The organism is Bombella pluederhausensis (genome assembly GCF_026385525.1).
Lineage (GTDB): Bacteria > Pseudomonadota > Alphaproteobacteria > Acetobacterales > Acetobacteraceae > Bombella > Bombella pluederhausensis.
Genome location: NZ_JANIDY010000001.1, coordinates 573472 through 687197 on the forward strand (window position 1 = coordinate 573472; position 113726 = coordinate 687197).

Consider the following 113726-nt stretch of genomic DNA (forward strand, 5'->3'; position numbering starts at 1 on the left):
GTCAATCTGTGTCGGCATCTCTATGCTGGGGCAGCTTAGCGGGTTTTCCCGGCTAATGCTATTCTGCCATCAGTAAAGTGATATGCGCCTTCGATGATTACTGCCCTGCGTCATTTCCTGGTTGACTCCTGGCTCGGCCGGGTGATTGCCTTTGTGGTCTTTGTTTCTTTTGTCGTTCTTGGGGGAACCTTTTTTGGAATGGGCGGCGGTATGGCCGGTCTGAACGGTGATACCGTGGTGCAGATTGGTACGCGCAAAATTACGCCTGTGGAGTTCCAGAAAGCGATCCAGCGGCATGTCGCTTTTGCTATGCAGCAGAATGGCGGTTCGGCAGATTTCCTGAAGACCCCTCAGGGGCGGCAGGAGGTTGGTCATGCAGCCCTGCGTAACCTCATTCTGGTGCATGAGGGAGAGCTGGCTGGTGAGCGGAATGGTCTCAATCCAAGCGATGAAACGATTCGTGAAGTCGTTTTCTCCATGCCGGATTTCAAAGACCCCAGCGGTAAGTTCGATCCCCGCAAGATGGATAATGTTCTGAAAGCCAGCAACCTGAGCCATCAGGACATGATTCTGGAAACACGGCGCATGCTTTACAGTGCTGCAACCATGTTTGCTTTCGGGCAGACAGTGCAGCCGCCGGCGCAGGAAGTGGACCTGATGGTGAATTATATCGGCCATGGTCAGGTGGTGGATATGGTCCGCTTGCCTTTCTCTCTGAGTGAGGTCTCCACCCAGCCGACTGATGAGCAGCTGAAACGGTATTATCAGAATCATCTCTGGCAGTTCCGTCAGCCGGAATACCGCCATGCCCGTATCGTGGTTATGACGGCAGGTAGTGTGGCAAAGACGATCCAGATTTCAGATGAAGACCTTCGGGCCTCTTATAATTTGAAAATGCAGGACCCGGCTGAGGCGGCTCGTTACAACAGCCCGGAACTGCGTTCCATTGAAGTGCTGGCCGTGGCAGATGAAGCAACAGCCAAGAAGCTTGCATCCGCATGGCAGGGCGGGAAAACATGGGCTGTTCTACAGAAACAGTATCCCAAGGCTATCCCGGCAACGCTGAATGATGCTCGTCTGACGGACCTGCCCGATGCGGCGCTGGGGAAAGTGGCTTTTGCTACACCGGCAGGCAAGGTTTCTGCTCCTGCCCAAACAGCAGCCGGGTGGAGTGTCGTGCATGTCCTGTCCATCAAGCCCGCCACGCATGTCAGCTTTGAGAGTCTGAAGGATAGCATCCGTGAGGACCTGGCAAATGAGCGTGCTGCATCCGTGCTGAAGGACCGTCAGAGAGCCTTTGAGGAGGCGGTGGCTGGGTCCACAACGCTGGATAAGGTGCCGGCTGATATTGGTGCGTTCCCTCTGGAGGGAAGTCTGGATGCGCATGGCAACCTGCCCGGTGGTGAGCCGGCCCCATTGCCGGGTGATGCAGCTCTGCGTCAGGCGCTGATTGAGCAGGTTTTCAGCCAGAAGAAGGATGAGCCGCCGCATGTTGTGACGGAGCCTGATGGCAGCGCATTTGCTGTGCTGGTGGATGACATCACACCGAGTAAGCAGAACAGCTATGAAACAGCCCAGCAGGCCGTGAAGGATGCATGGACAGCCGATGCTCAGAAACACGCTACGGAACAGCGTGCCACGGCACTGTTCCAGCAGGCGAAGAAAGAGGGGCTGCGTTCAGCTCTGGCAGGGCAGAAAGAAGACGCCATGCTTCAGAAGGATGAACATTTTTCCCGTCTTCAACTGCGGCATGATGTGCCGGAGCTTATCCTGAAGGCTGCTCTTGAGCTGAAGCCCGGGCAGACAGCCATGCTTCAGGCAGGGGATGGTTACTGGCTCGTGAATGTGACGGGGAGCTATGAAGAATCACCGACCCTGATGCAGGCCATCCGGCAGCGTATGGTTGCCCAGATGACGGCCGCCTATCGTAATGATCTTCAGGAGGCGCTGAGCATGTCTTACACCCGTGCGGCTCCCCCACGTCATTTCAACGCAGCTCTGTTCAACGATATTAATGACAGGGTACTCAGCATGATTTCAGGAAGGCTAGGTCAGCAGTGAGCAGGATTTTACATAGGGTAGAAGCGGCAGACCTGCTGACGCCGCTCTCTGTTTTTCTTCGTCTTTCCCGTCTGGCTGATGATCCTTACCGCCTTTTCTTCGAGAGTGTGGAAGGTGGTGAGGCCAGAGGGCGCTACTCCATCATTGCTCTGCTGCCGGATACAGTATGGCGCTGCAAAGATGGTCAGGCCTTCCGTGATGGTCAGAAAGAGGATGCGGCGCCACTTGTGTCATTGAAGGCACTTCTGGATGAAAGCCGGATGGAGCTGCCTGAGGGTATGCCGCCGATGATCGGCGGTGTTTTTGGTGTGCTGGGCTATGACATGGTCCGGCAGATGGAGGACCTCCCCAATCCACCGCCGAATGACTTGAATCTGCCGGAAGGGGTTATGATTCGTCCCCGGCTTTTTGCCGTGTTTGATACGGTGAAGGATGAGCTGATTCTGGCCACTCCTTTGCGGGATGGCGTGGATGCAGCGGAAGGTGAGGCTCTGCTGGCAGAGGCCGTAACGGCATTGCGTCAGCCCGTGCCTGATCCGGCAGAAACCCTGCCGGAAGGGAGCCACCTGGATGAACCTGTCTCCAATATCACCCATGAGGATTTCCTTCAGAAGGTGAAGACGGCGCAGGATTATATCGCTGCCGGTGATGCGTTCCAGATTGTGCCAAGTCAGCGTTTCACAACGGCTTTCCCGCTGTCATCTCTGGCGCTCTATCGTAGCCTGAGACGCATTAACCCAGCGCCTTTCCTGTTCCTGATGGAACTGGGTGAGTTTACCCTTGTGGGGTCGTCACCGGAGATTCTGGTGCGGATGCGGGATGGTATCGTGACGGTCCGTCCGCTGGCGGGCACTCGGCCCCGTGGGAAGGACCGTGAGCATGATCTGGCTCTGGAAAAAGAGCTTCTGGCCGATGGCAAGGAGCTCGCCGAACATCTCATGCTGATCGACCTTGGCCGTAATGATGTTGGACGTGTCTCCCAGCTAGGGACCGTGGAGGTGCCGGACCGTTTTGTGGTGGAACGCTACAGTCATGTCATGCATATTTCCTCCACCGTGACGGGGAAGGTGAAGCCGGATTGTGGTGCGCTGGATGCCCTGTCTGCAGCTTTCCCAGCCGGTACCCTGACAGGGGCTCCGAAGATACGCACCATGGAAATCATTGACGAGCTGGAGCCAACACGGCGTGGCCCTTATGCGGGTTGTGTTGGTTATTTCGGTGCTGATGGCGATATGGATACCTGTATTGGTCTGCGTATGGCCCTTCTGAAAGAGGGGCAGATGTATGTGCAGGCTGGCTGCGGCGTGGTCGCTGAGTCTGATCCGGAAGCCGAATATCAGGAGACAAGGGCAAAGGCCCGTGCGCTCTTTACGGCAGCAGAAGCGGCAATCAGGCAGGCTGTGCATAATGGGCGGCAGAGGGTTTCTGCAGAAGGGGGGTGTAAATCACCTTCCGGCGCATCATCTGAGAGAACAGATAAGACCTCTCAGACTGAGGAGACCGTCAGATGATTCTGCTGATTGATAATTATGACAGCTTCACCTTCAATCTGGTGCATCACTTTGGTGCGCTGGGGGTGGAGTGTGCTGTCAAACGCAATGATGCGCTGACTGCCGATCGTGCGCTGGAGATGAACCCGTCTGCCATCGTGCTGTCACCGGGGCCCTGTTCACCTGATGAGGCAGGCATCTGCTGTGAGTTGATTGAAAAGGCGGCCGGGAAGGTGCCTGTGCTTGGTGTCTGTCTGGGGCATCAGTCCATTGGGCAGGTGTTCGGGGCGGATGTCGTGCGGGCTTCCGTGCCGATGCATGGCAAGATTAATGCCATTCATCATGATGGCAGCGGGGTCTTCGCTGGTCTGCCGAACCCGGTGGATATGGTGCGCTATCACAGCCTGACGCTGGACCCGGCAAGCATTCCCGATTCACTCATCGTCAATGCGAAGACGGAAGATGGCGTCATCATGGGCGTGCGGCATCGGGAGTATCCGATTCACGGTGTGCAGTTCCATCCGGAGAGCATTGCGTCCAATTCCGGGCGTGAGCTGCTGGCTAACTTCCTCCGGCTGGCCAACGTCCTGCCGCAGAAAGAAGGTGCTGCTGGCTGATGGGGAGGCAGGACAAGCCTTTTGCACCTCTTTTGAAAAAAGTGGCTGCCGGAAAAGAGCTGGATGTTGCCGAGGCTGAACAGGCATTTATGCTCATCATGCAGGGGGCTGTTTCAGACATTGAATTATCGGCTTTTCTGACAGCCCTCCAGATGAGAGGCGAGACGGCAGAGGAGCTTGCCGGGGCTGTGCGTGCCGTCCGGCGCAACATGCAGGCTCTTGATGAGGTTCCAGAGGGGACAGTCGATGTCTGCGGGACGGGCGGGGATGGTCTGGGGACATTGAATGTCTCCACCGCTACGGCTTTTGTTCTGGCCGGGCTGGGCGTACCCGTGGCCAAGCATGGAGGCCGTGCCCTGTCATCTCGTGCAGGCGCTACGGATGTTCTGGAGGCTCTGGGCATCCCTGCGGAAGCCGACCATAGGCGGCAGGAAATGCGGTTGAAGGAAGGTCGGCTCGCTTTTCTGGCCGCTCCTTTCCATCATCCGGCTATGCGGATTGCGGCGCCGGTTCGCAAGCAGCTTGGTTTCAGGACATTATTCAATCTTCTGGGCCCGCTCTGCAATCCGGCACGGGTCCGGCGGCAGCTTGTGGGCGTGTTTGCGGAAGCATGGTGTCATCCTGTGGCGCAGGTGTTGGGGGAGCTTGGGGCTTTTTCCGCATGGGTTGTACATGGCCATACGGATGAAGGCGGTATTGACGAGCTGACACTTGCCGGACCGACTCATAATGAGGTGTGGGAAGGGGGGCGGATTATCTCTTTCGCACTGACGCCGGAGATGGCGGGTCTGCCCCATTATGAGATTGCTGCCCTCAAAGGGGGTGACCCGGCCAGCAATGCAAAGCGCATGATGAGCCTTTTTAGTGGAGAGGTAGGCTGTTATCGTGATACAGTCCTGCTGAATGCGGCGGTTGGCCTGCATGTTGCCGGTCGTGGCAATGTGCTCGAACATGGTCAGCTTTCTGTTCCTGCACTGCGGCGCAACATTGCCGAGGCCGCACGGTCTCTTGATGACGGGTTGGCTCATGAGGCTTTAATCCGTGCTCAAAGGGGTGTAAGTGCTCAGGACTGAACGCGAGAACCGTTCCTTAATGTTCCAAGGTAAAGATTCAGGACGAACATGATTTTTTTGCCACAGCGGTCGAGGGCTGCTTTTGCTCCTGTCGAGGACAGCGGACAGTTTCCGGTTTCTGGTGCATCTGCGGAGAGTAGTGCACAGGAAGCATCCAGCACGGAAGAGTCTCAGCCTGTTCCGGCAGATGGGGGGACAGACTGCCCTGTCGCTGGGGATGGCAGTGACGTGCTGGCCCGTATCTGTGCCCGGACCCGCCTTGATGTTGAGCAGCGCATGCAGGTCATGCCGCTGAAGGAAATTGCTGCTCGTGCCAAGGAGGTCTCTACACCGACCCGTGGGTTTGGTCAGGCGCTCCAGCACATCACGGCGGATAGGCGTGTTGGCCTTATTGCTGAGGTGAAGAAGGCATCGCCTTCCGCTGGTGTTCTGCGGCCTGATTACGATCCTGCCCAGATTGCCCGCTCTTATCAGAATGCCGGTGCAAGCTGCATTTCCGTTCTGACGGAGGGCTCCTGTTTTCATGGCAGTGTAGAGGACCTTCAGGCCGTACGGGCTGCTTGCAGCCTGCCCATTCTGCGGAAGGATTTCATTCTGGAGCCATGGCAGGTGCATGAAAGCCGTCTGATCGGTGCAGACTGCATTCTGCTCATCATGGCAGCGCTAAAGGAAGAAGAAGCCGTTGAGCTGATTGCTCTGGCCCGTGGGCTGGATATGGATGTGCTGCTTGAGGTGCATAATGAGGAGGAGCTGAACCGGGCACTTGCCTATGACAGCTTCCTGATCGGCATCAATAACCGCAACCTCAAGACGCTGAAAACGGACATTCAGACAACGCTGGACCTTGCCCCGCAGGTGCCGCCGGATCGTCTTGTCGTGTCCGAAAGTGGCATTGCCACGACAGAGGATCTGACGAAGGTTGGTGAGGCAGGCTGTAGTGCTGTTCTCGTGGGTGAGTCTTTGCTGCGTGAGGAAGATCCCGGCCTTGCCGCCCGGCGTTTGCTCGGTTTTTAAAAGAGTACTAACCCGGTATAAAAAGTGAGAGAGCGGGCTCTGACCCCGCTGGATTTCGGGGTGGAGTGTTGATACAACTCCGCCCACGCAAAGTTATTAGCCCCAGGAGAGTGTCATGGGTTCTATGACAGGTGCGCCGAGCCGCCAGAATGGCCCGGCGCTGTCAAAGGAAGAAATGGAGCGTGCCTACAGGGAGATGCTCCTGGTTCGCCGCTTTGAGGAAAAAGCTGGTCAGCTCTATGGTATGGGTTTGATTGGCGGTTTCTGTCATCTTTATATCGGTCAGGAAGCCGTTGTGGCGGGTATTGGCCTTGCCATGAAGAAAGGCGATCGGTCCATCACCTCATACCGCGATCATGGTCAGATGCTTGTTGCTGGCATGACAGCGCGTGGTGTCATGGCGGAGCTGACAGGTCGTGCAGGTGGCTATTCCCATGGTAAGGGTGGCTCCATGCATATGTTCTCCAAAGAACAGGAGTTCTACGGGGGGCATGGTATTGTTGGCGCACAGGTGGCCATCGGGACCGGCCTTGCTTTGACGAGTGCCTATAAGAAGGACGGTGCCGTTTCCATCGTCTATTTCGGCGAAGGCGCTTCCAATCAGGGGCAGGTCTATGAGAGCTTCAACCTTGCCGCCCTGCACAAGCTGCCCTGCCTCTATGTGATCGAGAATAACCGCTACGGTATGGGTACGTCCATTGAGCGTTCTTCTGCTTCGAAGGACCTTTCAAAGAACGCGGCTCCGTGGGGTATTCCGTCCCGTAAGGTGGATGGCATGGATGTGGCTGCTGTCTATCAGGCTGCCAAGGAAGCTATGGAACATTGCCGTTCTGGCAAGGGGCCCTTCCTGCTGGAAATGGAAACCTACCGTTATCGTGGTCATTCCATGTCCGACCCGGCAAAATATCGTAAGCGCTCAGAAGTGGACGAGATGCGCCGGACACGTGACCCGATCGAAGCTCTGAAAGCAGAAATGATCAAGCACGGTATTGATGAATCCTTCTTCAAAGCAGTGGAAAAAGATGTGAAGGCCACTGTGAAGGATGCTGCCGAATTTGCAGAAACCAGCCCTGAGCCGGATGCGTCCGAGCTCTGGACCGATGTTCTGGTGGGGGAATAAGTCATGGCCTCTCCTATTCTTATGCCCGCTCTTTCTCCGACCATGGAGGAAGGCACTCTGGCCCGTTGGGTCAAGAAAGAAGGTGACGTGGTCAAGCCCGGCGAAGTGATCGCCGAGATTGAGACCGACAAGGCCACCATGGAAATGGAAGCCGTTGAGGAAGGTGTTCTGGGGCGTATCCTCATCACCGAGGGGACGGATCATGTGGCTGTAAACACGCCCATCGCCGTTCTTCTGGAAGAAGGTGAAGATGCTTCCGCTGCGGATGCTCTGGACCTTGGCCCGAAGGCTGAGCCTAAGGCAAAGGTGGAAAAGAACATTCCGGCTCCGGCCTCTGCTCCCAAGGCTCCGGCTAGCAGCTCCACAGTAGAAACTACTGAGCCAGAATGGGGTGAGACAGCCGAGATCACAGTGCGTGAAGCGCTGCGTGATGCCATGGCTGCCGAGATGCGCCGTGATGAAGATGTCTTCCTGCTCGGTGAAGAAGTCGCCCAGTATCAGGGCGCTTATAAGGTCAGTCAGGGTCTGCTGGACGAGTTCGGTGCTAAGCGTGTCATGGACATGCCGATCACGGAGCATGGTTTCACAGGTATGGCCGTTGGTGCCGCCCTCTCTGGCGTGAAGCCGATCGTTGAGTTCATGACGATGAACTTCTCCCTGCAGGCGGTGGATCACATCATCAACTCGGCCGCTAAGACACGTTATATGTCCGGCGGTCAGATGTCCTGCCCGATCGTGTTCCGTGGTCCCAACGGGGCGGCTGCCCGTGTTGGTGCCCAGCATTCCCAGTGCTTCGGCAGCTGGTATGCCCATATCCCGGGACTGAAGGTTGTGGCTCCGTGGTCTGCCGCTGATGCCAAGGGTCTGCTCCGTGCGGCCATTCGTGATCCGAACCCGGTTGTGGTTCTGGAAAATGAGATTCTGTACGGTAAGAAGTTCCCGTGCCCGGTAGATGAAGACTTCATCCTGCCGATTGGCAAGGCCAAGATTGAGCGTGAAGGTAAGGATGTAACGCTGGTGGCGTTCTCCATCATGGTCGGTGTGGCTCTGGAGGCTGCTGAGCTTCTGGCCGAGCAGGGCATTGATGCTGAGGTCATCAACCTGCGGACTCTGCGCCCTCTGGATACGGAAACGATCATCAAGAGCGTGAAGAAGACCAGCCGTATCGTATCGGTGGAAGAAGGCTGGCCTGTCGCAGGTATTGGCTCCGAAATCTGCACCATTGCGGTTGAGCAGGCTTTTGACTGGCTGGATGCGCCTCCGGCTCGTGTCTGTGGGCTGGATATTCCTCTCCCTTATGCAGCAAATCTGGAGAAGCTGGCTCTGCCCAAGCCGGAATGGATTGTTGAAGCTGTGCGCAAGCAGTTTGGAGACTGAAACCAATGGCGATCAATATTTTAATGCCGGCCCTGTCTCCGACCATGACGGAAGGGACTGTTGCCCGCTGGCTTAAAAAAGAAGGTGACATGATCCAGTCTGGCGATGTGATCGCCGAGATTGAGACCGACAAGGCCACCATGGAAGTGGAAGCCGCGGATGAGGGTATCCTCGGGAAAATCCTCATCCCGGAGGGGACCGAGAATGTCGCCGTGAAAACCCCGATCGCCATTCTGGTGGACGAGGGTGAAGACGTTCCGGACGCTCCGGCTGCCGGTAACAAGCCTGCGGTAGAGGAAAAGACCGAGGCCAAGGCGGAAAAACCGGCCCCGATCGAAATTTCTTCTTTCGATCCCGATAAGAAGCCTGCTGTGGTTGACAAGGGCAAGGGCGAGCGTATTTTCATTTCTCCGTTGGCCCGCCGTGTGGCTAAAGAGCATGGGGTCGATATTGCCAGCCTGACAGGGACAGGCCCTAATGGCCGTATCCTGCGCCGTGACGTAGAGAAGGCGAAGGGGCAGAAGCCTGCTCCGGCGGCCCATTCTGCGGCACCAGCAGCGGGCCATGTCGAGCATGTGAAGCATTCTGGCATGCGGAAGGTCATTGCCCGCCGCCTGACAGAGTCCAAGACACAGGTTCCGCATTTCTATGTCTCGGTTGATATCGAGCTGGATGCCCTGCTGGCTCTGCGCAGCCAGCTGAACAAGGCTCTTGAGGCTGAAGGCTGCAAGATTTCCGTCAATGACATGGTCATCAAGGCCGTAGCATTGGCTCTGAAGAAGCTGCCGGGTCTGAATGTCCAGTTCACCGAAGCCGAGATGCTGCATTTTGAGGATGTGGACATTTCCATGGCTGTCTCCATACCGGATGGGCTGGTGACGCCGGTCATCCGTCAGGCTGACCGCAAGAGCCTCAAGGAAATCAGTCAGGAGGCCCGCAGCCTTGCGACCCGTGCTCGTGATGGCAAACTCTCTCCTGAGGATTATCAGGGCGGGACGTTCTCCATCTCCAACATGGGCATGTTTGGCGTGAAGGATTTCGCCGCCATCATCAATCCGCCGCAGGCTGCCATCCTGGCCGTTGCCTCTGGTGAGAAACGCCCTGTGGTGCGGGATGGTGAGCTGGCTGTGGCAACTGTCATGACAGCCACGCTCTCGGTGGATCATCGTGCCGTGGATGGTGCTCTTGGTGCGCAGTGGCTCAATGTGCTGCGTGACCTTATTCAGAACCCTTATTCTCTGGTGCTTTGATTCATGTCTGACCTTTTTGATCTTATTGTGATCGGTGGCGGTCCGGGGGGCTATGTGGCCGCCCTGCGGGCCAGCCAGCTTGGTATGAATGTGGCTCTGGTAGAGAGCACCCATATGGGCGGCGTGTGCCTCAACTGGGGTTGTATCCCCACAAAGGCCCTGCTGCGTTCCGCTGAGGTGTATCATACGCTGGGTCATCTTCAGGAATATGGCCTTTCTGCCAGTCAGCCGTCCTTTGACCTTGCTGCTATCGTGAAGCGCTCTCGTGGCGTGGCAGACAGGATGGGCAAGGGCGTTGCTCACCTGCTGAAGAAGGCCAAGGTCAAGACCTTTGATGGTCGTGGCAAGTTGGCCGGTCGTGCAGGGGAGGCCCATAAGGTCTCCATCACGAAGGACGGCAAGGAAACGGGGCAGATCCGTGCACCACATGTCATTCTGGCTACCGGGGCACGGGGGCGTCAGCTTCCCGGTCTGGAGACGGATGGTAAGCTCATCTGGGGTGCCCGTGAGGCCATGACGCCGGATACGCTGCCCAAGCGTCTTCTGGTCATTGGTTCCGGTGCCATTGGCATTGAGTTCGCCTCCTTCTACCGTGACCTTGGCTGTGAGGTGACGATTGCCGAGGTGGCTGATCGTATCCTCATGACAGAAGATGCCGAGATCAGCGCACAGGCGCATAAGGCCTTCGAGAAGCGTGGCATGACCATCCATATGGGTGCCAAGGTCGGTCCGCTGAAGAAGGGTGCCAATGAGGTCTCCACCACGATCGAAACGGCCAAGGGCAAGGTTGATCTGACGGTGGACCGTGTGATCTGCGCTGTTGGTATTGTTGGCAATGTGGAAGACCTCGGTCTTGAGGGCACGAAGGTCAAGGTTGACCGTTCTCACATCCAGACAGACGAGTTCTGCCGTACGGGTGAACCGGGTATCTACGCCATTGGTGACGTGGCGGCTCCGCCGTGGCTGGCTCACAAGGCAAGCCATGAAGGTGTGATCTGTGTTGAGAAGATCAGTGGCCGTTCTCCGGAACCGCTGCATGCCCGCAACATTCCGGGCTGCATCTATGCTCGCCCGCAGGTCGCTTCCGTGGGGCTGAGTGAGGAGAAGGCCAAGGCAGAGGGCTATAAGGTCCGTGTCGGGCGTTTCCCCTTCCTTGCCAACGGTAAGGCTGTAGCCATGGGTGAGCCAGACGGCATGACGAAGACGGTCTTCGATGCCGAAACAGGCGAGCTGCTTGGTGCTCATATGATCGGCTCCGAAGTGACGGAGATGATTCAGGGGTATGTCATCGCCCGCACGGGTGAGCTGACAGATGCTGAGCTGATGGAAACAGTCTTCCCGCATCCGACCATTTCCGAGACGATGCATGAGGCTGTCCTTGCCGCTTACGAGGGTGCACTGCACATCTAATTCATGGTTCAGCGTATCGTTATCAATCATCAGCGGGAGCGTATGGCGGCCATACGCCATCCAGAAAAAGCCCACCGGCCGGATAACCCGATCCAGAAGAAACCTTCATGGATTCGGGTGAAGGCTCCGGGCAACAATCCCGTCTATGATGAAACAAGAGAGCTGATGCGCAAGCATGGCCTGGCGACTGTCTGTGAAGAAGCAGCCTGCCCGAATATCGGGGAGTGCTGGTCCCAGCGCCATGCGACCATGATGATCATGGGCGAGATATGTACGAGGGCCTGCGCCTTCTGTAACGTCACGACAGGTCTGCCCAACAAGCTGGACCCTGACGAGCCCGCTCATGTGGCAGAGGCTGTGGCCAAGCTGGGGCTGAAGCATGTGGTCATCACATCCGTGGATCGTGATGACCTGCCTGATGGTGGGGCCCAGCATTTTGCTGATGTGATTGCTGCTGTTCGGGCATCTTCCCCCGACACGACCATCGAAATCCTGACACCGGACTTTCTGCGGAAGCCGGGTGCACTGGAAGTGGTGGTGGAAGCCCGACCTGACGTGTTCAATCATAACATCGAGACTGTTCCTCGGCTTTATCCGGGTATTCGTCCGGGTGCCCGCTACTATCAGTCCGTCCGCCTTCTGGATGACGTCAAGAAGCTTGATCCGTCTATCTTCACCAAATCCGGTATGATGCTGGGATTGGGTGAGGAAAAGATGGAAGTAGCGCAGGTGATGGATGATTTCCGTATTGCGGATGTCGACTTCCTGACTCTGGGGCAGTATTTGCAGCCAACGGTTAAACATGCTGCGGTAAAGTCATTCGTCACACCGGATGAATTTGCTGATTATGGGGCTATGGCCCGTGCAAAGGGCTTTCTTCAGGTCAGTTCATCGCCGTTGACCCGGTCTTCCTATCATGCGGATCGGGACTTTGCCGAACTGCGTGAGGCCCGGGCACGCCGTCTGAAAAAAGGTCAGGATTGATGCCGACACATGCCGAGCAGAGAGTGATCCCGTACTCCGCTGAGCAGCTTTTCGATCTAGTGGCGGATGTGGGTAAATATCCCGAGTTTCTGCCATGGTGTGTCCGTTCCGTTGTCCGGTCCCGTACGGAACATGAGCTGCTGGCTGATTTGACAATCGGCTTTGGGCCGTTTCGGGAGAGCTATACAAGCCGTGTACGGCTGGAGCGTCCCGATCGTATCATCGTGGGTTATGAGCGTGGTCCTTTTAAGCATCTCAAGAATGTCTGGACCTTCACCCCGGAAGGGCAGGGGTGCCGTGTTGATTTCTTCGTGGATTTCGAGTTTCGGTCTCGTCTTCTGCGGAATGCTATCGGGATGGTCTTCAATGAGGGTGTTCGCCTCATGGTGAAGGCTTTTATTACACGGGCAGGTAAGATTTACGGGCCACCCAAGGGGAACGACCAGCAGCTTCCGTAAAGAGAATGCTTCGCCGTAGTAAAAATACGGCAGATAGAAAGCTGTTTTTTATGTAATATTTCTTTTAGATAAGTGTGATTGTCTTGAAGAAATATTCGTCCTAAAATACCCCCATCATCACATGGAAGGATGATTGAGGAGGATTTTATGAAGAAACTGTCCCTTTCTGCTATCGCCCTGATCGGTCTGACAGCTGCTGCCGCTCCGGCTTTTGCTGCTGATGCTACACACACAGGTGCTGCTCACCACGCTCGTGGCGCTCACCACCACCACGGCAAGAAGTGCGGCATGAAGCATGCTGCTCCGAAGAAGGAAGACGGCAAGGCTCCGCAGGCTACTGACGACCTGAATGCGTCTTCCCTGCAGAAGTCCGCTCAGCCGGCTGCTCCGCAGGCCCCGGCCCCGCAGGCTCCTTCTCAGCAGCCTGTTCCGGATGCAGCTCCGGCTAACTGATCGCAGACATCTGTCTGTCAGTGGGAAAGGCGGCCCTCAATGGGCCGCTTTTTTTGTAGCTAGAGCATAAAGAGACATGTCCGTCTCAATATGTTCAATATAGAAGCGGGTCTCTTTGTATGGGATCAGCATAATCCAGCGTAACATGGTTTCTTCATCCGCTGTGGTCGGGGAGGCTGGGCTATTCATTTGTGTCTGCCACTGTTGGGAGCGGGACGGGCCCGCATTATAGGCCGCCAGTGCATAGGGCAGCACATTGCCAAAGCGGGCGTACAGGTCCGCCATGAACAGGCTCCCGATTGTAATGTTGATGTTCGGATCGAGTAGGTTGAGCGGAGAGGTCAGCCTGTAAGGTAGTTGATGACGGCGGGCTGTTTCCTGCGCTGTTGGGAAAAGAAGCTGGGTTAGTCCAAGAGCGTGGCGGGGGCTGACAGCAAATTCATCCATGCTGCTTTCCTGTCGGATCAAGGCAGGCATCAGGCCATCCGGTAGGGGTGAAGGAATTGCAACATCAAGAGTAGGATATCCTGCCGGATAAAGAGAGCTTCCCTGACGCATCATCTGGCGTGAGGCCAGAATGGCGGCTTTGGGCAGATTCATGGAGAGAGCTAGTCGGGCAATGGCGGGTTGGGCTGCCTTGTCCCCCTGTGTCCGTGCCTGAAGGAAGGTGAGGAACAGGGAGGCGTTCATCATGTCGCCTGCCTGTTGAAGCCGTGTTGCCGCATCTACGAGGTCTGGACGGGGAAGCCTTCCGCCGGGAGGGGGGGCGGGAAGTTTGTCTAACTGTTGTTTCAGGGCTGCTAGAAAGCGGTCGTCTCGTGTACTTGATGTCAGAAAAGGGGTGCGGAGTGTCTGGGCCAGAGCAAGCTGGCCATAAAATGTCGTGGGTAATGAGGCTGCTTTTTTGTAGAGGGTCATCGCATCATTGGCGTGACGGGCTTCTGCTGTTCGTGCCATCCAGTAGAGGCCGGTGGCCTGCCTGTTTAGATCTGTTTCGGTAGAGAGTGCTTTGAAATGAGGCAGTGCCTGATCCGGATCATGCAGGAGGGTAAGGGCTACATAGCCTGCCATGAGGTGGCTGTCGGGCGTGTGGGCGCCGGCCGGAATGGTATTGAGGAGATCGAAGCTGATTCTGGCAGCGTCCGGTGTGTTTGAGCGGAGCAGAGCACGGACAAAACTTGTGCGTTCATCCTGCCATTGCACGGAGGTCGGAGCAGGGCGGATGACGGTTTGCGTTATGTTGGCCTGTTGCCAGAGTTGCTGGGCTTCATCCAGCCTGTCATGTAGTCGCAGATATTTCAGCCGATAATAGGTTAGTGCGGCATCGTTGTTGCCAGCGCTGTTCCAGAAGGCAGAATCTGCGTCAGGTGTGGCAAAGCGGTTAGCCAGTCTGGGGTTCAGCAAGGGCCGCATATCGGCAGGTAGACGTTGAAGCTGTTGCCGGGCTGCGGCAAGTGAACCTGTACTTTCCAGCTTGCCATAGCGTTTCAGGTCATCGTCAGCTGTCAGGAAAGAGGAAAAACGAGCAAGAAACAGACGGGTCTCATCAGGTCCCATGTCCATCTCTCTCCAGAGCTGTCTTGCTCGTGCGGGCAGGTCCGGCAGAAAAGACGCGCAGGCTGAGAGGAGAGCACGCTGGGTTATAGGAAAGGCCGGGCAGAATGTGCGGCGTGTCTGGGGGGATGCATCTGCCAGAAGGGCCTTTTCATAACGGCTTTCAATCCGTTTCTGCAAAGGCCATGCAGGTTGCTGGTGAAGAAATGCCGCATAACGGCTGACAGGATAGGCGGTTCCACCGGGGGCGGTCAGGGCCTTCCATTCATTAAGGCGGGAAGATGTGGCTTGCGAGGTGGCAGGAGGTGGCACAAGGCCAAGTTCACGTTCCAGTGTGCGGTCTGTGTCATCTCCCATGGCTGTCGTGGTTAGACAGAAAAAGCTGCCTAAGAGGAGAAGGGCTGTCCGGCGGGCTGTTGTCATGGCGTCAGTGGATGAGAAAGGCGTCATGATACCCCCGAATGATAAGGTGGATACTGAGCCCTATCATGATGACCAGTCCCGCCCAGCCTGCCCAACGCAGACGAAGCATGAGGGCCGGGGTAAGCATGACACCAAATGTGATGACGAGAATTGAAACGATCAGCCCGATGATGAGGATGGCGTGATGATTGACGGAAATGCAGGCAACACCCAGAATATTGTCGAGACCAAGGGCAAGGTCCGCAATAATGATCTGCGGTATGGCTTCGGCCAGACTGGTGGAATGGGTGCTTTCTTCCTCCGGGGCAGGCCGGGTGAGCGTGCGGAAAAGAGCCCAGCTTGTCCATAGCAGCAGAATGCCTGCCGCAATCTTGGTGTAGGAGAATATGAGAAGGTCACTCAGGATGAGAGTCAGGCCGATCCTGAGGAAGGCGGCCAGCATTGTCCCGAATATCAGGGCCTTACGCCGGCATGACAGGATAGCCTGCCGTGAGGAGCGTTCCTGAATCTCGCCATCGGGTCTGGTCGGTCTTATGCTGTCGATGATCCGTTTAAGGATCACCACATTGTAACCGCTGAGAGCCAGATTGAGGATGATGGTCAGGCAGACCATCAGGATGAAATAGGTAGGAGACATGGCCATACTATACGTTGTCAGTGTCCAGCATATATCATTGTTCTCGACCGTATAGACGGAAAATACACCAGATGTGAGGCAGATCATTCATCCGGAGTATGATGCTGGCCGTGCTACTACGCCCTCTGCAAAAGCAGATCTATTCTCCTTATCACCTCTGGGCAAAAGGGTACCATTTAGGCTAATCAGGGCTGGATTGCTTTTCCTGCAGGAGTTACGTCATGGTTCCCCGCTATTCGCGCCCTCGGATGACGGCCATCTGGTCCCCTGTCAACCGTTACCGCATCTGGTTCGAGATCGAGGCTCTGGCCTGTGAGGCCCTCGCCCGTAGGGGAGAAATCCCGGAGGAGGCTGCCAAGGTCATCCGTACCAAGGGCGATGCGGCTATGGCGGCATTCTCCGATGCAGACGTGGCCCGGATTGATGAGATTGAAGCGGAAACCCGTCATGATGTCATTGCCTTCCTGACATGGCTGGCGGAGAAAGTCGGGCCGGAAAGCCGTTTTGTCCATATGGGCATGACATCTTCCGATGTGCTGGATACCTGCCTTGCCGTGCAGCTGACGCAGGCCACAGACATTCTTCTGGAGGATATGGATATCCTCCTTGCTGCGCTGAAGAAGCGTGCGCATGAGCATAAGCACACCGTCACCATCGGGCGCAGCCATGGCATTCATGCGGAGCCGATGAGCTTCGGCCAGAAGCTGGCTGGTCACTATGCTGAGTTCGCCCGTAACCGCCGCCGTCTTGAAGTCGCTCGTGAGGAAATCGCCATCTGTGCCATTTCCGGGGCTGTGGGAACTTATGCCCATATCTCTCCAGAAGTGGAAGAATATGTGGCGAAGCATCTGGGTCTGAAGGCTGAATCTGTCTCCACACAGGTGATCCCCCGTGATCGTCACGCAGCCTTCTTCTGTGCTCTTGGCGTGATCGCCAGCGGCATTGAGCGTCTGGCAACGGAAGTGCGCCACCTTCAGCGTTCTGAAGTGCGTGAAGCCGAGGAATTCTTCCATGCTGGCCAGAAGGGCAGCTCGGCCATGCCGCATAAGCGGAACCCGGTTCTGTCTGAAAATCTGACAGGTCTGGCCCGTCTGATCCGTTCCTATGTTACTCCGGCGCTGGAGAATGTGGCTCTGTGGCACGAGCGTGACATCAGCCACTCCTCCGTGGAGCGGAACATCTGCCCGGATGGCACGATTACGCTGGATTTTGCACTGGCCCGTCTGTCTGGCATGATGGAGAAGCTGGTGGTCTATCCGGACCAGATGCTTGCCAATGTGGAAAGCCTTGGCGGTGTGGTGCATTCTGGCGAGGTTCTTCTGGTGCTGGCCCGTGCTGGTATTTCCCGTGAGGATGCTTATCGTATCGTCCAGCGTGCCGCCATGGAGACATGGACCAAGCTTGGCACCCCGGAAGGCCGGACCTTCCGTGAGAATCTGGAAGCCGATCCTGCCGTTGCCGAACGGGTTGAGAAAGCCGTCCTTGATGATGCGCTGGACCCGGCACGTCATCTGCGTGCCGTGGATCAGATTTTCGCCCGCATTTTTGGCTAAGGACCCGGCGGGGATAATCCCGTCTGATCGCAGTCTCGTATAAGGGCACCCGGCTGTGCTAGGGTGCCCGGACGAACCTGTAGGTGCATCAAGTAAGGATTGAATGACATGGCTCGCCGTCGGCAGATTTATGAGGGAAAAGCCAAGATTATCTTTGAGGGGCCCGAGCCGGGGACGGTGGTCCAGTATTTCAAGGATGATGCAACGGCAGGCAATGGTGCCAAGAGTGGCATCATTACCGGCAAGGGCGTTCTCAATAACCGGATCAGTGAATATCTGATGCAGCGTCTGGGGGAGCTGGGCATTCCCACGCACTTCATCCGCAGCCTGAACATGCGTGAGCAGCTGGTGCGTGAGGTGGAGATCATCCCTCTGGAGGTTGTGGTCCGGAATGTCGTGGCGGGGTCTCTGTCCAAGCGTTTTGGCCTGCCGGAAGGCGACCGTCTGCCGCGTACTCTTGTGGAATATTACTACAAGAATGATGCGCTGAATGATCCTCTGATTTCTGAGGAACATATTGCAACATTCGGTTGGGCGCATCCGCAGGAGCTTGAGGAGATCCAGAGCCTTGCCTTACGGGTGAATGATTTCCTCTGCGGGCTGTTTACGGGTGTCGGTATCACTCTGGTGGATTTCAAACTGGAGTTTGGTCGCCTCTGGCAGGGTGAGGAGATGCGGATCGTTCTGGCTGATGAAATTTCGCCAGATAACTGCCGCCTCTGGGACAGCCGCACACAGGAAAAAATGGACAAGGATCGGTTCCGCCGGGATATGGGTGGTGTAGGCGAGGCTTATCAGGAAGTGGCGCGCCGTCTTGGCATCCTCCCGGAAAACGGACAAGGTGAGAATGTATCTGTGGAGGGTGTACAATGAAGGTCAGGGTTTTCGTCTATCTGAAGGATGGTGTTCTGGACCCGCAGGGCAAGGCAGTGGAACATGCGCTGCATTCTCTGGGGTTTGAAGGAGCCTCCCATGTGCGTATCAGCCGTGTGGTGGACCTGCATGTAAAGGCCGATAATGCCGAAGCCGCCAAGAAGAAGGGCGAGGAAATGGCTCGTGCCCTACTGGCGAATGAGGTGATTGAGGACTTCCATGTGGAGGTTACTGTATGACGCCTGTTCAGAAGACGGGGTTTGCTCTGCTGCTAGGTGCTGCCTGCATGTTCTTCGGTACGGCTGCTCATGCACAGCGCATTTCTTCCCTGTCCGGGATCGAACTGGGAGACCTCTGCCGGAAAGAATCCAAGCGCGCTGCGTGCGGGTCCTATCTGGCAGGTGTGGTAGATGGTGCCGCATGGTCTCAAAGTTTTGGTGCACTGGTTGGTGCCCGCCCCGCAACGGCTTTCTGTCTTCCCGCGGGTATTAAGGGGATTCAGGTGCGGTCTCTCGTAGTTGGCTGGTTGGCTGGACATGAGACGGCAGCAAGCCAGCCTGCTGGCCGTGCCGTGTATCAGGCCCTGCATGATAACTATGCCTGCCCCACCGGGATGGCCGGCATGTATGTTGAGCAGCGTGCTGAGGCCCAGAATATTTCCTCCCTGCCGGGCCGTGGCCTGGTCTCCATGTGCACGCATGAGAGCGGGATGCTGGCTTGTGATGGCTATCTGGCTGGGACAATGGACAGCGAAGTCTGGGCGCGCAACTATTCCACGGTTGAGGGTGTGCATACGCCGGTGGCCTTCTGTGTTCCGAAGGAAATCCGGGGGGCACAGCTCCGTGCTCTGGTGGTCGGCTGGTATGCTGGCCATGAAGACGCCCTGAATGAACCAGCCGGTCGTGGCATCTATCGTGCCCTGCATGACAATTATCCGTGTGCTTCCACGGTACGACCCGTTGCATCTGCACCAGTGGTACAGTCAGAGGACAATAGACAGTAAATGAAAACAGGTATCGTTGTTTTTCCGGGCACCAATCGGGAGCGCGATATGGCTCAGGCCTTCCGGGTGGTATCCGGCAAGACACCGCAGATGCTCTGGCATCAGCAGGATAATGTCGATGGGCTTGATCTGATCGTGCTTCCCGGTGGTTTCAGCTTTGGGGACTATCTCCGCAGCGGGGCCATGGCGGCTCATTCTCCCATCATGAAGGCTGTTCGCCAGTTTGCGGAGAAGGGGGGCTATATCCTCGGTGTCTGTAATGGCTTTCAGATTCTGACGGAATCTCAGCTTCTGCCGGGAGCGCTCCTGCGGAATGCGGGTCAGCGCTTCCTGTCTCAGGACTGTCATCTGAAGGTGGAAGGCCGGGACAGCATCTTCACCTCCGGCTGGAAACATGGTGACGTGTTCCGTGCCCCCATGGCGCATGGGGATGGTAACTATACGGCTGCCCCCGATGTGCTGGACCGTCTGGAAGGCGAAGGCCGTGTGGCTTTCCGTTACTGCACGGCGGAAGGGCATGTGAAGGACAGCGATGAGCATGTGAATATGAATGGCAGTGCCCGTTCCATTGCTGGCGTTTTGAGTGAGAACCGCCGTGTCTGTGGTCTTATGCCGCATCCTGAAAATCTGACTGAGGAGATTCTGGGCGGAACGGATGGTCTGCCACTCTTTACCGGGATCATGGAGGCACTGGGCTGATGACAGCAGCACCTGTTGATATTGAGCTGGCGCGCTCTTTCGGTCTGAAAGATGACGAATATGAGACCGTGCTGAACATCATGGGGCGGACGCCGAGCCTGACAGAGCTTGGCATTTTCTCCGTCATGTGGTCCGAGCACTGTTCGTATAAGTCATCACGCCTGCATCTCAAGACATTGCCGACCAAGGCACCGTGGGTCATTCATGGTCCGGGTGAAAATGCCGGTGTGATTGATATCGGGGAAGGGCTGGCGGCTGTCTTTAAGATGGAGAGCCATAACCACCCATCCTTTATTGAACCCTATCAGGGGGCAGCTACGGGTGTTGGCGGTATTCTGCGTGACGTGTTCACGATGGGTGCCCGCCCCATTGCGAACCTGAATGCTCTGCGTTTTGGTGATCCGTCCCATAAAGATACCAAGCGTGTCGTGGATGGTGTCGTCCGTGGGATTGGCGGCTACGGCAACTGCATGGGTGTGCCGACTGTTGGCGGTGAGGTGAACTTCCACAGCTCTTACAACTGCAACCCGCTGGTCAATGCGATGACGGTCGGGCTGGCCCGTCAGGATCGTATTTTCCTGTCTGCTGCGGCCGGCGTGGGGAACCCTGTCGTTTATGTCGGGTCCAAGACGGGCCGTGATGGCATCCACGGGGCCACAATGTCTTCCGCTGAGTTCGATTCTGAATCCAGCTCCAAGCGGCCGACTGTACAGGTGGGTGACCCCTTCACCGAGAAGCTGCTTCTGGAAGCCTGCCTTGAGCTGATGGCGACCGATGCGGTGATTTCCATTCAGGATATGGGGGCCGCCGGTCTGACCTCATCTGCCGTGGAAATGGCCAGCAAGGGCGGGGTCGGGATTGATCTGGACCTTGATCACGTTCCGCAGCGTGAAGCCAACATGCAGGCTTACGAGATGATGCTCTCGGAAAGTCAGGAGCGTATGCTCATGGTGCTGCGTCCGGACCGGACAGAAGCAGCCCGTAAGATTTTCGAGAAGTGGGAACTGGATTTCGCCATTGTCGGTAAGCTGACTGACAGCGGGCGGATTACGGTGCGTCATAACGGGAAGGTCGAGGCGGATATTCCGCTGGGCCCGCTGGCTGATGAAGCCCCGATCTATGACCGTCCGACCATGAAGTATGAGCGCCAGCCTGCTCTGGTACCGCCTGCTGATCCGTGCGGTGTTGAGAAGGGGTTACTCCGTCTTCTGTCCAGTGCCAACGGGGCATCCCGTGCATGGATCTGGAACCAGTATGATAGCGGTGTTGGTGGTCAGACCGTGCAGCGTCCCGGCGGCGCTGATGCAGCTATCGTCCGGGTGGAGGGGACCGATCGTGGTCTCGCCATGACGACAGACTGTACGCCTCGTTATGGGCAGGCTGACCCTTACATTGGTGGGGCTCAGGCCGTGCTGGAAGTCTGGCGTAACCTGACAGCCACAGGCGCCAAGCCTCTGGCCATGACGGATAACCTGAACTTCGCCAGCCCGGAAAATCCGCGCATCATGACGCAGTTTGTCGAAGCCGTGAAAGGCATTGGCGATGCTGGTCGTGCGCTGGACTTCCCAGTCGTCAGCGGTAACGTCTCCCTGTACAATGAGACCCGTGGTGATGATGGGTCAGTGACGGCCATCCAGCCTGCCCCTGTGATCGGTGGCGTGGGTGTTCTGGAGGACGTGCAGAAAGCTGTCGGTCTGGCCATGCCGCAGGATGGTGAGCTGCTTCTGGTTGGTGAGACCAAGGGTGAGCTTGGTCAGTCCATGTGGCTGAAGGAAATCCTTGGTCGTGAGGAAGGTGCTCCTCCGGCTGTTGATTTCGCTGCGGAACGGCAGAACGGTGATTTCGTGCGTGAGCAGATCCAGAAGGGCGCTGTTGAAGCCTGTCATGACGTGGCTGATGGTGGCCTGATCGTGGCTCTGGCTGAAATGGCGATGGCTGGCAATGTGGGTTGTTCCCTTGAGAAAGGCCCGGATGCTCTGCCAGAACATGTTTTCTGGTTTGCTGAAGATCAGGCCCGCTATGTTCTGGCCACGAAGCAGGCTGATGCTGTGGTGAAGGCTGCTCAGGCTGCTGGTGTTCCGGTGCGCCGTCTGGGACGTGCTGGTGGTAATGCCTTGAAGCTTGGCGACATGGCTGTGCCGGTCCAGCATCTGCGGAAGCAGCATGCTTCTTTCTTCCCTCGCTTCATGGGGAAGCAGGAAGACGATGCGCCTGTCGTGCATCTGGATGAACTTCCCTGAAAGAACGGACATAAGGAGGTTTCGACCATGATGACAGCAGACGAGATTGAAAAGACCCTCCGGGCCGCTTTCCCCGATGCGGAGATTATGGTTGAAGATCTTGCAGGCGATGGTGACCATTTTGCCTGCGAGGTCATCAGCGAAACATTCCGTGGCGTCCCACGGGTGAGACAGCATAAGCTGGTTTATGAAGCTTTCGGGAACCGTGTCGGAACGGAGCTTCATGCTCTCGCCGTGAAGACACGGACGCCTGACTGATTAAGAGGACGTGATCAAATGAGTGAAGCTGTTTTTCAGACCATCCAGTCTCTGGTGGATAAGAACCCCGTCATGCTTTTCATGAAGGGCGACAAGCAGTTCCCGCAGTGCGGTTTCTCTGCTCGTGTCGTGCAGATTCTGACCCATGTGGGTGTGGAGTTTGAGACGGAGAATGTGCTTGAGAGCCCTGAGATGCGTCAGGGGATCAAGGATTTCTCTCAATGGCCGACCATCCCGCAGCTTTATGTGAAGGGTGAGTTCATCGGTGGCTGCGACATCGTGACCGACATGTATCAGAGCGGTGAGCTGGAAAGCTTGCTGGCAGAAAAGGGTCTGCTGAAGAACGCCGGCTGAATTCTGGCAGTAGGGGGCGGTGCTTTATTAAATAAATGCTGGGATGTTACGTCTGACATTGCTTTCCTTTGCATGTCGTGGTTAGACTGCTCATCATTTGTGGCGAAAGGTTCCGTCCCTGCTCTGGTCGTGCGGGATGAGGAAGTTGAGGGAGTAGTGACATGGTGAAATCCCTTAAGGGAGGGGTTCTTTTTGGGCTTCTGGGGTTTGCAGGGCTGGCTTCTGCTCCCGCAGCTCATGCGGATCGTGTTTTGACAGAGCATGAAGCGAGCAAGCTGACATTCAGTGCGCTGATTGCACCGCCTTCGGCATTTCATCAGTTTCATCATGTGGCACTGCACAAGCCTGCTGCCTCTCACTGGCATGCTGCACCTGTTCGTCTTGCTTCAGCGCATTCTTCTCATCATGGTGCGGCTGTGCGGACTGTGGCCTTCCATGGCCATGTGGTCAGCAAGCATCAGCGGAATACTCATCGCCGCCGCGGCTGAATCCGTTATTATTTCGGATGGCTTGAAGTACCTACCCCATGAGCTTTCGGAGCTTCATGGGGTTTCTTTTTGTGGGCTCAAGAAAGGCGTAGAGCGTCTTCGATGTGTTCGATTGCTCCTTGCCCGTCAATAATGAGAACGTCCAGCCGGTTATTGGGGCGCTGCCAGTCCGGCCGTGTTTCAATGATAAAGCCAAAGGCGCGTAGGAGGCGTTGGCCTTGCCTGTGGGAGAGGGCATAGCGGGCATCAGCCAATGTCGTGCGCTGCTTGACCTCAATGGCCAGCAACCAATCCTCATTGGCCACCAAAAGATCAAGCTCGCCGTATGGGGTCCTGATGCGCTGGCCCAGTAGAGAGTAACCTTGCCCAAGCAAAAACTCTGCAGCCAGAGTCTCCGCTTCCAGCCCAGCCTTATAGGCTAAACTGCCCCGCTTCCTGCGGGCAGGAGAGGGGGCAGAGATCATGTTATCGGGCACGCAGGAGGCGGGCGGCTTCGACAGCAAAGTAGGTCAGGATGCCGTGGCAACCTGCACGGCGGAAGGCCGTGAGGCTTTCCAGAATGGTTTTTTCACGGTCCAGCCATCCATTTTCAATGGCCGCCATAATCATCGAATATTCCCCGGAGACCTGATAGGCGAAGGTCGGGGCTGCAAAATGATCACGGACCCGGCGGATGATGTCCAAATAGGGCATTCCCGGCTTGACCATAATCATGTCCGCCCCCTCTGCGAGGTCCATGGCGACTTCACGCAGGGCCTCATCGCTGTTGGCGGGATTCATCTGGTAGCTTTTCTTGTCGCCACCCAGCAGAGCATCAGAGCCGAGAGCATTGCGGAACGGCCCATAGAAGGCAGAGGCATATTTGGCCGCATAAGCCATGATGCGCGTTGTCTGGCAGCCATTCTCATCCAACGTAGCCCGGATAGCCTTGATTCGGCCGTCCATCATGTCGGAAGGAGCAATGATGTCGATGCCCGCTTTAGCCTGATTGAGGGCTTGTTGGCGGAGGACCTCAACAGATTCATCATTCAGAATCTGACCATCCTGAACCAGCCCGTCATGGCCGTGAGAGGTGTAGGGGTCCAGTGCTACATCGCCAATGAGGGCTAGCTCAGGATAAGCTGCTTTTAGCGTCCGTGCAGCTCGACACATGAGGTTATTGGGGTTCAGGGCCTCTGTGCCTTTTTCGTCCCGTATCTCCAGCGGTGTGACAGGAAACAGCGCTACGGCAGGGATGCCAAGCTCTACAGCCGGGCGAACATGCTCAGCTAGAAGGTCCAGACTGACACGTTCCACGCCCGGCATGGCCTTTACCTTCTGGCGCTGGTTTTCGCCTTCACAAACGAAAATCGGCCAGATCAGGTTATCGATATGTAGGTGAGTTTCGCTGACAAGGCGGCGTGTCGCCTCATCATGGCGGTTGCGGCGTAAGCGTGTGTGAGGGAAAGAAGTCATCATCATGCGGGCATGATGCCTTCTGTCAGGTCATCTGACCAGACCCAAAAAACCACCCCATCAGGCGGCAGGCTGATGGGGTGGTTATAGATGTTTAGTGATGGGTATGTTTCAGGCGACTGCGGTGCAGTCCGTAGCAGGCATAAATGCCCATGCCGATGACAAGCCAGAGTGCCAGACGGACCCATGTCATGAGGTCCATGGAGAGCATGACGGCACCGCAGGAGATAATGCCAAGGATGGGCACGAGGAACGGCCCGCCCGGTGTCCGGAAGCGGCGGACGGCGTCAGGCTGGCGTAGGCGCAGCACCATCACGCCGAAGCAGACGATGATGAAGGCTAGCAGCGTTCCGATGGATGTCATCTTGCCGAGGATGTCGATGGGCAGGCAGGCAGCCAGAATGCTGGCAACGATGGCCGTGAGGATATGGGATGTCCACGGGGTTCGGCTGCGTTCATTCAGCTTTTCAAAAAGCGGTGGTAACAGGCCATCCTTAGCCATGGAGAGGCACACACGGCTCTGGCCCATCAGCAGCCCGTAAATGACTGAGATATAGCCCAGTGCAATTCCCAGTGTCACAAGGGCAGAGAACCAAGGGATATGCAGGCTGTGCAGCACCGTAGCGACCGGGTTGGGATCGTGCAGCATGGCGCGGTAATTGACGACACCAACAATCACAAAGGAGAAAACGGCATAGATGACAGCCGCAAGTACCAGACTGCCAAGAACGCTCAGCGGGATATTGCGCTGGGGGTTGTGGCTATCCTGTGCGGCTGTGGAGACGATGTCAAAACCGATATAGGCAAAGAAGATCAAACCCGCTGCCCGCATCACACCGCTCGGCCCGAAGGAGCCAAACTGCCCCGTGTTGGTGGGGATGAAAGGGTGAAGGTTAGCGGCTTTGATGTGCGGTAGGCAGACAGCCGTCACACTGCCAATGATAATCAGCTTGAGCAGCACGATGGCCATGTTGATCTTGCTGGACCCTCTGGTGCCGAACATCAGCAGGGCAGTCACGGCGAAGATGATGAAGATGGCAGGTGCATTGAACCATGCCCGCACGAATTGCCCGTCCGGCGTCATGATGGAGGCGCCTGTGGGGGCCAGAAGGCGAGGGTCAAGCGAGATACCGATCTGGTGAAGGAGGGTTCCGAAATAGCCCGACCAGCTTGAAGCCACTGTGGAGGCATTGACCGTATATTCAAGAATCAGGTCCCAGCCGATGATCCACGCAATGCCTTCCCCCATGGAGGTATAGGCATATGTGTAGGCAGAGCCTGCCTCGGGAATCATGCCTGCCAGTTCGGCGTAGCAGAGGCCGGCAAAGGCGCAGGCAATAGCGGCGATCATGAAGGAGAGCGTCACGGCTGGGCCAGCATACTGACCAGCAGCCACGCCCGTCATGGAGAACAGACCCGCCCCAACGGTGACACCAACCCCAAGGGCAATGAGTTGCCACGGACCCAGCACACGCTTCAGCCCTGCATCGGGGGCCCCGGTCTGGGATATTGGTTTGGTGCGCCAGAAAGGCCGTCTCATGTAATCTGCTCCATGATGTTGCGGTGTCGGTCAGCAGGGAAGGCTATGTCCGATCCCCCGTTCTGAGATGACTGTGCCGTATGCTATAAGCGAAATAGATGACGGCACCAATGGCCAACCAGATAATTAGGCGCATCCATGTAATCAGGCTCATGGAGAGCATGACACTGCCGCAGGAAAGGATGCCCAAAGAGGGAATCAGCAGCGGCCCGCCGGGCAGGCGGAAGGTGCGGGGCGCATCAGGTGCGGTGAAGCGCAGGGCAATTACGCCCGCACAGACAATCACGAAAGCTGTCAACGTGCCGATGGAGGCCATGTTAGCCAGAACATTAATTGGCAGGCAGCAGGCCAGCAGACCGCTCACGAGGAAGCTGAGCATATGGCTGGGAACCGGCGTATGGCTTTTGCGGCTCATCCGGCGGAAGAATTCGGGTAGCAGACCATCCTGCGACATGCTCATCAGGATGCGGCTCTGGCCCATCAGCAGCCCGTAAATGACTGAGACATAGCCCAGACAGATGCCCCCCTTGATGAGCAGGCTAAGCCACGGAAGGTTGACGACATCCATCACGGTGGCGACTGGGCTGGGGTCATTGGCAAAGTGATGGTAGTCCACCACACCCACCAGAACGGCCGATACGATGACATAAACGACTGCACAGATGATCTGACTGCCCAGAATGGCAAAGGGCATCGAACGCTGAGGGTTTTTCGTATCATGCGCAGCGGTAGAGACGATATCGAAGCCAATATAAGCCAGAAACGCCATACCAGCCGCCCGCATCACGCCGCTAAAGCCGAAATCCCCATAATGCCCGCCATTAGGAGGAATGAAGGGGTGAAAATGCGCCATTTGGATATGAGGAAGACAGGCTACGATCAGCCCAACCAGAACGCATATCTTGATGCCCACGATGAGGCCATTCATGCGGGCGGATTCTGTCATGCCCCGTGTCAGCATGATGGTGACCAGCCAGAGAATGAACAGGCAAGGCGCATTGAACCACGCATGAGCCATGTGGCCATCAGGCATTTCCACCAGCGACATGGGCGGATGCAGCAGCCGGGGGTCTATGATGACCCTCCAGTCCTTGAGGAATGAGGCTATATAACCCGACCAGCTGGAGGCCACGGCAGCCGTGCTGACGGTATATTCAAGGATCAGGTCCCACCCGATGACCCATGCTATAAACTCCCCCAGAGCTGCATAGGCGTAGGAATAGGCTGACCCGCCGGAAGGGATCATCCCGGCCAGCTCGGCATAGCAGAGCCCGGCAAAGCTGGCAGCAATGGCAGCGATGAGAAAGGCCAGTGGAATGGCTGGGCCAGCATAAAGCCCCGCCGCCACGCCTGTAAGCGAGAAAAGACCGGCCCCAATGGTAACACCGACCCCAATGGCAATGAGTTGCCATGTGCCGAAGATACGTTTCAGCCCCGTGGAAGATGAGGCAGAGGAGGTAATGGCCTTTTTGCGCCACAGGGATGACATCATAGTGAAGAAGGTCCCGTGTCCGGTCGTTTCTGATCTGCTCCGGCTGTTACGTCAGCCGGCAGCGGCACCCGGAGAGGGTGCCACTTTCGGAGCGATCCTTCTTCTATGGAAGAAAATTATAATTTTCTACCCTATTTGATGGAATTGTTGCGCAGTCTGCTTTTTCTGATGCCATAAGCGAAATAGACAGCAAATCCCACAGCCAGCCAGATGATGAGACGCACCCATGTGAGCGGACTCATGGAGCCCATAACAATGGCGCAGGAGATGATTCCCAGCGCAGGGACCACAAACGGTCCCCCCGGTACCTGAAAACTGCGTGAAGCATCCGGTGCCCGAAAACGCAGGGCCGTCACGCCAGCGCAGACAATGACGAAGGCGAGCAGGGTGCCGATGGAGGTCATTTCTCCCAGCGTAGCAATGGGGACACATCCGGCCAGTAGGGCAGCGGCCACAGCTGTGATGATATGGGCTGTCCATGGGGTACTGGTGCCCTTGTGCAGGCGGCCAAGGAAAGAGGGAAGAAGCCCGTCATCGGCCATGTTCATGGCAATACGGCTCTGCCCGATGAGCAGCCCGAACAGCACGGAAATAAAGCCGAAGGTGATGCCGATTTTCACGAGAACGGCCATCCACGGCATATGGATTTTATCCATGGCGGTGGCGACAGGGCTGGGGTCGTGGGCAAGGGCACGGTAATCCACCACGCCAAGCAGGATGGTTGAAAAGACGACATAGATGATGGCGCAGGTTAGCAGGCTTCCCAGAATGCCAATGGGCATGTTGCGCTGCGGGTTCTTTGTGTCCTGTGCCGCTGTAGAAACGATATCAATGCCGACATAGGCAAAGAAGGCCATACCTGCCGCCCGCATGATACCGCTGATGCCAAACTGCCCGAATTCGCCCTGATTGGCGGGAATGAAGGGATGGAAGTGGCTGGTATCGACAAAAGGCGTACAGACGATGATGAGGCCGATGATAACCAGCATCTTGATGACCACGACCAGCGAGTTCAGACGCACGGAGAAATTCGTACCCCGCATCAGCATCAGGGTGATGATGAACAGGAGCAGCATCCCCGGTGCATTGCACCATGCATGCGCCGTATGGCCATCCGGCATGGTGACGGTGGTCATAGGGGGGCTGAGTAATCGCGGATCAATGATGATGCCCCAGCCTCGCAGCAGGGAGGCGATATAGCCTGAAGCACTGGAGGCCACAGCCGCCGCTCCGACCGTATATTCAAGGATCAGGTCCCAGCCGATGATCCAGGCGATGATCTCACCCAGCCCGGCATAGGCATAGGCATAGGCAGAACCGCCGGCGGGCAGCATCCCGGCGAGTTCGGCATAGCAGAGACCGGCGAAGCTGGCGGCAATAGCGGCGATGAGGAAGGAAATGATGACTGCCGGCCCGGCATTCTGTCCTGCCGCCACGCCCGTGAGAGAGAAAAGCCCCGTCCCCACGGTGACACCGACCCCCATGGCGATCAGACGCCACGGGCCAAACACACGTTTTAGTCCGTTATTCTGGCTCTCTGGAGGAGGAACTTGTTTGGTCTGCCAGAAGGGCAAGGTCATTGAAGGGCACTCTCGCATTTTTTGAACGTAATTAATCCGCAACGATAGACGTGCTTGGCTCGCACGCCTATAGAAAGGAAAGAGTTTTTTTGCGGGAGATGGATGACAATGTCCAAAAGCACCAATCAGGCCGGTCTGCATTCTTTCTTTCATGCCCCTCTTAAGGAGCGGGATCATGAAGTCAGTGCGATCCTGAATGCCGAGCTTGAACGCCAGCAGGATGGCATCGAGCTGATCGCTTCTGAGAACATGGCGTCCTTCGCCGTAATGGAAGCTCAGGGCTCTGTCCTGACCAACAAATATGCTGAGGGTCTGCCGGGCCGCCGCTATTATGGTGGCTGCGTTGATGTGGATAAGGTCGAGAACCTTGCCATTGAGCGCCTGAAGACACTGTTCGGGGCTGAGTTCGTCAACGTCCAGCCGCATTCTGGTGCCAATGCCAATCAGGCAGCTTTCATGGCGCTGGCAAAGCCCGGTGACACCATCCTCGGCATGAGCCTTGCTGCTGGTGGCCATCTGACCCACGGTGCCGCTCCGAACTATTCCGGTAAGTGGTTCAATGCCGTGCAGTATGGCGTGCGTGGTGAAGACGGTCTGCTCGATTATGAGGAGATGGAACGTCTGGCCCGTGAGCATAAGCCCCGCATCATCGTGGCTGGCAGCTCTGCCTACCCCCGTGTGATTGACTTCCCCCGCTTCCGCAAGATTGCTGATGAAGTCGGTGCTTACCTGATGGTGGATATGGCCCATTTCGCTGGGCTCGTGGCTGCTGGCATCTATCCGAGCCCGGTCCCTCATGCTGACATCACGACATCTACAACGCATAAGACGCTGCGTGGTCCCCGTGGTGGCATCATCATGACCAATGATGCGGACATCGCCAAGAAGATCAACTCCGCCGTGTTCCCCGGTCTTCAGGGTGGCCCGCTGATGCATGTCATCGCTGGTAAGGCTGTTGCTTTTGGTGAGGCCCTTCAGGATGAGTTCAAGCAGTATCAGCAGCGTGTGCAGGCAAATGCCCGTGCACTGGCCGATGAGCTGCTGAAATGTGGTTTCGACATCGTGACAGGTGGTACGGACACCCACCTCGTGCTGGTGGACCTGCGTCCCAAGAAGGTGACAGGCAAGAAGGCTGAGGCCCTGATGGAGCGTGCTGGCATTACAGCCAACAAGAATGCCGTTCCGTTTGATCCTGAAAAGCCGTTTGTCACTTCTGGCGTGCGTCTGGGCAGCCCGGCAGCTACGGCCCGTGGTTTCGGTGAAGCAGAATTCCGTCAGGTGGCCCGCATGATTGATTCCGTGCTGAGCGCTGATGAGAATGATGACGCCACCTTCGAGCGTATCCGCAAAGAAGTGAAGGAGCTGTGTGCTCGCTTCCCGATCTATGATCGTGCCTCTGCCTGATTAGGGCAGACATTGAAAGGGCATGGTGTGACAGCCATGCCCTTTTGGAAAAGCTGCCTTTAAAGCGTTTCCGCCGTGATGATGCGGATACGGTACTGGATGTGCTTTTCAATTTCCCGCAGGCGGGTCCGTTCAGCCAGTGTAGCGAAGGTGACGGCCCGGCCTTGCTTTCCGGCACGGGCTGTTCTCCCGATGCGGTGGATGTAGAGTTCCGGCGTCTGCGGCAGGTCCATGTTCACGACCAGCTGGATGTCATCAATATCCAGTCCACGGGCCGCAATATCCGTTGTGACAAGAATGGAACCGGGCTGTGCCTGATAGCGTTCCAGTGTTTTCTTCCGGTCGCCCTGTGTCTGGCCGCCATGAAGGGCAATGGCCTTGTACTGGGCCTTTCTTAAAAGCTTTGCGACAGAATCGGCTTTCTGTTTTGTCTTCGTGAAAATGATGGCCCGGCCCGCCTTGGCATCGGCCTGTATCTTTGACCGTTCCAGCACTGTCAGGAGCAGGAGCTCTTTCTGTGCTTCGGTAATGAACAGGGCTTGCTGGCGGATGCGGCGGGGCGTGACCTCTTCTTCGCCCGGTTCCACACGGACGGGGTCTTTCGTGACCCGCTTGGCTAGCGCCATGACAGGCTCTGGCAGGGTAGCGGAGCAGAAGATGGTCTGAGGGCGGTCAGCAATATAGGGCACGAGAGCCGTCATGCTGGCAGAGAATTCTTCATCCAGAAGACGGTCTGCCTCATCCAGAACCAGATAGATGATGTGTTCCAGCGACAGCTCGCCTTTCTCCACGAAGTCCAGAAGCCGGCCATGCGTGGCAACAATGATGTCGGCACCCTGCGCCAGTGAGAGGGCCTGTTGCTCACGAGGCACGCCGCCGCAGATAACCCGTGTGCGGAGGGGAAGCTGACGCCCTAACTGGCGGCAGACGCCGGCTGTCTGCATGGCGAGGTCACGGGTTGGTTCCAGTATCAGAACCCGTGGAACGGAATCGGTCGTATCTTCCTGTTTGAGGTCAGCTAGTTTCTGGAGGGCAGGGAGGACAAAGGCGGCAGTTTTGCCGGTTCCTGTCTGTCCGGGTAGGAGAACGTCACGACCTGCTAGAAGGGGAGGAATACCCTGCTGCTGGATGGGGGTTGGTTTGACCATACCCGCTTTCTGGGCGGCCTGTGCAAGCTGGTCGGAAAGGCCAAGGTCTGTAAAATCTGTTTGTGTCATGAATGTCAGTCTTGCCAGAAGGTGGGTGGTGATGTGATGGACGGAGACTACTGCCGGAGGGGATCAGAAATGCATGCAGCCATCATAGCAGAAGATTTCGCCGGAATGAGGTCTCAGGGGCGGGGGCTGGCAGAGCGAGCGGGTTTTTCGTGGGAGTTTCAGCCTGTCCTTGCGAATAGGAGAAAGCTGGTCTCACGTTTGCCTGTTCGTTTCTGGCCATATTCTCTGGGTCTGTTTGCCCCATTCAGCCTTTCTTCTGCAACCCGTCTCATCATCAGTGTGGGTGGAAAAGGAGCCGTGGCGGGGGCGGCGCTGGGCAGAGCGCACGGGTTGCCTGTTGTGCAGATACAGCATCCACGGGCGAAATTGTCCCCTTTTGCTCTGGTTGTGGCCAGTGCGCATGATCGACTTGAAGGGGCAAACGTGCTTTCCGTTCGCACGGCCATGCATGACGTGACACCGGCCCGCCTAGCTCAGGCCGCTGGGCCGTGGCGAGAACGCATTCGTGCGGGAGCGGAGAAGGTGTTGGGCGTGCTTCTGGGTGGTTCCAACGGACGTTACAGGCTGGAAGAACCAGAAGCCGTAGCGTTGTCTGAGGAGCTGGCTGGTTTCATAAGGCTGACAGGTGCCCGTTGTGTGCTGACGCCATCCCGGCGCACATCCCGTCAGGCTCTTGTGGTATTGCAGGAGCGTCTGGCCCCTCTGGGGGCTGTGGTGCTGGAGGGAGAGGGGGATGAGAACCCTTATATGGGGCTGCTTGCCTGTTCTGATGTTCTGGCTGTGACGCAGGATAGTGTTTCTATGATGTCGGAAGCTGTTGCTACGGATAGGCCTGTCGCTATTCTTCCTCTGAAGGGGCGGTCATCACGGCTGGAACATTTCGTAACCATACTTGAAAAAGCGGGACGTGTTCAGTCTTCTTTAAGGAACATATCATTTATGCCCTGCGAAAGACTTGACGATACTTCCTTGGCGGCTGATGAAATACATCACCGTATTCAGTTCAGTCGGGAAGGATGATTTCATGCTGGATATAAAGACATTTGGTCCGCAGGGCGGCAATGTCCTTTACAAGGCTTTGTCTCATCCTCTGGCTGTTGATACGATGAAGACGCTTGAGCAGACGCTCAAGGGCAAAATACTCGCCATATACGACCCGGATGACTATCTGCCGACAGTCTGCGGTTTATATCCGGCCATACGGCCTTCAGTCATTTTGACACATGATAGCGAGCAGGTCGGGCAGCCTGACGGTCTGGGAGGGCAGAAACAGGCTGTTGTTCATCTGGCAGAGAGTGACGCTGATGCGGTACTGGCCCTGTCCTTCGAGGATGCGAAGATGCGTTCCCGTCTTGAAGGTGTTCTGGGGGGGAAGCCGTTATATACTCTGGGTGATGCAAAGCTGCCGGATGAGTTTCTGCCTTATCGGCGGCCTTATCTGGATAAATGCAATTTTGCGACCAATTTTGCGTTTTTCCGGGAGACGGAGCGGTTCAGCACGAGGCTGGTTACGGCAAATTACTGGGCGAATTATGGCGCCACAGAGCTGCGTTACTGGCTGCGACTTTTTGATGAATCCGGTCATGTTCTGGCTGAGTGGTGTCAGGATGTGGAAGGTGCCAATGCTGGCGTGGTGATTGATAGCCGTGAGGTGAAGGAGCAGTTCGGCCTGCCGGACTTCACGGGGCAGCTTTTCATTCATGTCATCGGGGCCAAGGGGCATGATGTCGTGAAATATGCCCTCGACAGTTTTGGCCAGAATGGTGACCCCAGCCTGTCCGTTACGCATGATGCGAATGCGTGGCCTTCCATGAGGTTTGCCACGTTGCCGGCTCCTGATAAGGATGAGACGGTTTGTCTCTGGGTACAGAACAGTCATGGTACGGTGATTCCGGCGGGGGCTATTACACTGAATCCTATGGGTGAAGATGACCATCGGGCTGTGGCGCAGACGATCGGGCCTTACGAGACGGTAGCGGTGGATGTGGGGGCGCTGTTTCCTGATCTGAAATGGCCTGCCCAGCTTGAATTACGGTCGGGCCGTCATCTGGTGCGGCCACGCTATGAAGTCGTGCAGAGAGGGCGGACCCGCATTGCCCATATGAATGTGGAGCGTGCCGATCTGCGTCCTGATCCGGCCATTCGCACTATGTCGCCGCTGCTGGGTCGTGGGTTTGTGTTGCCTTTCCCGGTGCCGGACCCGGCGGTCTATACGAGTTTCGTTCAGCTCAATCCAATGTCCGAGTCTCTTGCAGACATGCCCATGAGGTTGGACCTGTTTGATGAGGCGGGACAGAGCTGTGGTTGTCATTTTCTTGGAAATCTGCCTCGAAATCATCAGGGAGCCGTTGCTCTCCACGAGTTGATGGACCAGCCGGGACATGCGGAGCTGGTCTATGATTTTCGTGATGGCGGGGAGGGTGATGGCTGGCCTCATGCGCTGATGCGCTACCGCCATCTTCAGACAGACCATGCGGCAGAGACGAGTTTTGGCGGGCATATTTTCAACACTATGATGACATGGCGGAATGAACCGCAATCTTACGCTGGTCCTCCGCCAGGTCTGACGACACGGCTTTTCCTGAAACTGGGACAGACGCTGGATGGTGTGGCTTTGCAGGGCTTCTGCCATCTGATCTATCCCACGTCCCTGCGTGAGGGGCGGCAGCCATCACGGACCTGCCTGCACCTTCATGCTTCTGACGGACGTGAACTGGCGGAGAAGGTTGTGATTATTCAGCCTTCTGGGTCCTATCTTCTGAAGCCGTATCAGCTTTTTGAGGCAGACCTTCTGCATAAGGCTGGAGAGGGTGGCTATGTCCTGATACGGGATTTAACCTGCCGTCTGTTTGGTTATCATGGGCTGGAGAATGGTGCCGGGTGCTTCTCTTTGGACCACATGTTCGGGTTCTGAGGCGAGATATTAAAATAATCTGTACATATGCTCTTTATCCCTCTTGCCACGGAAAGAGGGCACGGGTATAAGACGCCCATCCACAGAGACGGATGCGTAGCTCAGCGGTAGAGCACTGCCTTCACACGGCAGGGGTCACAGGTTCAATCCCTGTCGCATCCACCATGGATTTCCCTATAAAATAGCTGAAAACTGCGGATTGTGATGGGGGTTGGTGCCGTTATTGGCGTCCCGTTTCTTCCCACGAGTCTCCGTAGTTTCTTGCCCACCCATTTTGAGGGGCAAGAGGGCTTTTCACGGCCTGCTTTCCCCCCAACAGGCCGCATTCTCCCGCAGGGCATAATCAAGATCAGCCGCCTGAATGCGGATGTTCTTCAGCTCTGGGTGGGCTACCATCTCGGCATAGGCGCCCTGCTGCTGCTCTACAGTAGGCGTCTGCAGGTTGAGGCACTGCTGGCGGATGCGGACCTCGCTGCATCCTCCTAGTAGGGTGATGCAGCAGGCCAGCACCAGGGCGCATGGAACGTACAGCCATAGCGGGTTTTCCTTTTCCATCACTGTCCTTCCTTTCCGTCCCGAAGCTTCGCCATCAGCTCATCATCCGTCTGGGGAGCTGTGGAGGCTGCCTTATTCATGCGGGATAGGGTGGCGTTCTGGGCATTGGCCTCAGTCACGCTCTGTTGCTCAGACAGGACACGGGCGGCGTTTCGTCCGGCTCGATACAGAACCCAGCCGAACAGGGTGAGGGCAGCGATGAACGCCACCCCCAGCCCAGCGTAGAGATACATCATGCCGCAGAACTGACCTGTGCCGCAGTCGGCACTGGCTTTTTCTCTTTCACGGCGGCCGGCACATCATGGATACCGCCTTCTACTTCGGCCAGACCACTCTCAACACGGTTGATACCAGCAAAAGGGGCGGGAGCATCGAAACGGTCATCCAGAAGGGAGGCCGCTTCATCAGAGATGCTGCCGAGAATGGTGGAAGCCAGATGCAGGCGTGTTTTGGTCTTGATGCTTTCGCTGTCCCCCATGGCGCCCTCAATGAGGCCGAATAGTCCGCCAATGATGGAAGATGGGGTGTTATTTTCAGACATGGTGATTTCCTTTTCTGTGAGGGATGAGAAAGCCGGGTTCAGTCAACCTGGCTTGTGCGGTTCCTTGCCGGCGGCAGCGTTCTTTTCCAACGCTTCGACAACCGGAGGAATGGCAGCAGAGGCCACAGTGCGGGCCGTGCTGTTGTCGGGAAGGAGCAGGGGGACGGCAGCAATAAGCAGGGTCGATGCAAGGTTGGCATCAATCCCGCCCGTTACAGCGCCGGACAGACCGGCAATAATCAGAGAAAGACCCTGTAGCGTGGTTGGCTGACGTAACCAGTGCAGGGGCTTCATGCTGCTACCGCCTCCTGTACACCGGCAACCTTGTCCACCAGAGAGCCGTAGGGGTTCTTGCCGTTCTCCATGAGAATGATCGCCCGCATCAGCCCTGCCACAAGCTGCGGCGTGAAAGGGCCGAGCTTCTGATCCGGCGTGACACCAAGGGCATGGGACACGCCTTCAATGTAGCTGGCCGTGTCGTTCTCAGTTGGTGGCGCCCATTTGCTGATGATGCCTTTCACCGTATCGAGGCCGTCACGCTGGTTATAACGGAGCAGCTGACCACGCAGGGCAATCAGCCCAGCTTCTGGTGTGGCGAACACGGCAAAGCGGCCATGTGGGCCCGGCTCTTTGTGCGCTCCTGCCTGCCCGACATAATTCAGGTTGCCCGGATTGTTGTTACGGATACCCCGTACTTCCATGGGTTTTACCCTCCGATGTGGAAAATCTTCATGATGATGGCGATGATGATGCCGCCTGCGCCGTACCCTCCGGCAATGAACAGGGAGCGCCATGAATTACCTTTTCTGACCTGAACAAGGATGTTCTCGAGCATCTGCTGCTGGCTGGCCTGACGTTCCTTGACGACGGCCATGTCAACCTCGATGTCCCGGATGTCTTTCTTGATTTCCAGACCTTCGGCACGGGTCAGATACTGGTCATTCATGGGTGTTTCACCCCAGCACCAGAGGCATCCACCCACGCGCTTCCATTGAAGAAGACGGGCTGGCCTGTCCCGGCACAGTCAGTGCAGAAGAAGGTTGTGCCAGTTGGGGCAGAAAGCTGAAGGGCGGAATAGGGAACAGCCTTCATGCTCAATCCACCAGAAGTCCCAAAGGTCATGATGCCCTGCGCCGATGGAGGAAGATGTCCGCCATCAAAAATCCCATGCTGTGCAGGGGGAATGGCAATGCTGTCCGCAAGAGCCGTGCCAGTCATCAGGGATGCAAGAAGTGCGAGTGTGAAGCGCATGAGTGTCCGTCTCCATCATCAGGACGGACAGTTCATCATGCGTTTGTAATTCTGGTGTGTCTCACAGGGTTATTTGGTCGCATTGTACAGGTTGATGGTCGGCGACACTAGGAAACCCTGTCCCTGATTGCGCTGGACGAGCTTTTCATAGCGGGCCGTATAGCCGGGGTTTATCATGTCCTGAAGGCTGTAGATCACGCCATATTTCAGGGCAGCATTAATGACGGGCAGGTTTCCGAACGGTATCTGCCCTGAAGCGAAGCGCACGAGATCGGCCAGATAGGTGCTGGCTTTCTTGGCATCAGGACTGCCCGTCAGCTCATCACGGGTAGAGGTGAATATCCCGAACAGTTTTGTCATATCAGAGAAGGTCGGACCTGCCAGCGTTTCCAGTGCGCTGTTCCCGATTCTGTTCTGCTGGCCAAAGAGGAAGTCCCCATAGATGCCAGCGCCACCGCCCTGCGCCATGGCCGACATCCATGTGCGGACATCGCCTGCATCCCGTGGCTCTTTCCCAGCCAGTATGGCCTTGGTCTGCATGGCAACATAGCCCAGCACGGTCGTGGCAGCGATCATGTGGATGACGCCGGGCAGGTCCAGCCCGTTGCGCTGCACTTCCCGCTGATAGAAGCGGCGTACATGGGACACTGGGAAAGATTTGAACTGGAGCATGAGCCGTGCTGCCTGCCCCAGCCATGGATTCACATCATCCAGCCTGTTGCTGTTTCCCCGGAACTCTGCCTGCGTACGGACATCCGGCTCTGTCATGCCTTCACGGGTCTGGTCGGTGATGTATGCATAGAGCTTTCTGGTTAGTTCATCCCGCACGTCATCGGCAGTCTGACCTTTCTCGAGGAGGGGAGTAACAGTCTCATCAGACAGGCAGCCCATCTCGCTGGGCAGGATATGGTCTTCGCCTGCCGCTGTCCGTACGGCCTGTCGCATCACGTCCCATTCCGGCTGGGTAATGCCGAAGCGTTGCAGGCTGAACCTTAGCTTTCCATCAAGAGCTTCATAGGCCAGACCCGCATTACGCCCCAGATTGTGGGATAGCATCATGCCAACGCCTTCTGACAGGCTGTCCGTCCAGTATTGCAGGCCGTTGATGCGGTAAAACTTGTTGATGAGGTCGCTCATCTTTCCCAGAGGGGCGTCATTGGCAGAGAATCGGCTCATGACGGAGCCAAGGTGCCCTTGCAGCCCGACCCCCAGCATCCGGGCGATCTCCTTGCGTTCTTCCGGGTTTTCGCTGGCAAGGCCCGGCGCAAGGGCTTTCAGGCTGTTCCAGTAGCTTTCCAGCAGCGGCACACCATTATGCCGCAGGACGGAGGCATTCACGGCCAGATCGGGCAGGGAGGAAATGACGACCCCGCCCAGCTTCGTGACCTGGTTCCATGCGTGGGCATAGGCTCCGATGGTTTCCACCGTCTTGTTGGCCGGCTGTCTGGCCCTGCCTGTTATGATGTCCAGCAGGGCACTGCGCTCCAGCCTGCGGAGCCGGTCCACCATTTTGCCATCAGCGCGCTCACGGGCAGCCTGTACAGCTTCTTCGATCATGCTGCGGAACATGTTTTCAGGATTGGTACCTAGATCGCCCATCACGGCGGCATTGCGTGCTCCGCTGATGAGCCCCTTGAAGACGCTGTCCACCACATGCCCCTGACCGAACTTCTTATTGTATGCCAGCCAGCCATCGGCATCCTTGAAGTGCAGCACACGGTTCTGACTGACCTTCCTGGCAAGGTTCGATGTGCCCTTGAAGCCAGAAAGCCAGTCCCGCCCGTTGGCATTGTCATGCTCACCAGTGGACAGGTTCAACCAGACATTGCGGAGGAAATCTTCCTTCGACTGCCTGGCTGGCATCATGTCGAAGGTTCGGTCATCCAGCAAGGGAAGGATGGTATCCCGCCAGTTCTGATAGGCCAGATCAGAACTATCACCCCGTATCTTCCACATGTCATGGCTCTGGCGGGTGACGTAATGGTCTGCCTTGCCAATCCATGCGCCCTGCTTGTTCTGCATCAGCCGCACTGTGTCCTGATATTCAGACAGGATGCGGGCAGCCTCAGCAGCCAGCTTATTGCCCGTTGGTGCTCCAGCTTTCGGGTCATCCAGACGCCACATCTCACGGGCCACATCGGCGTCAAACTGTTCATCACGCTTCAGCAGGGCCTTGAAGACGCCTGCCTTGTCCAGATCGTGCATGAGCGGCCCAAGAAGCTGGGCGATGCGGGCGTGGCTGTTGGCATCAACAGAGAGGGCAGCACCATGCTCTCCGGTTTGCTTGCCAGCGAGAATACCCTCAAGGGATGCGGCTTCATCGCCTGCCACCACACGGCGGCGCAGGGCGGCCCGGACGATGAGGTTTTTCTTGCGGGCATTGGCCTCGATGATGGCGGCCAGACGTTCCTCATCGGCCATGCGGGCACCGGCTTTCTCCAGTGCCTCCCGTGGGGATAGGCCCTGCTTCATGTAGCGTCCAGCTTCCTTCTCCAGCCGCCCGAACATCTCATCAAGCTCCGCCTTGGACATTTCACGCCCGGCGGCTTTCTCGGCTTCATTGTAGCAGGGGTTCTCGTGGGTCATGGGGCTTTCCTTGTCAGGCAGGCAGCTGCGGAGGTGAGGGCATCGGCATTGCCATCGGAGAGGTCTTTCTCACGTTGGATTTCTGCCAGCTCATCCAGGCTGATCTGATCGCCCAGCGCAGTGAGCTGACGGTCGATCTGGTCGGAATAGGACTGTGCTTCGGTGATGGCTTGACTTTTCGGGGCAGGATTTCCATTGTCAGAGGCGCTGCTGTGGCGACTACTGGTATACACGCCATCACTGCCGGATTTATCAGGTGATGACGGGGGAAGGTTGGCACTCTTTTCGGCAGGGTGCGACAGGTTGGGGCGGCTTCCGTCCCATAGCAGCTTTCCTTCTTGATTTCTGTCTTCTCCAGTAGCTAGAGTGCCGGAAGATGCTTCTTCAGCCCCGACAGTCGCTGAAGGTTTTTGGTCATCGGGCATGTGGCCAGCTGGATTTAGGGGATGATCTTGCCCATTACGGTCTGAAGGGGTAGTGCGACGCCCTTCCTGAAGAAGTGTCTTCTTGTTCAGATAACCTGACTTGAACGGTGCGGCTGTTTTGACAAGGTAATAGCCGTCTTCTTTTTTGAGTTCCGTGACAGTGGCATCATGCTTTGCGCTGCTGGTGTTTTTCTCACCACGGACGATGATGAAATATGAACCATTCCGCTCATCCAGCCTTACCTCATTTGCATTCTTCAGAATGTGGCTGATGTAGCTGTCGACATCGTCAAAACCTGATGCTTTCATCTGGTGTCCATGCCGCTCCATTATGTGATGGCGGCCCGTAGCGTAATAGACGGTCTTTCCGTCCTTCTTGTATGGTGTGTGGGCTTTTTCACCATCACTTACGAGAACTGGCCAGTCTGGAACGCCTTCAATACCGGAAGGCATCCGTCCGACCATAACCGGGTTGCTCCCTGCCGCTGAAAGGTCCAGATGCTCAATACCGCCGGTTGGGAGTGGGGAAACATCCTGTCCCTGTTCCGGGCTGGGGGCCGCTTCTCTTTGGGAAGAAAGGCCTGCACGGCTCTGCGTGACCTCGTGATCCTCATACCCATGAAGGTTCCGCATGATGGCTTCGGCGGCACCCTGCTGAAGCTCATCGAGGCGCTGATGCGCTGCCTGATAGGCTTCCTGCACAACATCCTGCCATCCAGCATCATGGCCCTTGCCTTTTTCAGTTTCGATGAGGCGCAGGGCATGTTCCACAGCATCTTCCGGGCTGTCGCCTCGTAGGATGGACCCAGCCAGATCATACAGGCTCAGACTATCCACATCGGCATCAAGGTGCCGTGCATAGAGCCCCAGACGCTGGCGGGTGAGGGCATGGAGAAGCTGCTGTTTCGCCCCGATACGGGCGTGATGAACGGCCCTGCCTTCATCCATCATGGAGACGTAGCGGTCCCATGTGGAATGGCTGGCAAGCCGCAGGGCGTCCTCTATGGCATCATCAGGGTGGAGACCGGAAAGGATGGCGTCCGTGGCATGACTGTGTTCTTCTGGCGTCAGGGTGATGTTGGCATGAAGGGCCGCTTCATCAGCATCATCTGCCGCTCTTTCCCGGTGATGGTCTTCAATGCCGGAGAAGTCGGCCATCTGGCCTGATTGTTCGCCATTGGGGAAGACTTTGCGACCGTGGCTTTCTTCCACCATGGCATCCAGAAGATCGCTGATGTCAGCATCCGGCCTGAGATAGCCATGCTCGATGGCCCGTTCCCGTGCGGTATCCAGAGACATGCCCCCATTGCGGCGCACAAGACCGATGCGCTGGCGGTGAATGTCATTGGCTCGTAACTCGCCCCCTTCATCCAGCACGCCGCCATGACGGATAAGGAAGGTGAACAGGGAAGGGGATGATGGGCTGCTGCTGGCTGACATGGCAGGCTGCGGTGCAGTATTGTCGGACTGCTCCGGCTCATCATCAGGACGCTCATAGAGGGCCGCTTCATCCAGCGTGTCAGCATGGCTCTGCCGGAGCTGGGACAGGTCATCAGCAATCCTGTCCCGCAGGGGAACCTGAGACGTGGTTTCATCAGGCTCAGCACCATGCTCGGCCATAGTGCGATCGAGGTCATTTCTGGCGTTCTGGATTTCATGGATGTTCAGCAGGCTTTCAGCATTGCTGGGACTGTCGCTGGCCATGGAGGTGAGACCATCGGCCAGAAGCTGCCCCTTGGCATTGGTCCCGGCCCGCTCAAGGCGCTTGCCGAAGGCATAGCCCAGACCATGCAGGGAGCCGCCCAGGATGCCACCAAAGGCGATATTGCCCAGAGCCTGTCCGGCGCTCCAGTCATTATGCTCGTCACGGTCCAGATACATGTTGAGCGGTTCGAGAGCCGCCATGCCAACCGTCCCTTGGCTGGCACCCTGCACCGCACGTCCGGGCAGGCTTCCGGAGAGAGCCGCACCGACACGGCGGTTCAGCCCTTCGGCACTGAGTAGCCCATCAGCTACCCGCTCCATGCCAAAGCCCTCGGCACGAGCGGCGGCACTGCCAAGGGCTATGCCGATACGTTCTTCACCGAGACCGGGGATCAGTGCGGCAGCATAATTGATGGGGTCCAGAAAGGACGGAAGGGCACCCGCCGCCGTGTTCAGTATGCCACTGATGGCACCATCCGGCCCGTTGCGAATGGTGTTCTGCCGGATGAGGCTATTCTGCTTTTCCGCATTGAGGGTCTGGGCCAGAGCGGATGAAACAGGCTGGTCGAAACTGAGAACACCCTTGATGCCATAACGGGCATTGGCATCGTCCGGGCTGAGGGTATCGCCTTCGGTGCTTTTTGTCTCATGGCGTAGCCAGTCACTAAGGCGAACGACCGGCGTGTCATTGATTCCTTCCATGAAGGAAGCGCCAAGAGACTGCTCAAAGGATGACTGCTGCCCGGCCAGCCCCTCATCCTGAACGCTCTTGAGCGTGTTCAGTCCACCAGAAAATAATGACATAGCTCCCCCCTGTGAGGGAGAAGCATGTCAGGGGGTTGTAATTCTGGTGTGTCTCAGTTTCCCAGTTCCACATCCACGCTGACGCTGGTAACGGTCACGGGCAACGGCTGGTCTGTCTGAAGAATGAAGCTACCCTTTTGGGTCCAGTTGGGCGTGGGTATCCGCATGGTCATGCCGGAGATGAGCGCAGGGCCGGTATCTTTCTTCTGGTAAGGGTTAGGAGCTGACGGCCCTGCGGCGGCTCCCTGATTGTCCAAATCATGGAAGGTCCTGCCCTCGTTGGTGGATACACTCAGGCCGGAGGTGTTGTAGAGCGAGGCATACACCTTGCTGACACGCTTGCGCCGGGCGAACTGCGGCGGGTTTCCGAGATCCAAGGGGAGGGTGACGGCCCGTGCACGGATGGGCAGACCAACCGTGACCACGCTACCGGAACGGGGCAGGGAGAGGGTGCCATCATTCCCGACTGTCAACCCCGTGAAACCACGGCCATTAATGCAGGCTGATACGGTTGCCCCAGCCAGATGGCCCAGACCGGAGACGGTGATGGTTGCCTGCCCTTCGTAGCGCAGGCCACAGTCCACGAACCATGATCGGGTGATGTCATCATTCTCTGCCCCCAGCTGGCGGGACTGGATGCGCTCCACCGTGTAACTCTGCCGCCCTGCAATGGTGCGCTTCACTACGACATAGGGCGTATCCTCAATGGCGCCATAGCCATTTTCTTCCGGCACGATCGCAACCGACTGGAAGGCACCACCTTCCGTCTTGTGCTGGTGCCACGCCATGACATTCTGTTCCTTCAGATAGGTCATGCTCAGCATGGCCCCATCCGACCGCACGGCCCAGATCAGGTTGAAGGGGAACTGTGCAAAGGACCAGTCAGAAATCGTGTAGCCATAGAAAAGATGGTCTGCCAGTACGGACAGGTCATTGCCCTGGTAAATCTGGGCATACCAGTCATATTGCAGGTCACGGATATGGCTGCCCTTGTTCTCGATGAACAGTACGTCAGTATTGATCGGCAAGGGCTGCACATCGGAACTGCCTACGAACATCTGCGGTATGGCCGTGAAGTTGGAAGGCGTGATGGGCGTTCCCGTCTGGCCGCCTGAGATTTTCCATATGCCTGTTCCGGTAAAGGCCAGAAGGTCGGCCATGGGGACCAGATGCTTGATGGTGTTGACCTGCTGGCTGGCAATGGTGGCCGTGATGGCATCATCCGAAACGACAGGCGTGTGAATGTCGAAATTGGTATAGTTGGCGCTGCGGCTCATCCAGACCGTCTGAGGGTAGGCAAAAGACCCGGCAAAGACACGCCGCTGCTGGAAGTAGGTGACAGAGACCGGATTGTTGTTGCCGTCAAAGGGATTGCGATGGGCAGGCGGACCATTCTCGGTATCTGGAGCGTAATTCACGTCATCGAAGCTGAGGGACGTGGTATTGCCAATCAGACCCCACTGGCCTGCAAATCTACGATAGACGTTATAATAATCAGCCCCAGACACGGCAGGCCATGAGAGCGTGTTGTAGTTCCCGTAGTTCGTATAATAGCCGATATTGTAATTCGTCACGAAGCGGCCAACCTCTACAGGAACCTGAGACGTGACCGTGCTTGTCTTGCCTGTTGCAGGGTCCGTGACCGTCTGGGTCTGAGTGGTCATTTCTGTCTGGGACGGTGCCAGCGTGGCGTTGCTTTCCGTGTTCTTATCATTGGAGACGGAGGTGACGGCATATTCATACTTCACCTTGGATACGCCGGGCGTTGTGCCTGTATTGCCCGCATTACCTTCCACGGCAGAGGCCACGAGTGAAGCTGGGGCCTCAATGCCAGAACTGTATGGAATGACCTCCAGCGTCCAGTCAGTTTCTCCACGGCGGGAGAGGTTCATGGCGGGATAGCTGGAATGGGTCAGGGTCATCACGTCTGCCGACTGGGCATGACGCAGCCAGAAGGCATCCGCAATGCTGTAGGGCGTAGCCAGCTCGTAGGGACTGCCATCAGGGTTGGTAAGATAGGCCCCATTGCTGATGAAGCGGAGATAGTGGTCGCCAAACTCCAGCACATAGGACTGACTGTTATTGTAGATGAAGGCAATCAGCTTCGGTGGCGGCCCGGCGGCATCAGCCTTCGATGTGCCGATATACTGCGTTCCGGGACGGTTTGAGATGCCGCCTTGCACATGCACAAAGAAGTTTTCCAACTCGGCAGCACCAGAATGCCATTTTTCCATGTCTGATCGATAGCCGATCAGGGGGGCCATGATGCCCCCACTGAAAGAGCTGAACCATGTCAGCCCGACCTGCGGGCCAGAAGGAGCCTGTGCCATCAGGGCACCGCATAATCGCTGGAGGCTACATTATTTTCAAGCCAGACCATATCCCAGTAGCTGAGGGAAGGCAGCGTGAAGGTGATGTAGGTACCATTGCTGTCCTGTCCTGGTGAATAGGATATGGTCTGAGGTGCTCCATGCCGAACATCGGGAGACGCCCAGAAAAGCCAACCTAGTGCTGATCCGGATGTCACATACATTTTGACGGAAAGCGGCCCTGTCGTCTGAGGGGCCGCGGCGTTTGCGGCATTGTCGTTCACGTCATTGAATGAAGCACTGTTCATCTGCTGGTAATTCAGGAGATGCAGCATGTCGAAACCGGGTCTGGTTGTCTGAAGCAGCCATATCTTTCCTGCCTGTGCAGTGGTACTGCCTGAACCGCCTGATGTAATGGAAGCTGCTGGCAGGGAAGGTGCCCTTACATCACGGCGCAGGAGTTTCTCATACGCTACGCCAAAGCTCTGATAGTCATATTCAGCCTGGGCCATGCCAGCGGGAAGGGGAAGCATGTTTCCGATGGGATAGTCATCATTGGAGATGAAACGTGCACCATCCCCCTGAGACTGCTGGCCATCTACGATCCAGTCATGATGGGCCCCAGTCGCCATGATGGCGGCCTCCTGATACAGCACACCCGGGAGATTGAATGTGCAGTATCGTGCCCCTCCATTTATGGCGCAGTTCTTATCCTGCATGGGGCCTTTATTCATGCCCAGATCCCAGTCCATTCCTATTCCGTGAGGACGGCTGCTGGCCCAGCTCTGTATCTGTTGGGCTCGTGTCCAGAAATCACCAAAATTTCCAACGTCAGAAGGATTGTTCCACCGCTCATTGAAATGGAAGACTTCTCTCCGGCTCTGCACAAGGTCTTGTTCATTCCAGCTTCCGGCTGGATTGAGCGTCATGGGAGCATTGGTCAGGCCCGTGACTGTTGTGATGAACGAAGAATAGGCGTGTGAGAAATCAACCTGTCGTCCCTGTGCGTCATACAGCGCTTCGCTGATTCCTCCATAGGTGTCGATGAAGATACCATCGAAACCGAATTCATGGATAATCTTGTTGGCTTGTTGTGCCCAGTAATACTGCCATTCTGTATTATTTGGGTTCATGTATCCGATGTTTGCATAGAACTTTTTCATATCGGCAGTGCTGCATGTACCGCCATTGAGTCCACACTGGTTTGTAAACAGCCCCCACGAAATGGAAGCTCCTGATCCATCTTCCATAACGGCAGGTTTTATGCCGATATTGGCGGCATAAAGAGGGAAGTAGAAGAAGCTCCCCATATGCAGGGCCTTGGCTGTGGCCATGGCACGGCGCATGAGAGGTTTTTCTACGGTTTCACCATCACCATTGACGTAGCGTTCTTCATTGGACCACGGCTGATGCCAGCGATAGAGAAGGTTGTAGAACTGGAGATTGTTGCAGTGATAGGCATTCAGGCTGCTGACATTTTTTTCCGGGGATGTTCCGTAGATGACTTCTGGTTTCCATTCTCCCCAGTCAGAAAATGCTCCTACCAGCCAGCACTGGCGTGGATAAGTCCACCAGTCTGGAGAGAAGTCGATGGCTGTTGCCTGCTCATCAATGAGCCTGCCTGAAGACGTGGCGTCCAGCACGACGTGATAGCCCTGATAGGATGACATGGGGGTGGTTGGCACATCGAGCTCGACAGTCATTTCTTGCCCTTGTGGGAGGGCATCTACACTGCGAACTATAGGGGTTCTGACCTGACGGCCACGGCCTGTCACGGTGGCCGTAATGGATCCGCTAAAATTACCTCCTGTTCGGTTATTTAGATGAATGAACAGACGGGCGATATTTCCCTCATCATAATGGGATCTGTCCATATTGATGGACTGGATGAGAGGGCCAGAAAGGTGAGGGCCTTCTTCTGGATGGAATGACCCCGCATATGCACACGAGGCCATAAAAAGGGAAAAAAGGGCTGGGATGGACTTACCAGTAAGGTTCATAATGGGTACTCCCCTCGTTGTCTTTTATGGGGCGGCAGCCTGTTGATCCAGGGATGGAACCGCATAAGCTTGTATTGGTTGTCGTTCCCCAATATTGAGGAATAGCCTGCATGTTGATAACTGAAGCATAGATAGTAAGGGCATTTGAGCTTCCATTAGCAGATATCACACTCTTGCCACTGGAATCCTGCCATATTTGTAGATAATTTCTAGTATTTTTGCTTGATATATTCACTGTTGAACCGTTAAGGTTTACGTTTCCGCTTTCAACATTAAGTGAATTTCCAAATATGCTAACATGATTTCCATTTGGATCAATATTTAGATTTCCTACTTCATCCTGCCATATGTCTGCCACACTTCCTGATATGGTTGATCTGAACCGGATTAAGGGAGACGGCGCAGATGTGATTGTCATCCGACCTGTTATTTCAGGATCGGGAGAAATCCACGTTTGTGATCCAATACCAAGAAATGATCCATTACTCGTACCATCCAGAAAGAATATGGGTGAGAATGAGCCGTATTCATCAAAAAACCCAAGTGCTGGACGTCCATCAACTGGCTGAAAGCTGATAATCTGTTTTTCTGTGCTTGCTAGATTGAACCCACTATTTCCTGTTAATGTCAGATTTGTTGCTGTTCCATTTTCAGCAGGTAGCATCCCAGAAAGAGCATCCTGAATAGACTTGATATCGGACTGACCAACTTTAGACTGCAAATCAGAATTAATGCTATCAAGAGCATTTGGTATCGGCTGCCCCTTATAAAGGAGAGCCGCCTGCCAATCTGCCAACGTGGGAGCATAATTCTGTGTCCATCGGGCTGGGGAAACTTGTGCTACCCCTGTTGATGGAAACGCAGCCAGAAATGCGACCAGCCATAGGAATTTTTTCACAGTTCTATTTCTCCTGATCCATCCTGAATGCCATCGGTAATGGTGCCGTGATAAGGCCTGCGCCACCCGGCAGGGCTCTGACCGATAGTCAGGATGCCAATGCGACCATCTGGGGTATCGGCGGGGATATACAGGCATGATCCATCAGCAATATCCCTCATGGTCAGGCCAGTGGGGATGACACCATTTTCCCCCATGGGTGGCGCATAGGGAGCAGCAGCCGGGGCAGGTGGCTGACTGCCACCCGCTACATAGCCAACATCCAGCGTATTGCTTGTCTGATGGATGTGATGACCATAGCCAAGGCCAGATAAGCGCACACCAAGCCAGTCAGGCACAGTCTCGGTGCTGACAACCTCAACACGCTGGTCAGCCAGACAGGCCCGCTCCACTTCACGGCTTGCTTCCTGCTCCACGGCAGCAATCGTGCTGCCATCAATGCCCAGCGTGGTGGCAACAGATGAGGCCAGACAGAGCCAGAAGGCCCGGCGGAAGGCAGCCGGCCAGTAGTCTATGTCCACGTTCTTCGTGATGTAGGTCACGCTGACGGTCTGGCTGTTTGTCAGGATGACAGGGCGCAGCACTGTGCCACCAGCCTTGCCCATGCCTTCGCCAAAACCATCCCTTGGGTCGAACATCTTCATGCGCTGGTCAATGGGCTTGACGGTCTTGCCATCATCGACCCGCAGAACCCGGACACTGTCTTCCGGCAGAAGGATTTCATACCGCCAGAGAGGGCTGTCACTGGCAACTGCTGTGCCCGTACCCACACAGCGGGGCCACTGCCATGTATAGGCAGGACCACCGAAGCTGGCCGGATGGGCCAGCAGGCTCAGCAGCACATCGTCATAATAGGCAGCGCAGACACTGGCTTCCACAGAGCCGTCATCAAACGCCGTGATTCCGCTCTGCGTCCCCAGACGCATCATGGCCCTGTTGCAGAGGTCAATGGCTGTCGTCATGATGCCTTACCCTTTTGAGGAAGACTTCCTGGGCGGCGCACCATCAGGGCGTGTCAGGTCTTCCTGAAACTCCCGACTGTTCACGTCCCGCTGGGTCAGCTGGCCAGCCTTTTCTTTGGCCGAGCGGGCTTCATCATCCAGCGGTTCAAGATTGAAGCCGGGAATTCCGGAATAATCCACTTCCTCACCAACGGTTACAAAGTGACCATTGATGAAGCTGTTCTGTGTGACACGATATCTTGCCATGATTGCCTCACGCCACGTAGTTCTTGGGGTAGGCAATCTGGGCAGGGACATCCAGATTGATGCCAGCTGTCACCGTTCCAGATGTCAGAGCCTGAGCAGGATTATAGGTCAGGCGCATATAGCGGTACGGCGTGTTGGAGAAAGCCGGTTTGGCCCGGACAGCAAACGGATTGCTCGGACCAACCAGGGAGAGGTCAATGCCCGGCAGTTCTTCCAGTGTGGTCCAGTTCTGGTTGTCAGCGGAGACCTGAATCTTCACATCCAGCTTGCCACTGTTCGGAGAGGGCATGTTGGGAAATTCTACCCAGATCTTGAAGCCCTCGGTCGGCCCGAAATCACGGGCCTGAGAGAAGTCAATGACGTTGGTGGATGGCGTGTCCTGCCCGGCGGGAGCCTGTGTCAGGTCCTGAGCATTGGAGAAATTGAGCAGTCTGTCGGTAATCATGATGCAAATCCTGTGATAGTGTCTTCGGTGTTCATGATGGCATCCACCACACGAATGGGGATGCCACGGAAGCGCAGGACCGGCTTGCCATCGAACTGGTCCTGAGTGAGCAGCACGTTGGTCTTGTTCATGGCCTGAATGGACAGGGCAGAAGCAATCGTGCGGTTCACATAGAAGGCAGGGCGACCAAAGGAGAGCGGAGACCCGCCCGTAGCCCGTGTTGCAGACTGCACGTTGGAGGCAGAGCTGGGCATGGTCGGTGGCTTGAAACACGCAGCGGCCATCAAGGCGATCAGGTTAGCCGCATCAGGTCCAGTCAGCTTAGATACATCGATGTTGCCGATACGGACGAAATACCGCCAGTCACGGATGGTCAGGCCGCAATCCCATTTGTAATGCATCTGGTAGGCCTGATATGGATTTCCGTTTTCATCCAGAATAGGCGCATCGGTTGTGACATCCTTCTGCTGGAGCCCCGCAACGGAACCCTTGGGGAAGATGCCGAAGCCGGCAGTCGGACCCCAGCAGCAGAGCCAGATGGACGTGTTGGTGCTGCCACGCCCGCCAGCATCCATCACGTTGGCAGCAGACGGTGCCCTGCTGGTATCAAGCGTGTTGAAGCGGGGAGACAGACCGGTGAAGGCAGCCACGTCCTTCTGTTCATTGCCATAGAACAGGGTACGGGACATCTGCTGGTTCATGCCCTCAAGGAAGGCGAGGTCTTCAGACAGACGGAAGGCAGCGACATCACCTTCAAGGTTGGCAAGGTCTTTGTCGATGGTGGAATAGGTTTCCAGCATCCCGCATGTATCCGTGACCTGTGCGGTGGTGGACTTGCCACGGGGCACACCATAATTGAGCATACGCCATGTGGCGGCGGGCAGTCCTGTACGAACGGTCGTCTTGTTGCCGGTCGGCAGGTTGCCTTCCTTCCAGATGAGGTCATCCAGAATCTCGTTGGTCTGGGAGAGAAGGTTGACGGTATCGGCAATACCACCGTTCGGGTCACGGCGGGCAGCCCAGTCAGCCAGCGTCAGAAATGTGCTGCTATTGAGCGACATGGTTCAGATATCCTCGTCAGTTGGAGCCATAACGGCGTCGGGCAATGGCCTCGTAGCTGTTGTCTTTCAGCTCGCTGGCCGGTTTGCCCCGGTCGGGTGTCTGGGCAGCTCCCAGAGCCTTGCCGATGGCATTGAAGGCATGGATGACAGCGGGATGATTACCCGCCCCGGTCTCGACCAGAGCCTTGCGGAGGGCATCTTTCTCGCCTCCGAACTGGCTGAAGACATGAGCCACGTTCTGCATGATTTCCGGCTTCAGGGCCTCCCCATCGGAGAGTGTCCTGTCCTTCAGGGCCGTGTCACGCCATCCCTGCTGGAGAGCCGCGTGCTGTTCAGTCAGACCAGTCAGGCGGTTCTGGAAGAACTCCAGCCCGTGCTTCGTGATGGCATCGAACTGCTCCTGAGACAGGCCATGCTCACGGGCCAGAGCTTCGTAGGAAGACAAAGCCTCCCTGTCGATCTCCATGCCCTCCGGCGGGGTGAATTCGTATTTTTCGGGGACTTTGGGCTTGTCTTCACCCTTGGCGTCTTCATTTTCTGCCGGTTTTTCGGCAGGTTTCTCGCCAGAAGTGGCTGTATCAGCATTATCACCATCCGGGGCTTCATTACCCATCAGGCTGGTGTTGTCTGCTGCTTCTGGCGTAGTCTGACTGGTCCCGGCATCAGCCGCCGGTGCATCAGATGTCGGGTTTTCCGATGGCATACATGCACTCCATCATTCGTGATGGAGGCAAGCATGGCAGCCGTTTGTAATTCTGGTGTGTCTTTATGAAAAAACCCTCCCAATGAGGGGAGGGTTCACAGTCACTGCTTGTCAGTATGTGTCTGTCGCTCAGGCGGCTTGTTGGCTTCCATGTATGTCGTGACGTTTTCCAGCCATTGGGCAACATTATGGGGGATAGAAACGGCCCCTCGTGCCCATTGCCTGACGGTGCCTTCGCCACGCCCGACAATGCGGGCAAAGCCTCGCTGTGTCCAATGGAACGTGTCCAGGCATTCCCGGAAACGGGTCGGTGTCATGATTGCCTCCCTAGAAATATAGACCTTTTATCAGTCCGTAGGCGAAAGCCACCAAGGCAACCAATCCCAGACCAAACCAGATGAGCCGTGGCCGCTCAAGAAGCCATTCCATAGTGTCCTCCCTTATGGTGGCGGTGATATGAGGGGGATGGCTCCCCCTCATACCGTTAGTGGGATTTAATCATACTGGCCAGCCAGTAACCAAGGTCTTTAGCCGTTGCGGCAACGGTGCAGACTGTTTGTATTACGACAAGCCAGAAGACTATTTCCTCACGCTTGGGGGATTTGCTCATAAGCAACCTCCTTTTTGTCGGGCTTGATTGCCTCGACAAGTTTTTTATACGCAAATTGCGTTTATTTTACAACATCAATTTTTCAGAAAAAATATCATCACAGGTGGAGATTGAATTTCTTCCAGTTCTCCACCGTTGTCTGTCGGTCAGGTCCATATCGTCCGGCCAGAATATCCTTTCTCTGGACAACAATGGGGTTGCCATCCTTCCCCTGTAGGTACTGCCATTCACCGGGCCTTGTCTTGCTGGGGATGGCGAGGCTGTAGCCGCTGTTGTCAGAAACGGAGACCCACTTTCCAGACTCTCTGGCGTTGGCCAGAACCTGATCGTTGGAGAGCTTTTCACTGACGCCGGGCAGCTCCTTGACTGAAACATCATCAGGCTTCAGCTGCGACATGAATGTCGCAAGGGCATCCTGTGTTGTGTCCATTTCCCCCTTTTGTGTCCGCAGGTAGCCGGACGTATCGTATTTCAGGTCCACGATGTCCTTGCGGGCCTGCTTCAGGGCATCATTCAGGCCCATACCTTTTCCCATATAGCCCAGCGCCTGCATCTTCACCGTGTCATAGATGTTGCGGTAGCTGGCAGGCCCTCCCTGTTGGAGGAGCATGGTCTGGCGCATGTCGGCCAGACTGTCGCCCACAGGATCGGTACTGGCCGTGGCATTGAGCTGGGCTGCGCTGGGCCCGGCCAGACGCTTCATGTCCTCCGGAGCAGTCTGGAGGTTGCGTTGAAGAACATCCCGTGCCGTGGTCTGCTGTGGCGTGTCCATATCAGCAATGACGGCATAGGGGGCGGGCAGGCCTTTCTGTACCAGCTCGTCCAGAATGCTATTCCATGCCGTCTTGCCGTAATGCTGTTTCAGCCCATCCATGATAGGGGCAATCTTCTGCTTTGTCGTGTCGATCTTTGACAGGCCACCGATGATGCTGTGTGCCTGGTCGTCCGTCAGGTAGCGAGGGTTTGCCACGCCCATCATCTGCTGTACGGCCCGAAGCTTCCCGGCGTAGGCCTCAAAGGCTTCAGGCGTCTGGTTCTGCTGGTAGTCCTGCCATGCCTGCTGCACGGCGGGGTGCCCGGCGGCATAACCTGCCGGATCATCCTTGAGGGCCTTTGCCCGTCTGGTCATGGCAAGCTGGAGGTGCGCCTGTATCTGGGCACGGGTGGCGTAGTCATCCACACTCGCATCGCCCAGGGCAGCCTGAGACGCCTGCATGTAGGCCCCGACCTGTGCTGGTGTAGCCCATTTCAGGGCATTGAGGGCAAGACCTGCCTGACGTCTCTCATTCAGGCCGGACACGATGCGGTCAGCTTCATCCGGCTGGTAGAGTGACCTGATCTGCTGTTCTGGCACCTGATTCTGCGTATTGCCGTCCATGTAGGCTTTTGAGAGGTCATTGATCTGCCCATGCAGGGACGCTCTCGCATTCCGTGTCTGGGCCTCCCACAGCGCATTATTGTGCATGGTTCGGGACATGGCGTGATCTTCGATCTCCTGCCCATAGCCACGCTCCTGCGCTACCCGATGAATCTCTGACAGCTTGGCAGAAAGGTCAGGTGGCGTGGCGGACGGGGCGGGGACATTGCGTGACAGGGATGAGGCAACCCGTGAGACATAACGCTGTGTCTCCTCATAGGGGATGGACTGCACGAACTGCTCATCACTGATGGCCCCAGTGCGGAGGGAGGGGACGCCGTACTACTTCAGCCATTTATCCACGGTTCCCGCCCCTGAGTTATGAGGACTTTTCCGCATGGATTAATGAACAATTCGGCGCTCTCCATCCTAAAGCCTTAAATATCTATCTCAAGCGGCAGGATATGAGAATTCAGGTTGAGAAGGCCCCAATGGTCCATGACTTCCTTTAAAGAGAACGTCTTCATCATTCTTAAGAAGCTTAATACCTTTCCGCGTAAGGAGGTTAAGGTATGGTGTGAGGTGGTTCTAGACCGTACTATTCATAAAGCCACCTTGAATGGTTACATAAGAGATAAAGCGAGGCTGAGAGGCATCGCTAAGTCTCTTTACTGGTTTATGAGAGGCTGTGGAACGACATATTCGTTCATCAAGCCCTCAAAGCTTCTATTTGATGTAATGGCATTATGAGGAATGAGCGCATAGTGCCAAGGCTTCCCTTCATTTTCTTGAGTATGCTTAGTCGCATAATAACACCAGCGCAGGGCAGTTTTTTGTTTTGCTAAAACTGTGTCACTCTTCATCTCAGATGCCATTTTAGGTTCACATAGATATTTCGCATCTGTGGTTTCAACGACAAAGTCAGGCTCATAAGCTACGCCGTTTTTATATTCAATTTGGAAGAAGCCCGGTGCTGGCTTCATCCAGCGTATAACTTTCTCATCATTTTCCAAGATCTGAGCAAACCTTAGCTCCCCATCAACAGAATCAAATTTCTGTAGTGGGTAGCAGCATTTGGTAAAGCCACTGAATATCATCTTCTTAACATCGCTCTTATTTTCAGGAATTGACTTAAAGTTGCGTGATACTGTACCTTTTTGAATGGTGCAGTTAAAAGGTTTCAAAATGGTAGAACCACGGCTAACAGTTACCTGATAATCCGTAGGTGTCTCCCAATAATGCTGCATAAGTTGGACAACAATAAAGTCAGTGATTTTGTCTTGATTGTGAACGAGAACATTTTCGACATCGCTCTCATCTGGGAGATAAGACTTAAAGCGGGCGACAATCTGCCTTGCAAGCTTATTGAGCAATTCTGTATGCCCGTCATAATCCACTAGTTCATGGTCGATTAAGCTACGAATGATATAGCTTTCAAGCTTATCCTCCTTATCATACCCTCCGTCACAAGAGAGTAAGCTGCTTTTGTTGGTACGAAGTTGCTGGATCAATATCTCATGATTAATAGGCTGGAAGTTTAGTTTGTCTAAGCCTTCAAGCTCGAAATCATGAAAACCATATGTCACCTCGCGTGAAGGAATAAGAACAATCTTTGGAATGTCAATAGATAACTCAGCAAGATTTTTAGTGACCGTTTCAACAACCTCTTTAACCAAACTATTAAAGTTTTCTGGCTCCAAGGCTAATGCGCCTTGTTCAGGTCGAATAATCTCGGATACTTCCTTGATGATTCTTGTTTGAATTTCAGATGTTGATAATTCGCGTGAACTCCGCAGGCGCTCATACCGTTTTGCAACATCCATTGCTACCTCAGCAACCTTATGATGTTGAGGTGTAATAGGGACGGCTGTTTTTGATGTTTCTGTTGGCTCGTGATAGTCATACCCGGTTACCGAAGCCCCCGTCAAAGCTATAGATGCCAAAGACGGAACTGTAATCGCTTGGGGCTTTTCAAAGGGCACATCCCTGCCATTTCCAATCTCAATTTTCTTCTTGATAATGGAATTAGAATTATTGGCGCGGTCAATAATATCTTGAAACGTGTCATGAGCGATGATTGTTAGGCGATCTACAGCATCAACCTCTGTTTTACGCCCATATGGTAAACGCAAGCCTCGACCAATGGTTTGTTCGGTAAGATTTTCAGAAGCCGAAGCACGAAGTGGGACAATGGTGTATAGGTTCGTTACGTCCCAGCCTTCTTTTAGCTTATTGACATGAATAACAATCTCAGTTGGCTCGTTAGGATCCTCAATAGATATGAGACGTTGAATATTTTCGTCCCCTTCCGCCCCAGATTGCTTTGAATGTATCTCGGCAACCTTGCCTTTATAGCGGCCGTCAAAGAAGTTATTTGATTCTATTAAGTTGCGCAAATTGTGAGCATGGTCGGTGTCTTGGGCAACTACCAGCATGAAGGGCTTAATGATCTTCTTGTTATGCTGGCGAGCATAAACATCAAGCTCAACCTTCGTAAACTCATGATGGTGAATACCATCTTCCAGCTTAATACGCTCAAGCTGTTCAGGTGAATAGTTTTCAGGTTTGAAATCTTTGCGTATCGCAACTGCTGGATCTTTCACATAGCCATCTTCCATAGCCTCGGAGAGAGAATAGTCATAAATGACATTCTTAAAATTAACTGGAGAGGAACCAGTGGTTTTTGGAGTGGCTGTAAGCTCAATCCCTAGCACTGGCTTCAACTCATTAATGGCCGTTGCGCCCGCTGTGGCGCGGTAGCGGTGCGCCTCATTCATTAGGATAACTAGATCTGGGAGATTGGATAGATAATCAAAATAGCTCTCTCCAATGGTCTCATGAAGGCGTTTAATGCGTGGCGTACTTGACTTATTCGCTCCTTTCTTATTTTCGGTTGCATTAATCTTTGAGATATTGAAGATATTAATAAAGAGCGTTTCGCTATTTTCAAAAAGCCGTCCTTGTATACGGAGATTATTCACATCGAAGCGAACACCCTTGCCGCTCTCATAATCCTCACCCGTGATGATAACCGGTGGATTAGCGCTTATCTCCTGAATCCCTTGGAAAACATATTTAGGGCTCTTGGGGCTAAAATCCTCTTTGAGCTTTTCATAGATCGTCAGGTTAGGTGCCAGCACAAAGAAATGACGACTACGGCCGGTGAGATAGAGATAGCTGATAAAGGCACCCATGAGACGAGTTTTCCCAACGCCTGTTGCCAAAGCAAAGCAGATAGAAGGGAAGTCGCGCTCAAACTCTTCAACGCTTGGGTAGTTCTTTTTGACAGCTTCAAGATCTCGCTCAAGATCGGTTTCTTTTGAGAACTCAATGCTCTCTAGCACATGGGCCAGTATATCAAGTGAGTTATTTTGTGGGCGGCGAAGTGATAGGCGGGCGGTAATATTTCTAATAGTACGGTTCATGATTAATCCTCCTCACCATTGAGACTAAATAAATCTAATTGTGGTGGATTGCTTGTTTTGACTGGATTTAAATTGGTCACATTTAGGCTGTAATCGTCTTTGCCCCATTCACATTTTTTCAAAACAGCCTGCGGTATCTTTTTAAGCGTTATATTGTCAAAAGCATCGGGATTGGCATTGTAAGCCTTACAACAGATCAGAAGTGTCTGGTTAGGACCGACTTCTTCGCTAATAGCGCGCAAATGATCATGAGTAAGGCTGTTTGTTGTCACATAGATATAGTCGCTTTCTGTGGACTGCCCATGCATCCAATAATAGTTCTCATTAGGTGCATAGGTGAAACCCATATGTTTGCACATGGCTTCAGACAGCATAGAAGCATTGTATTCTTTGCTGATAACCCATTGTCCCCATTTGTCCTTTTCAAGCATGGATGGAGCCAATCGATAATAGCGAAAACCGCCGCCGCCCTGCCAGCCAACATCCTTAGAGACGCCAGTTTGGTCGGTCCCATCAACAATACGCTGTAGCCTTGGAATAATACTGAGTGTGACAATGTTCTCCAAGCTCAACCATGATCCACCGACGCCCCATTTTGTGAGCGACCGCACCTGTTGAACCTGATCCCGCAAATGAATCTAAAACAATATCTCCAGGCTCTGTACTCATCCTAATAATTCTTTTAAGCAGAGCTTCTGGTTTCTTGCTATTAGGGAAAAGCACACCACCTTCTTGTTGAACCTGTCGGCGCAGCGTTCTGTTGCATATTTTTGAAAGACGGTGTCGTAAAATATCTAGATTATTTGCAGATGTTTGCCGTCCCACATACTGTCCCTTAAAGGAATCTATACTTCCGAAAAAGTGGGGATCAATCAGCGATATCAAGCTATATCATTCAAGCAGTGAATTTTGTAATGGCGTTGCCGAGAGTAGGACTTTCTTACGACCATCTAGGGCTTTTTGAGGTCGCTTGGCAATTTTTGCGCCGTCTTTTTCCAGATATTACGAAGCTTATGGTCTTCTTCAAAGACAACTAAGTCCCATTTTATATTTTTTACATCCACATGTTTGCGAGAGGCAAATTTATATGAGCAAATAATGACACGATCCTCTTTTTGATCGAAAGGCTTCAATACGCCTATCTTTTTATCCGATAAGTAAGATGCGCTTTCAATGATATAAGATGGAATATTAAACTTCTCTAAAAGCTCTTGAGACTATTGATTATGCAACATGGCTGGAACAATAAGGATGATCTTACGTTGCCGCTCTGCCTATTTCTGGGCAATGATGAGACTAGCTTCAATCGTCTTACCAAGACCGACTTCATCAGCCAGTAAGACGCCTTAAAGAGCGGTGATCTGAGAGAAAATAACGCCGCCTCAACTTGGTGAGGGTTTATATCGACCTTAGATTAGGCAGATGATTTTGAGAGGGTATGTTCTGTTGAAGCTGCAATGGTTAAAGCATGTGCCAGATAGACTGTTTGTTGCTGCGTATATTCGGTCACTTTCATCATTCCTTTTGCTTTTTTAATTAAGATTTATCGCCACGCCTTATAGGCCACCCCTTGAAGTTAGATTATGGCGCACTGAATTTCAATTGAAAATTAAATATTGTAAACCTCAAGGGCAGGGGACGTGATGCCCGCCATGAGGTGTGGAAGGCAGCCAAATTGCTCAGAGCGATTGAATCGGTCTTTTCCACGATCTATGGGCCTTTGAAACGCCCCCGGCTGGACTGATTAGGGACATGGAAGTAGCGGCCCCGTGTGGGCAGGATGTAATGGCTGATCTCCCACCATGTATCTCGCCAGACCCGCCTGTCAGAACGCAGCATGACAAGCCTGCGGTCGGCCTCATCACGTATCAACGAAGGCTGCTTTATAGCGGGACGCTGGGCCATGGTCACAGCCTCCGAGTAGCGTTTTCGGTGCGCTGTTGTTCGTCTGGGTCAGGCCCTGCGAGCCGGTCAGCAGGGTAGAGCCGAAGCCGCCCGCCAGCTTGCAGTATTTGTGGCCTGTTGCGCTTGTTGTTTCCCGGCCTGCGTAATCTGAGCAGCAGGGGACGGAGTAGGGAGGGGATTGGAAAGATGAGGCGTTGATGTGCACATAATGCGCCACCATCGTGATGTCTGTAATTTTTGGTGTATCTTTTAGGGAGGCAGCGGGTAATTGTTATGGGCCTGTTAGTTGCGGTAAGGCAAGGTATGAAAATTTAGTTAGGTTATTTTTGTGATATGAAATTTAAATGCATATGAATATCTGTAGAGATGTATTTTTTAATTTCCAGCATATGCATATATAGCCAACTACCGTACATCCCGGATACTTTGAAAACTATATTTGGTATCCGGGGGTGAATGTTCATTAGAGTATATTTCTATTTGGTGCATGCAGGGGATGGTGGGGCATTAAGTTCCAGGGAAATATCTGGTTCCATTCTTCCAAAGAAAAAATATTGTATAGGGACATTTTTCATGGCTCGTATGCCAGCTTCATCGTACTTTCCGTCGCAATTGAATTTTCCTTCTTCGACATAGTCACGTTTTGCGTCACTATCATCGGGACCTATCATGGCAGCGGTCCATTGTTCTTCTGCCGCGATAGCCTTATCATTATCCATGTCTTGGTTGGCTGCTGTGGCGGAGAAGTTTACTTCGTCATTGTAGTGAGCACCATAGCTGACGATGCCCATGCTGGCGTCTATGCTATTCCCGCAGGCGCCGGCAAAGCATAGACCAATCGGTTGGTTGTTGCCCTGAAAGATGGTGTTGAACTCTCCAAGAGTCATATCTGCAAGAGAGAGAATAGGATGGTTGTCCGAAGTATTGCCGCCTAGAGGGATTGTGCAGTTTGGTGTGACGTGCAGATTGTATCCTTTAATTGTATCTCCAGCTGCATACGCTGTAACTTCACAATCATCGACCATATAGGTCAGGGTTGTTAGTTTGTCTGAGCGTTCTCCTATATATTTGGCGGGGCCGGTAATTCGTTCTAGATAGCCGCGGTCTATTTCCAGCATGTCCATCTGGAAGATACGCGTGAGGGCAGGGCCTTTCCCACTACTGACTAAAGGCTGTGGAAAGCTGATGAAGGAAACATCAGAACGCCGGTTTGCCCTCTCCGTACCGAATGTAATCAGCCCCAGTTTTTGGAGGTGCGGTATTTCGTCATTTGTAATGACGCCTGTCTTGTCATCACCATAAGCGGCTTGCCATTTCTTGATGGCATTTCGTGTATCATGATCGTAGATCCCGTCAGCTATAGGGGGAGAGCGGTATAGATAGCCGCCATCAATCAGTTTTTGCTGTAGGGCTGTATGTAGCGCAATTGAACGTGTGATTTCTTGCGTGTAAGGCTCTCTCAACGAGTGTGACAGGGCAGTGGTCTGTCGCTGACGGACATCAATGTAGCAGGTTTTTTCCTGTTCTGATAACGGAGCTGCTGTAGGGTTTACCGGCGGCAAGGCGCAGTCGTGCCGCAAAATAGCATCATTTTCGGCGAGTTGTTTGGCTACGGCCGTATGGTTTTTGGCAGAATCTTGTGCTTCAAGGGCGTAACGTGCCTGTATATAATGCAGGGCTGCCATCTTGAGAGAAGGGTCAGAACAGGCAGCGACAGACAGAGCACCAGTTTGTTGAAGGTGTGTACATAGTGTTTCATCTTTATTTTCTGCTATTGCAGCACTGCTCATCATGACGGAAAGAAGAAAGCCTACTGTTAGTCCTGTTGATTTTTTCATGATGTGTTCCTCTTAAATGACCGCATAGAGGGATTATGATCTCGTAGAAGGAGATCGGCAAGTAATTGTAGATGGTTATTTCTATTGGGTAATTTGGTTTGTCCTAGAGCTATATCGTTGAAGTAGGATACATACGATATCAGTCTATTCTTTTTGGACTACGGTTTTGTGCAGGAACGATGTGCCTTGAAATTAGTTGGCATAATCATTGAATTTTTTTAAAATCTTTACACAAACCTTACTATAGGTATGGGAAAGTACCAGATGGATATCTTGTTATATAAAAACGCTTCCTTAATGCCTGCCAGTCTGTTTTGATAAGAGCAAATCAGGAGGGAGTTACTATGTCTTTATCATCTACAGTGGCACGCAAATTTCTGCTTGGCGGATTGATCGTAGGAGGGGGGAGCATAGCTTGTGCAGTTGCGCAGGATGTCGCTCCTCAGGCAGGTTTGAAGAAAATTACAGCTACGTTTTCGGGGTCTGTCAGTCCTGCTGGCGCAATCGAAAACAATAAGACAGGCAAGATTATCGGCGAAATCGATCGGACAGGGGTTGTTTATAACAATACCGGAACCATTGTGGGGTCCATTGATGCTAAAGGGATTGTGCATGATGCCAAAGGTGTGCCAGTCGCTCAGGTGGACCTGAATAACCGTCTGGCAGGGGTAGCATTCCTTCTGGGGCAGCAGCAGTAAGAAATCTTTTGGATGACGTTCTCATTCTAGGGGCTGTGAAATGAGTGTGCCAGTTCCGTCAGAATGTTTGTGATATCCTGTTGCACTTTTGAGAAGTGTCGATTGGGCTGTAGCGTCTGCATATTGAGGTAGCAGGATCGGTTGATCTCTATTTGGAGACTTTGCCGATTCTGCTCCATTTTTCCGTACCTGCCTGTTATATACCCACCAGAATAAGGGACGTTACGCTGGACGTGGTACCCCTTTTCGGTAAAGAGACGTTCGGTTGTTCTGATAAGTTCGTCAGAACAGGTTTTTCCGTGCCGGTTACCTAAAACAATGTCACAGGGCCGTGTTTGCGCAAGTGGTGGCATGGAGTGGATATCTAACAAGATGGTAGAGCCAAACTGCTGGTAGAGCGTTTTTTGCGTTTGTTGCAGGGCCTCATGATAAGGCTCCCAATATTGGGAAAGGCGGCGGCCTGCTTCTTCAAGGGGAAGGCAATAACGATAGATGCTTTTTCCCGGTGAAATGCAACGGGGAATCACTCCATAGCCTGCCTGCACTTTTTTGCTGAATATGAAGTCGTTTCCGATAAGGGGCGGAGAGAACATGCTGGTATCCAGTTCTCGCCAATCTCGATTTACATCACAGAAGCTACGTGGAAAGAGCGCCTGAACAAGACTCAGGCCTTTTTCTGGCATGTGTCGAAGGAGTTGATCCGTATAGCGGTCCTCCATGCGCTCCAGCTCGTCCATGGGTAGGGCAGCGACCTGGAGGAAATCATGCGGATAGTCACGCCCTGAATGCGGTGAGGAGAGCAGAAAAGGCGTCCGATTCCGGCATGTGGGGAGATGTATCCCAACAGCGGAGGATGAACGGACAGAACTAGCGCACGGAATTTTTTGTATTTTTTTCACATTAAAGGCTTGCCACATTCCATAGGCTGAGGTAAATACCATTTCACACCAGACGGGGGCGCATAGCTCAGCGGTAGAGCACTACCTTGACATGGTAGGGGTCACAGGTTCAATCCCTGTTGCGCCCACCACCCCTCTGGTGATTATCTCCTTGAAAAATTCGTTTCAGGCTGGCTTATCCGGGAGCTCTTGTCCTTGGAGCTTGTTCTCCCGATATACATCAAAGATGTACGCCATTAATGGTATAGCGTGCCTTTACGTTGAGAAGGAAAAGTCTGATGTTCCTGAGTCATATTGTGGTGGGATCGAATGATCTGACAAAAGCCAAAAAATTCTATGATGCCCTTTTCGGTGTCATGGGGGCTGAGTTCTGCCCGCAGGATAATCCGGATAGGCTCGTCTATCAGAAAGACGGACAGATATTCATCATTACGCGTCCTATCAATGGGGAAGCAGCTACGGCTGCGAATGGCGGAACGGTCGGACTTGCTCTGCCTTCTCCGGAAGCTGTGAGGAACTGGCATAAAGCCGGTGTTGAAGCAGGGGGGCAGAGTATCGAAAATCCGCCGGGTGAACGTACCGTCATGGGTATGACGCTATATCTGGCCTATCTGCGTGATCCTGATGGAAATAAGCTCTGTGCTTTCCATAAAATGTAACATGTAACCTGATACAGGTTATTTGTTTCTGAAAAATGGCCGTATCACGTTGGTCGAGTGATACGGCCATTTTTGTAGTGACATGACTAAAATGCAGCCCAACCATACAGTTGGTGCATTTAAAATGGACTAAAATATATCTAATTATAACGCGTTGTAATATAAAGATTTTATTCATAAAATAGATTTTACTTGTTCAGTGTCTTGTCGGTAAAAGTAATTCCTTTTTCACGATTAATTGCAATTCCCTCGCATAGGGTCTTAACTTCGAGGCGGCGGTACGGAAGGCAGTAGAAGTATCCGTTCGTCATCAGCCTTTGTAATCGTGCGGGGCTGCTTATTGAGTGAAAAGGATGTATTGAAGATGAGCTCTCACTCACCGTCCAATAAACCGGTAAATGCAGGCCGTAGGCATGTTCTTGGTGCACTTGGAGCATCTGTTCTGGCTGGTGGCGCTGGTAAGGCTATGGCGCAGTCTCTTGGTTTTCCTGCACCGCCTTCCGGTCTTGGGCAGCGCCCGTATCCGAATCTCCTTCGCCCGCTGAATGATGGTCCTCGCAAGTTCGGCTATGCCATTGTGGGTCTCGGCAAATATGCGGTTAACCAGATCCTTCCGGCCTTTGCTGAGTGCGAATATGCCAAAGTGACAGCGCTGGTCAGCGGTGACATTAACAAGGCCCGCCGCTTGGGCAAGCATTATGGTATCGAGGAATCACACCTCTATACCTACGATAATTTCGACAAGATTGCGCAGGACCCGGAGGTTGATGCCGTTTACATCATCCTGCCGAATTCCCTGCATGCCGATTTTACAGAGCGTTCCTTCCGTGCTGGCAAGCATGTGCTGTGCGAGAAGCCGATGGCTGTCACCGTTGAGGAATGTCAGCGCATGATTGCGGCTGGCAAGAAGGCCGGCAAGAAGCTGATGATTGGTTATCGCTGCCATTTCGACCCCGTCACGCACAAGGCCATTGAGCTGGCTCGTACGAGCATTGGCAAGCCGCAGATCATTTCCACGGATAATGGTGACAATACCGATCCAACAGATCCAACTTACCAGTGGCGCCTGACCCGTGCTCTGTCTGGTGGTGGTGCACTGATGGACCTCGGTATTTATGGTGTTAATGGCTCCCGCTACATGCTGAATGAGGATCCGATTGAGGTTCAGGCCACCATCATGCCGCCATCAGATCCGATGTTCCGTGAGATTGATGAAACGATCGTGTGGATCATGCGTTATCGGTCTGGGGCTGTTGCTCATGGGAGTGCGTCCTTCAATGTGAACGCCATGTCCCGCTTCAATCTTCAGGGGACGGATGCCTCCCTGCGGATGGACCCGGCCACCAGCTACTGGTGTAACAGTGTCAGCCACTGCACGAGTGGTGACACGCATACATGGTCCACACCGATGTTCACCATCCCGGCACTGAACCAGTTCTCGGCTCAGTTGGATCATCTGGCTATCAGCGTTGCGAACAACACGCCGCTGGCTGCTACAGGTGAGGAAGGAATGCAGGACGTGCGCCTGATTCAGGCCATGTATCAGTCGGCCAATTCCGGCAGCCGCCCGGTTTCCACGGATTGGGGTGATTGGCGCAAGACTATCTGATCTTTCTGACTGGATGAGACGACAGAAAGGGAGGCCGTGTTCTGCACGGTCTCCCTTTTTTGTGTTTTAGGGGGCAGTAGCGTCTATCCAGCCTTGCAGCATGTAGGCGGCAGCCATTTTATCAACGACTTCACCACGCCGTTTGCGGGTCATGTCGGCTTCCTGAACCAGAAAGCGGTTTACAGCACTGGAGGAAAGACGTTCATCCCACAGGCAGGCGGGCAGGTTCAGCCGTTCGCTGAGGTCATTGGCCCAGTCACTGGCCGCACGGGCCGCCGGGCCGAAGCTTCCATCAAGAGACAGCGGAAGACCGACCACCAAGGCGCCAATCTCGTGTTTCTTACAGAGCTCCTGAAATACCGGGACCATCTGCTTCATTTTCTGGCGCATCAGAACAGTCAGGGGAGAGGCCAGCATAAGAGCCGTATCGGAGAGGGCCACACCGATCTGTTTGCTGCCGGGGTCCAGTCCCAGAACTGAATGTGCGGCTGGGAGGTGATTACGCAGGTCATGTGGATTGAATAGTGTCATGGCAAAGGGGTATGATCTCTTTCATGGCCGTAAAAGGCTGATGTGACTGATGTCTATGATACAGGATTATACATGTCGCTTGATGCGAAAACAGTGGCAAAAATGGCCAGACTAGCAAGGGTTGGACTGTCTGATGAGCAGGTCCATACCTATCAGAAAGAAATGCAGGGGATCATTGGCTGGGTAGACCAGCTTAATGAGGTCGATGTGACGGATGTTCCACCAATGATTGGAACAGGTCTGGCCCAGCCACGTCTGCGGGACGATCAGGTGACAGATGGTGACTGCCGTGAAAAGGTACTGTCCAACGCACCGGATCGTGAGGGCCCCTTCTATACCGTGCCGAAGGTGGTGGAATAATGAGCAGCATTTTTGATTATACTCTTGCTTCCGCTCGTGAGGCTCTCCGGGCCCGTAAGGTCTCGGCCGTTGAGCTGGTTGATGCCCATATTGAGGCGATCGAGCGTCTTGATGGTGGTTTGAACAGCTTCATCACCCGCACGCCAGAACAGGCCCGCCTTGCCGCCAAAGAGGCAGATACCCTGCTTGCCAAAGGTGAAGGTGGAAGCCTGTGTGGTCTACCCATCGGGATCAAGGACCTGTTTGCAACGGAAGGTGTCCGCACGACAGCCGCCAGTAAAATTCTGGGCAACTTTGTGCCGCCTTACGAAAGCACGGTGACGGCCAATCTGAAGCGTGATGGAGCCATTTCGCTGGGCAAGCTGAATCTTGATGAGTTCGCCATGGGGTCCACCAATCTGACCTCTGCCTTTGGTGGTGTGGAAAATCCGTGGAAGCGTCGTGATTCCGATGCAAAGCTGGTACCCGGTGGGTCTTCCGGTGGGTCGGCGGCGGCTGTGGCCGCAGGGCTGGTGCTGGGGGCGACAGGAACGGATACGGGTGGGTCTATCCGTCAACCGGCGGCATTCTGCGGGATTACGGGCATCAAGCCGACCTATGGCCGCTGCTCCCGTTTCGGGACGATTGCCTTCGCCAGCTCTCTGGATCAGGCTGGTCCGATGGCTCGCAACCTTCAGGACTGCGCCATTCTGCTTGAATCCATGGCTGGGTTTGACCCCAAGGATTCCACAAGCGTGAATAAGCCGGTTCCGCATTATGAGGCTGCTCTTGGCCGTGGCGTGAAGGGGCTGAAGGTCGGTATTCCTAAAGAATATCGCATTGACGGTCTGCCTGCCGAGATTGAAGCCATCTGGCAGCAGGGCATCAATTGGCTGAAAGAGGCGGGTGCCGAGGTGGTGGATATCTCTCTGCCACACACAAAGTACGGTCTGCCTGCCTATTACATTGCCGCTCTGGCCGAAGCATCTTCCAACCTTGCCCGTTATGATGGTGTTCGCTTTGGTGAACGTGTTAAAGGCGATTCATTGGATGCGCTTTATGAAGCCACCCGTGCCGCTGGCTTTGGGGATGAGGTGAAACGCCGCATTCTGCTGGGCACTTATGTGCTGTCTTCCGGCTATTATGATGCCTATTATCTCCGTGCTCAGAAGGTCCGTACGTTGCTTCAGCGTGACTTCCTGAAGGCCTATGAGACGGTTGATGTCATTCTGGCACCGACGGCTCCTTCCGGGGCTTTTGCGTGGGATGAAAAGCCGACTGATCCTGTTCAGGTCTATCTGAATGACGTCTTCACGGTCCCGGCCAGCATGGCGGGTGTACCGGCCCTGTCCATTCCGGCCGGGCTGGACAGCCGTGGCGTGCCGCTCGGGCTTCAGCTGATTGGCCGTTTCTTTGATGAAGAAACGCTGCTGGCTGCTGGTTCTGTGCTGGAGAAGGCCGCATCCTTTACCCATCGTCCTACCATTCATGCAGGGGTGTCAGCATGAGCGCATATCGTATCACGGGTGAAACTGGCGAATGGGAAGTCATTGTCGGGCTGGAAGTTCATGCCCAGATCGTCAGCCAGTCCAAGCTGTTTTCTGGTGCTTCTGCTGAATATGGCGGTGAGCCTAACACGCATGTCAGTCTGGTTGATGCAGGCTTTCCGGGGATGCTTCCGGTCCTGAACCGTGAGTGTGTGGCACAGGCCGTGCGGACAGGGCTTGGATTGCGGGCACAGATCAATCTGTTCAGCCGGTTTGACCGCAAGAACTATTTCTATGCAGACCTGCCTACGGGGTATCAGATCAGCCAGTTCGAGCATCCGATTGTCGGCAAGGGTACGGTCGAGATTGAACTCTCCGATGGTGAGGTCCGCCATATTGGCGTGACCCGGATGCATATGGAGCAGGATGCGGGTAAGTCTATTCACGATCAGGACCCGACACGGTCCTTCATCGACCTGAACCGTGCCGGTGTTGCGCTCATGGAGATCGTGAGTGAGCCGGATATCCGTTCACCGGAAGAAGCTGGTGCCTATCTCCGCAAGCTGCGTCAGATCCTGCGTTATCTGGGGACGTGCGATGGCAACATGGAAGAAGGCTCCATGCGTGCTGATGTGAATGTCTCTGTTCGCCGTGAAGGGGAGGAGGGATATCGCACACGCTGTGAGATCAAGAACGTCAATTCCGTGCGTTTTGTCATGCAGGCGATTGAGGTTGAAGCGCAGCGTCAGGTTGATATTTGGGAGTCCGGTGGCGAGATTGATCAGGAGACCCGTCTTTTCGATCATGTAAAGAGCGAAACACGCTCTCTGCGGACGAAGGAAGATGCTCATGATTATCGTTACTTCCCGGAGCCGGACTTATTGCCGCTGGTCATTGAACAGTCCTGGGTGGATGAGCTGAAAGCAGCTCTGCCAGAACTGCCAGAAGACAAGCGTGCCCGTCTGGAAAAAGAATATGGCGTGTCCCGTTATGAATCCGGCGTTCTGACGGCTGAGCAGTCCGTGGCGGACTTCTATGAGACGGTTGCCCGTGGGGCTGATGCCCGTCTGGCTACGAACTGGATTCTGGGTGATTTCTTTGCTGCCCTGAACCGTACAGGGCGCAGCATCGAAGACAGCCCGGTCTCTGCCGAGGCTCTGCGTGAGCTTCTGGCCCTGATCAGCGATTCCACCATCAACGGGAAGATCGCCAAGGAAGTCCTTGAGGACATGGTGGAAACCGGGGAGAGGGCTTCCGTCATCGTGGACCGCAAGGGCCTGCGTCAGGTGACGGATACCGGAGCCATTGAAGCCGCTATCAATGACATTCTGGCAGCTAATGCTGACAAGGTGGCTGAGTATAAGAGCGGTAAGGACAAGCTGTTCGGTTTCTTTGTTGGACAGACGATGAAGGCTATGAAAGGGAAGGCAAACCCTGCCATGGTGAACGAACTGCTGAAGAAGCTGCTGACGGCATAAAAAATTATAAAAAAGAGTGTTGTAGGGGGTTTACGCTGACGCCATTTCCCCCTACAAACACTCCTGCGAACGCCGTGTAAAAACCGTTTACAGCGGAGGGGTGGCCGAGAGGCTGAAGGCGGCGGTTTGCTAAACCGTTATACGGGTAACTCCCGTATCGTGGGTTCGAATCCCATCCCCTCCGCCACGGTACTACCTGAAAATAGCCAAAATATAAGTGTTGATATAGCGGTTTTGTGACCGCTTGTTGTGTCAATTTTTATTTATGTTGTGGTGGATTTTGTGGGGGGTGTCTAATGGTCAATGTTGTATTCCCCAGCAGGCTGCATTCTCATGCGCAGTCGGCATGGTCTTCTTCTGCTTCATAGCAGCTGCAATGTCATAATACCGCCATCCACTTCGGTCAGACTATTTTCAACACGGTTGTTACCAGCAAAGAATGGGGGAGCATCGAAACGGTCAGCCAGAAGGGAGGCTACTTCATCAGAGATGCTGCCGAGGATGAGATGCAGGCGTGTCTTGGTTTTGATGCTCTCACTGTCGCCCATGGCGCCTTCAATGTAGCTGGCTGTGTCGTTCTCAGTCGGGGGGGGCACTTGCTGATGATGTCCTTCATCTTATCAAGGCCATTACTCTGGTTATAGCGGAGCAGTTGACCACGCAGGGCCATCAGGACAGCTTCTGGTGTGGCGAACACGGCAAAGCGGCCATAGACAAAGCGGCTGCCGACAAGCTGGCGCAGCGCTGCCAGACAGGCCTGCGTCTGTGGTCCAGCCTTGTTCTGGTAGTCCAGCAGGACGAGTTCTGGATATCTTTCCAGTTCCCGCCGGGCATCTTCACTGATCGAGATAAGGCCGCTTTTATATTTGTCGTCACAGTTGGCGGGGTCGCCAACGTTGGTCTGGTTCCCCGATGGGCCTACGATGAGGTCTGCCATCAGTTGGGTATTCCTTCCACGCTATACCGGATGATGCGCTGCTGGCGGGCAAATGCGTCAATTCTCTGCCCCAGCCCATCGATGCGCTGACCAAGGGCTTCATCAGCAGCCTGCCGAATATTGGCTTTTGCCTTCAGGTCAAACTGCTTGGCCATACCCGCAGAACTGGCAGCATCAGATGTGAGAAGACCCTGCGCCGATGGAGGAAGCTGTCCACCATCAAAAATCCCATGCTGTGCAGGGGGAATGGCTATGCTGTCCGCAAGAGCGGTGCCGCCCATCAGGGATGCAAGAAGTGCGAGTGTGAAGCGCATGAACTGTCCGTCTCCATCATCAGGACGGACAGTTCATCATGTGTTTGTAATTCTGGTATATGTCTTTATAGGTAAAGCTGGGCATTTCTTATTTTTCTAGGTTAGCATTCATGATGAGGTTCTATTTTTTCTGGGAGCCTCTTATGAAACGCTCGGTATTTACCATTGCCATTCTGGTTATATTGAGCCACGCCCATGCCCAGGATGTTCCTTTTGATGAACGGACGGACGATTATTATAAAAGTAGGAACGCAGCTCAATTTGAGTCTATATTGTCAGATTGGGGGGCTCTTTTGACGATCTTACGTCTGCCGCTGAAGCAGCTTATTTTTATCCATCTTCTCCATGTGGACGTCAGTTAAACATGGTAAGTAAAATCAATGCTGATTTTGGTGAGAAGTGGCATTTTAATTACCCAGAGAAAGATGAGGCTGAAAATAATTCTAAAATTTACACGATTGTCTCTGATATTGTAAAGGTGGTTTTTGTACTAAAGAAGGTCTGACGCGTTATGCGAAATCTCACAGACCGGCAACAGATGATGAACTTGACTATGTTAATGAAAGCTTTGGAACGAAATGAAGAAGATCTGTGGAAAGACTGGCAGCAATAGCTGCACGGTGTCCTGATGCTCAGACAGAATGCGGGCAGTCTCGGTAGCCAGTTTATTGCCTGTTGGTTCCCCGGCTTCTGGTCTGTCCAGCCGCCACATTTCACGGGCCACATCAGCATCAAATTGTTCATCATGTTTCAGCAGGGCCTTGAAGACGCTTGCCTTGTCCAGATCGTGCATGAGAGGGCCAAGAAGCTGGGCAATGCGGGCATGGCTGTTGGCATCCACGGAGAGAGCTGCACCATGTTCTCCATTCTGCTTGCCAGCGAGAATATCCTCAAGGGATGCTGCTTCATCGTCCGCCACCACACGGCAGCCCGGACGATGAGGTTCTTCTTACAGGCATTGGCCATCGATGATGGCAGCTAGGGTCCTCATCGGCCATGCGGGCACCGGCTTTCTCCAGTACCTCCCGTGGGGAAAGTCCCTGCTTCATGCCACGCCCGGCGGCTTTCTCGGCTTCATTGTAGCAGGGGGTCTCATGGGTCATGGGGCTTTCCTTGTCAGGCAGGCAGCAGCAGAGGTGAGGGCATTGGCATTGCCATCGGAGAGGTCTTTCAGACTGATCTGATCGCCCAGCGCAGCAAGCTGACGGTCAATCTGGTCGGAATAGGCCTGTGCTTCTGTAATGGCTTGACTTTTTGGGGCAGTATTTCCCTCGTCAGAGGCGCTGTTGTGACATTCGTCATCTCTCCCAGACTTCGGGGTACCGGACGTAGTCTGCCCGTGAGGATTAAAGGAGTCGGAACCCTGTCCGGTTGAGTTCGAATTGGTGCTGAGATCCTTTTCCCACAGCAGCTTTCCTTCTTGATTTCTGTTTTCTCTAGTAGCTAGAGTGCTGGAAAACGCTTCTTCAGCCCCGACAGTCGCTGAAGGTTTTTGGTCATTGGGCATGTGACCAGCTGGATTTAGGGGATGATCTTGCCCATTATGGTCTGAAGGGGTAGTGCGACGTCCTTCCTGAAGAAGTGTCTTCTTGTTCAGATAACCTGGCTTGAACGATGCGACTGTTTTAACGAGGTAATGGCCGTCTTCTTTTTTTGAGCTCCATGACAGTAGCGTCATGCTTTGCGCTGCTGGTGTTTTTCTCACCGCGGATGATGATGAAATATGAGCCATTCCGCTCATCAAGCCTTACCTCATTTGCATTCTTCAGAATATGGCTGATATAGCTGTCGGCGTCGTCAAGACCTGATGCTTTCAGCTGGTGTCCATGCCGCTCCATGATGTTATGGCGGCACGTAGTGTAATAGACGGTCTTTCCGTCTTTCTTGTATGGCGTGTGGGCTTTTTTCACCATCACCTAGAATGACAGGCCAGTTTGGAACGTCCTCAATACCGGAAGGCATCCGTCCGACCGTAACCGGGTTATTCTCTGCCGCTGAAAGGTCCAGATGCTCAATGCCGCTGGTTGGGAATGGGGAACATCCTGATCCTGATCCTGTTCCGGGCTGGGAGCGGCTTCTCTTTGGGTAGACAGGCCTGCACGGTTCTGCGTGACCTCGTGATCTTCATAAGCATGAAGGTTCCGCATGATGCCTTCGGCAGTACCCCGTTGGACCTCATCGATACGCCGATGTGCTGCTTGATAGGCTTCCTGCACAATATCCTGCCAACCAACATCATGGCCCTTAACTGGGGGGGGGCTTCTGAGTGAAACGACCCGGCATGTGTATATAAAAAGACATAATAATATAATGAATTATAAAAATTATTCCATTTATGTAAAATTATTATTTACTATAAAAGGTTATCTATAAAACTATAATTTATATTTTGAACGAAATAATATATCAAGCCAAGGTAAACTTATGGAATAATTATGATCTTCTTTTTGATAATGATGTAATAAATGATGCCGTTTCCATAAGGAAAGAGGAAAACTTCTCATACGAAAATTGTGGGTAGCAAAGTGCATACAATCGTAAAAAATATAACCAGCGAAGAAACCAGAAAAAAAAGAACTTCCCGCAGATATACCACATACATAGATGGACCCTCCCCATATGATTAGTCCTATTGGAAGACTAACTATGATGGGCATTAGTGTTCGGTAAGGATGATTTGGTTGAATATGATGATTCCCATGAAAAATATATACTAGACGTTGTATTTCTTTTTTTTCACTGGCGAAGTGAAATACAAAACGATGTAATAAGTATTCTGTAATAAACCATAAAATTAAAGCTGTCATGAAGTATATAAAAAATTTACATAAGGATATACCATAAAAAACAGCGATGGAAAGGACAATCACTTCAAATGACACACAAAACATTAAAAATTTTTTAAGAGAAGTAAAGGTTAGGTTCTCTAACCAATCCTGTTTAAATATCCTCACAGGGGGCTCATTGCCGGGAATTTTACGTCTGGGAAGATAAGGTTGTGTAGGGTCAGAGCTTCTAATAAGCCGGGAAGGAGATTCTGACATCTTACGACATTACCTCATGGTAATTATTGCAGCCTAAGGGAGTCTGATAAAACATGTCGTTACTCATCGGACTCCATAGAGACCAATGGTAGCGGCTTGCCCCATAAACGTGCCTATGAGAGCATCAATCTTGTAGATTGCATTAGTCGAGGCATCAGCAATTAAAAGAACATCATGGTCCTTCATAGGGATCCTTTGAGTAAGGAAATATTGCGTTGGATTCAACATATCAATTGCATAGACGATAGGGGCAGTGTGATTTCCGGACTGTACTGGAACACCTAAACGTTTGCATATATCTTCATCTTCATAACGAATAAGATAGACAGCGTTACCATCTGCTCGATTATCTGCCGGCCCCCCGATTCGGGCTAGGGCACCTGCCAGTGTAAGATTTGCCGTACCAAATTGTACCTCATTACGCTGTTGACTCTGTCCAACCGCACCGAAAGCGGTAAAAGTACGTGGTTGATAAATCACATGAATACGATCCCCTGGGGCTGCTTTAATATCTTCATCTGGATGATTTTCCAAAGTAGCCAAATCTGTTGTGCCAACTTTATTATTTCTAATAAGTTCTACTTGAGAGTCCTTAGGGGGATACTTTGATCCCCCTGCAATAGCAATTACATCAGATAAATGTTCATCAGCGAGTGAAAGAGTTACTCTGCCGGGATGAGATATTTCACCAGATACGATAACGGTATTACCAATGTCATTCTTTATATGAACCATCACTTGAGGGTCTTGAGACTTTCCCTTCAAACCATTTTGAATAATAGATGCCACTTGACTGGGAGTTTTCCCAATAATTTTTAATCGTCCAATATATGGAACCATGATGGTTCCATCAGCTTCAACTTGTGTTGGTGGTAAATTTTGGGACGAGATATGAGGCGTACCACTAATGGCACTTTCTCCACTCGTGCTAGTACCACCAATACTGCGATCCGACGACGAGAAAAGCCCGCTACCAAGTTCAAAAATAGTAATTTCTAGAACATCTCCAGCTCCAATATGGTCATTTCGGGAGATTTTATAATTAATATTATTTAAAGTGGAAATGAGAGGTGGAACCTCAGCGGCTAAAATATCGGCAATCTCAGGAGTCACATTAAGCATTTTATAGTTTAGGGCCGCTCTATTTTTGGATGATTTTGTATAATGATTCATCTGCTTTTGTGTTGGAGCTGAGCGAGGTACCCAGCTACAACTTGCTAAAAATAGCACCATGAATCCGCTTACCCCTTTCAGAACAGGAGGAAGCATTTCAAAAGTGTGAGAAAATGTTTTTCTACGCAAGGAAAAACGGGGCATTCGGAGTGTCCTGATATCACCTATAAAATTGGCTCTCTCTATGGTTATCCCTTTTTAGGGGGTAAGGCAACCCCAGCCTAGAGTTGTAGGAATTGATTGATATAACGAAGAATGAAAGCATATTAAATTAATTAATATTTGTTATTTCTCTTAATTACAAGAGGATTGAGGTTAAATTTTTATTTTTGAGTTGAGAGTGGTTTTTATAAGAAGGTGGTTTTGCAAAAGAATATTGCATTTTGCTTTAATGATTAATGTTCGGATAACATATCTGGCTTTTGAAAGGGTTGACGGGGAAATGATTGCGTTGATAAGAGCAGTGCAACTGCGAAGGATTGTTTCCTTGTGCGTGAGTAATTAGGGGCAGTTGACCATGAGTGAACCGACTATGGAGCGTGTGCAGGAAACGTCTGTAGCCATTTCATCAAAGAGCTTGGACGGGGTAAATCGGGGGTTCAGGGAGAGGGGTCCTCAAGGTTTGTTCTTGTCTTTTTTTAATAAAATAAAAAAATGGATTGTGCATCGTTGGGTTTTTTTCTGTGTTGTTTTGCTTCCTACTCTATTAATGGGTGTTTATTTGTGGGGAATTGCTGCTCCTCAGTATGTTTCCGAAACTCATTTCTTGGTACGGGGTAAATCTAATAGTGGGTCTACTCTTGGAGGTTTGGGGAGTTTATTGGACTCTGGACATGGAGGGACGCAGGATACTTATGCTATACAAGATTACATGATGTCTCGTGATGCATTGCGTATGCTGATAAGTAAGGCTGATTTACGAGGTGTTTTTAATAGACCCGGAGCAGATTTTTTTGCAAAATTTCCGTCTCTTTTTACTAGGAATGATTTTGAAAGTTTTTATGATTTTTATAGGGGCCATGTTAAAGCCCAGATAGATGAAGAGACAGGTATTTCACATCTAACGGTTCGAACCTTTTCAGCTCAAGATTCACAATACGTTGCGCAAATTTTGCTTGATGCAGGGGAGAAACTCGTTAATGAGATGAATGCGAGGCAGAGATATAACACTCTTCACGCAGCCCAGGTAGAGTTGGATGCCAGTTTAAAAGAATTGCATGATATAGAAATGCAGTTGGCTAGGTATCGTTATGAGAATCAGATTATTGACCCAATGAAACAAGCCACTCCTATGATAGGAACGGCTTTTTCATTGGAGAGTACATTATCAATGATTGAAGCTGAAAAAAAACAGCTTGATCGTATTGCTCCAGATAGTCCTCTGAGAAAGGTCTATGCCCAAAGGATTAACTCTATTAAGGCACAGATGGAGCGAGCTCAGGAGCATATTACGGGAGAGAAAGGTTCGTCAGTTTCGTTGGTACCGAAACTTTTAGGATATGACGAGCTTGAAGAAAAAAAAGTTATAGTGGAAAAGAAGATTGCAGCTGAAGCATCTGCTTTGGAGGTGGCAAAGGCACAAGCAAATCGACAGATGCTGTATGTAACTGTCGTTGCGCAACCTGACTTGCCTGATTATCCAGCCTATCCACGTAATTTCGCTACGATTGTGGTAACTTTTTTGACTATGTTAATGCTTTTTGCAATAGGTTCTTTGTTAGTGTCAGGAGCTAAAGAACATGCACTTAAGTAAAGACGTTGATTTTTTACAACGTAGCTCGCGTAGCGCAGAACGGCATGCTAATCTGTCACTTTTTCAGGCGTTTTGTACGCAGGTACGTGTGATTTTTGCTCTCATTATGAGGGAGACGTTAACTAGATATGGACGAGAAAATATAGGGTTTCTTTGGGTTGTCGGTGAGCCAATTCTCTTTTGTGGTGGGGTGGCAGTTGTTTGGACTGCGGTACGTCCTTCGCATGAACACGGTTTACAGATGACTGCCATGGTAATAACGGGGTATATCCCGTTGACGATGTTTAGGCATGCGCTTTCTCGATCAACAAAAGCTTATGAAGTGAATTCTAGTCTTCTTTTTCATAAGCTCGTGACGCCATTAGACATAATTTTTGCGCGCACAACATTAGAGGTCTTAGGTGTATTGATTGCTGCTATTATTATCACTTTTGGAGCAATTATATTAGGGTATATGGCCCCTCCAGTGGACTGGAGCTTTACATATGCTGGTTTGTTTTTTGTTATATTTTTTTCATATGGAGTTTCTTTTATATTTGCTTATTTGACTGAGCGCTCAGACACTCTCGAGAAGGCTGTTGGTGTGATTAATTATCTTTCTTTACCATGGACAGGGGCATTCGTAATGATTGATTGGCTTCCTCCACAGTATCGTTGGATATTGGAAGATACATCACCTCTTGCTAATGCAATAGAGTTGATGCGTTCAGGTGTTTTTGGTTCTAAAGTTGTTGCTCATTATTCACTTATGTATCTATTTTATACATGTGGAATTACTTTTTTGATTGGGTTATACTTAACATTGAAGATACGGCCGCATATTAATATGTCCTGATTTAGGAGAATGAAATGATAGGGTTGCGCTGTGTAGATCTAACAAAATGTTATAATCTTGGGCATAAAAAAAATACGGTTTTAGATAAAGTAAACTTTTCTGTAAAAAAAGGAGAAAAGTTAGGTATTTTAGGGCGAAATGGAGCAGGAAAATCGACCCTCATTAAGGTTATAGGAGGAGTGGAACCTATAACTTCTGGAAATATAGAATATAATATGACTGTTTCATGGCCTCTGGCTTTTGGCGGTGCTTTTCAAGGAAGTCTTTCAGGGCACGACAATTTACGGTTTATATGCCGTGTTTACGATTTGGATTATAATGAGACATTAGATTATGTTCAAGGCTTTGCTCAGTTGGGAAAGCAGTTTTATGATCCTGTTAAGACGTATTCTTCAGGAATGCATGCAAGGCTCGCTTTTGCATTGTCTTTGGCTATAGAGTTTGATTGTTATTTGATAGATGAAGTTATCATGGTAGGGGATGCGCGTTTTGCTCAGAGATGTGAAGATGAGTTATTTGGCAAACGTGCGGATAGGACACTCTTGATAGTCTCACATAACATGGATTTTATGAGACAGGTGTGTGACCGAGCTGTACTGCTTCATAATAAGAAGATACATGAGTCGAGCTCGGTGGATGAAGCTATTTATTCCTATTTTTCTTTGTAATCTCTTTTTAAGAAAGGACTTCCTTTAATGGGAAGGTGATTTTTGTTTTTATCTCTTTAAAATCTGTATGTTATTTGATAATAACATGCAGATTTTAGGGCTCTTTAAATTTTTGAGGGTGTTGGGTATGGGGTATCATAAAGTGGAATTCGTTCATCAAGTGTTAATCTTGGAGGACGGGGGATTGCCGAACCCTGTTCCAGACTTTCTAGAAAAAAACATTTTAGCTATAAAAAAAGTCTATCCGAAGGCAAAGCATAGGCTATGGTCTTCTAAAGAAATTAGAGAGTTTTTGAGGTGTTATTTTTCTTTATCTGTTCTTAAAGCTTATGATACACTAGCCCCCTTTTCGTACAAAGCGGATTTAGCACGGTATGCACTGTTATACATATATGGTGGAATGTATGTAGATATAGGTGTTCGTTTACTTCGTCCTTGGAATATCCCCTTACGGAATGATATTTCTGCTTTTCGTGATGTTTCTTTTGTTTCACCAAGTTGGTCAGCTATACAGACCGGATTGTTGTGGGCATTGCCAGGGCGGGAGGAGTTTTCCTTAGCCATTAAATGGATTGTAGAAAATTGTAATAATCGATTTTATGGGAAGAACCCCCTATATCCTACAGGGCCTGTCCTTTTAGGACGCGCTTTTTTGAAGGTTATGGCTTCTAGGGGGAATAATGCCTCTGCGGATGATCAATATGTAGGATTGTGTAGATGTGTCACACCGGAAGTGGAAATGCTTAACGTGGTTTACATTTCCAGAGAAGGTGATGTTGTTGCCCTCCGTAATAAGAAGAAAGGAGGGGATATAAAACATTTAGGCTTTTCAAAGGGGAACAATTATAATGACATATGGGATAGACGTCAAGTGTATTCTGAACGTGTCCTGTATTGGAAGTCAAATGACGAGATGATTCGTATAACAGGAGGTTTCAGAAAACGAAATGGTATTTTGACTTTACCTTCAGGAAAGGGGATGACATACGGTCCTTATGTTACTCTCAGGAGAGGACAATACATACTGACCATACGGTTTTCTGGTGAAAATCTCAAGTTTAATTTTAAAGTGGTTTTGACATCAGAATATGGCCATAAGATACATGAGAAGTATTTTGTCACACAATCTTTTTTGGAAGGAAATGATCTCAAGTTGCATTTTGGAGTGAAAGATGAGATGAAGCGGGCTGAATTTAAAATATATTCTCGAGAAGAATTTATAGGGGGGATAGATGCATTTTTTATCTCAGATATTTCTCTGAAACAAAAAATAAAAAGTATTTCTCGTGTTAGAATTCCTTTTTTATCTTTTAGTTAATTCTGTTTTGTAGGGGGATGATATGTCTGAAGAGTTCCACAAAATTACTCATCTTCATCAGGTTTTTATTGTTGATGGATATAAAACGCCGAAAAAACTACCACCTTCACTCGAATATCATAAAGAAATTGCAAGAAAATTGTATCCACATGCTATGTATAAATTGTGGGGAGGGGATGATTTAAGAAGATTCCTAAAAGAGAATTTTTCAAGTGATGTTCTAGATGCTTTTGACACCTTGAAGCCTTATTCTTATAAGTGTGATTTGGCTCGTTATTGTTTGATGTATGTCTATGGGGGAATCTACTTCGATTTGGCTATTCGCATGGAACATGAGTGGAGAATTCCATTACAGTACGGTGTTGCAGCGTTTACTGAAATTTATGATGGAATGGACTGTTGGGCTTGTGTCCAGACAAGTCTTTTGTGGTCTCTACCCAAACGTCGAGAGTGGTATCTTGCGATAAGGCAGATTGTTGAGAATTGTCAAAATAAGTTTTACGGACCCCACGATCATTACCCTACAGCGGGAGCATTATTAGGACATAGTTTTGCAGCTGCTATGAGTGAAAAAGGACAAGAGCCTGAAGCAGATGATCAGTTTGTTGGAGAAGTGCGATATGTGACACCTGATAGAACTAATCAAAATGTGACATATGTTTCGCCCTTACGTGATCTTGTGGGAATGCGCAATAAGATCCAAGCGGGGGATATATCAGCGCTGGGTGTGAGTGGATCGAATAATTACTGTCAAATATGGAAGGCTAAACAAGTCTATCACGAAAGTAAACATATTTGGTTAGCGAATGATAAGAATATAGTTATTGATTCTGTTGGAAAAAAAGAAAATGGTTATATTTATATACCGAAACGTAAAGGAAGGGTTTTTTATGGGCCTTATGTAGATTTTTCTAAAGGGCATTATAAAATTACTCTTAATTTTACGGAAAGAACGAAATACAAAAAGATATTTTTAGATATTGCTAAGGAAGGTGGAGAAACTATTAGAGAGTTTGAATATAATCATCATGAAAATACTGAACGTGAAGAAGAAGTTTTTTTCTTTAACCTTGAAAAAAATGAAAAATCATTAGAGTTTAGAATGAAGGTATTTGGTGATTTTGAAGGTGGTGTAACAAGTATTGTGGTTGAGGAAGTTAAAGAACTGGAGTGGAGGATGAATCATCCTACAATTGTTAATGATCAGGTAGGAGTCTTATCAAATAAAGGTATTACTCTTAAACAAGGAGACGCTGGTCGAGTTTTTTATGGTCCGTTTGTGGATCTGCCGCCTGGTGCTTATTCTTTGGAATTTATTTTTGATAAAGGAACCTCATATAGAAACTTAGAATGTGAGGTAAAGTTTGGGTTTTCTGAGGAGGTTTTGGATAAGTTAAAGGTGTCAAACAATAGAATTGTTAATAAGGAAAAAGAAAAATTTGAGTTTTATTTATATAATTCTAAATCTTTTGTAGAATTTTGCTTGTTTGTTTTGGGGGACTTTTCTGGTAGGATTTTGTCTATAAAATTAACTAGACAAGACTTGCCAGGATGGAAGAAAGTATCGAATAAGTTAGATAATATTTTTGTAGGAAAGGAATGAAGGGTTATGGATGGTCAAGTTATAGAGAAACATATAGGTCGGTATGTCATTTCCCATTTTCAAAGAAGTTTGTCTGAGGTTGTTGTTGTCTTTGTTTCTTCTGGAGGACATAAACATGAATTTAAAGGTTCTTTGAGAAGATTCTCTCTTTCAGTAATTTTTGTGTATGATCAGCAGGCTTCGTGGTTTAGTGCTCCTGAAGCTCCTGAAGTCTTTGAGTATGTAGCGTCAATTGTTGCCCAGTATAAGAAAATTGCTGTTATGGGTGAATCATTGGGGGGGGCAGGAGCGATGCTTTTCCCTCGTTTCTGCCCTTTCGTTGATCGTGTACTAGCTTTTTCCCCTGTTTACACTTTTGCTTATCCGTATGATTTTTTTCTGAGAGGATGGACAAAAGAGCAATACACACCTAATTTTTGGTCCTTTCATGCTCCTGAGGCGCCGTGTAAATCTTCTACAGTTCTTCTTTTTGGCTTAAGAGAATGGCGAGATATACCTTTTGCTGGCCTTTATAAGTTGAATAATTATTCAGTCCTTTTTGTTAAGGGGGCAGGTCATATGGTGGCTAGCTCTCTAAAGTATGGAGGAAATGAAGATTCACTTCTAGCATTGCTAGAAGTTTTTACGGATTTTTCAAAACGTTTTGATGAAAGTGCAGTTTCTAGATTGCTTTCTCACCGATTGGGTGAGTATGGCTATGATGATGACGATTACTTATATGAAAATGAAGGGGTAAGGACTTCACTTAGAGTAAAGGATGCTATTTTCTTACCGATAAAGGAGGGTTTACTTAATCTTTCGCAAGGGCGGCCTGCTAGTCAGAGTTCGCTTAGTGAGTGGTCGGTTGGAAAAACTCTGGAGGAGGATGCTGCTCGAGCTGTACAAGAGAATTTACCAGAGTTTTTTGCTTTTCATACTGATGTAGAAAATCAGCCATGGTGGGAGGTTTATCTTGATGAGGGAGCAGTTGTATATGAAGTGAGATTATTTAATAGAATTGATAATACAGGTTGTTCTGAGCGTTCCCTACGTTTTAAAATAGAGCGTTATTTGAAGAAAGAGGATAGATGGGAGATGATTTTTGAAAAAGCTAATCGTGACTTTTTTGGAGGAATAGATGGCAAACCTTTTATATGGGAAACTCCATCTGGAGTAGAAGCGGATAAGATTAGAATAACTTCTTTGGAAGGATACGAGTGTCTTCATCTTCAACATGTAGATGTATTGGGAAGATACAGGACATTATAATGCGCTTCTATTGTTTTGGAATTTAATGAGAAGGTTGTGATATGCGGTGTCTTGTTACAGGCGGTGCTGGGTACGTTGGCTCTCATGTGGCACAGGAGCTTTTGGATAGAGGGCATCAAGTTGTTGTTCTAGATAATTTTAGTACTGGTCATCGTAAGGCGATTCCAGTAGGGGCTGAATTAAGAGAAGTTGATTTGGGGAATGTAGAAGAAACTAAGTATCTTTTGGCCAAAGAGAAATGGGATGTAGTTCTGCATTTTGCGGCTCTCTCTCTTGTAGGGGATTCAATGAATGATCCATGTCATTATTTGAAACGCAATACAGAAACATCTCTTAATTTAATTCAGGCGTGTGTAGAAGGTGGAGTAAAGAAATTCATTTTTTCGTCTACTGCAGCTTTGTTCGGTGGTGAAAATCGTGTTGTTCCGATCCCTGATGATGCTGGAATTGAGCCTGGTTCTCCTTATGGTGAGAGTAAGTTCTTTATAGAGCGTGCTTTAAAGTGGGCTGACAAGATTTATGGGCTTAAATTTGCTTGCTTGCGTTATTTTAATGCTGCTGGCGCAGACATTCATGGTCGTTTAGGAGAAGACCATAGGCCAGAGACTCATTTAATTCCTTTGGCAATTGATGCAATGTTGGGGCGTCGTCCATTATTAAAGATATTTGGGAGTGATTATCCAACTAATGACGGGACGTGTGTCAGGGATTACATTCATGTGAACGATTTGGCCGATGCTCATATTCGTTCGATTGATCAGCTTGAGCATAAGTCTGTTACATACAATTTAGGAAATGGACGGGGTTTTAGTAACCTTGAAATTGTTAGAGGTATTGAGCGTGTTTCTGGTCGTTCTGTGCCATGGGAATGGGGAGAAAGCCGAATTGGCGATCCTGCTGTTTTAATTGCTGATTCTTCTCGGATCAGGAAAGAAACAGGCTGGAATCCTAAGTACTCATCCTTAGATGATATAATTGGAACAGCATTGCACTGGCGTGAGAAAAATCCTCAGGGATATAACGAATAGAATAACTGAAGCCCAACTTGTTTGGTATCTTTCATCTAGTGGAGATGGTAGTTGTCCCAGTATAAAGTTGTCATTGATGGTTTTAACTTAGCCATGCCAAAAGGTACTGGGGTAGCCACATATGCTCGTACTCTTTCTAAGGTATTAAGCAATGCGAATTGTAATGTCAGCGTATTATATGGCTTAGATGTAGCTAACAATTTAAATTCTTCTTTAAAGGAAGTGCTTTTTTTTGAAGAACTAACTCTTTCCTCTCCTTATAGGAGGGATCCTTTTCCATCAATAAAATGGTGGAAAAGGACTTACTCCCATTTTAGAGGTCGTGAGGCAAATGAAATTTTTATAAAAGAAAAAGTTGATTATCATCTCTTTCAAGAGAGAATGCCTGCTTTTGATCATATTTTTAATGTGCCTTTCTTATTTCAGATGGCCTCTGGTTTCTTTAAAAAGACTGGGCGCTTTCTAGAAATAAAGCTTTCTAATGCTCCGGATATAGCTCATTGGACCTATCCACTACCTATTCGGATTGTTGGTGCAAAAAACATCTATACTATTCATGATATAGTTCCATTAAAAATGCCATCAACAACATTAGATGATAAAAAATTCTATTATTCTTTATTAAAAAAAATAGTTAAATCATCTGATTTTATTTGTACCATATCGAATACTTCATTAAATGATATTACCTCATTTTTCCCAGATGCACGGAATAAAATATATAATACCTATCAAGTTTCTTCATTTAATGCTGGGATTAATGAGTATTCATCTGGAATTCGTGAGGTAGAACGTCTTTTTGGATTAAAGAATGAGAGTTTTTTTCTTTTTTTTGGTCAATTGGAGCCCAAGAAAAATATAGGTCGTTTAATTGAAAGTTTTATATCCTCAAATAGTAAGCATCCTCTTGTTCTGGTAGGATCTAACGGTTGGAAGGAGGAAGATGAATTACGTTTCTTGCAACGTGGCATTGATTTAGGTGTGATATTCCATATTCCCTATTTGCCCGCTCATCATTTGGCATTATTAATACGTCATGCTAGGGCTGTTTTGTTCCCGTCTATATCGGAGGGATTTGGTCTTCCCATATTGGAGGCGTTTAATTTGGGAACACCTGTATTAACAGCTAATATTGGAGCTACGAAAGAAATAGCAGGGGATGCTGCTGTATTGGTTGATCCATATAGTAGAGAAGATATAAAAAAAGGAATTGAATTATTGGGTGCCGATGATGATTTATGTGATTCTTTAAGGACTAAAGGGTATGAACGCGCTTTTTTCTTCTCTGAAGATAATTATAGAGATCGTTTGATGGAGCTATACCGCATGGTATTATGAGATATTACATAAAATAAAACTCCTTCAACTTTTCTGTATAATGAAGTGTTGAGAAGAACTTAGCGCGTTCGTATCCCTTTTGAATTATGCTCTTTTTTTCTTCTGGAGAGAGTGTATCAAAATAAGAAATACCTTGAACTAATTCTGTAATATCACCCGTAGGGGAGCATAAATAAGCAGCGCCGCCGGCTATTTCTTCTGTAGCACCACCTTTACTTGTAAGAACTGGTGTTCCTAGAGACATAGCCTCAATGATAGGTATTCCGAAACCTTCTGCTAGACTAGGAAAGAGCAAAGCTTTTGCTTCAAGAAGAGTTCGAAGTAAAGATAAACGTTTACTCCATGGGAGGCGGATTATAGTACTTGTAGGTCCTTTGGGGCTACAATCTGGTTCATCATCACCATACGGTCCAATAATAGCAAGAGGTGTATTTGTTTGGCTAAGAGCGTGGGCTGTTAATAGGCGTTCTATATTTTTGCGATTTTCTACCCGTCCGTAGAATATAAAGGAGTCAGGAGGTGCAATTCGGGGAGCATTTTTAATTTCTTCTAATATCCCATCATCAAACTCTACCGGTTGATAGAGTGTCGTTATTTGTCTCTCTGAGAGAGAGAAAAATTTCAACATTTGTTGACGTACTGTTTCTGATATAGCAACAAATTCAACAGAATTTTCAATTAGATTTTTAATTAGATGGTAAAAACGGGTTCCGTCAATTCCGGTTAGGTCAGGATGCGTAAGTGGAATTAAATCGTGAATGGTTACTATATTACGGCAGCCTTCTATAAGGGTAGGTAAAGGGCATGTCCAGTGCATGATGGAAGGTGGTATAGCAGGACGTAATTTGAGAATTCGACCATGTGTGCGATAATGAAGATGGGCTATACGATAAAGGTCGTGAGATAGATATGCTTTGCCCCATTGTGATTGAAAGCTGGCTGTACTAATAGGAGAGGGGTAGGAACAAATAGAACGGATAGCTCGTTGAAAAGTCGGATAGGTGGGTAGCCCTGTTGTATCCTCAAGTAGCCAAGCTGTCTGTAATCCGATTTTCTCTATAGCAGATCGATGATTAGATGCGTAGTAATAAATGCCAGTACCACCAGATCGGCTTATATTTCGGCCATCAAGCCATATTTCTGTTTGAGAGACTGCTACTTTACTGGAGTTATTGAACATAGGATCTAATGCCTCCCTAAAATAATTTATTTTTATAGGTTAACTCTACACAATTCTGTAAGGAACGTGTAATACTTTTCTCCCATGAAAGAGGGGACCAATTTTCGAGGAGTATTTTTTGTTTCTGCCAAAGAGCACCTTTTTGTGAAAAGTCTATAATGGCCTTCTCCCAATCTGGTGTATTTAAAGGATCTAGATAGAGAGGTATATCGCCACCAACTTCTCTTAGTTCAGGGATATCTGAACAGATACTCGGAACAGATAGACTCATTGCTTCTATTAAGGGTAGACCATAGCCTTCGGCAAAGCTTGGGAAAAGAAGTCCATTTGAGCCTGTGAGCAGGGAAGTCACTTTTTTGTCTGAGAAATTACTAGCCTCAACAACACTACCTTGTAGTGTTGGACAACGATCTAATAGATCAAGGATGTTTTCATTTTCCCACCCTCTTTTTCCAATGAGAAAAAGTTCTGGAACATTCTCTTTTCCATATTGTTTAATCATTTTCCGCCAAAGATGCAGAAGTAAAAGGTGATTTTTTCGTGGCTCTATAGTGCTGATATAAACGAAATAAGGCTTGTTAGCTTTAGAAGAAACGGCATAATAAAAACGTTTCATAGCTTGTTCATGGACACCATGTGGAATGGTCCATATGGGAGGAGTGGCTTGTCCCGAAGCTATGTAAAGACGTTTGAGAGTATCTCCTACTGGATTCGTGGGAACAATGACAGCATTGGCTAATTTTATAACTGTTTCCATGCGCATTTTATGACGTGCAGATTCGCGAGGACGGGCGTATTCTGGATATTCAATAGGGATTAGATCATGAACCATAGGAACAAAAAATGCTCCGGTTTGGTTTAGAATATTTTGAATTGATTTAATTTTCATTAGATGGTGATGCGATAACAGAAGGTAAATACTCGGTCTTGGTATGGAAGATAGGGGACGAGAGAGAAAAAGATAGGCATTTAAGTAACGTGCGCTTTTAATTGATTTTTTTAGTCCATCATCGTTTCCAAAATTCCACTTCCTTACCAGGGAGTTGATGAAAAAATGGACTGTTTTTTTGGGGAGTGCCCCCATTTTTCCGGACAAAGAACGAGCTGTAAAATAAGTTTGTTCCGAGTGATATTTTATAAGATATCTGGCATAAGCGAGTTCAACACGGTCAATTCCCGTAGGAACGCGCTGTCCTGCCCGTGATAGTAGTCGTGAGATATCTAAAATATAGGATAGGGGATGAGATGCATTCATTGGTTTTTTGACATATGAGAGTGGTGATATTGTTCAATTCGGATAATTGCACTGTTCGTCAACTTTTCAAGTCCTTCTTCAGAAAAAAAACCTCCTGGGATTAGGCATTGTTCAATTAATACACGACGAAAAGCTGCAAAGATGAGAGGGGAGGGAGGGTGAGGAGCTCGCCAGAAATCTTTTAACATTGATTGGTCTGTTAGGCCCGGCATGTCGTAAATGGCTTGTCCTAGAGTGATGACGGGTACATTGTGTGCCAATGCAAGCGTACCCGTTGTGCTATTGACAGTTACAACACCCCGGGCATGGCGTACCAGTGTAGCAATGTCTCCGAGTTCCATATAGTCGACCCGATTACTAATACCATGTGCTGTGGCAAGACGATGGACGAGCTTTTTCCAATCCTGAACACCATTGTCAAGGGGGTGTTCTTTAATTACAAGGCGCATTTCCAGTGGGGCATATTTGGCAAAGGAAACAAGAACTTCTGTAATTACTTCTGCAACGCCGGAATAGGAAGAATGTAGCCGCAATTGAGCATCGGCATCCAGCTGTAGAGGGAGCAGCATGTAAGGCTTTGCCCCCTCAAGTAACCAATCAGTTAAGATGGCACTGCGTTGCTTAGCTTTTCTACGGCGGCAGAGACGCCGTAACCATCCAATGCCTTCAACAAGTGGCGGCCATGGACGATAATCTGTCCAATGAGGGAAACGCCACTTTAAAAGAATAGTGGCAGCATTATAGGCTACTCCCTCCAATGCACGGCGGCGGAAGGAGGAGGGGACAGATTTATGAGGGGCGGCAGGAGGAAGCTGGCTGGCGTGTTGATAGTACCATTCAGGATCCTTGGGAAGGGTGGAGTTACCATTGACGCCCCCAAGTTCCAATGTGACCCAATCCGGTCGAATATAGCCTTCTTCAAAAACATGAACCGCTATCCCCATTTCCCGACATATGAGAATGGCTTGTCGATGGAGTTCGCGGCAGTCTCCGAACAATAATACGTCTGTAATGTGGTATTTTTGCAGAATACTGCCGAAAAAGGCAGGCCAAGCCCCGTAATTATTACGGAAAGCAATTCCTCCGCCTAAACGCCAGAAAAGTTCATCGCCTCCGTTAAAGTTGATTTTCCATACACCGTGTCCGCGTTTTTTTAGGGCGCGACCTATGTACTGGAAAAAAGGTCCCATAAGCCCTTGAAGGAGAAGAAAATTACGTTTTTTTTGGGGAGGGTTTTCCAGAGATATAGGCACAAGCGTGTCAGTCTCTGTTAACCTTGGATCCTCAAAAAAATTAGACGGACGTCTGACTCGCGCTGCGTCTTCAGGAGATTGGGCTGTGGATGTTGTTTTAATATGATTAGGCATGAGGGGCCCGATATGATGAAATGAAATGCATGAAATAGCGGCGTAGCTGACCCTGCTTCTGTCGTAATTTCATAACGTATGTGGGTTTCCAGAGTTCGGCTCTACTAAAACAGTCGATTAGTTCTTCCACCTTACATCGCCGTTCCGTCCCTGGGTTGATATACAGCGGATACAGAATAAGAGCGATGGCAGCAAGGTCTGTTATATCTCGTCTGCGCCCCCGGCGAGGGAGGGCTGGACCTAGATGTGTTGTCAAACCCCATCCTGCATAAAAAGGAGCGCCGTAGGTTGTGACATTTTTGCCGCGGATCAAGGCTTCAAAACCCATTAATGACGTCAGAGTATGAACCTCATCAATTTGTTCGAGAAGCTGGCTGATGCTACCTTTGCGGTGTATGGCATTGGCGTAGGAGAGAACTGTTCTGTCTGAAAGATATCCGGCTCTATGACCAGCTTCTACGTCAGGATGAGGGCGATAAATAATCCAGGCCCTTGGGTTTAAACGGCGTACTTCCATAAGGAGGGCCAGATTGCTCGCTATGTCTCCGCCACCCCTTACAACAGAAAGATCACCAGCGACCTGACCGGGAACGAGAATGATGGGACGATCATCATTCGGGAGAGGCACTCCAATCTGTGGCGCAGAGTTGGAAGCGTATTTGGAGATATGGAGTTCTTTTATTGTGGCTATGAGGCTATTGGCCCGTTCTCGGGTAGCAGTGGAAATGTCTGTCTCCCTTAACATATCCTCCAGATCGCTCGGGTGGGATGGATCGACATAGGCGCCCTGACTGTCAAGAATGATGGAGCAGGGGGGTAGGAAGCCACTTCCTAAGCCGAGTGAACGGATGAAGCCGTCTTCCATGATAAAGAGAGGGACATTCATGGCGCGCGCCTGGGCCTGCAAGGCAGGCGTGACACGATTAGCCCAGACAGCTAGCCCCTTCTTTTTTCTTCGAGCATAGAAAAGGGCACAGCGTGAAAACCAGAAAAAACGTGGTGATACGTCCTGTGTCAGGAAAGCCCGGATGCGGCCGCGTTTCCACCATGTTATTCCGTAGCAGGCGGCAATCGGCTTGGCCGGTCTGGTTCCAGATGCAGAAAAAGAGCACGACATGGGAAAATTAGAGGCCTTTTTATACCAAGGGCACGGCAGGGCTTGTAGCCTCTTATCAGGAAGTGTTTTTCTGTGAAAGGGAGAAGATAAGATATAAAAATTTATTGAATATTCATTCTATCTCTTTAGTCATGTTTTTGGAAAATTCATAGCTGTGTTAAAAAAATATATAAGTCTATAAAAACTACTTGATTGCGTGTGGAGTTATAGAGCCTGTAAATGTCATATTATATCGTACCGTTATTGATAATGATCGTGGGGAGCTTCTTTGTAGGGGAGGGGGTTGATCTTTTTGTTCGCCCTTTTCGAGGGTTAAGGAAACCACGTTTTATTTTGTTGCGTGCTCTGCCTGTCATGATGGCCGGAAGTATTTTCTTATGTTTGACAGGCGCTGTAGGTATTTCTTTATTGCTTGTAGCGGTTTTGGTGAGTGTCATTGTGACGGCATCAAATCTTAAAATGCGTCTTTTGAATGAACCTCTTGTCTTTACTGACCTTGCTCTGATTGGTTCATTTTTCAAGCATCCACGATTTTATATTCAGGGTATTCCTTTAGCTGTACGTTTTCTGTCCGTATTTGGTTTTTTCATTTTGCTTTATCTTATCGTATTAGCGTCCTCACTTGACCTGAGAGTCAGGCTGGTCGGTGTGCTAGGAGCTATTGTATCAGGTGGTCTTTTGTGGAGGCTGCTTGAAAGGGATAGTGATATTGAAGCGAGACAGCCCGCCTTATGGGCGAACATATATGATAACGGCCTTTTGCCAACGCTGTTACTCTATGCGGTGCGTTGCCGTAAATTGTCCTCGTTGCCGGTTAAAGAGGCCTTGCCAAGGACTCCTGGAGCACCAGAGTCTGTCATCATCATCCAATGTGAATCATTTGCCGACCCTGCTGACCTGAAGAAAGAGTGGGCGCCTCTGTCTGCGCTTCTCCAGTATAAAAAAGAAGCCGTGCAATGGGGACGGTTTCTCCCCAGCGGGTTAGGGGCATACACGATGCGTAGTGAATATGGTGTCCTGTGCGGTGATGATGAGGCTGCATTGTCTTATCGTCTTTTCGACCCATTTCTGACGGCAGATCAATCGCCTTCTCATGCGCTGCCTAGGCGTTTAAGAAGGTTTTACGAGAAAACTCTTTTCCTGCACCCATATGATTTACGGTTTTATGGACGGAACCGTTTGCTCCCTCTGTGGGGATTCACGGATATCATCGGTCGGGAGCGCTTCTCTGAGGGGGAGAGGGTCGGTCCTTATGTAAGTGACCGTGCTCTGACGGCAGAACTTTTGCGTTACCTTCAGCAGAATAACCATTTTCTGGCCTATTGCGTCACGATTGAAAATCATGGCCCTTGGAAAAAGGGACGATTGGGGCAGCCAAGTGGTGCCGATGCATGGCATCAGCATGTGCAGAATGGCGATGCTATGCTGCGGGAGCTGGTCGAGGGCATCAGGGAAAGTGGCCGGGATGTGATGCTGGTCTTCTTTGGGGATCATAGACCAGCTTTGGAACCTCTGCCTGCTGTCGAAGGGTTGGAGAGGAGCACGCCCTATGTGATTATGCGGCCTAACGCACCTGAAGCCATAAAGGTAGCGGATAATCCCGTTGATGTAACGCCAGCGGGGCTACATAGGAGCATTCTGAAACATATCGGTGGGTAAGCAGATATAAAAAAGGCGGCTCAGAGGGAGCCGCCTTTTCCTGTCATCAGGCAGGGATTACTTGGCTTTACCCTGGTTGGCGACAGCGGCTGCCTTGGCGGCAATTTCTTCAGCATCACCAAGGTAGTAGTGCTTGACGGGTTTGAAGTTCTCATCGAACTCATACACCAGCGGCACACCTGTCGGAATGTTCAGGTTCAGGATTTCATCCTCTGTCATGTTGTCCAGATATTTCACCAGAGCACGCAGGGAATTGCCGTGGGCAGCGATAATGACCTTTTCGCCCTTCTTGATGCGCGGCAGAATGGTGTTTTCCCAATAGGGGATGACACGCTCAATAGTCAGGGCGAGGCTCTCTGTGACCGGCAGCTCGTCTGCGTTCAGAGTAGAATAGCGGGGGTCATGGCCAGGGAAGCGTTCGTCAGAGCGTTCCAGAGCTGGCGGGGTCACGGCAAAGCCACGGCGCCACTGCTTTACCTGCTCGTCACCATATTTCTTGGCGGTCTCAGCTTTGTTAAGGCCTTGGAGGGCACCATAATGACGCTCGTTCAGGCGCCAGTTCTTTTCAACCGGCAGCCATGCCTGATCCACACCATCCAGAATGTTCCAGAGTGTATGAATGGCACGCTTCAGCACGGAGGTGTAAGCGTAATCGAAAGAGTAGCCTTCCTTATGCAGCAACTGGCCGGCAGCCTTAGCTTCGCTGCGTCCTTTTTCTGAAAGGTCAACGTCATACCAACCAGTGAAGCGGTTTTCCTGGTTCCACTGGCTTTCGCCGTGACGGACCAGAACAAGCTTTGTTACGGCCATGATGAACTCCTTAATGTATAAGGTTTTAGCAACAGAGGGAGATTGCGCCACTCCAGTCTGAACTGCAAGGGTTCAGTCTCACTTAACGCCGTCTGTGAGAGCATATCCGTTATGAGGAATGCTAAAACATACAGAAAAGACCATCCGTGGAAGGATGGTCTTTCTGGAAGGAAGGTCATGCTTCCGTTCGTTGTTGCTCCTGTTTTTCGGTGTAGCGGCGTGCTTCCGGCGAGACTGTGAGCGTCATAGTGAGAACGGCTGATAGCAGATAGATGATGGCGAATGTCCAGATGACGTAAGACATTCCAACGCCAAAGATCATTTCACAGAGTGATACGATTGCAGGACCAACCCATGTTGAAGCACCAGCACCCAGACCAAGAATAGAGAGAGCCGCTGCTTTCTCTCGTGGGCAGATCTGTGGCATCAGACCGGAGAGAGGAACGAAGGCGGCAATAGAGGCACCGTAGAGTATGCCGACTATAGCGGCGGCAAAGAAGTTTCCGGGATACCAGAGTGGGACATAGTAAAAGAGGGGAATGGTTACGAAGCCCCCAACACCCCCAAAAGCGGCAACGACAAAGCGATAGCCAATCTTGTCGGCCACCATACCGGATATCAGGTTAACAATGATGTTACTCAGAAAAATGAGCGACAGAAGATTGAGCCACTGTCCCAGCGTAAAGCCAAGATGGTCGACAAAGAAACCGGGCATGATGGCCAAGAAGGCATATTCTGAGGATGTATCAACGGTACGCACGATACCTGCAATGAGGGTCTTAGGCTCCCGCCAGACGATGCTGATGGACCCGAGAAAAACCTGCTTGGCAGATACATCGGCAGGAAGAAGACGGCGTGTGCCGGTTGGTTCCTTCGTGAAAAGCAGGGCTGTCAGCCCGCCAATGATGACTAGTCCCAGAGAGCACCAGAATGTGTTGATTTCACCAATGGCAGGGATGGCGAAACGAGCGAACTGGGAGCCAAGAGTGGGCAGGCCGGCAGAGAAGGAGAACCAGAACCATCCTGCTGCTGCTCCGAGCATGGATGTAGGGGTTGCTGCTGCGATCCAGACCAGAAAGCTGTAAGCGAATAAGGGATAGGCAAACCCACGCAAGGCGTAGAAGGTGAGAATCCACGTGCTGTTGTTGGGGGTTAGGCCAAATATGAGAAAGCCAGCCTCCAGAACGGCCCAGAGAATCAGCCCGATCCACATGACCCTTTTAGGCCCCATGAGGTCGGATAATGGGCCGGCAAACCAAGCCGCAATCATCACGGTAATACCGTAAAAGGTGAACAGCTCGTTGACGAAGCTTTGAGGGTGGCCGGTATGTAGCATGAATGTATCGAGGTAGCCGGCCTCAACACCATCCCCAACCATAAAGAGAAGTTGCCCGATAAAGGCCCAGAACAAGGCAGAAGGTATGCCTATTTTCTCAACAGGATGTTTTTTTATGTCTGGTTGTTCTGTCATAAAATCTCTCCATTTACTGATAGAGGAAAAAGAGAGGCCAGTGTCTCGACCATTCATCTTCCATAGATGATTGACTGACCTTACGAGAGTGCTCAGGTCGTTAAATGATCATCCGTACAGTGAGTGTTTTTATTGCTGGCCTTGGAATAAGGAACCAGTACGCTTATCTGTACGAAGAAGTATGATACGCATATCATAAAGGTAATTTTTTTTCAATTTTGTGGCATATGCGATTTTTTAAGGTTCATATCCAGCATGTTATATGAAGCGTAATTATTTTTCTGAACCCTATTTATGAATCGCTTTTCTTTTTCAGTAAGATAGGGATCTTTTTCAATGTTGTTTCGATTTCATTCTGAAGTGCAAAAATGAGGCCCATGAAATTTTTAGTTGCGAAAGAATGTCATTATCATTAGCGTTTCAGAAAGAGCCAAGTGAGGGATGGGGTTCAGATGATTATATGCTCGTGCAACGGTTTGTCTGACAGGGATGTACAGGCTGCCATTCAGGCCGGGATCATGAAGGTTTCTGAGGTCTATTCTGCCCGCCAGTGTCAGGTGAAGTGCGGGAACTGTGTGAAGGGCGTTGCCTGCCTTTTAAAGGAGGCTCGACAGAAGCGCTGCCCTTGCCCGACAACGGTTGCGATTGAACAGAATATGGCGGCGCAGGCTGTTAATAGTGATGAGATTGAGCAAAAAAAAGAAGCCTTCCTGTGAGGGAAGGCTTCTTCTTATAAAGTCAGTTTCTGACAGTTATCAGTGACCGTTGTTCTGGTCGGCACTGTCAGAGTTCAGCGTGATGTAGCGCTCCAGACCGACCTGTTTGATGAGGTCCAGCTGCGTATCGATGAAGTCTTCATGAGATTCTTCATCAGCAAGGATGCGGAACAGCAGGTCGCGTGATACGAAGTCACGGACGCTTTCGCAGTAGGCGATGCCTTCGCGCAGGTTTTCCAGAGCCAGAGCTTCGACCTTCAGGTCGCACTCCAGAATTTCCTTAACATTTTCACCAATCTGAAGCGGGTTCAGATGCTGGAGGTTCGGCAGTCCGCCGAGAAAAAGGATGCGTTCGATCAGCCAATCGGCATGACGCATTTCCTCGATGGACTCCTCATACTCTTTCTTGCCGAGCTTGGTAACGCCCCAATGGTTCAGGGTACGGGAGTGGAGGAAGTACTGGTTGATTGCTGTCAGCTCATTGGCGAGCTGTGCGTTGAGATATTCAATTACCTTTGGGTCTTTCGCAGCCATTGGGCTCTCCATCATGTTATGTATGAACTGTTGGATCGTATCCGACGGGTGATGTTTAGTGTTTGGTAAGATGAAATGCAATAAAAAAATATATTTTTCATGTATTCGTATTTGATAATCATTATCATTGGGTTTTCTTGAAAAGGATTATCAAATTCATTTTAGAGATATTGTTCAATTTCTTGGCTGTCACGGTTAATTTTTGGATATCTTATTACGATGATAGGTTTTCCCTGCTTAATAGAGACCTTAACGGGAGGAGGGGGTGCTTTACCGGACTCTTGTTGTTTGATATTTATGGAACATAACTTTAGAAAAGGATGAGAGTTATGGATCTTTCACATGCTCTAAAAACACGATACGCAACGAAGGCGTATGATGCTACACGGCGTATTCCTGAAGAAACAGTAAAGCAGCTTCTGGAGGCTTTGCGTTATAGCCCGTCTTCCGTGAACGCTCAGCCTTGGCACTTTATTGTGGCAGATGATGAGGCTGGTAAGCAGCGTTTGGCTAAGGCAACGCCTGCTGACAGCGAGGTTGTTTACAACCGGAAGAAAATTCTCGAAGCCTCTCATGTTATTCTGCTTTGCTCACGGGATGAGCTGCCGAAATCTTACCTGACAGAGGTTCTGAATAAAGAGGAGCAGGATGGCCGGTATGCCACGCCGGCTGATCGTGAGGGTATGGAGGCCGCTCGTGCAGGCTATGTCCACCAGCATCTTGAGGCAGGTGATGTTGCTCACTGGAACCAGAAACAGGTGTATCTGGCGCAGGGCTTCCTTCTTCTGTCAGCAGGTCTGCTGGGCGTTGACGCAACCCCAATTGAGGGGTTCTACCCAGATATTCTGGTTGAGGAGTTTGGCTTTCAAGAGAAGGGCTTGACGCCTCAGGTAATTGTATCTCTCGGCTATCATGCGGAGAAGGATTCCAACGCAAAACGTCCTAAATCTCGTCTTGCGCCGGATGTAGTCTTCTCAAAGGCTTGAAGTTGTTTTCGGTCAGAGGAGGTAGTATTCCTCTGGCCAAAAATTATAAGCCTAGACTCCGTTAATAGGCTCGTATCCATGTCCAAACCGTATGTTTTTTGTATGAATATGTGGCGGAGAGAGAGGGATTCGAACCCTCGGTACGCTATTAACGTACACACGCTTTCCAAGCGTGCGCCTTAAGCCGCTCGGCCATCTCTCCGCTGAGCGATGAGGGGACAATATCATTATTCCTGATGAACGCAAGCCCCTTTCTGAGAATTTTTTATAAATTTTTCAATGAGAAGGGCAGATTTGATGCCCGGACGTTCTTCAACTCCTGATGAGACATCTACGGCGCGCGTTTTGCTGACACGCACGGCCTGTGCCACATTGTCCGGTGTCAGCCCTCCCGCAAGAAGCCACGGGGCAGGGGCACGCCAGTGTTCTGTCAGGTTCCAGTCAAAGGTACGCCCCAAACCACCGGGGCGCGTATCGCCTTTTTGTGAGGGGGCTTCAATGATGTAGCCATCAAGGGAGGTGACATCGGGCAGATCCTCGGTTCTGGCAATCCCACGGGCTAGCCAGACTTTTTTACCAGTCTGACGTTTCAGCGTTAGAGCCGTTTCCTCATCTGTATAAAGCTGAAGGATATCCAGCGGGACCTGGTCCAGTGTTGCAGCAACCTGCTTAAGGGTCGGTTTTACGAAAAGACCGACACGGAGAGGCCCGCCCTCATCTGCAGTCGGAATGGCAGTATGAAGATTTGCAGCTTGTTCGGGCGTTACAAAACGGGGGGAGGCAGGGTGAAACACCAACCCTACCCAATGAACGCCCAATGCCGCACAGGCGTGCATATCTTCTGTGCGGGTTAGGCCGCAGATTTTAACCTTTACCTGCATCGGGTAACGGCCTGAAGCTCGTCCTGAATAGCCTGCGCTGCTGCGGCTGGATTTTCCGCACGGGTAATGGGGCGTCCTACCACAATCCAATCGGCACCGGCCTGTGCTGCCTGCGCAGGTGTCATGATGCGCTTCTGGTCATCTGTGCTGCTGCCTGCGGGGCGGATTCCGGGGACAACCAGTTCTGGTCCATCGCCTAAGGCATCACGGAGGGCTGTGATTTCGTGGGCAGAGCAGACAAGCCCATCGGCGCCAGCTTTAATGGCCATCTTTCCGAGGCGCACAACTTCTTCCAGCGGTGTAGCGTTAATACCAATTGCTGATAGGCTTTCTTCATTCATGCTTGTGAGCACGGTTACAGCCAGCAATCTGGGGCGGGCTGTCTTACCTTCAAAAGCTTCTTCAAGCACGGCCCGGGAACGGGCAATCATTTCCGGGCCCCCAAGGGCATGGATGGTCATCAAAGATGGATGGATAGGGGTAAGCGCCTTTAACCCGGAAGCAACGGTATTCGGGATATCATGCAGCTTCAGATCAAGGAACAGTTCCTGCTTCGCGGCAAGGTTTCGTACTGCATCCAGTCCGCAGGCATAGGTGAATTCTAGCCCCAGCTTGATGGCATCAACCTTGCTTTCCAGTTCTGTGGCCCATGTCAGGGCCTGTTCATAAGAAGGTGTGTCCAGAGCGGCAATGAGGCGGGTATGGTGAACTGACATTGAGGTATCTTACTTTTGCTGTGCGGTCTGTGCCGTTTCGGAGGAGGGAGTGCTGCTGGCAGGTGCTTTGATCTGGTCTAGCCGCTGATGCAGCTCAATCAGCTGTTTCTGTGCGCTACGAAGCTGGGATTCCGCTTTGCGGGCACGCCGGCGCTGGCGGAACTCACCAAACCAGCCCATGAGGAGCCCCAGAACAAGGGCCGGTACAGCAAGAAGGGCAATGAGCTTGCCCATTTTTATGGAGAAGCCAAAGGATGCCAGCCAGATGGTTGTATCATCCAGATTGCTCATGGCGAAAATGGCAGTGAATGCCAGAAAGAGGACAATAATCAGAAGCCGTATCATAGGGCTACTCCTATCCTGCCTCATAGCAGGGGACAAGATGGACGGGGATGGTGGAAGGAACGCCAAGGGTTCCGCTGGATTTTATAAGAACTCCAGTGTTCTGTCATCGCCTACTTCTGACAGTATGCGATCAGGTGAATGTTAGGGCAGGACTGCTCCCTAAAAGCTGTGATCTCTGGTATAGGGGAAAACAATGCATCTTCGTGCGGAGAGAGGTTGACGGGAACTTTATGGATAAGGACAGGACTTTTTTCGGCACAATTGCGAATGACCGTGCAAAGACGCCTGTCTGGTATGGGTTTGATGCATCCTGGTACCGTCGCCGTTATATGCGCCGTCTGGCTGAGATGGGGGAAGCGCTTGATGATCGGCATTTGTCAGAAAACTGGCAGGCCGATGAGGGAGGGGATGGAACATCTCCCAACCGCTTTTTTGATGAAGAATGGTACTTACAAAATTACCCCGATGTCAGGCGGAGTGTTCAGGAAAAAGGTATTTTTCGTAGTGGTTTTCAGCATTATGTAGATGTTGGCTGCCAAAGCTGTGCGGGACACTGGCTTTTCTCCGCTGATTATTATCTGGGCAAGAACCCGGATTATGGGCTGAGGGCCATTCGTAACGCTGGTTTCGTCAATAGTTATGATCATTTCATTTGCATTGGTGACCGTCAGTTTAGAGCACCTCATCCTTTCTTTGACCCGGAACTTTTCATCCGGGAATGTTTGAACCGGGATCTCCCGTTTGATCCGTCTCAGGGAGCGTTGGCTCAGTATCTGTCTCTGGAACATGCAGAGATGGGAATGGTGCGGACATCATGGTACTTTGACCCACTCTGGTACCTGTCCCAATATCCGGATGTTGCAGAAGCGATCGAAGCAGGGACCTTCATCAGCCCCTTGCACCATTATATGAGCCATGCAGGGGTAGAAACTTACAGCCCAAACCCATATTTCGATGAAAATTACTATCTGAGTAGTTACCCGGATGTTCGTGATGCCATTGATCGGAAAGTGTTCCGCAATGGCTACGACCACTTCATCCGTGCTGGTATTAACGAGCTGCGTAATCCGTCTGCAGAGCTGGATATGGCGGGCTTTGTTGCGGGGCTCAATATACCTGATACACTCAGGCAGGCGGGTGTTGATAATCCTTTTCTGCTCTGGGTGTTGCGGCAGGAGGGTAGAATCAGTGAGCCTCCACCGGCAGCTTTTATCACTGCAGCCAATGCTCTGGCTTTGCGAAAGGTTGAGGCAGCGCTCCCGTCTCTTTTCCGTCAGCCTCTGAGGTTCGATGAGCAGAGGCATCCGCCGCTGAGTGTCGTTCTTTTTTCCAAAGGGAATTACCTGCTGGATATTGCAACATTGATGTCACTTCATGCCCAGAATGTGCCGGGTATGCAGGTCATCGTTGCTAGTACAGGCAATGCTTTGTCTAGACGAAGGTTGAGACAGGCTGTTGAGGGCATTGAGTATTTCTTTACCGAAGAAATCCTGCCGCCTGTTCAGCAGTTACGCAGGATCATGCCTCTCATTCGTGGCGAACGGATTCTGCTGTTGGAGGCCGGTATTCAGTTGCTTCCCATGGCCTTGTCTTTTGCCATGGCTTCCATGACACGGGAGGTTGCGGGTGGTAGCGGAAAGCTTCTGACGGCAACGAATCGGGTGCTGGAAGCTGGAAGTGCCGTCTGGAGAGATGGGAGCGTGACCTTCTGTGGTCAGGGAGAGAAGGCACAGTCTCAGTCAGTTCGTTTCCAGCGCATTATGGAAGCGGTGCAAGGAGGCCTGTTATTCTGTCAGCATGATGGTTTGGCCAATGCCTTGCATTATCTGGACAGAGAAGCAGGCGATGCCCTGTTTACATGCCTCTCCATTGCCCTGAGGGCTACCGGGCGGACCTTGTTCTATTGGCCTGCTGTACAGGCTAGAGTTCTTGATGCGACATTTGAAAGCTATTCAGCCAGAACGATCAGCCCCACGGCTCTTAGGCGGATTTTCCCTTCTTTCCTGCCTATGCATGCTATTGCACAGGGGGATGCCCGTACGGGGAATAGTTATCGCCCCGGCGTCATGATGGTATTTCCCCGTTTGCCCCGTCTGTTGGAAGGGGGGCCGGTCCGGCGTATCATGCAGCAGATAGATGCCTTCCGGGCATTAGGCTGGCGGGTGCTGGTCATAGGGCTGGAAAGAGGTGATGAAGACAGGCTGGTCATTCATCATGATTATCCCGCCGATGTGGAATGCTGGCAGGGCATAAGGGATTTCCCGTCTTTTCTGCGGGACCGCAAGGCAGATACCAAACTGCTGTGGCTCGGAGGTACGGACATGTTGGCCCGTCTGGGGCCAGTTCTGGCATCAGGGGAGTTTTCCTTCCGGGATAAGGCGATCGTTCTGGATATAGTCAGTCAGGACGGAACAGCCCTGAAGGCAATGGAGACGCATCTGAGGCGTCTTGTTGGCGTTGTGGATGAGCCGGACCTGTTGATGCAGGAAGCCAGAGGAGAGCTGGAATATGCGTGGCTCTGTCAGGGTATTGTTACCGGAGATGAGCTGGAAGCAGCCCTCCTGCGTAAACTGGGCTACGGGAATGTGATGTATCTGCCTTACGCTGTCTTTCCCCGGCAGGAATTGACGGTAAAAGAGCAGGAAAATGAGCCTCAACAGCGGGTTCTGTTCCCGTTGTCGATTTATCGGGCTGGCGATGCAGGGCATGACGGGTTTGATTGGTTCTGCCTTTCTGTCATGCCTTATCTACGGCGCCATTTTGGTGAGGAACTTCCGGTTTGTGTTGGGGGGTATCACCATCCACAGGTTGACCTTGGCTTTTATGAACGTCTGGCGCCATTGGATGGTCTCGCCCGGATGGACAGTTTCGCAAAGATACTGAGGCAGAGTCGTATTTTGGTGGTTCCGGCACGGGTGCTTGCCACGCAGGCAACGGAAGTTTTGGAAGCCGCCGGACAAGGGGTTCCCGCCATACTCAGCACTCCACAGATGGAACGGCTGGGGTGGAAAGATGGCCGGGAAGCTCTGGATGGCGGCTTTAATGATCCGGAGCAGTTTGCTCAGCAGCTCATCCGTCTGCATGAGGATATCGACCTGTGGAATCGCATCAGGAACGGGGCGTATGAGCACGTGCGGAAGCATCATGGGTACGAACGGTTTCAGGCGGTGTTCAGTCAGTTTGTTGACATGCTGTTTGCGGGGCCATCCCAGATGGAGCGCCCTTTGCGTGATGAGAGGGCGCCATCTCGTCACGCTTTTGCTCCAGCGCCCTTGCGTGTGTTGTTGAAGCCGGTTGGTGAACCGCAACCTAAAGTAGTGGATCAAGACGAGGCACTTGGAGAAGATGATGAGGATGAAGACGATTTCATGCCTCTGCCAACTCGTCTTGGTGTGACGCTTCCCAAAGAATATGACGATCAGAAAGACGAGACTGTCGATGAATGAGACTGTGGCAAAAGTTCTCCAGTATGTGGATGAGAATCATGAAACGGCGGTAGAGCGTCTTTTTTCTCTGTTGCGCATTCCCAGTATTTCTACGCAGAAGGCGCATAAGGATGATTGCCGTAAGGCTGCTCGCTGGCTGGTGGATGAGCTGGAATCGTTGGGCTTCAGCGCAGGGCTTAGGGATGTCTCATGGGCTGAGCCGGGCAATCCTATGGTTGTAGGGCATGATGAAGGAAATGCGGAGAAGAGTCAGTCTGGCCAGACTCATGTTCTGTTCTATGGTCATTATGACGTACAGCCGACTGATCCGGATGCTCTGTGGCAGAGCGCGCCGTTCGAGCCATGTCTGAAAGAAGATGCCAGTGGCAGGAAAGTCATCGTAGCCCGTGGTGCGAGTGATGATAAAGGTCAGGTCATGACCTTTGTAGAGGCATGCCGAGCATGGAAGGCCGTACATGGTCGCCTACCTGTTGCGGTCAGTTTTCTGCTGGAAGGCGAGGAAGAATCAGGTGGAGAGAATCTGCTTCCTTTCCTCATGGCCAATAAGGAGGAGCTGAAGGCTGATGTAGCGTTGATCTGCGACACAGCCATGCCGGATAGGAAGACGCCTGCCATAACGACATCTCTGCGTGGAACGGTTGCAGAGGAAATTGAACTGGTTGCAGCAACGCATGATCTCCATTCTGGCATGTATGGCAATGCAGCAGCGAACCCTGCTTATCTGCTTTGCCAGCTGATCGCCGGGCTACGGGATGAGACAGGGCGAATCACGTTGCCGGGTTTCTATGATGGTGTCGTTGTGCCAGATGCCCAGCTACGCCAGCAGTGGCAGGCTCTGTATCCGGATGATTCGGCTTTGCTGGGAGAGGTGGGGCTTTCCTGCGCTGCGGGAGAAGATGGATTCAGTGCGATTGAGCAGACATGGTGCCGCCCCAGTTTCGAAGTGAATGGCATTACGGGTGGGTATCAGGATGATGGCTTTAAGACAGTCATTCCAGCCCGTGCTTCTGCAAAGCTGTCATTTCGTCTGGTAGCGGGGCAGGACCCGCTGAAAATCCGTGATTCATTTCGGGCTTATGTTCGGGATTTTCTGCCTGAGGATGTCAGCGTGACGTTTACGCCACATGGCGCTTCAGCTGGGTTTGCGGTTCAGAAAGAAAGCGCCTTCCTGTCAGCAACATTGGATGCTCTGACTGAGGAATGGGGAAAGCAGGCTGTGATGACGGGCTGTGGCGGTTCCATTCCTGTTGCAGAAGAAGTGCGGGAAGCGCTGGGGATGGATGCATTTATGGTCGGGTTTGCTCAGGCTGATGATCGGATTCATTCACCTAATGAGCAATATGGTCTTGATTCTTTTCATCACGGGATACGTTCGTGGGTAAGGATATTGGCGGCACTGGCAAAGTGACCGCTATGCAGAATCGCCTTATGCCTTTGGCTCTAACCATGGGGGACCCTGCCGGTATTGGTCCGGAGTTAGCCCGCCGGGCATGGCGGGCCTTGCAGGATAGTGATCGTGTGTTTTTCTGGATCGGTGATCCAGCCCTTTTGGGTGAAGACATACCGTATAGGATCATTCAGCATCCGGCCGAAGCCGCTGCATGTTTTTCGGAGGCGATGCCGGTGCAGAGAGTGACCTGCCCGGAGCCTGTCCGTGCGGGCCAGCCGTCATCAGGTAATGCTTCAGCCGTCATAGAAAGCATAGAACAGGCCGTACAGCATGCACTTTCAGGAGCGGCTGGTGCAGTTGTGACGAATCCTATTGCCAAGCATGTTCTGGCTGCTGCCGGTTTTCCTCATCCGGGGCATACGGAGTTTCTGGCAGCTCTGTGCGGGACATCAGGGCAGGAAGTCATGATGTTGGCGTGTCCAGAACTCAAGGTCACATTGACCAGCATTCACGTGTCTCTGAAGCAGGCCGTTGAAACATTGTCGGCGGAACGGATCATGATGGTGAGTCGTCTGACAGCTTCAGCCTTGCGGCGTGATTTTGGCATCAGTGAGCCCCGGTTGGCCATTGCCGGGCTTAATCCTCATGCTGGAGAGAATGGCATGATGGGCGATGAGGAGATTAGGATCATCAGGCCCGCCGTTCTGGCCTTGCAGGAGGAAGGTATCAATGCGCTGGGCCCCATGCCGCCTGATACCCTTTTCAGTGCGGCAGCTCGGCCTCGTTATGACGCTGCTATTTGTCTCTATCACGATCAGGGGCTGATTCCTGTTAAAACGCTGGATATGGCTGGAGGAGTGAATATCACTCTGGGGCTGCCCATTATCCGGACATCGCCAGACCATGGAACGGCTTTTGATATTGCCGTGGGACCGGGGGAAACGGGAGAGGCGGATATTTCCAGTCTTTTATCTGCTCTTGGTATGGCCCATGATATGGCGTGTCAGCGTAGCGCAAGCGATGCAGTGAATGGATGAGAAGGGAAAGGAACAGCCGATGATCCGTCTTGGCATTAATGTGGACCATGTGGCGACAGTGCGTAATGCACGAGGTGAGCATTATCCCGATCCTGTGCGTGCTGCGGAGCTGGCGTTAGACCATGGTGCGGATGGCATCACAGCCCATTTGCGGGAAGACCGCCGTCATATTCGGGATGAAGATATTCGGCGCCTCCGTGCTCTTTCGGCACCTCTTAACTTTGAGATGGCTGTGACGGACGAAATGGTGTCTTTTGCCTGCGAGATTAAGCCTCATGCTTGCTGTCTGGTTCCTGAAAGACGGGAGGAGCTGACGACAGAAGGAGGGCTGGATGTTGTCGGTTTGCGGGATAGTCTGGCACCGCAGATTGCCCGTCTTCGTTCAGCGGGTATTCGTGTGTCTTTGTTCATCGACCCGAATGAAGACGCTATTCAGACAGCCGCTGCGCTGGGCGCTCCGGTCATTGAACTCCACACGGGGGCTTATGCTCTGGGGAAAGAAAATGAACTTTCACGTCTGCATGAAGCAGCTCGGATTGCTGCTGAATGTGGGCTGGAGCTGCATGCTGGGCATGGTCTGACTTATGATAACGTAAAGCCCATTACGGAATTGCCGGGCCTCAAGGAGCTCAACATAGGGCACTTCCTGATAAGTGAGGCTATTTTTGTCGGGCTAGGCGCTTCAGTACGAAGGATGAAGGACCTGCTCGGCTGATATATGGAATGCCCTGTACATAACAGGGCATTCTTCTGTCATCAGTTGCCGGTATATGTCCTGAGAATGGGCAGTCCGTTATCCCCCTGATGGAGGTTTATCAGCCCATTATTACGCCGTACTTTGGGAATGGATCCATCTTTAGGAGCAGGCTGGATGAGTGGCTCATTCGGCTTGTGGGCGTAATTGGGGACAAACTTGCCAGACTTGTCAGAGTAGGTTGCTTCTGTCCGCTGTTCTTCTGTCGGCATGGAGTGGAAAGCGGAGATGGGGCCCATAGGCCAGATTCCGGGTGCATCACGCATCGTGCCTTCAGGCTGCCGGGCACAACCACGTGTCAGCATGGAGCAGATACCGTCCTGGCCGATATATTCATCATCATCGCCAGCATAATGAATTTCTGCAACACGGTCGTGATCGATCCGCACCAGCATACGGCAGCTTGATCCAGCCCCGCCGAAAATGGACTGATAGGCGCTGATAGCCGCACTGGCCGGAATGACGCCAGAATTGGGCAGAGACGGAACAGACCGGGAAATATCGTATTCCCATACGGCCGTTGTGTCATTCAGCGCTTTGGTGGAGTTGGGAGAACCGGCGCAGGCCTGTAGATCATAGGTTGTCATGCCAATCATCTCATACTGCGCTTTATGGGCTTCATGAGCATCCCAGTAGCCACAGGCGGATAGCCCCACGGGCAGCAGGCAGGCAAGCCGGTACAGGAACTTCCGAAAGGTCATTCTTACTCCCATAAGAGCCGAAAGGCAGGTCATGGTCGGATGCTCTATCATGTTTCTCTTTCTGTCGGAAAGATGGGTTTTAGTATCGTGGCCAATGAGCTAGAGAGGGAAGGCGCTTTTTCCCTTTATGGAGTTTGTTTTATGGCCGATATTTCCGCTGCTGAAATTCCTCGTTTACAGACAGCGCTGCGGCGCCTGCTAGGCTCGCCGGAGCTTACGGTGGAAGTACCACCACGTAAGGGTATGAGCGTGGAAATCGCAGTAGCTGGTGAGGTCGTAGGAACCGTTTATCGTGATGAAGACGAAGGCGAAGTGTCTTATGCCATTAATATGACCGTGCTGGAAGAAGACCTGCCGCCAGCCTAAGACAGGTCAGGGTTCTTCCAGAGCTATATGGGTTTGATAATGCCCTCCCATCTAGTCGTGATGGGAGGGCATTGTTGTTTTTGGTAGGAAGCTATCAGTCCAGAGGAGCGCAGCTACGTTTCAGCCATGGGTGCAGTTCATCTTCGAGAAGGGGAAGAAGTTTCTGTTGCACGATAGCGTGATACTGGTTCAGCCAATGTTTTTCCTCCTGTGTAAGGAGGGTTGCATCAATGAGCCTGCGATCAATAGGGGTGTGCGTCAGAACTTCAAATTCCAGCCAGTGGCGGGCTGAATCTTTCTGGGGGCTCTCCTGGACAAGCAGAAGGTTCTCAATACGGATGCCATAGGCTCCAATTTCATAATAGCCCGGCTCATTGGAGAGGATCATACCCGGTACAAGCCCGGTTGGCCGTGGCGCCACCGAAATGGACTGTGGCCCTTCATGGACGGAAAGATAACTACCAATGCCGTGCCCTGTGCCATGATCGAAATCCAGCCCTTCATTCCAAAGGGCGGAGCGGGCAAGGGTATCCAAACGATATCCCGGCAACCCCATGGGAAAGCGCTGCCGACTGAGCGTGATGTTCCCTTTGAGAACGGCCGTAAAGGCACATCTTACGTCTTGGGGAGGTTCTGCCGGTCCGACCCAGATGGTACGGGTGATGTCGGTGGTTCCGAAAGGATATTGCGCCCCGCTATCGACCAGATAGACGCTATTCTCCTGAAGGACACTGTCCCGTCCTGCTTCAGCCCTATAGTGGGGATAAGCCCCGTTAGGGCCTGCGGCTGAAATGGTCTCGAAGCTGGGGCCCTTATAGTCTGGGGCCAGTTTACGAAATGCTTCCAGTTTGTCGGCTAGTTCAGTCTCGTGGTGGCCAGTACCGTTGCCCTCAAGCCAGTGGAGGAAACGGGCCAGAGCAATACTATCCAGTTTGTGGGCCCGGCGATTGCCCTCCTGTTCCACTCTGTTCTTTATCGCCTTGGGTAGAGAGCAAAGATCAGGACCATCAACCTGATGAACACTCGCTTCTTCCAAAACCATTTGGAACCAGATGGGCGTTGTTGCCGGGTCTAGCCTCACCGTTTTTCCGGACAAGCCCTTCAGGTATTTAGAAAGGGATGAGGGCGGCTGAAGGTGAATTCCAGAATCTTCTGGTTCATCCTGAAAGCGAGAAGCTTCTGCAAAGATGTCGGCCGTGCCATCTGCATGAAGAATGCCATAGGCGTGGGCTATGGGCGTCATGGCAATGTCGCTGCCTCGAATATTGAGCAGCCATGCAAGAGAGGAGCAGTCTGCCAGAATCATGGCGTCCTGTTCGGCTGTGCGAAGCTGTTGGGCGAGCCTATCCCGTTTGCTGCGGCTTGTCTCGCCTGTCAGTTCAGGAGGGTGATGATGGATCGGTCTGGCAGGAGACGCAGGCTGGTCGGACCAGGCAAGATCAATCGGGTTATTTTCAAGCGGGATGAGCTGGAGACCGGCTGTCTGCCAGCCCTTTAGTTCTCGCTGGCTGACCAATCTGGGATCGTATCCGATACGCATTCCCTTGGCTTTCTCGGACAGCCATTTTTGAGGTGGATAATGTCCGCTATGGCGGGTCTCCCATAGGTCTTCAGGCGCCTGCTCGGCCATCTGCACAGTATAGCGTCCGTCTGAGAAGACACAGCCTTCGGTCTCAAGGAGGATGGCTAGCCCGGCGCTGCCCGTAAAGCCTGTCAGCCATGCCAGCCTTTCCGCATGCGGAGCAACATATTCCCCCAGATATTCATCGCCACGTGTGATGATGAAACCGGATATATTCAATGCGTTGAAATGCTGTCGGACGAGAGCGGGACGCTCTTTCAGAGGAATGGACGAAAGAAACACGGGCATATCCCATCAGATCGTGTGAACAGGAAGAAAAGCAGGTTGGATCAGGCGGGCTTCCGTAAGATCAGCGTGCTCCATGGTCCCTCTTTGAGCTGTTTCTCCAGCACGAGGCCTTGTCTTTGATGTGCCACAAGAACCATGCGGGCTTGTGTGTTGAGAAGCCCGGCAAGGATCGCCGTACCTCCGGCCTGTAGATTGGTCGCAAGGTCTTTTGCCATGCGGCAGAGAGGGCGGGCCAGAATATTGGCAAAGACGAGGTCATAAGGTGCTTTCTGCCGGACGGCTTCCGTGTGCCAGCCATTGCCGAAACGGCAGTCCAGCAGAGGCCCCAGGCCATTCAGTTTGGCATTGGAGGCCGCTACACGGACTGACCATGGTTCAATATCCACGGCCAGTACGGGTCTATGGAACAGTCGTGCGGCAGCCATGGCCAGAATGCCGGACCCGCAACCCATATCAAGAATTTTCTGCGGGTTGCGATGAGCGATTAGCTCTAGCGCTCGCAAACAGCCACGGGTCGAGCCATGTTCGCCTGAGCCAAAGGCAATACCCGCATCCAGAGTGATATTCAGCCGGTTGGAAGAAGGCTCATCTTGCAGATGTGTACCACGGATGCAGAAGCGGCGGCCAACATACTGGGGTGGAAAGGCCTCCTGTGTCCGGGCAAGCCAACCCTCTGCCTCGGTGTTATGGCGTTCCAGTGGGGCGTCAACGCCTGTCATGGCACGGACAAGGGCGAGGGAACTTTCCAGCTCCTCCTCGTTCTTGCCACGCTCTTTTACGGCTTCCAGCCGCCAGTAACGCTGCTCGTCATCTTCCTCAAACATGCCAACCGTATCGCAGACTCCCAGAAAGGCCTGTTCAAACAGTGGAACATGGGCTTCTTCCACGACAATGGACAGTGTTTCCAGAGCACGGGCATGGCGGGAGTTGATATGAGCGGGGGCAATAGGGCTCTGCTTCGTTTTCACGGTACGATCTCCACAAAACCGGCCATGATCCGTTTCAGGCCGACATCTTCAAAATTGACGGATAGCTGTTCACCATCCAGAGCAACGACAGTTCCTTCACCGTAGCGTTTATGGCGGATGGTGGCGCCAAGAGGGATGGCGGGGCGGGGGGCTGCTTTTTTAGTGCCATAGCGACTGGAGGAAGGGCGGTTCATAGAAGGCCGTGGCGAACGGTTGAAGAAGGAGCCGGAACGTTGAGCCTGTTGGGAAACCGTGTGTCGCACGATCTGATCTTCAGGCAGCTCATCAATAAAACGGCTGGGGAGGGAATCCTGCCAGTTGGCATAGATGCGCCTGCTGGCTGCATGGAGGATGAAAGCCCGTTCTCGTGCACGGGTGAGGCCGACATAGGCCAGCCGGCGTTCTTCTTCCAGCGCCTGATTCCCTCCTTCATCCAGAGAACGCTGTGACGGAAAAATGCCTTCTTCCCAGCCGGGCAGGAACACTGTGGGGAACTCCAGCCCCTTAGCAGCATGGAGGGTCATGAGGCTGACCCTGTCTTGTTCGTCCTGAGCCATGTCGCCATCCATGACAAGCGCAATATGCTCCAGAAAGGCGTCCATGGTGGGGAACTCGCCAATGGCACGCAGCAGCTCCCGTATGTTGTCCAGACGGCCTGCCGCTTCAACGGTTTTGGGGTCGTCACGCCACATGGTGAGATAGCCGCTTTCTTCAAGAATGGTTTCCGTAGCTATGACATGACCGTCTTTTGACGTGATTTCCCGTGCATGGGAAAGAGCCGCCATGAATTCACCAAGGGTTGCGGCATTCTTGCCTTTGACAAGCCCCTGATCCAGCTGTTTCTGAAGTGTCTGCTGTAGGGAAAGCCCAGCCTCTTGAGCTGCTAGGCGGAGGCGGCTGAGGGCGACATTCCCAAATCCCCGCTTGGGGAGGTTAACGATACGTTCAAAGGCCAGATCATCCAGCGGATAGAGAACAGCCCGCATATAGGCAATGGCATCCCGGATTTCGGCCCGTTCGTAGAAACGAAGCCCGCCAATGACCTGATAGGGAATGCCCATCCGCATGAGGGAGTCTTCAAAAGACCGGGTCTGGAAGCCTGCCCGCATCAATATGGCCATGCTGCCATAAGCGTGCCCCTGCTCATGTAGAGTCTGGATGCGGGCGCCTACGATGCGGGCTTCATCATCTGAATCAGGGGTACTGATGACTTCAATAGGGTCACCATCCACATCTGTCCGACCGGGCTGGAGGGTCTTGCCTAGCCTGTCCTCATTATGGGCAATGATCTGTGAGGCGGCGCTGAGGATACGGGGGGTGGAACGGTAGTTTTTCTCCAGCCGGATGATGGTGGCACCGGGAAAGTCTTTTTCAAACCGCAGAATATTGGCGATATCAGCCCCCCGCCATGAGTAGATGGACTGGTCATCATCCCCCACACAGGCAATATTAGCGGGCTGTCCATCTTTTCGCCGGGCCAGAAGGCGTAGCCAGAGATACTGGATGGCATTGGTATCCTGATACTCATCGACCAGAATATAGCGGAAACGGCTCTGGTAGCGTTCCAGCACTTCAGGATGCTGCCTGAAGATTGTGACCATGTGCAGCATCAGGTCCCCGAAATCGCAGGCGTTCAGCTCTTTCAGACGGGCTTGATAAGCGGCGTAGATGGCTCGGACTTGCCCGTTGGCGAGCTCAGTATCCTGTGCCGGTGTTATGGCATCAGGCAGAAGGGCTCGGTCCTTCCATAGCTGGATCTGGTGCATGATCCGTGCTGGTGGGTAGCGTTTGGGGTCCAGCCTCCATGGTTCCATAACCTGCTTGAGCAGGCGTATCTGATCATCCGTATCAAGAATGGTGAAGTTGCGTTCCAGCCCAATGAGGGCAGCATGCTGACGGAGCATGCGGACGCAGAGAGAATGAAAAGTCCCCAGCCATAGATTTTCCACGGGTCTGTCGAGAATGGCGCTGATGCGCTCTCGCATCTCTCTGGCAGCTTTGTTGGTGAAGGTGACAGCGAGTATCTGCTCTGGCCAGGCGAGTTGCTGGAGCAGAATATGAGCGAAGCGTGTCGTCAGAACACGGGTCTTGCCTGTTCCGGCGCCTGCCAGAATGAGCAGAGGGCCTTGTGTTGTTTCAACGGCAAGGCGCTGCTCTGTATTCAGTCCCTCCAGATAATCGGGACCGGAAGGGGAAAAGCGGGGGGAAAAGAGATCATCAACCACAATTATCTGATATAATGCGGCTTCAGCCCAATAGCTAGGACATAAGCTGAGATTGTGAGCAAGGCAGACTCATCACGCCACGGGCATAGGGCCCGGATGCGGGAACGTATTCTCACCCATGGTGCTGAGACGTTGGCGGATTATGAGCTGTTGGAAGTTCTGTTGTTCTATGCTGTTCCCCGAAGGGATACAAAGCCACAGGCTAAAGCATTACTGGCGGCTTTTGGGTCTCTGGGGAAATTACTGCAAGCGTCCCCTGCTCAACTGAAGGGACAGGGGTTAAGCGAGCGACTTATTACCCTGTTACAGCTGCCTGTCATTGCGGCTCGGTCTCTCATGGAAAGTGATGAAGATGTGCCACCTCAGTTGGGGAATGGTGAGGCTCTTTTACGTTATTTACGGGGGACGCTGCATAGAATGACAGAAAAGGCCATTGGGCTGATCTGTCTGGATAGTAATAACAGCTTAATTCAGGAGGAGATACTACCGGTTGGTGGCGTGAATGGGTGCCATCGTCAGATCGCTCGGACACTCCTCGCTTGTCATGCTACGGCGGTTATCATCGTTTATTATCATCCGCAGGCACCAGCAACAGCTTTAGCCCCTGAAGTGCGTGGTCTGAAGCAGGCTTTGCAGGCCCTTACGATTACCGTACATGAGGGCATTCTCATTGGTGATGGATGGCATGTCAGTATGAGTGAGGCAGGGTTATTGTAGGCGCATGAACGGCCCTTCCACACAGATACCGTCTCGTGAACAGATTTTCCGGCTGATATCTTCTTTCTCAGTAGCTGGGAAGGAAGCTCAGGCAGAAATGGAACGCAACCTGCTGAGAGATTATCCCTCGTTTACGGCTTTATTATGTGCCCAGCAGAAGGATAGTCAGACGATCCTCCGGAAATCTGTCTCTTTATCGGTGTTATGTGCCGTGCTGAAAGAATTAGCGCATCGTTATGGTCGTGCGCTTTTGCCAGAAGGTAATCTTATGGAACAGCCTGAGTTGCTGCGGGATTATCTGATGGTTCATATGGCACGGGAGCGGGTTGAACAGTTCCGCCTTTTGTTCCTTGATGAAAAGAATTGTCTCATACGGGATGAGCTACAGAGTAGAGGCACGATCAACCACGTATCGGTTTATCCGAGGGAAGTGGCCAAGCGTTGTCTGGAACTGAAGGCTGAACGTCTCATCATGGTTCATAATCACCCTGCGGGGCAGACAATGCCATCCCGGGCGGATGTTGTGATGACGCAGCATATTGAAACTGCGCTGAAAGTAATTGATGTGGTTCTGGTGGACCACTTCATCATTACAAGAAAAGCCCAAACCAGCTTTCGCCAGCTTGGGCTTTTGGCAGAACAATTTTGAATGGTACCGCAGTGGGTCAGTCAAGCGCTGGTTTATAATGAGTCAGCACCATGCTGCCCGGCATTCCCCCACGAGGGAAGATGCGGTTTACATGCCCCATCTTCCGGCCAGGACGGGCCTCCTCTTTGCCATATAGATGAACTGAGGCGTTTTCTTCCCGAAGGATCTCCGGAAGAAGGGCCATGTCATCAGGGCCGATCAGATTGTGCATGTAGGCATCGGAGTGGCGCCGGGCAGGTGGTAGGGGGAGACCGGTTACAGCACGGATATGCATTTCAAACTGATCCACGAGGCAGGCGTTCATGGTCCAGTGGCCAGAATTATGCGGGCGGGGTGCTATTTCATTGACCAGTAGCTGGCCATTCTGCTCTTCGAACAGCTCGACCCCCATGATACCCACCAGCTCCAGCTTTTCGGCAAGCTGTGTTGCCAGTGCCTGCGCTCTTTCTGCCAGATCGGGCATGACCAGAGCAGGGGCGATGGAAACACGTAGGATACCATCCCGGTGATGATTTTCTGCTACGTCAAAACAGCGGACGGTGCCATCTGTGCCACGGACCACCATCACGCTGATCTCACGGGCAAAATTTATCTGCTGTTCTGCAACCAGAGGATAGGGGAGCTGGTCAGCCTTGGTCAGGATATCCTGAAAGGCGGCTTCATCAGCCAGACGGAACTGACCTTTCCCGTCATAACCAAAGCGGGTTGTCTTGAGGATGCAGGGGAAACCAAATGAAGGCAGGTCCTTCAGCCCTTCAGGCCCGGTGATTTCCCGCCATGGCGCAACAGGAAGACCATGAGACTGCAGCATGGTCTTCTCTGCAATGCGGTCTTGGCTTGTTTCCAGAATATGACCGGAAGGATGCACCGGGCAGAATTGGGCTAGATGTTTCAGCCCAGCTGCGCTGATATTTTCAAACTCGAACGTGATGACATCGCAGGAGCGGGCAAAGCCTTCCAGACAGGTGAGATCATCATAAGAACCCACCGTGAGCTTGGCAGATGTCTCAGAAGCTGGACTGGGTGTGCTATCGGAAAGGATATGAACCTTATAGCCCAGTCGTGCGGCCGCCACAGCGGACATACGACCAAGCTGGCCCCCACCAACAATACCGATCCATGCGCCGGGCTGTAATGGCTTGTCCCTCATCAGACCGGGGCCTCCGCAACAGCGGCAGTCTGGTCGGCGCGGAAGGCTTCGAGGCGCTTAGAAATTCCGTTATCGGAGAGGGACAGGACGGAGGCGGCAAGCAGTGCTGCATTGATGGCGCCTGCTTTGCCAATGGCCAATGTTCCTACGGGTATGCCTGCGGGCATCTGAACAATGGAAAGAAGACTATCCTGTCCCTTGAGTGTCCGACTTTCGACCGGAACCCCGAAAACGGGCAGAGAGGTCCATGCGGCACACATCCCCGGTAGATGGGCTGCCCCACCAGCCCCAGCTATGATGACTTTCAGGCCACGCTCACGAGCCGTTTTCGCATAATGAGCAAGACGATCCGGTGTTCTGTGAGCGGAAACAATCCGGACTTCGTAGGCAATGCCCAGTCGGTCCAGATGTTCACAGCCATGCCGCATGGTTTCCCAATCGGACTGGCTGCCCATAATCACGCCCACTGAAGGTTTTGGTGAGGCATTCATGATAATCTTCTCCGTTTTCTCAGAAACCGTTGCTTGTTTCATCGTGAGAACGGAAAAGACTGTTGGGGTCAATGTCCCCATGATCTTCCTGGAGGGGTTTGCCTTCCCGGACAAGACGGTCATTAGCGGCCTGTACGGCAGCGTTCAGGTCTGTCTGAGTGCAGAGACCAAGAATGACAGGATCACGAGGTTTGATGTTGGGGCTGTTCCAGTGCTCACGGTTGCGGATTTTGGCAATCGTGTCCTTGGTGGTACCGAGCAGGCGAACGATCTGCGTATCGTTCAGCTGAGGGAACTGACGGAGCACGAAGGCAATTGCATCCGGACGGTCATGCCGCTTTGCTACTGGGGTATAACGTGCGCCCTTGGCGCGGCGTGCCACAGGATTAGGTGTTGCAATCAGCTTGAGACGTGCGGAAGGGTTGGCTTCGCAGCGTTTGATCTCAGCCTCGGTCAGCTGATTGTTCTTGATGGGGTCATAACCATTGATCCCACCACCCACTTCACCATCCGCAATGGCCTGGATTTCCAACGGATGCATCCCGCAGAAAATGGCGATCTGGTCGAAGGTAAGGCCGGTCTTTTCAATAAGCCAGACGGCGGTCGCTTTCGGCATCAAGGGCAGGGTCATGTCAATGCAGTCCTTTGCAGAGCGATAATATGGTCCGGCATCTGGCAGGGCCGGGCCACTCTGAAAAAGAATCACCCGCCACCCTCATGAGGGGCGGTGCCTGCGCAATGCACGACATTGCCGCCAAAATGCTCCAGAGCGTATGAGAGGTCAAGATGAGAAACGGAAGGATAGAAAAAGAAAACCCTCCACCTCCAGAAATAGGAGGGGAGGGCTTATTCTTTTCAGGGCGTCCCGAATAGGCAGAAGGTCTTACTTCTTAATGTTGCCAATACCGGAGAAACGCTTGTTGAACTTGGCAACCTGGCCCCCTGTATCCAGAATACGCTGGACGCCAGTCCAGGCCGGATGGGTCTTAGGGTCAACGTCCAGGCGCAGCTTGGCGCCAGGCTCGCCGTAGCAGGAACGGGTCTTGTATTCGCTGCCATCAGCCATCACGACTGTGATTTCATGATAGTCGGGGTGGATGCCGGATTTCATAATATTTCCTGAACCTAAAAGAAAGAGCTCCGATACCGACCGGAGCAGACGGTGCCCTCATAAAGGATTTTGCCTGTAAAATAAAGTCTGGGAGCCATTCTTTTTCATCATCCTGTAAAGGTTAAAAACCTCATACAGTTTTGCCATAGTGCGCTATATGTTATGATGAGACCTGAATCACGGACCGTAAAATGCCTGCCAACGGTCTTTGTTCTCTATTTTTTGGAAATAGGATTTGT

General features: G+C 52.0%; 112 protein-coding genes and 4 tRNA genes. 53 read left to right on the forward strand and 63 right to left on the reverse strand.

Annotation, left to right across the window (positions count from 1 at the left end):
• The first annotated feature begins 93 nt into the window (after positions 1-93).
• From NQF86_RS02530 to NQF86_RS02585, 12 genes are all read left to right on the forward strand, one after another.
• Positions 94-2061 (forward strand): peptidylprolyl isomerase, encoded by a 1968-nt coding sequence (locus NQF86_RS02530; protein ID WP_266116027.1) that lies wholly within the window; start codon positions 94-96, stop codon positions 2059-2061.
• Entirely contained in the window at positions 2058-3572 is a 1515-nt protein-coding gene (trpE, locus tag NQF86_RS02535) for an anthranilate synthase component I (protein ID WP_266116028.1), read from the forward strand. Before NQF86_RS02530 ends, trpE begins: the two co-directional genes overlap by 4 nt.
• Entirely contained in the window at positions 3569-4168 is a 600-nt protein-coding gene (locus tag NQF86_RS02540) for an anthranilate synthase component II (RefSeq protein ID WP_266116029.1), read from the forward strand. Before trpE ends, NQF86_RS02540 begins: the two co-directional genes overlap by 4 nt.
• The gene (trpD, locus tag NQF86_RS02545; protein WP_266116030.1) at positions 4168-5241 is read left to right on the forward strand and encodes an anthranilate phosphoribosyltransferase; all 1074 of its coding nucleotides are present in this window, start codon (positions 4168-4170) and stop codon (positions 5239-5241) included. Before NQF86_RS02540 ends, trpD begins: the two co-directional genes overlap by 1 nt.
• Positions 5242-5289: 48 nt before the next feature.
• Positions 5290-6255 carry an indole-3-glycerol phosphate synthase TrpC gene (gene trpC / locus NQF86_RS02550; RefSeq protein ID WP_266116031.1) on the forward strand — a complete coding sequence of 322 codons (966 nt, stop codon included), beginning with the start codon at positions 5290-5292 and terminating at the stop codon, positions 6253-6255.
• A 115-nt stretch (positions 6256-6370) separates the two neighbouring features.
• Positions 6371-7375: a pyruvate dehydrogenase (acetyl-transferring) E1 component subunit alpha gene (gene pdhA, locus NQF86_RS02555; protein WP_266116032.1), complete on the forward strand. Its 1005-nt coding sequence runs from the start codon at positions 6371-6373 to the stop codon at positions 7373-7375.
• Positions 7376-7378: 3 nt separating this feature from the next.
• Complete coding sequence (locus NQF86_RS02560; RefSeq protein WP_266116033.1) at positions 7379-8752, forward strand: pyruvate dehydrogenase complex E1 component subunit beta; 1374 nt, start codon at positions 7379-7381, stop codon at positions 8750-8752.
• 5 nt (positions 8753-8757) lie between these two features.
• The gene (locus NQF86_RS02565; RefSeq protein WP_266116034.1) at positions 8758-10002 is read left to right on the forward strand and encodes a pyruvate dehydrogenase complex dihydrolipoamide acetyltransferase; all 1245 of its coding nucleotides are present in this window, start codon (positions 8758-8760) and stop codon (positions 10000-10002) included.
• A 3-nt stretch (positions 10003-10005) separates the two neighbouring features.
• A complete protein-coding gene (gene lpdA, locus NQF86_RS02570) occupies positions 10006-11412 on the forward strand; it encodes a dihydrolipoyl dehydrogenase (protein WP_266116035.1) in 1407 nt (468 codons plus the stop codon).
• A 3-nt stretch (positions 11413-11415) separates the two neighbouring features.
• On the forward strand, positions 11416-12396 hold the full coding sequence (lipA, locus tag NQF86_RS02575) for a lipoyl synthase (protein WP_266116036.1): 981 nt from the start codon (positions 11416-11418) through the stop codon (positions 12394-12396).
• The gene (locus NQF86_RS02580) at positions 12396-12854 is read left to right on the forward strand and encodes a type II toxin-antitoxin system RatA family toxin (RefSeq protein ID WP_266116446.1); all 459 of its coding nucleotides are present in this window, start codon (positions 12396-12398) and stop codon (positions 12852-12854) included. The genes lipA and NQF86_RS02580 overlap by 1 nt, the downstream gene beginning before the upstream one ends.
• Before the next feature lie 147 nt (positions 12855-13001).
• On the forward strand, positions 13002-13307 hold the full coding sequence (locus NQF86_RS02585) for a hypothetical protein (protein ID WP_266116037.1): 306 nt from the start codon (positions 13002-13004) through the stop codon (positions 13305-13307).
• Between the two features lie 36 nt (positions 13308-13343).
• Here the strand turns inward: NQF86_RS02585 and NQF86_RS02590 are convergent, their stop codons facing one another.
• On the reverse strand, positions 13344-15311 hold the full coding sequence (locus tag NQF86_RS02590) for a lytic transglycosylase domain-containing protein (protein ID WP_266116038.1): 1968 nt from the start codon (positions 15309-15311) through the stop codon (positions 13344-13346).
• Complete coding sequence (locus NQF86_RS02595; protein WP_266116039.1) at positions 15289-16008, reverse strand: TerC family protein; 720 nt, start codon at positions 16006-16008, stop codon at positions 15289-15291. Before NQF86_RS02595 ends, NQF86_RS02590 begins: the two co-directional genes overlap by 23 nt.
• Before the next feature lie 134 nt (positions 16009-16142).
• On the opposite strand from NQF86_RS02595, the gene purB reads away from it, so the two are divergent.
• The 9 genes from purB to NQF86_RS02640 all read left to right on the forward strand — a co-directional run bounded on the left by purB (position 16143) and on the right by NQF86_RS02640 (position 23389).
• Complete coding sequence (purB, locus tag NQF86_RS02600; protein WP_266116040.1) at positions 16143-17474, forward strand: adenylosuccinate lyase; 1332 nt, start codon at positions 16143-16145, stop codon at positions 17472-17474.
• A gap of 108 nt (positions 17475-17582) precedes the next feature.
• Positions 17583-18347, forward strand: coding sequence for a phosphoribosylaminoimidazolesuccinocarboxamide synthase (gene purC, locus NQF86_RS02605; protein WP_266116041.1), 765 nt, complete (start codon positions 17583-17585; stop codon positions 18345-18347).
• Positions 18344-18586: a phosphoribosylformylglycinamidine synthase subunit PurS gene (gene purS, locus NQF86_RS02610; protein ID WP_266116042.1), complete on the forward strand. Its 243-nt coding sequence runs from the start codon at positions 18344-18346 to the stop codon at positions 18584-18586. Before purC ends, purS begins: the two co-directional genes overlap by 4 nt.
• The gene (locus NQF86_RS02615; RefSeq protein ID WP_266116043.1) at positions 18583-19350 is read left to right on the forward strand and encodes a Rap1a/Tai family immunity protein; all 768 of its coding nucleotides are present in this window, start codon (positions 18583-18585) and stop codon (positions 19348-19350) included. Before purS ends, NQF86_RS02615 begins: the two co-directional genes overlap by 4 nt.
• Entirely contained in the window at positions 19351-20049 is a 699-nt protein-coding gene (gene purQ, locus NQF86_RS02620; protein WP_266116044.1) for a phosphoribosylformylglycinamidine synthase subunit PurQ, read from the forward strand.
• Positions 20049-22289, forward strand: a complete 2241-nt coding sequence (purL, locus tag NQF86_RS02625; RefSeq protein ID WP_266116045.1) for a phosphoribosylformylglycinamidine synthase subunit PurL — start codon at positions 20049-20051, stop codon at positions 22287-22289. Before purQ ends, purL begins: the two co-directional genes overlap by 1 nt.
• Positions 22290-22319: 30 nt before the next feature.
• Entirely contained in the window at positions 22320-22547 is a 228-nt protein-coding gene (locus tag NQF86_RS02630) for a BolA family transcriptional regulator (protein WP_266116447.1), read from the forward strand.
• A gap of 18 nt (positions 22548-22565) precedes the next feature.
• Positions 22566-22901: a Grx4 family monothiol glutaredoxin gene (gene grxD, locus NQF86_RS02635; RefSeq protein WP_266116046.1), complete on the forward strand. Its 336-nt coding sequence runs from the start codon at positions 22566-22568 to the stop codon at positions 22899-22901.
• Positions 22902-23062: 161 nt separating this feature from the next.
• Positions 23063-23389: a hypothetical protein gene (locus NQF86_RS02640; protein WP_266116047.1), complete on the forward strand. Its 327-nt coding sequence runs from the start codon at positions 23063-23065 to the stop codon at positions 23387-23389.
• A gap of 77 nt (positions 23390-23466) precedes the next feature.
• On the opposite strand, the gene NQF86_RS02645 is transcribed toward NQF86_RS02640, so the two are convergent.
• The 5 genes from NQF86_RS02645 to NQF86_RS02665 all read right to left on the reverse strand — a co-directional run bounded on the left by NQF86_RS02645 (position 23467) and on the right by NQF86_RS02665 (position 29456).
• Positions 23467-23853 (reverse strand): YraN family protein, encoded by a 387-nt coding sequence (locus NQF86_RS02645; RefSeq protein ID WP_266116048.1) that lies wholly within the window; start codon positions 23851-23853, stop codon positions 23467-23469.
• A gap of 1 nt (position 23854) precedes the next feature.
• Positions 23855-24850 carry a porphobilinogen synthase gene (gene hemB, locus NQF86_RS02650; protein ID WP_266116049.1) on the reverse strand — a complete coding sequence of 332 codons (996 nt, stop codon included), beginning with the start codon at positions 24848-24850 and terminating at the stop codon, positions 23855-23857.
• An 88-nt stretch (positions 24851-24938) separates the two neighbouring features.
• The gene (locus NQF86_RS02655) at positions 24939-26384 is read right to left on the reverse strand and encodes an APC family permease (protein ID WP_266116050.1); all 1446 of its coding nucleotides are present in this window, start codon (positions 26382-26384) and stop codon (positions 24939-24941) included.
• Between the two features lie 43 nt (positions 26385-26427).
• Positions 26428-27876: an APC family permease gene (locus NQF86_RS02660; RefSeq protein WP_266116051.1), complete on the reverse strand. Its 1449-nt coding sequence runs from the start codon at positions 27874-27876 to the stop codon at positions 26428-26430.
• A gap of 131 nt (positions 27877-28007) precedes the next feature.
• On the reverse strand, positions 28008-29456 hold the full coding sequence (locus NQF86_RS02665; RefSeq protein ID WP_266116052.1) for an APC family permease: 1449 nt from the start codon (positions 29454-29456) through the stop codon (positions 28008-28010).
• A gap of 108 nt (positions 29457-29564) precedes the next feature.
• Here NQF86_RS02665 and glyA point away from each other — a divergent pair, with 108 nt between their 5' ends.
• Positions 29565-30860: a serine hydroxymethyltransferase gene (gene glyA / locus NQF86_RS02670; protein ID WP_266116053.1), complete on the forward strand. Its 1296-nt coding sequence runs from the start codon at positions 29565-29567 to the stop codon at positions 30858-30860.
• Between the two features lie 59 nt (positions 30861-30919).
• Here the strand turns inward: glyA and NQF86_RS02675 are convergent, their stop codons facing one another.
• Positions 30920-32077, reverse strand: coding sequence for a DEAD/DEAH box helicase (locus NQF86_RS02675; protein ID WP_266116054.1), 1158 nt, complete (start codon positions 32075-32077; stop codon positions 30920-30922).
• 105 nt (positions 32078-32182) lie between these two features.
• Between NQF86_RS02675 and NQF86_RS02680 the strand changes: the two genes are divergently transcribed.
• The 3 genes from NQF86_RS02680 (at position 32183) to NQF86_RS02690 (ending at position 35156) form a co-directional block, all read left to right on the forward strand.
• Positions 32183-33097: a mitochondrial fission ELM1 family protein gene (locus tag NQF86_RS02680; RefSeq protein ID WP_266116055.1), complete on the forward strand. Its 915-nt coding sequence runs from the start codon at positions 32183-32185 to the stop codon at positions 33095-33097.
• 4 nt (positions 33098-33101) lie between these two features.
• A complete protein-coding gene (locus NQF86_RS02685) occupies positions 33102-34991 on the forward strand; it encodes a hypothetical protein (protein ID WP_266116056.1) in 1890 nt (629 codons plus the stop codon).
• Between the two features lie 90 nt (positions 34992-35081).
• A tRNA-Val gene (locus NQF86_RS02690) sits at positions 35082-35156 on the forward strand.
• 129 nt (positions 35157-35285) lie between these two features.
• Here the strand turns inward: NQF86_RS02690 and NQF86_RS02695 are convergent.
• The 27 genes from NQF86_RS02695 to NQF86_RS02820 all read right to left on the reverse strand — a co-directional run bounded on the left by NQF86_RS02695 (position 35286) and on the right by NQF86_RS02820 (position 60616).
• Positions 35286-35546, reverse strand: coding sequence for a hypothetical protein (locus tag NQF86_RS02695; RefSeq protein ID WP_266116057.1), 261 nt, complete (start codon positions 35544-35546; stop codon positions 35286-35288).
• On the reverse strand, positions 35546-35782 hold the full coding sequence (locus tag NQF86_RS02700) for a hypothetical protein (protein ID WP_266116058.1): 237 nt from the start codon (positions 35780-35782) through the stop codon (positions 35546-35548). The genes NQF86_RS02695 and NQF86_RS02700 overlap by 1 nt, the downstream gene beginning before the upstream one ends.
• Positions 35779-36087: a hypothetical protein gene (locus NQF86_RS02705; RefSeq protein WP_266116059.1), complete on the reverse strand. Its 309-nt coding sequence runs from the start codon at positions 36085-36087 to the stop codon at positions 35779-35781. Before NQF86_RS02705 ends, NQF86_RS02700 begins: the two co-directional genes overlap by 4 nt.
• 42 nt (positions 36088-36129) lie before the next feature.
• Positions 36130-36381: a hypothetical protein gene (locus tag NQF86_RS02710; RefSeq protein ID WP_266116060.1), complete on the reverse strand. Its 252-nt coding sequence runs from the start codon at positions 36379-36381 to the stop codon at positions 36130-36132.
• On the reverse strand, positions 36378-36788 hold the full coding sequence (locus tag NQF86_RS02715) for a structural protein P5 (RefSeq protein ID WP_266116061.1): 411 nt from the start codon (positions 36786-36788) through the stop codon (positions 36378-36380). Before NQF86_RS02715 ends, NQF86_RS02710 begins: the two co-directional genes overlap by 4 nt.
• Before the next feature lie 5 nt (positions 36789-36793).
• Complete coding sequence (locus tag NQF86_RS02720; RefSeq protein WP_266116062.1) at positions 36794-37033, reverse strand: hypothetical protein; 240 nt, start codon at positions 37031-37033, stop codon at positions 36794-36796.
• Complete coding sequence (locus NQF86_RS02725; RefSeq protein WP_266116063.1) at positions 37030-37338, reverse strand: hypothetical protein; 309 nt, start codon at positions 37336-37338, stop codon at positions 37030-37032. The genes NQF86_RS02720 and NQF86_RS02725 overlap by 4 nt, the downstream gene beginning before the upstream one ends.
• 69 nt (positions 37339-37407) lie before the next feature.
• A complete protein-coding gene (locus tag NQF86_RS02730; protein ID WP_266116064.1) occupies positions 37408-39924 on the reverse strand; it encodes a hypothetical protein in 2517 nt (838 codons plus the stop codon).
• Entirely contained in the window at positions 39921-42857 is a 2937-nt protein-coding gene (locus NQF86_RS02735; protein WP_266116065.1) for a hypothetical protein, read from the reverse strand. The genes NQF86_RS02730 and NQF86_RS02735 overlap by 4 nt, the downstream gene beginning before the upstream one ends.
• A gap of 53 nt (positions 42858-42910) precedes the next feature.
• Positions 42911-45187 (reverse strand): hypothetical protein, encoded by a 2277-nt coding sequence (locus NQF86_RS02740; protein WP_266116066.1) that lies wholly within the window; start codon positions 45185-45187, stop codon positions 42911-42913.
• The gene (locus tag NQF86_RS02745; protein WP_266116067.1) at positions 45187-47166 is read right to left on the reverse strand and encodes a glycoside hydrolase family 66 protein; all 1980 of its coding nucleotides are present in this window, start codon (positions 47164-47166) and stop codon (positions 45187-45189) included. The genes NQF86_RS02740 and NQF86_RS02745 overlap by 1 nt, the downstream gene beginning before the upstream one ends.
• Positions 47150-48064: a hypothetical protein gene (locus NQF86_RS02750; RefSeq protein WP_266116068.1), complete on the reverse strand. Its 915-nt coding sequence runs from the start codon at positions 48062-48064 to the stop codon at positions 47150-47152. The genes NQF86_RS02745 and NQF86_RS02750 overlap by 17 nt, the downstream gene beginning before the upstream one ends.
• A complete protein-coding gene (locus tag NQF86_RS02755; RefSeq protein ID WP_266116069.1) occupies positions 48061-49026 on the reverse strand; it encodes a hypothetical protein in 966 nt (321 codons plus the stop codon). The genes NQF86_RS02750 and NQF86_RS02755 overlap by 4 nt, the downstream gene beginning before the upstream one ends.
• Positions 49027-49032: 6 nt before the next feature.
• On the reverse strand, positions 49033-49272 hold the full coding sequence (locus NQF86_RS02760) for a hypothetical protein (RefSeq protein ID WP_266116070.1): 240 nt from the start codon (positions 49270-49272) through the stop codon (positions 49033-49035).
• A 7-nt stretch (positions 49273-49279) separates the two neighbouring features.
• On the reverse strand, positions 49280-49717 hold the full coding sequence (locus NQF86_RS02765; protein ID WP_266116071.1) for a Bbp16 family capsid cement protein: 438 nt from the start codon (positions 49715-49717) through the stop codon (positions 49280-49282).
• Positions 49714-50778, reverse strand: a complete 1065-nt coding sequence (locus NQF86_RS02770) for a major capsid protein (protein ID WP_266116072.1) — start codon at positions 50776-50778, stop codon at positions 49714-49716. Before NQF86_RS02770 ends, NQF86_RS02765 begins: the two co-directional genes overlap by 4 nt.
• A gap of 16 nt (positions 50779-50794) precedes the next feature.
• On the reverse strand, positions 50795-51481 hold the full coding sequence (locus NQF86_RS02775; protein WP_266116073.1) for a hypothetical protein: 687 nt from the start codon (positions 51479-51481) through the stop codon (positions 50795-50797).
• A gap of 101 nt (positions 51482-51582) precedes the next feature.
• Entirely contained in the window at positions 51583-51798 is a 216-nt protein-coding gene (locus NQF86_RS02780) for a helix-turn-helix domain-containing protein (RefSeq protein WP_266116074.1), read from the reverse strand.
• Between the two features lie 167 nt (positions 51799-51965).
• Positions 51966-52091, reverse strand: a complete 126-nt coding sequence (locus tag NQF86_RS02785) for a hypothetical protein (protein ID WP_266116075.1) — start codon at positions 52089-52091, stop codon at positions 51966-51968.
• 97 nt (positions 52092-52188) lie between these two features.
• Positions 52189-53742: a hypothetical protein gene (locus NQF86_RS02790; RefSeq protein WP_266116076.1), complete on the reverse strand. Its 1554-nt coding sequence runs from the start codon at positions 53740-53742 to the stop codon at positions 52189-52191.
• A 374-nt stretch (positions 53743-54116) separates the two neighbouring features.
• Positions 54117-56873, reverse strand: a complete 2757-nt coding sequence (locus NQF86_RS02795) for a DEAD/DEAH box helicase (RefSeq protein WP_266116077.1) — start codon at positions 56871-56873, stop codon at positions 54117-54119.
• Positions 56874-56875: 2 nt separating this feature from the next.
• On the reverse strand, positions 56876-57439 hold the full coding sequence (locus NQF86_RS02800) for a hypothetical protein (protein WP_266116078.1): 564 nt from the start codon (positions 57437-57439) through the stop codon (positions 56876-56878).
• Positions 57387-57542 carry a DNA methyltransferase gene (locus NQF86_RS02805; protein ID WP_266116448.1) on the reverse strand — a complete coding sequence of 52 codons (156 nt, stop codon included), beginning with the start codon at positions 57540-57542 and terminating at the stop codon, positions 57387-57389. The genes NQF86_RS02800 and NQF86_RS02805 overlap by 53 nt, the downstream gene beginning before the upstream one ends.
• Before the next feature lie 281 nt (positions 57543-57823).
• Entirely contained in the window at positions 57824-58006 is a 183-nt protein-coding gene (locus tag NQF86_RS09140) for an SNF2-related protein (RefSeq protein ID WP_407652844.1), read from the reverse strand.
• A 577-nt stretch (positions 58007-58583) separates the two neighbouring features.
• Positions 58584-58712 (reverse strand): hypothetical protein, encoded by a 129-nt coding sequence (locus NQF86_RS02810; protein ID WP_266116079.1) that lies wholly within the window; start codon positions 58710-58712, stop codon positions 58584-58586.
• A 22-nt stretch (positions 58713-58734) separates the two neighbouring features.
• Positions 58735-58998, reverse strand: coding sequence for a hypothetical protein (locus NQF86_RS02815; protein ID WP_266116080.1), 264 nt, complete (start codon positions 58996-58998; stop codon positions 58735-58737).
• Positions 58999-59254: 256 nt separating this feature from the next.
• Positions 59255-60616: a peptidoglycan-binding domain-containing protein gene (locus NQF86_RS02820; RefSeq protein ID WP_266116081.1), complete on the reverse strand. Its 1362-nt coding sequence runs from the start codon at positions 60614-60616 to the stop codon at positions 59255-59257.
• 344 nt (positions 60617-60960) lie between these two features.
• On the opposite strand from NQF86_RS02820, the gene NQF86_RS02825 reads away from it, so the two are divergent.
• Positions 60961-61314, forward strand: coding sequence for a hypothetical protein (locus NQF86_RS02825; RefSeq protein WP_266116082.1), 354 nt, complete (start codon positions 60961-60963; stop codon positions 61312-61314).
• A 26-nt stretch (positions 61315-61340) separates the two neighbouring features.
• Here NQF86_RS02825 and NQF86_RS02830 read toward each other — a convergent pair whose 3' ends face one another.
• Positions 61341-62255, reverse strand: a complete 915-nt coding sequence (locus tag NQF86_RS02830) for an N-formylglutamate amidohydrolase (protein ID WP_323670740.1) — start codon at positions 62253-62255, stop codon at positions 61341-61343.
• A gap of 14 nt (positions 62256-62269) precedes the next feature.
• Here NQF86_RS02830 and NQF86_RS02835 point away from each other — a divergent pair.
• The 3 genes from NQF86_RS02835 (at position 62270) to NQF86_RS02845 (ending at position 64481) form a co-directional block, all read left to right on the forward strand.
• A tRNA-Val gene (locus NQF86_RS02835) sits at positions 62270-62344 on the forward strand.
• Positions 62345-62491: 147 nt separating this feature from the next.
• Positions 62492-62872, forward strand: coding sequence for a VOC family protein (locus NQF86_RS02840; protein WP_266116083.1), 381 nt, complete (start codon positions 62492-62494; stop codon positions 62870-62872).
• A 364-nt stretch (positions 62873-63236) separates the two neighbouring features.
• Positions 63237-64481, forward strand: coding sequence for a Gfo/Idh/MocA family protein (locus NQF86_RS02845; RefSeq protein WP_266116084.1), 1245 nt, complete (start codon positions 63237-63239; stop codon positions 64479-64481).
• 66 nt (positions 64482-64547) lie between these two features.
• Here NQF86_RS02845 and ruvX read toward each other — a convergent pair whose 3' ends face one another.
• Positions 64548-65012: a Holliday junction resolvase RuvX gene (ruvX, locus tag NQF86_RS02850; protein ID WP_266116085.1), complete on the reverse strand. Its 465-nt coding sequence runs from the start codon at positions 65010-65012 to the stop codon at positions 64548-64550.
• Between the two features lie 72 nt (positions 65013-65084).
• Here ruvX and gatC point away from each other — a divergent pair, with 72 nt between their 5' ends.
• The 4 genes from gatC to NQF86_RS02870 all read left to right on the forward strand — a co-directional run bounded on the left by gatC (position 65085) and on the right by NQF86_RS02870 (position 68503).
• Positions 65085-65372 carry an Asp-tRNA(Asn)/Glu-tRNA(Gln) amidotransferase subunit GatC gene (gene gatC, locus NQF86_RS02855; protein WP_266116086.1) on the forward strand — a complete coding sequence of 96 codons (288 nt, stop codon included), beginning with the start codon at positions 65085-65087 and terminating at the stop codon, positions 65370-65372.
• Entirely contained in the window at positions 65372-66859 is a 1488-nt protein-coding gene (gene gatA, locus NQF86_RS02860; protein ID WP_266116087.1) for an Asp-tRNA(Asn)/Glu-tRNA(Gln) amidotransferase subunit GatA, read from the forward strand. The genes gatC and gatA overlap by 1 nt, the downstream gene beginning before the upstream one ends.
• On the forward strand, positions 66856-68316 hold the full coding sequence (gene gatB, locus NQF86_RS02865; protein WP_266116088.1) for an Asp-tRNA(Asn)/Glu-tRNA(Gln) amidotransferase subunit GatB: 1461 nt from the start codon (positions 66856-66858) through the stop codon (positions 68314-68316). The genes gatA and gatB overlap by 4 nt, the downstream gene beginning before the upstream one ends.
• 94 nt (positions 68317-68410) lie before the next feature.
• Positions 68411-68503 (forward strand) — tRNA-Ser (locus tag NQF86_RS02870).
• 288 nt (positions 68504-68791) lie between these two features.
• Here NQF86_RS02870 and NQF86_RS02875 read toward each other — a convergent pair.
• Both NQF86_RS02875 and NQF86_RS02880 read right to left on the reverse strand, forming a co-directional pair.
• Positions 68792-69253, reverse strand: coding sequence for a hypothetical protein (locus NQF86_RS02875; protein ID WP_266116089.1), 462 nt, complete (start codon positions 69251-69253; stop codon positions 68792-68794).
• Positions 69253-69567, reverse strand: coding sequence for a hypothetical protein (locus tag NQF86_RS02880; protein ID WP_266116090.1), 315 nt, complete (start codon positions 69565-69567; stop codon positions 69253-69255). Before NQF86_RS02880 ends, NQF86_RS02875 begins: the two co-directional genes overlap by 1 nt.
• 143 nt (positions 69568-69710) lie before the next feature.
• Between NQF86_RS02880 and NQF86_RS02885 the strand changes: the two genes are divergently transcribed.
• Positions 69711-69929 carry a hypothetical protein gene (locus NQF86_RS02885; protein WP_266116091.1) on the forward strand — a complete coding sequence of 73 codons (219 nt, stop codon included), beginning with the start codon at positions 69711-69713 and terminating at the stop codon, positions 69927-69929.
• A gap of 194 nt (positions 69930-70123) precedes the next feature.
• Here NQF86_RS02885 and NQF86_RS02890 read toward each other — a convergent pair whose 3' ends face one another.
• From NQF86_RS02890 to NQF86_RS02900, 3 genes are read right to left on the reverse strand one after another with little or no spacing between them, the layout of a single operon-like run.
• Positions 70124-70486, reverse strand: a complete 363-nt coding sequence (locus NQF86_RS02890; RefSeq protein ID WP_266116092.1) for a hypothetical protein — start codon at positions 70484-70486, stop codon at positions 70124-70126.
• On the reverse strand, positions 70473-70670 hold the full coding sequence (locus NQF86_RS02895) for a hypothetical protein (protein ID WP_266116094.1): 198 nt from the start codon (positions 70668-70670) through the stop codon (positions 70473-70475). Before NQF86_RS02895 ends, NQF86_RS02890 begins: the two co-directional genes overlap by 14 nt.
• A complete protein-coding gene (locus NQF86_RS02900) occupies positions 70667-71299 on the reverse strand; it encodes a hypothetical protein (protein WP_266116095.1) in 633 nt (210 codons plus the stop codon). The genes NQF86_RS02895 and NQF86_RS02900 overlap by 4 nt, the downstream gene beginning before the upstream one ends.
• Before the next feature lie 298 nt (positions 71300-71597).
• Between NQF86_RS02900 and NQF86_RS02905 the strand changes: the two genes are divergently transcribed.
• Positions 71598-71837, forward strand: coding sequence for a hypothetical protein (locus tag NQF86_RS02905; protein ID WP_266116096.1), 240 nt, complete (start codon positions 71598-71600; stop codon positions 71835-71837).
• Between the two features lie 105 nt (positions 71838-71942).
• On the opposite strand, the gene NQF86_RS02910 is transcribed toward NQF86_RS02905, so the two are convergent.
• Positions 71943-72611, reverse strand: coding sequence for a sterol desaturase family protein (locus NQF86_RS02910; protein ID WP_266116097.1), 669 nt, complete (start codon positions 72609-72611; stop codon positions 71943-71945).
• A gap of 63 nt (positions 72612-72674) precedes the next feature.
• Positions 72675-73928 carry a polysaccharide biosynthesis/export family protein gene (locus NQF86_RS02915; protein ID WP_266116098.1) on the reverse strand — a complete coding sequence of 418 codons (1254 nt, stop codon included), beginning with the start codon at positions 73926-73928 and terminating at the stop codon, positions 72675-72677.
• Positions 73929-74301: 373 nt separating this feature from the next.
• On the opposite strand from NQF86_RS02915, the gene NQF86_RS02920 reads away from it, so the two are divergent.
• The 8 genes from NQF86_RS02920 (at position 74302) to NQF86_RS02955 (ending at position 83575) form a co-directional block, all read left to right on the forward strand.
• Complete coding sequence (locus tag NQF86_RS02920) at positions 74302-75537, forward strand: capsule biosynthesis protein (protein WP_266116099.1); 1236 nt, start codon at positions 74302-74304, stop codon at positions 75535-75537.
• Positions 75524-76372: an ABC transporter permease gene (locus NQF86_RS02925; protein ID WP_266116100.1), complete on the forward strand. Its 849-nt coding sequence runs from the start codon at positions 75524-75526 to the stop codon at positions 76370-76372. Before NQF86_RS02920 ends, NQF86_RS02925 begins: the two co-directional genes overlap by 14 nt.
• 14 nt (positions 76373-76386) lie before the next feature.
• Positions 76387-77040, forward strand: coding sequence for an ABC transporter ATP-binding protein (locus NQF86_RS02930; RefSeq protein ID WP_266116101.1), 654 nt, complete (start codon positions 76387-76389; stop codon positions 77038-77040).
• A 67-nt stretch (positions 77041-77107) separates the two neighbouring features.
• Positions 77108-78358 (forward strand): glycosyltransferase family 32 protein, encoded by a 1251-nt coding sequence (locus NQF86_RS02935; RefSeq protein WP_266116102.1) that lies wholly within the window; start codon positions 77108-77110, stop codon positions 78356-78358.
• 22 nt (positions 78359-78380) lie between these two features.
• On the forward strand, positions 78381-79961 hold the full coding sequence (locus tag NQF86_RS02940; RefSeq protein WP_266116103.1) for a glycosyltransferase: 1581 nt from the start codon (positions 78381-78383) through the stop codon (positions 79959-79961).
• A gap of 6 nt (positions 79962-79967) precedes the next feature.
• Complete coding sequence (locus tag NQF86_RS02945) at positions 79968-81209, forward strand: alpha/beta hydrolase family protein (protein WP_266116104.1); 1242 nt, start codon at positions 79968-79970, stop codon at positions 81207-81209.
• 41 nt (positions 81210-81250) lie between these two features.
• The gene (gene galE, locus NQF86_RS02950; protein WP_266116105.1) at positions 81251-82237 is read left to right on the forward strand and encodes a UDP-glucose 4-epimerase GalE; all 987 of its coding nucleotides are present in this window, start codon (positions 81251-81253) and stop codon (positions 82235-82237) included.
• 51 nt (positions 82238-82288) lie between these two features.
• Positions 82289-83575 carry a glycosyltransferase family 4 protein gene (locus tag NQF86_RS02955; RefSeq protein ID WP_266116106.1) on the forward strand — a complete coding sequence of 429 codons (1287 nt, stop codon included), beginning with the start codon at positions 82289-82291 and terminating at the stop codon, positions 83573-83575.
• Positions 83576-83579: 4 nt separating this feature from the next.
• On the opposite strand, the gene NQF86_RS02960 is transcribed toward NQF86_RS02955, so the two are convergent.
• Genes NQF86_RS02960 through NQF86_RS02975 form a run of 4 tightly spaced genes read right to left on the reverse strand, consistent with a single transcriptional unit; the run spans position 83580 to position 88494 of the window.
• The gene (locus NQF86_RS02960; protein WP_266116107.1) at positions 83580-84755 is read right to left on the reverse strand and encodes a glycosyltransferase family 4 protein; all 1176 of its coding nucleotides are present in this window, start codon (positions 84753-84755) and stop codon (positions 83580-83582) included.
• Between the two features lie 16 nt (positions 84756-84771).
• Positions 84772-86010, reverse strand: a complete 1239-nt coding sequence (locus tag NQF86_RS02965; protein WP_266116108.1) for a glycosyltransferase family 4 protein — start codon at positions 86008-86010, stop codon at positions 84772-84774.
• Positions 86007-87377 carry a capsule biosynthesis protein gene (locus NQF86_RS02970; protein ID WP_266116109.1) on the reverse strand — a complete coding sequence of 457 codons (1371 nt, stop codon included), beginning with the start codon at positions 87375-87377 and terminating at the stop codon, positions 86007-86009. Before NQF86_RS02970 ends, NQF86_RS02965 begins: the two co-directional genes overlap by 4 nt.
• Complete coding sequence (locus tag NQF86_RS02975) at positions 87370-88494, reverse strand: capsular polysaccharide export protein, LipB/KpsS family (protein WP_266116110.1); 1125 nt, start codon at positions 88492-88494, stop codon at positions 87370-87372. Before NQF86_RS02975 ends, NQF86_RS02970 begins: the two co-directional genes overlap by 8 nt.
• A 219-nt stretch (positions 88495-88713) precedes the next feature.
• On the opposite strand from NQF86_RS02975, the gene NQF86_RS02980 reads away from it, so the two are divergent.
• Complete coding sequence (locus NQF86_RS02980; RefSeq protein WP_266116111.1) at positions 88714-90153, forward strand: LTA synthase family protein; 1440 nt, start codon at positions 88714-88716, stop codon at positions 90151-90153.
• Between the two features lie 57 nt (positions 90154-90210).
• Here the strand turns inward: NQF86_RS02980 and gpmA are convergent, their stop codons facing one another.
• Positions 90211-90963, reverse strand: coding sequence for a 2,3-diphosphoglycerate-dependent phosphoglycerate mutase (gene gpmA / locus NQF86_RS02985; protein WP_266116112.1), 753 nt, complete (start codon positions 90961-90963; stop codon positions 90211-90213).
• Positions 90964-91138: 175 nt separating this feature from the next.
• A complete protein-coding gene (locus NQF86_RS02990; protein ID WP_266116113.1) occupies positions 91139-92434 on the reverse strand; it encodes an MFS transporter in 1296 nt (431 codons plus the stop codon).
• 452 nt (positions 92435-92886) lie between these two features.
• On the opposite strand from NQF86_RS02990, the gene NQF86_RS02995 reads away from it, so the two are divergent.
• Entirely contained in the window at positions 92887-93150 is a 264-nt protein-coding gene (locus NQF86_RS02995; protein ID WP_266116114.1) for a (2Fe-2S)-binding protein, read from the forward strand.
• Positions 93151-93189: 39 nt separating this feature from the next.
• Here the strand turns inward: NQF86_RS02995 and bfr are convergent, their stop codons facing one another.
• Entirely contained in the window at positions 93190-93684 is a 495-nt protein-coding gene (bfr, locus tag NQF86_RS03000) for a bacterioferritin (protein ID WP_077395483.1), read from the reverse strand.
• A 329-nt stretch (positions 93685-94013) separates the two neighbouring features.
• Between bfr and nfsB the strand changes: the two genes are divergently transcribed.
• Positions 94014-94670 carry an oxygen-insensitive NAD(P)H nitroreductase gene (gene nfsB / locus NQF86_RS03005; RefSeq protein ID WP_266116117.1) on the forward strand — a complete coding sequence of 219 codons (657 nt, stop codon included), beginning with the start codon at positions 94014-94016 and terminating at the stop codon, positions 94668-94670.
• A gap of 111 nt (positions 94671-94781) precedes the next feature.
• Here nfsB and NQF86_RS03010 read toward each other — a convergent pair.
• The 4 genes from NQF86_RS03010 to NQF86_RS03025 form a co-directional block, all read right to left on the reverse strand.
• A tRNA-Ser gene (locus NQF86_RS03010) sits at positions 94782-94872 on the reverse strand.
• Positions 94873-94897: 25 nt separating this feature from the next.
• Positions 94898-95551: a phosphoribosylanthranilate isomerase gene (locus tag NQF86_RS03015; RefSeq protein WP_266116119.1), complete on the reverse strand. Its 654-nt coding sequence runs from the start codon at positions 95549-95551 to the stop codon at positions 94898-94900.
• Positions 95542-96267: an orotidine-5'-phosphate decarboxylase gene (pyrF, locus tag NQF86_RS03020; protein ID WP_266116120.1), complete on the reverse strand. Its 726-nt coding sequence runs from the start codon at positions 96265-96267 to the stop codon at positions 95542-95544. Before pyrF ends, NQF86_RS03015 begins: the two co-directional genes overlap by 10 nt.
• Positions 96268-96276: 9 nt before the next feature.
• The gene (locus tag NQF86_RS03025) at positions 96277-96612 is read right to left on the reverse strand and encodes a LapA family protein (RefSeq protein ID WP_266116121.1); all 336 of its coding nucleotides are present in this window, start codon (positions 96610-96612) and stop codon (positions 96277-96279) included.
• Between the two features lie 230 nt (positions 96613-96842).
• Here NQF86_RS03025 and NQF86_RS03030 point away from each other — a divergent pair, with 230 nt between their 5' ends.
• Genes NQF86_RS03030 through NQF86_RS03045 form a run of 4 tightly spaced genes read left to right on the forward strand, consistent with a single transcriptional unit; the run spans position 96843 to position 103200 of the window.
• Entirely contained in the window at positions 96843-100058 is a 3216-nt protein-coding gene (locus tag NQF86_RS03030) for a glycosyltransferase family protein (RefSeq protein WP_266116122.1), read from the forward strand.
• On the forward strand, positions 100051-101466 hold the full coding sequence (locus NQF86_RS03035) for a M20/M25/M40 family metallo-hydrolase (RefSeq protein ID WP_266116123.1): 1416 nt from the start codon (positions 100051-100053) through the stop codon (positions 101464-101466). The genes NQF86_RS03030 and NQF86_RS03035 overlap by 8 nt, the downstream gene beginning before the upstream one ends.
• A gap of 5 nt (positions 101467-101471) precedes the next feature.
• Positions 101472-102485: a 4-hydroxythreonine-4-phosphate dehydrogenase PdxA gene (pdxA, locus tag NQF86_RS03040; RefSeq protein WP_266116124.1), complete on the forward strand. Its 1014-nt coding sequence runs from the start codon at positions 101472-101474 to the stop codon at positions 102483-102485.
• 19 nt (positions 102486-102504) lie between these two features.
• Positions 102505-103200 carry a pyridoxine 5'-phosphate synthase gene (locus NQF86_RS03045; RefSeq protein WP_266116450.1) on the forward strand — a complete coding sequence of 232 codons (696 nt, stop codon included), beginning with the start codon at positions 102505-102507 and terminating at the stop codon, positions 103198-103200.
• 41 nt (positions 103201-103241) lie between these two features.
• Here NQF86_RS03045 and NQF86_RS03050 read toward each other — a convergent pair whose 3' ends face one another.
• Positions 103242-103991, reverse strand: coding sequence for a hypothetical protein (locus tag NQF86_RS03050; protein WP_323670741.1), 750 nt, complete (start codon positions 103989-103991; stop codon positions 103242-103244).
• A gap of 90 nt (positions 103992-104081) precedes the next feature.
• Here NQF86_RS03050 and NQF86_RS03055 point away from each other — a divergent pair, with 90 nt between their 5' ends.
• Complete coding sequence (locus NQF86_RS03055) at positions 104082-104306, forward strand: DUF3126 family protein (protein ID WP_266116125.1); 225 nt, start codon at positions 104082-104084, stop codon at positions 104304-104306.
• Between the two features lie 94 nt (positions 104307-104400).
• On the opposite strand, the gene NQF86_RS03060 is transcribed toward NQF86_RS03055, so the two are convergent.
• From NQF86_RS03060 to NQF86_RS03070, 3 genes are read right to left on the reverse strand one after another with little or no spacing between them, the layout of a single operon-like run.
• Positions 104401-106176 (reverse strand): aminopeptidase P family protein, encoded by a 1776-nt coding sequence (locus NQF86_RS03060; protein WP_407652845.1) that lies wholly within the window; start codon positions 106174-106176, stop codon positions 104401-104403.
• 41 nt (positions 106177-106217) lie between these two features.
• Complete coding sequence (locus NQF86_RS03065; protein ID WP_266116453.1) at positions 106218-107123, reverse strand: 50S ribosomal protein L11 methyltransferase; 906 nt, start codon at positions 107121-107123, stop codon at positions 106218-106220.
• A 17-nt stretch (positions 107124-107140) separates the two neighbouring features.
• The gene (locus tag NQF86_RS03070; protein WP_266116126.1) at positions 107141-109369 is read right to left on the reverse strand and encodes an ATP-dependent helicase; all 2229 of its coding nucleotides are present in this window, start codon (positions 109367-109369) and stop codon (positions 107141-107143) included.
• 54 nt (positions 109370-109423) lie between these two features.
• On the opposite strand from NQF86_RS03070, the gene NQF86_RS03075 reads away from it, so the two are divergent.
• Positions 109424-110086 carry a JAB domain-containing protein gene (locus NQF86_RS03075; protein WP_266116127.1) on the forward strand — a complete coding sequence of 221 codons (663 nt, stop codon included), beginning with the start codon at positions 109424-109426 and terminating at the stop codon, positions 110084-110086.
• Positions 110087-110090: 4 nt separating this feature from the next.
• Entirely contained in the window at positions 110091-110735 is a 645-nt protein-coding gene (locus NQF86_RS03080) for a JAB domain-containing protein (RefSeq protein WP_266116128.1), read from the forward strand.
• Between the two features lie 16 nt (positions 110736-110751).
• On the opposite strand, the gene NQF86_RS03085 is transcribed toward NQF86_RS03080, so the two are convergent.
• The 4 genes from NQF86_RS03085 to rpmE form a co-directional block, all read right to left on the reverse strand.
• Positions 110752-111885 (reverse strand): 5-(carboxyamino)imidazole ribonucleotide synthase, encoded by a 1134-nt coding sequence (locus NQF86_RS03085; RefSeq protein ID WP_266116129.1) that lies wholly within the window; start codon positions 111883-111885, stop codon positions 110752-110754.
• Positions 111885-112376, reverse strand: coding sequence for a 5-(carboxyamino)imidazole ribonucleotide mutase (gene purE, locus NQF86_RS03090; RefSeq protein ID WP_266116130.1), 492 nt, complete (start codon positions 112374-112376; stop codon positions 111885-111887). Before purE ends, NQF86_RS03085 begins: the two co-directional genes overlap by 1 nt.
• Before the next feature lie 19 nt (positions 112377-112395).
• The gene (locus tag NQF86_RS03095; RefSeq protein ID WP_266116454.1) at positions 112396-113007 is read right to left on the reverse strand and encodes a DUF1013 domain-containing protein; all 612 of its coding nucleotides are present in this window, start codon (positions 113005-113007) and stop codon (positions 112396-112398) included.
• Between the two features lie 252 nt (positions 113008-113259).
• Entirely contained in the window at positions 113260-113487 is a 228-nt protein-coding gene (rpmE, locus tag NQF86_RS03100; RefSeq protein ID WP_077395507.1) for a 50S ribosomal protein L31, read from the reverse strand.
• Positions 113488-113726: the final 239 nt, after the last annotated feature.

Excerpts from the sequence above, each read along its gene's own strand:
- bfr (WP_077395483.1), bottom strand. The coding sequence starts at position 93,684 with ATGGCTGCGAAAGACCCAAAGGTAATTGAATATCTCAACGCACAGCTC.
- NQF86_RS02810 (WP_266116079.1), bottom strand. The coding sequence starts at position 58,712 with ATGCTGCGTTCTGACAGGCGGGTCTGGCGAGATACATGGTGGGAGATC.
- NQF86_RS02685 (WP_266116056.1), top strand. The coding sequence starts at position 33,102 with ATGCTGGATATAAAGACATTTGGTCCGCAGGGCGGCAATGTCCTTTAC.
- NQF86_RS02925 (WP_266116100.1), top strand. The coding sequence starts at position 75,524 with ATGCACTTAAGTAAAGACGTTGATTTTTTACAACGTAGCTCGCGTAGC.
- NQF86_RS02595 (WP_266116039.1), bottom strand. The coding sequence starts at position 16,008 with ATGATCTGCCTCACATCTGGTGTATTTTCCGTCTATACGGTCGAGAAC.
- galE (WP_266116105.1), top strand. The coding sequence starts at position 81,251 with ATGCGGTGTCTTGTTACAGGCGGTGCTGGGTACGTTGGCTCTCATGTG.
- trpC (WP_266116031.1), top strand. The coding sequence starts at position 5,290 with ATGATTTTTTTGCCACAGCGGTCGAGGGCTGCTTTTGCTCCTGTCGAG.
- NQF86_RS02715 (WP_266116061.1), bottom strand. The coding sequence starts at position 36,788 with ATGGAAGTACGGGGTATCCGTAACAACAATCCGGGCAACCTGAATTAT.
- NQF86_RS02970 (WP_266116109.1), bottom strand. The coding sequence starts at position 87,377 with ATGCCTAATCATATTAAAACAACATCCACAGCCCAATCTCCTGAAGAC.
- pdxA (WP_266116124.1), top strand. The coding sequence starts at position 101,472 with ATGCAGAATCGCCTTATGCCTTTGGCTCTAACCATGGGGGACCCTGCC.
- NQF86_RS02820 (WP_266116081.1), bottom strand. The coding sequence starts at position 60,616 with ATGAAAAAATCAACAGGACTAACAGTAGGCTTTCTTCTTTCCGTCATG.
- NQF86_RS02945 (WP_266116104.1), top strand. The coding sequence starts at position 79,968 with ATGGATGGTCAAGTTATAGAGAAACATATAGGTCGGTATGTCATTTCC.
- NQF86_RS03035 (WP_266116123.1), top strand. The coding sequence starts at position 100,051 with ATGAATGAGACTGTGGCAAAAGTTCTCCAGTATGTGGATGAGAATCAT.
- NQF86_RS02825 (WP_266116082.1), top strand. The coding sequence starts at position 60,961 with ATGTCTTTATCATCTACAGTGGCACGCAAATTTCTGCTTGGCGGATTG.
- NQF86_RS02630 (WP_266116447.1), top strand. The coding sequence starts at position 22,320 with ATGACAGCAGACGAGATTGAAAAGACCCTCCGGGCCGCTTTCCCCGAT.
- NQF86_RS02745 (WP_266116067.1), bottom strand. The coding sequence starts at position 47,166 with ATGAACCTTACTGGTAAGTCCATCCCAGCCCTTTTTTCCCTTTTTATG.
- NQF86_RS02755 (WP_266116069.1), bottom strand. The coding sequence starts at position 49,026 with ATGACGACAGCCATTGACCTCTGCAACAGGGCCATGATGCGTCTGGGG.
- NQF86_RS02580 (WP_266116446.1), top strand. The coding sequence starts at position 12,396 with ATGCCGACACATGCCGAGCAGAGAGTGATCCCGTACTCCGCTGAGCAG.
- glyA (WP_266116053.1), top strand. The coding sequence starts at position 29,565 with ATGTCCAAAAGCACCAATCAGGCCGGTCTGCATTCTTTCTTTCATGCC.
- NQF86_RS02915 (WP_266116098.1), bottom strand. The coding sequence starts at position 73,928 with ATGCCCCGTTTTTCCTTGCGTAGAAAAACATTTTCTCACACTTTTGAA.
- NQF86_RS02765 (WP_266116071.1), bottom strand. The coding sequence starts at position 49,717 with ATGATTACCGACAGACTGCTCAATTTCTCCAATGCTCAGGACCTGACA.
- NQF86_RS02705 (WP_266116059.1), bottom strand. The coding sequence starts at position 36,087 with ATGTCTGAAAATAACACCCCATCTTCCATCATTGGCGGACTATTCGGC.
- gpmA (WP_266116112.1), bottom strand. The coding sequence starts at position 90,963 with ATGGCCGTAACAAAGCTTGTTCTGGTCCGTCACGGCGAAAGCCAGTGG.
- NQF86_RS02695 (WP_266116057.1), bottom strand. The coding sequence starts at position 35,546 with ATGGAAAAGGAAAACCCGCTATGGCTGTACGTTCCATGCGCCCTGGTG.
- NQF86_RS03085 (WP_266116129.1), bottom strand. The coding sequence starts at position 111,885 with ATGAGGGACAAGCCATTACAGCCCGGCGCATGGATCGGTATTGTTGGT.
- NQF86_RS02815 (WP_266116080.1), bottom strand. The coding sequence starts at position 58,998 with ATGGTGGCGCATTATGTGCACATCAACGCCTCATCTTTCCAATCCCCT.
- NQF86_RS02805 (WP_266116448.1), bottom strand. The coding sequence starts at position 57,542 with ATGAGTACAGAGCCTGGAGATATTGTTTTAGATTCATTTGCGGGATCA.
- gatC (WP_266116086.1), top strand. The coding sequence starts at position 65,085 with ATGTCGCTTGATGCGAAAACAGTGGCAAAAATGGCCAGACTAGCAAGG.
- lipA (WP_266116036.1), top strand. The coding sequence starts at position 11,416 with ATGGTTCAGCGTATCGTTATCAATCATCAGCGGGAGCGTATGGCGGCC.
- NQF86_RS02615 (WP_266116043.1), top strand. The coding sequence starts at position 18,583 with ATGACGCCTGTTCAGAAGACGGGGTTTGCTCTGCTGCTAGGTGCTGCC.
- purL (WP_266116045.1), top strand. The coding sequence starts at position 20,049 with ATGACAGCAGCACCTGTTGATATTGAGCTGGCGCGCTCTTTCGGTCTG.
- NQF86_RS02895 (WP_266116094.1), bottom strand. The coding sequence starts at position 70,670 with ATGACCCATGAGACCCCCTGCTACAATGAAGCCGAGAAAGCCGCCGGG.
- NQF86_RS02935 (WP_266116102.1), top strand. The coding sequence starts at position 77,108 with ATGTTATTTGATAATAACATGCAGATTTTAGGGCTCTTTAAATTTTTG.
- NQF86_RS02910 (WP_266116097.1), bottom strand. The coding sequence starts at position 72,611 with ATGTCAGAATCTCCTTCCCGGCTTATTAGAAGCTCTGACCCTACACAA.
- ruvX (WP_266116085.1), bottom strand. The coding sequence starts at position 65,012 with ATGACACTATTCAATCCACATGACCTGCGTAATCACCTCCCAGCCGCA.
- NQF86_RS02540 (WP_266116029.1), top strand. The coding sequence starts at position 3,569 with ATGATTCTGCTGATTGATAATTATGACAGCTTCACCTTCAATCTGGTG.
- NQF86_RS02560 (WP_266116033.1), top strand. The coding sequence starts at position 7,379 with ATGGCCTCTCCTATTCTTATGCCCGCTCTTTCTCCGACCATGGAGGAA.
- NQF86_RS02920 (WP_266116099.1), top strand. The coding sequence starts at position 74,302 with ATGAGTGAACCGACTATGGAGCGTGTGCAGGAAACGTCTGTAGCCATT.
- NQF86_RS02875 (WP_266116089.1), bottom strand. The coding sequence starts at position 69,253 with ATGGCAGACCTCATCGTAGGCCCATCGGGGAACCAGACCAACGTTGGC.
- NQF86_RS02980 (WP_266116111.1), top strand. The coding sequence starts at position 88,714 with ATGTCATATTATATCGTACCGTTATTGATAATGATCGTGGGGAGCTTC.
- NQF86_RS02565 (WP_266116034.1), top strand. The coding sequence starts at position 8,758 with ATGGCGATCAATATTTTAATGCCGGCCCTGTCTCCGACCATGACGGAA.
- lpdA (WP_266116035.1), top strand. The coding sequence starts at position 10,006 with ATGTCTGACCTTTTTGATCTTATTGTGATCGGTGGCGGTCCGGGGGGC.
- NQF86_RS02960 (WP_266116107.1), bottom strand. The coding sequence starts at position 84,755 with ATGTTCAATAACTCCAGTAAAGTAGCAGTCTCTCAAACAGAAATATGG.
- purB (WP_266116040.1), top strand. The coding sequence starts at position 16,143 with ATGGTTCCCCGCTATTCGCGCCCTCGGATGACGGCCATCTGGTCCCCT.
- purC (WP_266116041.1), top strand. The coding sequence starts at position 17,583 with ATGGCTCGCCGTCGGCAGATTTATGAGGGAAAAGCCAAGATTATCTTT.
- NQF86_RS02900 (WP_266116095.1), bottom strand. The coding sequence starts at position 71,299 with ATGGCTCATATTTCATCATCATCCGCGGTGAGAAAAACACCAGCAGCG.
- NQF86_RS03055 (WP_266116125.1), top strand. The coding sequence starts at position 104,082 with ATGGCCGATATTTCCGCTGCTGAAATTCCTCGTTTACAGACAGCGCTG.
- NQF86_RS02590 (WP_266116038.1), bottom strand. The coding sequence starts at position 15,311 with ATGACGCCTTTCTCATCCACTGACGCCATGACAACAGCCCGCCGGACA.
- NQF86_RS02700 (WP_266116058.1), bottom strand. The coding sequence starts at position 35,782 with ATGATGTATCTCTACGCTGGGCTGGGGGTGGCGTTCATCGCTGCCCTC.
- NQF86_RS03080 (WP_266116128.1), top strand. The coding sequence starts at position 110,091 with ATGAACGGCCCTTCCACACAGATACCGTCTCGTGAACAGATTTTCCGG.
- NQF86_RS02725 (WP_266116063.1), bottom strand. The coding sequence starts at position 37,338 with ATGCGCTTCACACTCGCACTTCTTGCATCCCTGATGACTGGCACGGCT.
- NQF86_RS03060 (WP_407652845.1), bottom strand. The coding sequence starts at position 106,176 with ATGCCCGTGTTTCTTTCGTCCATTCCTCTGAAAGAGCGTCCCGCTCTC.
- NQF86_RS03095 (WP_266116454.1), bottom strand. The coding sequence starts at position 113,007 with ATGACCCTGCCCTTGATGCCGAAAGCGACCGCCGTCTGGCTTATTGAA.
- NQF86_RS03025 (WP_266116121.1), bottom strand. The coding sequence starts at position 96,612 with ATGATACGGCTTCTGATTATTGTCCTCTTTCTGGCATTCACTGCCATT.
- NQF86_RS02735 (WP_266116065.1), bottom strand. The coding sequence starts at position 42,857 with ATGTCATTATTTTCTGGTGGACTGAACACGCTCAAGAGCGTTCAGGAT.
- NQF86_RS02795 (WP_266116077.1), bottom strand. The coding sequence starts at position 56,873 with ATGAACCGTACTATTAGAAATATTACCGCCCGCCTATCACTTCGCCGC.
- purS (WP_266116042.1), top strand. The coding sequence starts at position 18,344 with ATGAAGGTCAGGGTTTTCGTCTATCTGAAGGATGGTGTTCTGGACCCG.
- trpD (WP_266116030.1), top strand. The coding sequence starts at position 4,168 with ATGGGGAGGCAGGACAAGCCTTTTGCACCTCTTTTGAAAAAAGTGGCT.
- NQF86_RS02885 (WP_266116091.1), top strand. The coding sequence starts at position 69,711 with ATGAAACGCTCGGTATTTACCATTGCCATTCTGGTTATATTGAGCCAC.
- NQF86_RS02740 (WP_266116066.1), bottom strand. The coding sequence starts at position 45,187 with ATGGCACAGGCTCCTTCTGGCCCGCAGGTCGGGCTGACATGGTTCAGC.
- NQF86_RS02780 (WP_266116074.1), bottom strand. The coding sequence starts at position 51,798 with ATGACACCGACCCGTTTCCGGGAATGCCTGGACACGTTCCATTGGACA.
- NQF86_RS02645 (WP_266116048.1), bottom strand. The coding sequence starts at position 23,853 with ATGATCTCTGCCCCCTCTCCTGCCCGCAGGAAGCGGGGCAGTTTAGCC.
- purE (WP_266116130.1), bottom strand. The coding sequence starts at position 112,376 with ATGAATGCCTCACCAAAACCTTCAGTGGGCGTGATTATGGGCAGCCAG.
- NQF86_RS02775 (WP_266116073.1), bottom strand. The coding sequence starts at position 51,481 with ATGCCATCGGAAAACCCGACATCTGATGCACCGGCGGCTGATGCCGGG.
- NQF86_RS02840 (WP_266116083.1), top strand. The coding sequence starts at position 62,492 with ATGTTCCTGAGTCATATTGTGGTGGGATCGAATGATCTGACAAAAGCC.
- pyrF (WP_266116120.1), bottom strand. The coding sequence starts at position 96,267 with ATGTCAGTTCACCATACCCGCCTCATTGCCGCTCTGGACACACCTTCT.
- rpmE (WP_077395507.1), bottom strand. The coding sequence starts at position 113,487 with ATGAAATCCGGCATCCACCCCGACTATCATGAAATCACAGTCGTGATG.
- NQF86_RS02930 (WP_266116101.1), top strand. The coding sequence starts at position 76,387 with ATGATAGGGTTGCGCTGTGTAGATCTAACAAAATGTTATAATCTTGGG.
- NQF86_RS02785 (WP_266116075.1), bottom strand. The coding sequence starts at position 52,091 with ATGAGCAAATCCCCCAAGCGTGAGGAAATAGTCTTCTGGCTTGTCGTA.
- NQF86_RS02640 (WP_266116047.1), top strand. The coding sequence starts at position 23,063 with ATGGTGAAATCCCTTAAGGGAGGGGTTCTTTTTGGGCTTCTGGGGTTT.
- nfsB (WP_266116117.1), top strand. The coding sequence starts at position 94,014 with ATGGATCTTTCACATGCTCTAAAAACACGATACGCAACGAAGGCGTAT.
- purQ (WP_266116044.1), top strand. The coding sequence starts at position 19,351 with ATGAAAACAGGTATCGTTGTTTTTCCGGGCACCAATCGGGAGCGCGAT.
- grxD (WP_266116046.1), top strand. The coding sequence starts at position 22,566 with ATGAGTGAAGCTGTTTTTCAGACCATCCAGTCTCTGGTGGATAAGAAC.
- pdhA (WP_266116032.1), top strand. The coding sequence starts at position 6,371 with ATGGGTTCTATGACAGGTGCGCCGAGCCGCCAGAATGGCCCGGCGCTG.
- NQF86_RS02845 (WP_266116084.1), top strand. The coding sequence starts at position 63,237 with ATGAGCTCTCACTCACCGTCCAATAAACCGGTAAATGCAGGCCGTAGG.
- NQF86_RS03015 (WP_266116119.1), bottom strand. The coding sequence starts at position 95,551 with ATGCAGGTAAAGGTTAAAATCTGCGGCCTAACCCGCACAGAAGATATG.
- NQF86_RS02905 (WP_266116096.1), top strand. The coding sequence starts at position 71,598 with ATGGGGAACATCCTGATCCTGATCCTGTTCCGGGCTGGGAGCGGCTTC.
- gatB (WP_266116088.1), top strand. The coding sequence starts at position 66,856 with ATGAGCGCATATCGTATCACGGGTGAAACTGGCGAATGGGAAGTCATT.
- NQF86_RS02990 (WP_266116113.1), bottom strand. The coding sequence starts at position 92,434 with ATGACAGAACAACCAGACATAAAAAAACATCCTGTTGAGAAAATAGGC.
- NQF86_RS02665 (WP_266116052.1), bottom strand. The coding sequence starts at position 29,456 with ATGACCTTGCCCTTCTGGCAGACCAAACAAGTTCCTCCTCCAGAGAGC.
- NQF86_RS03050 (WP_323670741.1), bottom strand. The coding sequence starts at position 103,991 with ATGATAGAGCATCCGACCATGACCTGCCTTTCGGCTCTTATGGGAGTA.
- NQF86_RS02730 (WP_266116064.1), bottom strand. The coding sequence starts at position 39,924 with ATGACCCACGAGAACCCCTGCTACAATGAAGCCGAGAAAGCCGCCGGG.
- NQF86_RS02880 (WP_266116090.1), bottom strand. The coding sequence starts at position 69,567 with ATGCGCTTCACACTCGCACTTCTTGCATCCCTGATGGGCGGCACCGCT.
- NQF86_RS03045 (WP_266116450.1), top strand. The coding sequence starts at position 102,505 with ATGATCCGTCTTGGCATTAATGTGGACCATGTGGCGACAGTGCGTAAT.
- NQF86_RS02830 (WP_323670740.1), bottom strand. The coding sequence starts at position 62,255 with ATGGTATTTACCTCAGCCTATGGAATGTGGCAAGCCTTTAATGTGAAA.
- NQF86_RS02660 (WP_266116051.1), bottom strand. The coding sequence starts at position 27,876 with ATGATGTCATCCCTGTGGCGCAAAAAGGCCATTACCTCCTCTGCCTCA.
- NQF86_RS02680 (WP_266116055.1), top strand. The coding sequence starts at position 32,183 with ATGAGGTCTCAGGGGCGGGGGCTGGCAGAGCGAGCGGGTTTTTCGTGG.
- NQF86_RS02710 (WP_266116060.1), bottom strand. The coding sequence starts at position 36,381 with ATGAAGCCCCTGCACTGGTTACGTCAGCCAACCACGCTACAGGGTCTT.
- NQF86_RS02655 (WP_266116050.1), bottom strand. The coding sequence starts at position 26,384 with ATGAGACGGCCTTTCTGGCGCACCAAACCAATATCCCAGACCGGGGCC.
- NQF86_RS03030 (WP_266116122.1), top strand. The coding sequence starts at position 96,843 with ATGGATAAGGACAGGACTTTTTTCGGCACAATTGCGAATGACCGTGCA.
- NQF86_RS02975 (WP_266116110.1), bottom strand. The coding sequence starts at position 88,494 with ATGTCGTGCTCTTTTTCTGCATCTGGAACCAGACCGGCCAAGCCGATT.
- NQF86_RS02770 (WP_266116072.1), bottom strand. The coding sequence starts at position 50,778 with ATGTCGCTCAATAGCAGCACATTTCTGACGCTGGCTGACTGGGCTGCC.
- hemB (WP_266116049.1), bottom strand. The coding sequence starts at position 24,850 with ATGATGATGACTTCTTTCCCTCACACACGCTTACGCCGCAACCGCCAT.
- NQF86_RS02530 (WP_266116027.1), top strand. The coding sequence starts at position 94 with ATGATTACTGCCCTGCGTCATTTCCTGGTTGACTCCTGGCTCGGCCGG.
- NQF86_RS02720 (WP_266116062.1), bottom strand. The coding sequence starts at position 37,033 with ATGAATGACCAGTATCTGACCCGTGCCGAAGGTCTGGAAATCAAGAAA.
- NQF86_RS02965 (WP_266116108.1), bottom strand. The coding sequence starts at position 86,010 with ATGAATGCATCTCATCCCCTATCCTATATTTTAGATATCTCACGACTA.
- NQF86_RS02675 (WP_266116054.1), bottom strand. The coding sequence starts at position 32,077 with ATGACACAAACAGATTTTACAGACCTTGGCCTTTCCGACCAGCTTGCA.
- NQF86_RS02585 (WP_266116037.1), top strand. The coding sequence starts at position 13,002 with ATGAAGAAACTGTCCCTTTCTGCTATCGCCCTGATCGGTCTGACAGCT.
- NQF86_RS02760 (WP_266116070.1), bottom strand. The coding sequence starts at position 49,272 with ATGGCAAGATATCGTGTCACACAGAACAGCTTCATCAATGGTCACTTT.
- NQF86_RS02995 (WP_266116114.1), top strand. The coding sequence starts at position 92,887 with ATGATTATATGCTCGTGCAACGGTTTGTCTGACAGGGATGTACAGGCT.
- NQF86_RS02940 (WP_266116103.1), top strand. The coding sequence starts at position 78,381 with ATGTCTGAAGAGTTCCACAAAATTACTCATCTTCATCAGGTTTTTATT.
- gatA (WP_266116087.1), top strand. The coding sequence starts at position 65,372 with ATGAGCAGCATTTTTGATTATACTCTTGCTTCCGCTCGTGAGGCTCTC.